The 115,343-nt window shown below is 70.5% G+C and carries 91 protein-coding genes and 2 pseudogenes (2 of these 93 only partly in view); 51 read left to right on the top strand and 42 right to left on the bottom strand.

The window, feature by feature from the left end; all coding sequences use genetic code 11:
• The 7 genes in view from ACN27B_RS29160 to ACN27B_RS29190 are tightly spaced (at most 43 nt apart) and all read left to right on the top strand, a layout consistent with a single transcriptional unit that may run on beyond the window.
• Positions 1–215 carry the 3' portion of an L-ribulose-5-phosphate 4-epimerase gene (locus ACN27B_RS29160; protein WP_422742429.1) on the top strand. Its footprint begins 484 nt before the window's first position, so the window shows 215 of its 699 coding nt (coding positions 485–699); the start codon falls outside the window, past its left edge; its stop codon occupies positions 213–215.
• Complete coding sequence (araA, locus tag ACN27B_RS29165; protein ID WP_422742431.1) at positions 212–1,708, top strand: L-arabinose isomerase; 1,497 nt, start codon at positions 212–214, stop codon at positions 1,706–1,708. The genes ACN27B_RS29160 and araA overlap by 4 nt, the downstream gene beginning before the upstream one ends.
• 35 nt (positions 1,709–1,743) lie before the next feature.
• The gene (locus ACN27B_RS29170) at positions 1,744–3,027 is read left to right on the top strand and encodes an ABC transporter substrate-binding protein (protein ID WP_422742433.1); all 1,284 of its coding nucleotides are present in this window, start codon (positions 1,744–1,746) and stop codon (positions 3,025–3,027) included.
• Positions 3,028–3,037: 10 nt separating this feature from the next.
• The gene (locus tag ACN27B_RS29175) at positions 3,038–4,003 is read left to right on the top strand and encodes a carbohydrate ABC transporter permease (RefSeq protein WP_422742435.1); all 966 of its coding nucleotides are present in this window, start codon (positions 3,038–3,040) and stop codon (positions 4,001–4,003) included.
• Positions 4,004–4,046: 43 nt separating this feature from the next.
• Positions 4,047–4,847, top strand: a complete 801-nt coding sequence (locus ACN27B_RS29180) for a carbohydrate ABC transporter permease (RefSeq protein WP_422742437.1) — start codon at positions 4,047–4,049, stop codon at positions 4,845–4,847.
• 29 nt (positions 4,848–4,876) lie between these two features.
• On the top strand, positions 4,877–6,457 hold the full coding sequence (locus ACN27B_RS29185; RefSeq protein ID WP_422742439.1) for a sulfatase-like hydrolase/transferase: 1,581 nt from the start codon (positions 4,877–4,879) through the stop codon (positions 6,455–6,457).
• Entirely contained in the window at positions 6,454–7,755 is a 1,302-nt protein-coding gene (locus ACN27B_RS29190; RefSeq protein WP_422742441.1) for a glycoside hydrolase family 27 protein, read from the top strand. Before ACN27B_RS29185 ends, ACN27B_RS29190 begins: the two co-directional genes overlap by 4 nt.
• Before the next feature lie 96 nt (positions 7,756–7,851).
• Here the strand turns inward: ACN27B_RS29190 and ACN27B_RS29195 are convergent, their stop codons facing one another.
• The gene (locus ACN27B_RS29195; RefSeq protein WP_422742443.1) at positions 7,852–8,673 is read right to left on the bottom strand and encodes a formylglycine-generating enzyme family protein; all 822 of its coding nucleotides are present in this window, start codon (positions 8,671–8,673) and stop codon (positions 7,852–7,854) included.
• A 532-nt stretch (positions 8,674–9,205) separates the two neighbouring features.
• On the opposite strand from ACN27B_RS29195, the gene ACN27B_RS29200 reads away from it, so the two are divergent.
• From ACN27B_RS29200 to ACN27B_RS29240, 9 genes are all read left to right on the top strand, one after another.
• Positions 9,206–10,468: an ABC transporter substrate-binding protein gene (locus ACN27B_RS29200; RefSeq protein ID WP_422742445.1), complete on the top strand. Its 1,263-nt coding sequence runs from the start codon at positions 9,206–9,208 to the stop codon at positions 10,466–10,468.
• Between the two features lie 5 nt (positions 10,469–10,473).
• Positions 10,474–11,418, top strand: coding sequence for a carbohydrate ABC transporter permease (locus tag ACN27B_RS29205; RefSeq protein ID WP_253866790.1), 945 nt, complete (start codon positions 10,474–10,476; stop codon positions 11,416–11,418).
• A 3-nt stretch (positions 11,419–11,421) separates the two neighbouring features.
• Positions 11,422–12,249: a carbohydrate ABC transporter permease gene (locus tag ACN27B_RS29210; protein ID WP_099160234.1), complete on the top strand. Its 828-nt coding sequence runs from the start codon at positions 11,422–11,424 to the stop codon at positions 12,247–12,249.
• Positions 12,250–12,378: 129 nt separating this feature from the next.
• A complete protein-coding gene (locus tag ACN27B_RS29215) occupies positions 12,379–14,076 on the top strand; it encodes a hypothetical protein (protein WP_422742448.1) in 1,698 nt (565 codons plus the stop codon).
• Positions 14,077–14,283: 207 nt separating this feature from the next.
• The gene (locus ACN27B_RS29220) at positions 14,284–15,396 is read left to right on the top strand and encodes a hypothetical protein (RefSeq protein ID WP_253866299.1); all 1,113 of its coding nucleotides are present in this window, start codon (positions 14,284–14,286) and stop codon (positions 15,394–15,396) included.
• A 154-nt stretch (positions 15,397–15,550) separates the two neighbouring features.
• Positions 15,551–16,987 carry an FAD-dependent oxidoreductase gene (locus ACN27B_RS29225; RefSeq protein WP_422742450.1) on the top strand — a complete coding sequence of 479 codons (1,437 nt, stop codon included), beginning with the start codon at positions 15,551–15,553 and terminating at the stop codon, positions 16,985–16,987.
• Between the two features lie 158 nt (positions 16,988–17,145).
• The gene (locus ACN27B_RS29230) at positions 17,146–18,105 is read left to right on the top strand and encodes a helix-turn-helix domain-containing protein (protein ID WP_422742452.1); all 960 of its coding nucleotides are present in this window, start codon (positions 17,146–17,148) and stop codon (positions 18,103–18,105) included.
• A complete protein-coding gene (locus ACN27B_RS29235; protein ID WP_157779022.1) occupies positions 18,102–18,941 on the top strand; it encodes an alpha/beta hydrolase in 840 nt (279 codons plus the stop codon). Before ACN27B_RS29230 ends, ACN27B_RS29235 begins: the two co-directional genes overlap by 4 nt.
• A 39-nt stretch (positions 18,942–18,980) precedes the next feature.
• Positions 18,981–19,562 (top strand): DUF6434 domain-containing protein, encoded by a 582-nt coding sequence (locus tag ACN27B_RS29240; RefSeq protein ID WP_422742454.1) that lies wholly within the window; start codon positions 18,981–18,983, stop codon positions 19,560–19,562.
• Between the two features lie 30 nt (positions 19,563–19,592).
• Here ACN27B_RS29240 and ACN27B_RS29245 read toward each other — a convergent pair whose 3' ends face one another.
• The 13 genes from ACN27B_RS29245 to ACN27B_RS29305 all read right to left on the bottom strand — a co-directional run bounded on the left by ACN27B_RS29245 (position 19,593) and on the right by ACN27B_RS29305 (position 32,309).
• On the bottom strand, positions 19,593–19,988 hold the full coding sequence (locus ACN27B_RS29245; RefSeq protein WP_099164506.1) for a DivIVA domain-containing protein: 396 nt from the start codon (positions 19,986–19,988) through the stop codon (positions 19,593–19,595).
• 195 nt (positions 19,989–20,183) lie between these two features.
• Positions 20,184–20,849: a GntR family transcriptional regulator gene (locus ACN27B_RS29250; protein ID WP_099160224.1), complete on the bottom strand. Its 666-nt coding sequence runs from the start codon at positions 20,847–20,849 to the stop codon at positions 20,184–20,186.
• Positions 20,846–21,916 carry a Gfo/Idh/MocA family protein gene (locus ACN27B_RS29255; protein WP_099160222.1) on the bottom strand — a complete coding sequence of 357 codons (1,071 nt, stop codon included), beginning with the start codon at positions 21,914–21,916 and terminating at the stop codon, positions 20,846–20,848. Before ACN27B_RS29255 ends, ACN27B_RS29250 begins: the two co-directional genes overlap by 4 nt.
• A gap of 21 nt (positions 21,917–21,937) precedes the next feature.
• Positions 21,938–23,035, bottom strand: a complete 1,098-nt coding sequence (locus ACN27B_RS29260) for an isocitrate/isopropylmalate dehydrogenase family protein (RefSeq protein WP_422742457.1) — start codon at positions 23,033–23,035, stop codon at positions 21,938–21,940.
• Positions 23,032–23,871 carry an amidohydrolase family protein gene (locus tag ACN27B_RS29265; protein WP_422742459.1) on the bottom strand — a complete coding sequence of 280 codons (840 nt, stop codon included), beginning with the start codon at positions 23,869–23,871 and terminating at the stop codon, positions 23,032–23,034. Before ACN27B_RS29265 ends, ACN27B_RS29260 begins: the two co-directional genes overlap by 4 nt.
• Positions 23,864–25,306: a four-carbon acid sugar kinase family protein gene (locus ACN27B_RS29270; RefSeq protein WP_422742461.1), complete on the bottom strand. Its 1,443-nt coding sequence runs from the start codon at positions 25,304–25,306 to the stop codon at positions 23,864–23,866. The genes ACN27B_RS29265 and ACN27B_RS29270 overlap by 8 nt, the downstream gene beginning before the upstream one ends.
• Entirely contained in the window at positions 25,303–25,707 is a 405-nt protein-coding gene (locus ACN27B_RS29275) for a VOC family protein (RefSeq protein WP_422742463.1), read from the bottom strand. The genes ACN27B_RS29270 and ACN27B_RS29275 overlap by 4 nt, the downstream gene beginning before the upstream one ends.
• Before the next feature lie 2 nt (positions 25,708–25,709).
• On the bottom strand, positions 25,710–26,618 hold the full coding sequence (locus tag ACN27B_RS29280) for a carbohydrate ABC transporter permease (protein WP_422742465.1): 909 nt from the start codon (positions 26,616–26,618) through the stop codon (positions 25,710–25,712).
• A 2-nt stretch (positions 26,619–26,620) separates the two neighbouring features.
• The gene (locus tag ACN27B_RS29285; RefSeq protein WP_099160211.1) at positions 26,621–27,577 is read right to left on the bottom strand and encodes a carbohydrate ABC transporter permease; all 957 of its coding nucleotides are present in this window, start codon (positions 27,575–27,577) and stop codon (positions 26,621–26,623) included.
• A 5-nt stretch (positions 27,578–27,582) separates the two neighbouring features.
• Positions 27,583–28,905: an ABC transporter substrate-binding protein gene (locus ACN27B_RS29290; protein ID WP_099160209.1), complete on the bottom strand. Its 1,323-nt coding sequence runs from the start codon at positions 28,903–28,905 to the stop codon at positions 27,583–27,585.
• 233 nt (positions 28,906–29,138) lie between these two features.
• The gene (locus ACN27B_RS29295) at positions 29,139–29,963 is read right to left on the bottom strand and encodes a hypothetical protein (protein WP_422742468.1); all 825 of its coding nucleotides are present in this window, start codon (positions 29,961–29,963) and stop codon (positions 29,139–29,141) included.
• A gap of 293 nt (positions 29,964–30,256) precedes the next feature.
• Entirely contained in the window at positions 30,257–31,024 is a 768-nt protein-coding gene (locus tag ACN27B_RS29300) for a CPBP family intramembrane glutamic endopeptidase (RefSeq protein ID WP_422742470.1), read from the bottom strand.
• Positions 31,025–31,304: 280 nt separating this feature from the next.
• The gene (locus ACN27B_RS29305) at positions 31,305–32,309 is read right to left on the bottom strand and encodes a DUF1996 domain-containing protein (protein WP_422742472.1); all 1,005 of its coding nucleotides are present in this window, start codon (positions 32,307–32,309) and stop codon (positions 31,305–31,307) included.
• 356 nt (positions 32,310–32,665) lie between these two features.
• Here ACN27B_RS29305 and ACN27B_RS29310 point away from each other — a divergent pair, with 356 nt between their 5' ends.
• The gene (locus ACN27B_RS29310) at positions 32,666–33,901 is read left to right on the top strand and encodes a S8 family peptidase (protein WP_422742474.1); all 1,236 of its coding nucleotides are present in this window, start codon (positions 32,666–32,668) and stop codon (positions 33,899–33,901) included.
• Between the two features lie 220 nt (positions 33,902–34,121).
• On the opposite strand, the gene ACN27B_RS29315 is transcribed toward ACN27B_RS29310, so the two are convergent.
• From ACN27B_RS29315 to ACN27B_RS29355, 9 genes are all read right to left on the bottom strand, one after another.
• A complete protein-coding gene (locus ACN27B_RS29315; protein WP_422742476.1) occupies positions 34,122–35,048 on the bottom strand; it encodes a formylglycine-generating enzyme family protein in 927 nt (308 codons plus the stop codon).
• Between the two features lie 74 nt (positions 35,049–35,122).
• The gene (locus tag ACN27B_RS29320) at positions 35,123–36,682 is read right to left on the bottom strand and encodes a sulfatase-like hydrolase/transferase (protein ID WP_422742478.1); all 1,560 of its coding nucleotides are present in this window, start codon (positions 36,680–36,682) and stop codon (positions 35,123–35,125) included.
• On the bottom strand, positions 36,679–37,671 hold the full coding sequence (locus ACN27B_RS29325) for an aliphatic sulfonate ABC transporter substrate-binding protein (RefSeq protein ID WP_422742480.1): 993 nt from the start codon (positions 37,669–37,671) through the stop codon (positions 36,679–36,681). Before ACN27B_RS29325 ends, ACN27B_RS29320 begins: the two co-directional genes overlap by 4 nt.
• Before the next feature lie 20 nt (positions 37,672–37,691).
• On the bottom strand, positions 37,692–38,504 hold the full coding sequence (locus tag ACN27B_RS29330; RefSeq protein WP_422742482.1) for an ABC transporter ATP-binding protein: 813 nt from the start codon (positions 38,502–38,504) through the stop codon (positions 37,692–37,694).
• Positions 38,501–39,232, bottom strand: a complete 732-nt coding sequence (locus ACN27B_RS29335; protein ID WP_422742484.1) for an ABC transporter permease — start codon at positions 39,230–39,232, stop codon at positions 38,501–38,503. The genes ACN27B_RS29330 and ACN27B_RS29335 overlap by 4 nt, the downstream gene beginning before the upstream one ends.
• Before the next feature lie 110 nt (positions 39,233–39,342).
• Positions 39,343–40,617, bottom strand: coding sequence for an ROK family transcriptional regulator (locus tag ACN27B_RS29340; RefSeq protein ID WP_422742486.1), 1,275 nt, complete (start codon positions 40,615–40,617; stop codon positions 39,343–39,345).
• A gap of 126 nt (positions 40,618–40,743) precedes the next feature.
• Positions 40,744–41,070, bottom strand: coding sequence for a DUF202 domain-containing protein (locus tag ACN27B_RS29345; protein ID WP_422742488.1), 327 nt, complete (start codon positions 41,068–41,070; stop codon positions 40,744–40,746).
• Positions 41,067–41,450, bottom strand: coding sequence for a YidH family protein (locus ACN27B_RS29350; protein WP_422742490.1), 384 nt, complete (start codon positions 41,448–41,450; stop codon positions 41,067–41,069). Before ACN27B_RS29350 ends, ACN27B_RS29345 begins: the two co-directional genes overlap by 4 nt.
• A gap of 180 nt (positions 41,451–41,630) precedes the next feature.
• The gene (locus tag ACN27B_RS29355) at positions 41,631–42,989 is read right to left on the bottom strand and encodes a family 43 glycosylhydrolase (protein ID WP_422742492.1); all 1,359 of its coding nucleotides are present in this window, start codon (positions 42,987–42,989) and stop codon (positions 41,631–41,633) included.
• A 591-nt stretch (positions 42,990–43,580) separates the two neighbouring features.
• Here ACN27B_RS29355 and ACN27B_RS29360 point away from each other — a divergent pair.
• Positions 43,581–45,476: a hypothetical protein gene (locus ACN27B_RS29360; protein ID WP_422742494.1), complete on the top strand. Its 1,896-nt coding sequence runs from the start codon at positions 43,581–43,583 to the stop codon at positions 45,474–45,476.
• 99 nt (positions 45,477–45,575) lie between these two features.
• Here ACN27B_RS29360 and ACN27B_RS29365 read toward each other — a convergent pair whose 3' ends face one another.
• Both ACN27B_RS29365 and ACN27B_RS29370 read right to left on the bottom strand, forming a co-directional pair.
• Positions 45,576–46,433 (bottom strand): endo alpha-1,4 polygalactosaminidase, encoded by an 858-nt coding sequence (locus ACN27B_RS29365; protein ID WP_422742496.1) that lies wholly within the window; start codon positions 46,431–46,433, stop codon positions 45,576–45,578.
• A gap of 217 nt (positions 46,434–46,650) precedes the next feature.
• On the bottom strand, positions 46,651–48,456 hold the full coding sequence (locus ACN27B_RS29370; RefSeq protein WP_422742498.1) for a glycoside hydrolase family 6 protein: 1,806 nt from the start codon (positions 48,454–48,456) through the stop codon (positions 46,651–46,653).
• Positions 48,457–49,309: 853 nt separating this feature from the next.
• On the opposite strand from ACN27B_RS29370, the gene ACN27B_RS29375 reads away from it, so the two are divergent.
• Positions 49,310–50,584, top strand: coding sequence for a hypothetical protein (locus ACN27B_RS29375; protein WP_422742500.1), 1,275 nt, complete (start codon positions 49,310–49,312; stop codon positions 50,582–50,584).
• 394 nt (positions 50,585–50,978) lie between these two features.
• Here the strand turns inward: ACN27B_RS29375 and ACN27B_RS29380 are convergent, their stop codons facing one another.
• Positions 50,979–52,436 carry a family 43 glycosylhydrolase gene (locus ACN27B_RS29380; RefSeq protein ID WP_422742502.1) on the bottom strand — a complete coding sequence of 486 codons (1,458 nt, stop codon included), beginning with the start codon at positions 52,434–52,436 and terminating at the stop codon, positions 50,979–50,981.
• Positions 52,437–52,657: 221 nt separating this feature from the next.
• Here ACN27B_RS29380 and ACN27B_RS29385 point away from each other — a divergent pair, with 221 nt between their 5' ends.
• Positions 52,658–53,956, top strand: a complete 1,299-nt coding sequence (locus ACN27B_RS29385; RefSeq protein WP_422742504.1) for a hypothetical protein — start codon at positions 52,658–52,660, stop codon at positions 53,954–53,956.
• 313 nt (positions 53,957–54,269) lie between these two features.
• Here ACN27B_RS29385 and ACN27B_RS29390 read toward each other — a convergent pair whose 3' ends face one another.
• Both ACN27B_RS29390 and ACN27B_RS29395 read right to left on the bottom strand, forming a co-directional pair.
• Entirely contained in the window at positions 54,270–55,181 is a 912-nt protein-coding gene (locus ACN27B_RS29390) for a hypothetical protein (protein WP_422742506.1), read from the bottom strand.
• A gap of 76 nt (positions 55,182–55,257) precedes the next feature.
• Positions 55,258–56,040: a GerMN domain-containing protein gene (locus ACN27B_RS29395; protein WP_157779196.1), complete on the bottom strand. Its 783-nt coding sequence runs from the start codon at positions 56,038–56,040 to the stop codon at positions 55,258–55,260.
• A gap of 179 nt (positions 56,041–56,219) precedes the next feature.
• On the opposite strand from ACN27B_RS29395, the gene ACN27B_RS29400 reads away from it, so the two are divergent.
• Positions 56,220–56,738 carry a sigma-70 family RNA polymerase sigma factor gene (locus ACN27B_RS29400; RefSeq protein WP_422742508.1) on the top strand — a complete coding sequence of 173 codons (519 nt, stop codon included), beginning with the start codon at positions 56,220–56,222 and terminating at the stop codon, positions 56,736–56,738.
• Between the two features lie 137 nt (positions 56,739–56,875).
• Here ACN27B_RS29400 and ACN27B_RS29405 read toward each other — a convergent pair whose 3' ends face one another.
• Entirely contained in the window at positions 56,876–57,700 is an 825-nt protein-coding gene (locus ACN27B_RS29405) for a hypothetical protein (protein ID WP_422742510.1), read from the bottom strand.
• A gap of 151 nt (positions 57,701–57,851) precedes the next feature.
• Positions 57,852–58,220: a hypothetical protein gene (locus ACN27B_RS29410; protein ID WP_422746100.1), complete on the bottom strand. Its 369-nt coding sequence runs from the start codon at positions 58,218–58,220 to the stop codon at positions 57,852–57,854.
• A gap of 164 nt (positions 58,221–58,384) precedes the next feature.
• Between ACN27B_RS29410 and ACN27B_RS29415 the strand changes: the two genes are divergently transcribed.
• The 10 genes from ACN27B_RS29415 to ACN27B_RS29460 all read left to right on the top strand — a co-directional run bounded on the left by ACN27B_RS29415 (position 58,385) and on the right by ACN27B_RS29460 (position 68,992).
• On the top strand, positions 58,385–59,791 hold the full coding sequence (locus ACN27B_RS29415) for an HlyD family efflux transporter periplasmic adaptor subunit (protein WP_422742512.1): 1,407 nt from the start codon (positions 58,385–58,387) through the stop codon (positions 59,789–59,791).
• Between the two features lie 67 nt (positions 59,792–59,858).
• Positions 59,859–60,569: a response regulator transcription factor gene (locus tag ACN27B_RS29420; RefSeq protein ID WP_422742514.1), complete on the top strand. Its 711-nt coding sequence runs from the start codon at positions 59,859–59,861 to the stop codon at positions 60,567–60,569.
• A gap of 2 nt (positions 60,570–60,571) precedes the next feature.
• The gene (locus ACN27B_RS29425) at positions 60,572–62,143 is read left to right on the top strand and encodes a sensor histidine kinase (protein ID WP_422742516.1); all 1,572 of its coding nucleotides are present in this window, start codon (positions 60,572–60,574) and stop codon (positions 62,141–62,143) included.
• 95 nt (positions 62,144–62,238) lie between these two features.
• Positions 62,239–63,339, top strand: coding sequence for a hypothetical protein (locus ACN27B_RS29430; RefSeq protein ID WP_422742518.1), 1,101 nt, complete (start codon positions 62,239–62,241; stop codon positions 63,337–63,339).
• Positions 63,340–63,413: 74 nt separating this feature from the next.
• Positions 63,414–64,580: an efflux RND transporter periplasmic adaptor subunit gene (locus tag ACN27B_RS29435; protein WP_281593017.1), complete on the top strand. Its 1,167-nt coding sequence runs from the start codon at positions 63,414–63,416 to the stop codon at positions 64,578–64,580.
• Complete coding sequence (locus ACN27B_RS29440) at positions 64,577–65,320, top strand: ABC transporter ATP-binding protein (RefSeq protein WP_281593018.1); 744 nt, start codon at positions 64,577–64,579, stop codon at positions 65,318–65,320. The genes ACN27B_RS29435 and ACN27B_RS29440 overlap by 4 nt, the downstream gene beginning before the upstream one ends.
• A complete protein-coding gene (locus ACN27B_RS29445) occupies positions 65,317–66,555 on the top strand; it encodes an ABC transporter permease (RefSeq protein WP_422742521.1) in 1,239 nt (412 codons plus the stop codon). Before ACN27B_RS29440 ends, ACN27B_RS29445 begins: the two co-directional genes overlap by 4 nt.
• Positions 66,556–66,566: 11 nt before the next feature.
• Positions 66,567–67,031: a hypothetical protein gene (locus ACN27B_RS29450; RefSeq protein WP_281593019.1), complete on the top strand. Its 465-nt coding sequence runs from the start codon at positions 66,567–66,569 to the stop codon at positions 67,029–67,031.
• A 399-nt stretch (positions 67,032–67,430) separates the two neighbouring features.
• Complete coding sequence (locus ACN27B_RS29455) at positions 67,431–67,736, top strand: hypothetical protein (RefSeq protein WP_281593020.1); 306 nt, start codon at positions 67,431–67,433, stop codon at positions 67,734–67,736.
• Positions 67,733–68,992, top strand: a complete 1,260-nt coding sequence (locus tag ACN27B_RS29460) for an MFS transporter (RefSeq protein WP_281593021.1) — start codon at positions 67,733–67,735, stop codon at positions 68,990–68,992. Before ACN27B_RS29455 ends, ACN27B_RS29460 begins: the two co-directional genes overlap by 4 nt.
• A gap of 51 nt (positions 68,993–69,043) precedes the next feature.
• On the opposite strand, the gene ACN27B_RS29465 is transcribed toward ACN27B_RS29460, so the two are convergent.
• Positions 69,044–69,571, bottom strand: coding sequence for an isochorismatase family protein (locus tag ACN27B_RS29465; RefSeq protein WP_281593022.1), 528 nt, complete (start codon positions 69,569–69,571; stop codon positions 69,044–69,046).
• 316 nt (positions 69,572–69,887) lie between these two features.
• Between ACN27B_RS29465 and ACN27B_RS29470 the strand changes: the two genes are divergently transcribed.
• From ACN27B_RS29470 to ACN27B_RS29490, 5 genes are all read left to right on the top strand, one after another.
• Entirely contained in the window at positions 69,888–70,493 is a 606-nt protein-coding gene (locus tag ACN27B_RS29470; RefSeq protein WP_422746102.1) for a hypothetical protein, read from the top strand.
• Between the two features lie 291 nt (positions 70,494–70,784).
• Positions 70,785–71,096: a hypothetical protein gene (locus ACN27B_RS29475; protein WP_281593023.1), complete on the top strand. Its 312-nt coding sequence runs from the start codon at positions 70,785–70,787 to the stop codon at positions 71,094–71,096.
• A 322-nt stretch (positions 71,097–71,418) separates the two neighbouring features.
• Positions 71,419–71,832 carry a hypothetical protein gene (locus ACN27B_RS29480; protein ID WP_281593024.1) on the top strand — a complete coding sequence of 138 codons (414 nt, stop codon included), beginning with the start codon at positions 71,419–71,421 and terminating at the stop codon, positions 71,830–71,832.
• Positions 71,825–72,463, top strand: coding sequence for a hypothetical protein (locus tag ACN27B_RS29485; protein ID WP_281593025.1), 639 nt, complete (start codon positions 71,825–71,827; stop codon positions 72,461–72,463). The genes ACN27B_RS29480 and ACN27B_RS29485 overlap by 8 nt, the downstream gene beginning before the upstream one ends.
• Before the next feature lie 328 nt (positions 72,464–72,791).
• On the top strand, positions 72,792–73,172 hold the full coding sequence (locus ACN27B_RS29490) for a hypothetical protein (RefSeq protein WP_422742525.1): 381 nt from the start codon (positions 72,792–72,794) through the stop codon (positions 73,170–73,172).
• 164 nt (positions 73,173–73,336) lie between these two features.
• On the opposite strand, the gene ACN27B_RS29495 is transcribed toward ACN27B_RS29490, so the two are convergent.
• The 4 genes from ACN27B_RS29495 to ACN27B_RS29510 form a co-directional block, all read right to left on the bottom strand.
• On the bottom strand, positions 73,337–74,071 hold the full coding sequence (locus ACN27B_RS29495) for a tyrosine-type recombinase/integrase (RefSeq protein WP_281593027.1): 735 nt from the start codon (positions 74,069–74,071) through the stop codon (positions 73,337–73,339).
• 27 nt (positions 74,072–74,098) lie between these two features.
• Positions 74,099–74,356 (bottom strand): hypothetical protein, encoded by a 258-nt coding sequence (locus tag ACN27B_RS29500; RefSeq protein WP_281593028.1) that lies wholly within the window; start codon positions 74,354–74,356, stop codon positions 74,099–74,101.
• On the bottom strand, positions 74,353–74,730 hold the full coding sequence (locus ACN27B_RS29505) for an AbrB/MazE/SpoVT family DNA-binding domain-containing protein (protein WP_281593029.1): 378 nt from the start codon (positions 74,728–74,730) through the stop codon (positions 74,353–74,355). Before ACN27B_RS29505 ends, ACN27B_RS29500 begins: the two co-directional genes overlap by 4 nt.
• Before the next feature lie 437 nt (positions 74,731–75,167).
• A complete protein-coding gene (locus tag ACN27B_RS29510; protein WP_281593030.1) occupies positions 75,168–75,365 on the bottom strand; it encodes a hypothetical protein in 198 nt (65 codons plus the stop codon).
• Between the two features lie 262 nt (positions 75,366–75,627).
• Here ACN27B_RS29510 and ACN27B_RS29515 point away from each other — a divergent pair, with 262 nt between their 5' ends.
• On the top strand, positions 75,628–76,173 hold the full coding sequence (locus ACN27B_RS29515; RefSeq protein WP_281593031.1) for a flavin reductase family protein: 546 nt from the start codon (positions 75,628–75,630) through the stop codon (positions 76,171–76,173).
• A 9-nt stretch (positions 76,174–76,182) separates the two neighbouring features.
• On the opposite strand, the pseudogene ACN27B_RS29520 reads toward ACN27B_RS29515, so the two are convergent.
• A pseudogene (locus tag ACN27B_RS29520) lies at positions 76,183–76,597 on the bottom strand (response regulator transcription factor); the annotation flags it as partial.
• Positions 76,598–76,680: 83 nt separating this feature from the next.
• Between ACN27B_RS29520 and ACN27B_RS29525 the strand changes: the two are divergent.
• From ACN27B_RS29525 to ACN27B_RS29535, 3 genes and pseudogenes are all read left to right on the top strand, one after another.
• A pseudogene (locus tag ACN27B_RS29525) lies at positions 76,681–77,007 on the top strand (transposase); the annotation flags it as partial.
• A 66-nt stretch (positions 77,008–77,073) separates the two neighbouring features.
• Complete coding sequence (locus tag ACN27B_RS29530) at positions 77,074–77,667, top strand: ArsR/SmtB family transcription factor (RefSeq protein WP_281593033.1); 594 nt, start codon at positions 77,074–77,076, stop codon at positions 77,665–77,667.
• Between the two features lie 83 nt (positions 77,668–77,750).
• Positions 77,751–79,019, top strand: coding sequence for an MFS transporter (locus ACN27B_RS29535; RefSeq protein ID WP_422742529.1), 1,269 nt, complete (start codon positions 77,751–77,753; stop codon positions 79,017–79,019).
• Positions 79,020–79,058: 39 nt separating this feature from the next.
• On the opposite strand, the gene ACN27B_RS29540 is transcribed toward ACN27B_RS29535, so the two are convergent.
• Positions 79,059–79,829 carry a thioesterase II family protein gene (locus tag ACN27B_RS29540; protein WP_091606449.1) on the bottom strand — a complete coding sequence of 257 codons (771 nt, stop codon included), beginning with the start codon at positions 79,827–79,829 and terminating at the stop codon, positions 79,059–79,061.
• A gap of 3 nt (positions 79,830–79,832) precedes the next feature.
• On the bottom strand, positions 79,833–87,479 hold the full coding sequence (locus tag ACN27B_RS29545) for an amino acid adenylation domain-containing protein (protein ID WP_422742531.1): 7,647 nt from the start codon (positions 87,477–87,479) through the stop codon (positions 79,833–79,835).
• Positions 87,480–87,607: 128 nt separating this feature from the next.
• On the opposite strand from ACN27B_RS29545, the gene ACN27B_RS29550 reads away from it, so the two are divergent.
• Genes ACN27B_RS29550 through ACN27B_RS29580 form a run of 7 tightly spaced genes read left to right on the top strand, consistent with a single transcriptional unit; the run spans position 87,608 to position 94,502 of the window.
• On the top strand, positions 87,608–89,437 hold the full coding sequence (locus tag ACN27B_RS29550) for a non-ribosomal peptide synthetase (protein ID WP_281593037.1): 1,830 nt from the start codon (positions 87,608–87,610) through the stop codon (positions 89,435–89,437).
• A gap of 16 nt (positions 89,438–89,453) precedes the next feature.
• A complete protein-coding gene (locus ACN27B_RS29555) occupies positions 89,454–89,648 on the top strand; it encodes an MbtH family protein (protein WP_091606459.1) in 195 nt (64 codons plus the stop codon).
• Positions 89,649–89,677: 29 nt separating this feature from the next.
• Positions 89,678–90,961 (top strand): acyltransferase domain-containing protein, encoded by a 1,284-nt coding sequence (locus tag ACN27B_RS29560; protein ID WP_281593038.1) that lies wholly within the window; start codon positions 89,678–89,680, stop codon positions 90,959–90,961.
• Positions 90,946–92,100, top strand: coding sequence for an acyl-CoA dehydrogenase family protein (locus tag ACN27B_RS29565; protein WP_281593039.1), 1,155 nt, complete (start codon positions 90,946–90,948; stop codon positions 92,098–92,100). Before ACN27B_RS29560 ends, ACN27B_RS29565 begins: the two co-directional genes overlap by 16 nt.
• 40 nt (positions 92,101–92,140) lie before the next feature.
• Positions 92,141–93,340 (top strand): hypothetical protein, encoded by a 1,200-nt coding sequence (locus ACN27B_RS29570; RefSeq protein ID WP_091606468.1) that lies wholly within the window; start codon positions 92,141–92,143, stop codon positions 93,338–93,340.
• A 3-nt stretch (positions 93,341–93,343) separates the two neighbouring features.
• Complete coding sequence (locus tag ACN27B_RS29575) at positions 93,344–94,249, top strand: 3-hydroxyacyl-CoA dehydrogenase family protein (protein ID WP_422742535.1); 906 nt, start codon at positions 93,344–93,346, stop codon at positions 94,247–94,249.
• Between the two features lies 1 nt (position 94,250).
• Complete coding sequence (locus ACN27B_RS29580) at positions 94,251–94,502, top strand: phosphopantetheine-binding protein (RefSeq protein WP_091606476.1); 252 nt, start codon at positions 94,251–94,253, stop codon at positions 94,500–94,502.
• 69 nt (positions 94,503–94,571) lie between these two features.
• On the opposite strand, the gene ACN27B_RS29585 is transcribed toward ACN27B_RS29580, so the two are convergent.
• A complete protein-coding gene (locus ACN27B_RS29585; protein WP_281593041.1) occupies positions 94,572–95,048 on the bottom strand; it encodes a hypothetical protein in 477 nt (158 codons plus the stop codon).
• 550 nt (positions 95,049–95,598) lie between these two features.
• Here ACN27B_RS29585 and ACN27B_RS29590 point away from each other — a divergent pair.
• Genes ACN27B_RS29590 through ACN27B_RS29605 form a run of 4 tightly spaced genes read left to right on the top strand, consistent with a single transcriptional unit; the run spans position 95,599 to position 101,575 of the window.
• Positions 95,599–96,828, top strand: a complete 1,230-nt coding sequence (locus ACN27B_RS29590) for a Zn-dependent hydrolase (protein WP_281594089.1) — start codon at positions 95,599–95,601, stop codon at positions 96,826–96,828.
• Positions 96,825–98,306 (top strand): argininosuccinate lyase, encoded by a 1,482-nt coding sequence (locus ACN27B_RS29595; RefSeq protein WP_281593042.1) that lies wholly within the window; start codon positions 96,825–96,827, stop codon positions 98,304–98,306. Before ACN27B_RS29590 ends, ACN27B_RS29595 begins: the two co-directional genes overlap by 4 nt.
• Positions 98,296–100,530 carry a pyridoxal-phosphate dependent enzyme gene (locus tag ACN27B_RS29600; protein WP_281593043.1) on the top strand — a complete coding sequence of 745 codons (2,235 nt, stop codon included), beginning with the start codon at positions 98,296–98,298 and terminating at the stop codon, positions 100,528–100,530. The genes ACN27B_RS29595 and ACN27B_RS29600 overlap by 11 nt, the downstream gene beginning before the upstream one ends.
• A complete protein-coding gene (locus tag ACN27B_RS29605; protein ID WP_281593044.1) occupies positions 100,514–101,575 on the top strand; it encodes a GntG family PLP-dependent aldolase in 1,062 nt (353 codons plus the stop codon). The genes ACN27B_RS29600 and ACN27B_RS29605 overlap by 17 nt, the downstream gene beginning before the upstream one ends.
• 153 nt (positions 101,576–101,728) lie before the next feature.
• Here the strand turns inward: ACN27B_RS29605 and ACN27B_RS29610 are convergent, their stop codons facing one another.
• The 3 genes from ACN27B_RS29610 to ACN27B_RS29620 form a co-directional block, all read right to left on the bottom strand.
• A complete protein-coding gene (locus ACN27B_RS29610) occupies positions 101,729–104,803 on the bottom strand; it encodes an AfsR/SARP family transcriptional regulator (RefSeq protein ID WP_141714746.1) in 3,075 nt (1,024 codons plus the stop codon).
• Between the two features lie 352 nt (positions 104,804–105,155).
• Positions 105,156–106,121: a kinase gene (locus tag ACN27B_RS29615; protein ID WP_281593045.1), complete on the bottom strand. Its 966-nt coding sequence runs from the start codon at positions 106,119–106,121 to the stop codon at positions 105,156–105,158.
• Positions 106,122–106,157: 36 nt separating this feature from the next.
• Positions 106,158–115,343, bottom strand: partial view of an amino acid adenylation domain-containing protein gene (locus tag ACN27B_RS29620; protein ID WP_422742540.1) — the 3' portion only. It continues 1,308 nt past the right edge of the window; the window shows 9,186 of its 10,494 coding nt (coding positions 1,309–10,494); its start codon lies off the right edge, out of view; the stop codon is at positions 106,158–106,160.

A 115,343-nucleotide genomic window follows, 5' to 3' on the forward strand; every position in this document is an offset into this window, starting at 1 on the left:
GCCGGGCGGTGCTCATGGGCGGCCACGGTCCGTTCACCATCGGCCGCGACGCCCGGGACGCGGTCAAGGCCGCGGTGATGCTCGAGGACGTCGCTCGCACGGTGCACGTCGCCCACCAGCTCGGCCGGCCACCGCGCCTGGAGCAGGAGCACATCGACAGCCTCTTCCACCGTTACCAGAACGTCTACGGACAGCAGGGAGAACCGACTTCATGAGGCAGCCGCAGATCTGGTTCCTCACCGGCAGCCAGGGGCTGTACGGGCCGGAGGTGCTCGACCAGGTCGCCCGCCAGTCCGGCGAGATCTGCGTCGCGCTGGCCCGGCATCCGGGAATCGTGGCAGAGGTCGTGGCCAAGCCGGTGCTCACCGATACCACCGCCATCCGTCAGGTGATGCTCGCGGCGAACGCCGACGACCGGGTGGTCGGAGTCGTCGCCTGGATGCACACCTTCTCCCCCGCCAAGATGTGGATCACCGGCCTCGACGCGCTGCGCAAGCCCCTGCTGCACCTGCACACACAGGTCAACCGGGACCTGCCGTGGAGCTCCATCGACATGGACTTCATGAACCTGAACCAGGCCGCGCACGGCGACCGCGAGTTCGGCTACGTGCAGACCCGGCTCGGAAGGACCCGCAAGACGGTCTCCGGCCACCTGTCCAACCCGGCCGTACTGGCCCGGATCAGCGACTGGTCCCGGGTGGCCGTAGGGGTGCAGGCGCTGCGCACCATGCGACTGGCCCGCTTCGGCGACAACATGCGCGACGTCGCGGTGACCGAGGGGGACAAGGTCGAGGCCGAGCTGCGCTTCGGCGTCTCGGTCAACACGTACGGGGTCAACGACCTCGTCGCCGTGGTCGACGCCGTCGACGACGCCCCGGTCAAGGAACTGGTCGGCGAGTACGAGCAGCGCTACGCCGTCGCGCCGGAGCTGCGCGCCGGCGGTGAGCGCCACGAGTCGCTGCGCTACGCCGCCCGGATCGAGCTGGCGCTGCGGCACTTCCTCGACGACGGCGGCTTCACCGCCTTCACCACCAACTTCGAGGACCTCGGCGGACTGCGCCAACTGCCCGGCCTGGCCGTGCAACGGCTGATGGCCGACGGCTACGGATTCGGGGGCGAGGGCGACTGGAAGACCTCGGTGCTGCTGCGGGCCCTGAAGGTCACGGCGACGGGACTGCCGGGCGGCACCTCGTTCATGGAGGACTACACCTACCACCTGGAGCCCGACCGGGAGCTGGTACTCGGCGCGCACATGCTGGAGGTCTGCCCGACGATCACCGCCCGCACCCCGCGCGTCGAGATCCACCCGCTGTCGATCGGCGGCCGGGAGGACCCGGTCCGGATGGTGTTCGACGCCGACCCGGGCGAGGGCCTGGTGGTCGGCATGTGCGACCTGGGCGACCGGTTCCGCCTCGTGGCCAACGAGGTGACGGTGGTGGAGCCGCTGGCCGACATGCCCCGGCTGCCCGTCGCCAGGGCCGTCTGGCGCCCGCACCCCGACTTCGCCACCTCCGCCGACTCCTGGCTGACCGCCGGCGGCCCGCACCACACCGTGCTCTCCACCGCGCTGACCCGGGAGCACCTGTACGACTTCGCCGAGATCCTCGGTGTCGAACTCGCACTCATCGAGGCGGAGACCACGTCCCGGCGCTTCGCCCACGAGCTGCGCTGGACCAGCGCCTACCACCGGCTCGCCCGCGGGCTGTGACAACCCACCGTCACCACCACCCGAAGGGAACCACAGTGAGATCGCTCAAACTCACCGCGCTCGCGGTGATCGCCACGCTCGGCCTTGCCACCACCGGCTGTTCCTCCTCTTCCGACACCGGCTCCGACGGACCGGTCACCCTCACCTACGCCATGTGGCAGCAGGACCAGGTGCCGGCGTTCGAGAAGATGTTCGCCGAGTTCACCCGGCAGAACCCGAACATCAAGGTCAAGATCCAGCTCACCGGCTTCGCGCAGTACTTCGCCAAGCGGCAGAACGAGGCGAGCACCGGGTCGTTGCCGGACGTGTTCTGGCTGAACCCGTACCACTTCCCGCTCTATGCGTCCGAGGGCGTCATCGCGCCGATCGACGAGCGGGTGAAGGAGTCCGGCTTCGACGTGAACGCGGTTCCCGAGGGCATGCGCAGCATGTACAGCTGGGACGGCAAGCTCTACTCGCTGCCGAACAACCGCACCGTGGTCGTCGTCTACTACAACAAGGAACTGTTCGCCAAGGCCAAGCTGCCCGAGCCGCAGCCCTCCTGGACCTGGCAGGACTTCCAGACCACGGCCAGGAAGCTGACCGACCCGAAGGCCGGCGTCTGGGGCACCGCGGTCTCCCTGGACCAGGGGCACGTCGGGGTGCAGACGACGATCCCGCAGGCGGGTGGCTACGTGCTCTCCCCCGACCGGAAGCAGACCGGCTTCGCCGACCCGAAGACGCAGGCCGGCGTCCGGTACCTCACCGACATGATCGCCAACGGCTCCGCCCCGAAGCTCTCGGTGACCGCGCAGACCGACATGAACAGCCTGTTCTTCTCCGGCAAGGTCGGCATGCTCTACCAGGGGTCCTGGTTCGCCAACTCCTACGCCCAGTCGGCGCTGGCCAAGCGCGGCAAGATCGGTGTGGTGACGGTGCCGAACGGCCCCGCGGGCAACGCCACTCCCGGCTCCTCGCTCGGCAACGTGATGCCGGCGAAGGCCAAGCACCCCGCGCAGTCCTACCAGCTGATCGAGTTCCTCGGTTCCAAGGCCGCCGCGGAGATCTACGCCAAGGAGGGGGTCGGTCTCACCGCCTACCGCGACACCGACCACTACTACGTCGGCAAGTTCACCGACGTGTTCGACCTCAAGCCGGTCACCGATGCGGTCTCGATCGCCACCCCGCTGCCCGCCTCGCTCAACAGCTCGGTCTGGCTCAAGCAGCTCGTCGACGACCTCACTCCCGCGTTCGAGCAGAAGCAGCCGGTACCGGACGCCTGCGCCAAGCTCGCCACGGACATGCAGGGGGCGTTGGACAAGGAAAAGCAGAAGAAGTAAGGGGCGGGTCATGACGCAGCAGTTGACGCAGTCGCGTCCGCTGCCGGCGCGGGGGGTCCGCTCGGGCCCTCCGCACCGCCGGCGACGCGCCAGCCCTGCCCGCCGTCGGGAGGCGGCGGCCGGATACCTGTTCATCCTTCCCCTCTTCCTCGGCGTCTCGCTGTTCGCCTTCTATCCGCTGGTCCGCAACTTCTACCTCTCGTTGACCGAGACCGGAGTGTTCGGCGGCGAGCGCTTCGTCGGCGCCGACCAGTACCACCGGCTCGTCTCCGACGGCGAGTTCTGGCGCGCCCTGCTCAACACCTTCGCCTACGCGGGCATCGCCATTCTCGGTATCCCGATCTCCCTCGTGATCGCCGGCCTGCTCAACCGGTGCGGGCTGCGGTTCCGGTCGGCGTACCGGGTCGTGTTCTTCCTGCCGGTGGTCACCATGCCGGTCGCGATCGGGATGATCTGGCAACTGCTCTACAACGGTGAGCACGGCGTCGTGAACCAACTGCTCGGGCTCGTCGGGCTCGACCCGGTCCAGTGGCTGAGCGACTCGCGCACCACCATCCTGGCGATCGGCCTCGTCGGCGTCTGGGCCGGGATCGGACACCACGTGGTGCTGCTGCTGGCCGCCCTGCAGAACGTGCCCGGTGACCTGTTGGAGGCCGCCAAGCTCGACGGGGCCGGCCCGGCCCGGCGGTTCCTGCGGGTGAGCGTGCCGATGATCAGCCCGGCGGTCTTCCTCGTGTCGGTGCTGACCGTCATCGGCGCCATGCAGACCTTCGACCTGGTGCTGATCATGATGGGCCCGTCGAATCCGGCGATCCAGTCCGCCCAGACCATCGTCTACTACTTCTACGACCAGGCGCTGATCTACCACGACCGGGGCTACGCGGCGGCGATCGTCACCGTGCTGCTGGTCGTCAACCTGATCCTGACCGGAGCGCAGTTCGCGCTGCAGAGGCGGTGGGTGCATGACGACGCGTGAACCAACCTTGCCCCGGCGCTCGGGTGTCCGGCGGGACTCGGCCATGGGCTGGACGCACGGCATGCTGATCGTCGGCGCGGTGGTGATGCTCTTCCCGTTCCTCTGGCAGCTCCTCACCTCGTTCAAGACGATCGACGAGTCGCTGCTGGTGCCACCGGCGCTGCTGCCAGGAAACTGGAACCTGGACAACTACCGCAAGGCGACCGACGCGCTGCCGTTCGGCGCGTTGTTCCTCAACTCGGTGGTCTCGGTGCTGGTCCGCACGGTCGTGCAGGTGGCGCTCTGCTCGCTGGCCGGGTACGCCTTCGCCCGCCTGCGCTTCCCGTTCCGCAACACCCTGTTCCTCCTGCTGCTGTCGATCATGATGGTGCCGCGGGAGCTGTACCTGCTGCCGCAGAGCGAGATCATGCAGTCGCTCGGCTGGCTCAACAGCCTGCCCGGTCTCATCGCCCCCGGCCTGTTCAGCGCGTTCGGCACGTTCCTGATGCGGCAGTTCTTCCTCAGCCTGCCCCGGTCGCTGGAGGAGGCCGCGGCCCTCGACGGGGCCGGGTACTTCCGCACCTTCCGATCGGTGATGCTGCCGCTGGCCCGGCCCGGCATGATCGCGCTGGCGATCTTCGTGGCGTTGTTCTCCTGGAACGAGGTGCTCTGGCCGCTCTTCGTCAACTCCGACACCGACAAGCTCAACCTCGCGGCCGGCCTCTCCACGCTGGTCGGCCAGGGCCTGGCGGACTATCCCATGCTGATGGCCGGCTCGCTGCTGGCCGAGATCCCCATGATCATTCTGTTCCTGCTGCTGCAGCGCAGGTTCATCGAGGGCATCGCGTTCACCGGCGCCAAGTGACGCCGACAGCGACGAGAAAGGCCGGCCCCATGGCGCACAACGTACTGATCTTCATGACCGACCAGCAGCGCGGCGCCACCGTGCTGCCCGGACACCGACTCAAGGCCCACACCCCGCGCCTCGACGAGTTCCGGGCCCGAGCGGTGACGTTCGAACGTTCCTACACCCCGTCGCCGCACTGCTGCCCCTCGCGGGCCAGCCTGTTCACCGGGCTCTACCCCTCCCAGCACGGCGTGTGGAACAACGTCAACCTGACCAACGCGCTCAGCCGCGGCCCCCGCCCGGGCACCCGATTCTGGTTCTCCGACTTCCAGCAGGCCGGCTACGACCTGGTCTTCAGCGGCAAGTGGCACGTGAGCAACGCGCAGATGCCGGCCGACCTCGGCTGGCGGGAGCTGTTCATGCCGCAGCGCTCGCAGCCGCAGCCCGACTCCTGGGACGCGCAACGCGAGCTGGCCCGGCAGATGGAGATCCGCAAGGCGTGGCGACCGGGATCGAGCCCCGACGGGGGACGCAGCGAGGGCGAGATCGTCCGGCCGGGGTTCCCCCGCTACGTGCACTACGGCGTCGACGAGAACCCGTTCCAGGACGGCACCGTGGTGCAGCACGCCGTGGACTGGCTGCGGGCCGAGGCACCCGGCGCGGTCGCACCGTGGCTGCTCTACGTGGGCACCCTCGGCCCGCACGACTGGTACACCCCGCCGCAGCGGTTCTTGGACCTGTACGACCTCGACGACATCGAACTGCCGCCGAACTTCGCCGACCCGATGACCGACAAGCCGGCCCTGTACCGCCGCACCCGGGACCGCTTCGACCAGCTCACCGAACGGGAGCACCGCGAGGCGATCCGCCACTACCTGGCGTTCTGCAGCTACGAGGACCACCTGTTCGGCCTGCTGCTCGACGCCGTCGCCGACGCCGGCGCCGACGAGGACACGGTCATCCTCTACCTCTCCGACCACGGTGACTACGCCGGTGACCACGGGCTGTGGACCAAAGGACTGCCGGCGTTCGAGTCGGCGTACCACATCCCGACCGTCATCGGCTGGCCCGGCCTGCCGGCGCCGATGCGGGGCCGGACGAACGACGCCAAGGTGTCGCTGGTCGACATCGGCCCCACGCTGGTCGACATCTGCGACGCCGGTCCGCCCGCCCCGATGTCCGGGCACTCACTGCGACCGTGGCTGGACGGCAGCCGCGCCGACGACGTCCGCGAGGCGCTGTTCTTCCAGTCCAACGGCAACGAGGCGTACGGAATCCAGCGCATCGTGATGACCGACGACTGGAAGCTGGTCTGCAACCTGTTCGACGACGACGAGCTCTACGACCTGCGGGCCGACCCGGACGAGATGACCAACCTGCTCGCCGGCGCCCGCGCCGAGCGCCGACTGGGGGTCGGACCGCTGGACCTGGTGCCGGCGCACCTGCGACCCGTCGTCGAGGACATGTACCGGCGGCTGTGGGACAACGCGCTGGCGTACGGCGACGAGATCTTCAACAACTACATCATGACCGCCCTGCCCACCTACGGGCCGACCATCCTCGACGCCGGCCCACCGGACCGGATCCGACCGGTGCCCGCCGGCGTCGCCTCGAACGACCGCTCGTGACCGACGACCAGGAAGCGCAGGACAAGAACATGACCGTGGCCGCCATTCCCCCGATGGGCTGGAACAGCTGGGACACCTACGGCGCCAGCGTGACCGAGGCGGAGATCCTCGCCAACGCCGAGGTGCTGGCCGGGGAGCTGCTCCCCTTCGGCTGGGACACCCTGGTCGTCGACATCCAGTGGTACGAGCCGGACGCGCACAGCTCCGCCTACCGGCCGTTCGTACCGCTGACCGTGGACGGGCACTCGCGGCTGGTGCCGGCGGCGAACCGGTTCCCGTCGGCGGCCGACGGCCGGGGCTTCGCGCCGCTGGCCGAACGGATCCACGCGATGGGCCTGAAGTTCGGCATCCACATCATGCGCGGCGTGCCCCGCCAGGCCGTGCACGCGGCCACCCCGATCCTGGGCAGCGACGTGACGGCCCGGGACATCGCGCAGACCAACTCCATCTGCCCGTGGAACACCGACATGTACGGCGTGGACGCCACCCGCCCCGGGGCCCAGGAGTACTACGACTCCCTGTTCGCGCTCTACGCCTCGTGGGGGGTGGACTTCGTCAAGGCCGACGACATGCTGCTGCCGTACCACCGGGGCGAGATCAACCTGATGCGCAACGCGCTGGACGCCTGCGGCCGGGAGATGGTGCTGAGCCTCTCCTGCGGCCCGACCCCGGTGGCGGAGGCCGGTCACCTGAGTTCCCGGGCGCACATGTGGCGTACCACGGCCGACTTCTGGGACCGGTGGAGCGACCTGCGTGCGGCGTTCGACATCTGCGCCGCCTGGGCCCCGTACGCCGGCCCGGGACACTGGCCGGACGCCGACATGCTGCCGCTGGGCCGGATCGCCCTGCGCTCCGGCGAAACCGGGGTGCGCGACCGGTACACCCGGTTCACCAGGCCGGAGCAGACGACCCTGATGACCCTGTGGTGCGTGGCCCGCTCGCCGTTGATGCTCGGCACCGACCTGACCCGGCTCGACGACGAGACCCGGGCCCTGCTGACCAACCCCGAGGTGCTGGCCGTCCTGCGCGACGGCGACGGGGCCCGGGAGGTGTACCGCGAGCACGACGTCATCGTCTGGACCTCCCGGCTCGACGAGTCGAGCACCGCGCTGGCGGTGTTCAACGTCGGCAAGGACGACCGGGACGTACAGCTGGACCTGCGGGCGGTGGGCATCGACGGTGAGGTGACGCTGCGCGACCTGTGGAGTCGGTCGGATCAGGGCAAGGCCTCCGGCACCACCGGCATGCACGTCGAGGCGCACGGCGCCCGGCTCTTTCGCGTCCAGCACCTCGGCTGACCGGTACACCGGCCGGGTCCCCGACCCCGCGTCGCCTCGCGACCCGGCCGGCCGCTCGGCGGTGTGGTCCCCCGCCGAGCGGCCGGCGGGCCCGGCTCAGCAGGCCACGCGGAAGCCGGTGTGGCCGGCCGAGGTGTCGGGCGTGTTACGGGTCCGCGCCGAGGTGCGGTAGCGGTTGCAGTACGACGCGTGGCAGAGGTAGGACCCGCCTCGGACCACGCGGGCCGCGTCGCGCCCTGACCCGCCACCGGCCGGGTCGCCCGACCACCAGTCCGCCGTCCACTCCCAGACGTTGCCGCAGGCGTTGAAGAGCCCGTACCCGTTGGGCTGGTAGGACCGGGCCGGCGCGGTGGCACGGTGGCCGTCCTCGGCGGTGTTACGGAACGGGAACTCCCCCTGCCAGACGTTCATCCGGTGCTCGCCGCCGGGCAGCAGCTGGTCGCCCCACGGGTAGGTGGCCTGGTCCAGGCCGCCCCGCGCGGCTTTCTCCCACTCCGCCTCGGTCGGTAGCCGGGTGCCGGTCCAGCGCGCGTAGGCGGAGGCGTCGTACCAGGACACGTGCACCACCGGGTGGTCGGCGAGTTCGTCGACGGACGACCCGGGACCGAAGGGGTGCCGCCAGTTCGCGCCGCGCACGGCGAACCACCAGGGCGCCGCCGCGACGGTGCCCGGCAGCACGCCGGCCCAGGCCTCGGGGCCGACGAGGCCGGCGAAGACGAAGGACCACCCGTAGCGCTCTGCGTCCGTGACGTATCCGGTGGCGTCGACGAACTCGGCGTACGCGGCGTTCGTGACCGTCGTGACGCCGATCCGGTACTCGTCGACGTGGACCTGGCGGACCGGGCCCTCGGCGTCACCGGGGACGGTGCCGGGGCCGTCCGCGCCCATCCAGAACGAACCGGCCGGAACAGTGACCATCTCGGCCAGGGCGGCGGCTGGTTCGGGACGGGCAGGATCGGACGTGAATCCGGGAACGGGGTGCGGCGGGCCGACCGCCGCAGGGGATCCTCCCGCTGTGCCGGGCTGGCAGCAGGCGGAGGACGCAACCTCTGGCGACTTCATGTTTGAGAACGGTAACAATGAGCGGCCTTGATCAATAGTCGGACGAGCATGTGCGCGTGAACATACTGGTAGAAGGCCGCTCGTGACCCAACCGTAACTAGAAGGACGCTTGACTTGCCGGTTTTCAGTCGACCAGACTCACGCTCAATGTGAGCGGTCACAATGGCCCGCTGACAGCACACCGCACCGCGGTGGGCACACCACCGCACGGCACGGCGACGATCCCGCCCACCCGGGTGTCGCCTGCCTCGGCACCGCCCAGCGCCCGGCCCCCCGGCCGGCGATCCACTCCGAACCCCACCCGGCGCGCACCGAACCCGACCCGACCCGACCCGGTGCCGCGCCTGCCGGTGGGCCCGCCGGCCCACCCCCTGGAAAGGACACACCCATGAGACGACGCCTCGTCCTCACCGCGGCGATCTCCGCACTCACAATCGCCCTGACCGGCTGCACCGGCGGTGGCACCGACTCCGGCGGCGGGAAGGGCGGGCAGTTGGAGTTCCTCACCGGCACCGCGGTGGACTCGCCGCTCTACGGGCAGTACCAGGACCTGGTCAAGAAGTTCGAGGCCGACCACTCCGGCGTCAAGGTCAACCTGGTGCCGTCGAGCACCGACCACGAGGGCGACCTCAAGGTGCGGCTGGCCTCGGGCAACATCCCCGACATCTGGATGACCCACGGGTGGTCGCTGCTGCGCTACGGCAAGTTCCTGATGCCGCTGCAGAACGAGCCCTGGGCCAAGGACCTCGCGCCCGCGCTCAAGCCGGCGATGCTCGGCCAGGGCGGCGAGCTGTACGCCATGCCGGTCGACACCGACATCGCGGGCCTGCTCTACAACGCCGACGTGCTGGCCGAGGCCGGCGTCAAGCCCGACGACATCAAGACCTGGGACGACTTCAACCGGGCCGCCGCCGCGATCAAGGCCAAGGGCGAGACCCCGATCTACGCGGCCGGCAAGGACCAGTGGCCGACCGGCCTGTTCGTCGACTGGATCGCGCCGGGCGTCTTCAGCGAGGCCGAGCTGAAGAGCATGAAGGAAGGCACGTTCGCCGAGGGCAGCTACACCAAGGTGCTCGACACCGTCGGCGCGTTCCGCGAGGCCGGCCTGTTCAACAAGGACTACAGCTCGGCGACCACGGACAACGTCGCCCGCGCCCTCGCCGAGGGTAAGACCGGGTTCAGCTTCCTGATGAACTTCGTCGCCACCTCGGCGTTCGAGTACAAGAAGGACGCCAGGATCGGCTTCATGCCGGTGCCCACCGCCAACGGCGGCAAGCCCTACCTGATCAGCGGCGAGAAGAACGCGCTGGGCATCAACAAGGACACCAAGCACCCGAAGGAGGCCAAGGAGCTGCTCGCGTTCCTGGCCCAGCCGGAGAACCTGACCAAGCTGGCCAAGGCCTCCGGGTCCGCGCCGGGCCTGACCAGCGCCCAGTCCGACCTGGGCGGCCTGCAGAGCAGCTACGACACGTACGTCAAGTCGGGCGCGGTGCCGACCGTCCCCTACTTCGACCGGGTCTACATGCCCAACGGCGCCTGGGACACCATGGTCAAGACCACCGACGGCGTGGTGACCAAGCAGTCGACCGTCGCCGACAGCGTGGCCAAGGTCAAGACCGACTTCACCAAGCTGTACGCGCAGGCGAAGTGACCGACATGGTCGACAGCGGCATCGACACGGCGGTGCGTCGCAGCGCGGACGCGACGTACCGCCCGACGGCCGGCCCCCGACATCGGCCTCGGCAGGGGCTGGTGAACGTCCTCTACCTGCCGGCGCTGGCGCTGCTGGCCATGTTCACGGCGTACCCGCTGGTCAACGGGGTCGGGCTGTCGTTCACCGACTGGGACGGCTACAGTCCCGGCCACCACCTGGTGGGCCTGGAGAACTACCAGCGGCTGCTCAACGACGGCACCTTCCGCACCGTCTTCGTCAACACCCTGGTGTACGCCCTCGGCAGCACCGTCCTGCAGCAGGTGCTCGGCCTGGGCCTGGCGCTCGCGCTGGACCGGCCGATGCGGGGACGGGCCCTGCTGCGCGCGATCATCTACCTGCCGGTGCTGGTTTCCCCGGTCATCATGGGCACCATTTACTACCTGCTGCTGCAGTACGACAACGGCGCCCTCAACGACGTCGTGGTCGCGCTCGGGGGTGAGCAGCAGGCGTGGCTGAGCACCACCACCGGCTCGGTGGCCATCATCGTGGCCGTCAACACGATCCAGTTCGTCGGCCTGTCGATGATCATCTACCTGGCCGGGCTGCAGTCGATCCCGACGATGTACTACGAGGCGGCCCGGCTCGACGGCGCGTCGGGCTGGTCGCTGTTCCGCCGGATCACCGTGCCCCTGCTGCAGCCGGCCTTCGCCACCAGCATCGTGCTCAACCTGATCGGCGGCATGAAGCTCTTCGACGTGATCAAGGTGCTCACCGGCGGCGGCCCCGGTTACTCGACCAACTCGGTGTCCACCTTCATCGGCCTGACCTACTTCAACGCGCAGAGCGCCGGGTACGCGGCCGCGATGGGCGTCGCTCTCTTCGCCGTCATCATGATCATGACCTTGGTGCTCAACGCGGCACTCAACAAGCGCCGGCTGGAGGCGTGAGCAATGCTGATCGGACACCGTCTGTTCCGGCTGGCCTCGGTGGGTTTCCTGCTCACCTTCGCGGTCATCCAGCTCGTCCCGTTCTACGTCGCGCTCACCACGGCGCTCAAGCCCAAGAGTGACCTGAGCTCCCAGTGGATGCCGCCGACCGGGCGTCTCTACCTGGACAACTTCCGCATCGCCATCGAACAGGGCGGCATCCTGCGGGCGATCGTCAACAGCCTCGTCGTCACCTCGGTCGCCACCGTCCTGGTCTGCCTGCTCGGAGCGCTCGCCGCTTATCCGCTGGCCCGGCGCGGCACCTGGGTGAACCGGGTGGTGATGCTGCTGATGCTGGGCTCGATCATGGTGCCGCCGCTGAGCGTGCTCGTGCCGCTGTACTCGCTGATGAACCAACTCGGTGGGGTCAACACCTACTGGGGCATCATCCTGATCCTGGTGACGGGCCAGTTGCCGCTGAGCGTGTTCCTCTACGCCGCGTTCATCCGGACGGTGCCGACCGCCCTTGAGGAGGCCGCCCGGGTCGACGGCGCGGGCACCTTCCGGGTGTTCTTCCGGATCGTGTTGCCGCTGCTCAAGCCGGTCACCGCGACCGTGGCGATCCTGACCGGCGTGTTCATCTGGAACGACTACCAGATGTCGGTCTACATGCTGACCACCCAGGACGTCCGCACCATCGCCCCCGCGATCGGGTCCTTCTTCTCCCAGCAGAGCAGCAACCTCGGCGCCGCCGCCGCGGCGTCGCTGACCGCGATGGCGCCGATCCTGCTGGCGTACCTGTTCCTGCAGCGGCACTTCATCAAGGGCATGCTCGCCGGCGCCGAGAAGTAGCCGGCGAGTCCTGAAACCTCCCACCGTCCCGCGGAGTGTCCCCACCCGCACCACCCTCGCCACGCCTGCCCGGGGCGCGACCGCGGCACCACACACCCCCCACCCCCACCACACCGAAGGAGCAAGGCTATGGCAGGAAAGACCCGACGCCTCGGGGCACTCGCCCTGGGCGTAACCGTCGCCGCAGGCCTGGCCGTCGCCGGCGTCACCAGCGCGTATGCCGGGCAGCAACCAGCCCTTCCCCCGACCGCCGCAGCCGTCGCCGCGGTGACCGTCGCGAAGACCCCTGGGCTGCCCGCGGGCGACAAGTCGTCGATCTACGCGGTGTCGGTGGAGGGGAAGAACCCGTCGGTCTACCGCACCGCACCGAAGGCACGGACCTGCTCGAGCACCAACTGCGACGGCGGCGACTACGCCCGCGCGGACAACCGGTCGTTCAACTGGTCCTCGTTCTGGTTCCCGGTCGGCACCACCCCGACCGTCACGGTGACCCGGACGGCCGCCGCCGGAGCCGTGACCGACATCAAGGTCCGCGGCACCGGCGACTACACCATCGTCAGCAAGGACCTCGCCGCCCGGCAGATCAAGATCCGGGTCAACCGGCCGAAGGCCAAGCTGTCGGTGGAGTTCATCGACAACCGCTACGACAGCCTCCGACAGTTGCCGCTGGACGGGATGCTGCTGTTCGCCGACGACTCGCGCGCCGCCGTGGCGGACCCGTCACGCACGGCCCCCGACACCTACGTGGTCAACCCCGGCGCCACCTTCGACCGCTCCCGGGCCGCCCGCTCCACCACGGTGATCTTCACCCGCGGCGTGCACGACCTCGGCTACTGGCCGGTGCCGGACTCCGTGCAGCGCGTGCACCTGGCCGGCGGCGCGTACGTCAAGGGCGCGATCGACTCCGCCACGGTGAGCAAGTCGACCCAGCAGGGCTTCACCGTCACCGGCCGGGGCGTGCTCTCCGGTGAGGACTTCAACTGGCGGGCCGACAAGCGCACCAACGGCACCACCTCGTGCAGCTACGACTGCTGGGAGTACACCGTCAAGATGGTGCAGCTCGGCACCGACAAGTTCCGCTTCCACGACGTCACCGTGGTCAACGCCCCGCACTGGGTGGTCACCGGCCACCGCGACAACGAGATCACCGCCAAGCAGGGCGACGACGAGTCCCGGTTCACCGGCACCATCTCCGACGTCAAGGTGCTCGGCAACTGGGGCTGGAACGGCGACGGCATCCCCGCCCTGACCGGCACCACCATCAGCGACTCGTTCGTCTCCGCCTTCGACGACGCCTTCAAGCTCTACAGCTCCAACGCCACCATCAAGAACAACACCCTGTGGCAGATGGACAACGGTGCCGTGTTCCAGCTCGGCTGGTTCGCCAAGACCATCTCCAACATCACCGCCACCAACAACACCCTGCTGCACACCGAGTGGACCGGCACCAACTCGAACTGGGGCCTGCTGAACTATCAGGAGGCCGGCGGCTCCGGCGCCATCTCGAACGTCAGCGTCACCGGCACCCGGATCATGGGACCCACCACCCGGGTCGTGGCCCTCTCCAACACCTCCGCCAGCCAGGCGTTCCGCGACATCACGCTGGCCGATACCAGGGTGGACAGGCTCTACAGCCTTGCGGAGATCAACTCGCTGCGTGGCAACGGCAGCAAGGACCTGCCCCGCAACCTGGTCAAGCAGGCGAAGGCACCGCTGGAGCTGACGATCACGAACCTCACCATCGGTGGCACCAGGATCACCTCCGCCAACGCCAGGACCGACGGTGGCTTCGACATCACGGGCAGCCCTACGTTGGCCTTCAACTGACCCGTCTTCGTGTTTCCTGAAATTCTATGACAAAAACTGAACGATCCTGCTGAACACCCCGTACTCCTCATCGACAGAGGACATCGTCCGGAACCGCGATGCCGGAGCGGGCACGAGCACGATTCCTGAGTCCTCACTTCGCACCGCACCGGGTCGCCGCGACATCCCGTCACGTCGGCCCGGTGCGGTCGACCAAAGGAGAGGTGCATGACCAGGGGTACGCGCAACAACGCCGTCCTGAAGCTCGGCGGTGTGGGAGCCGTCGCCGCGTTGCTGATCGGCGCGGGACTGCAACTGGCGTCCGCCGACGAGAACGCCAACGCGACGCCGGTGTCGGTGGTCTGCCCGTCGGTCGCCGACAAGCTCGGCGCGGTGCCGGCCGCGGCGCAGGACGGGGTGAACCGCGAGCTGCAGAATCTGCAGAAGCAGATCGCGAACGTCAACGAGCGGCTGGCCCGCGAGCCCAAGGCGGCACAGAACCAGCTCAACGACATCGCCGGCAAGCGCCGCGCGGTGCTGGACCGGATCAGCCAGGACATCACCCGCGTCGGCGGCGCCGCGCCGGCCGGGCTGCAGGGCCTGGCGAACTGCACGCTCGAAGGTGCGGCCGGCGGCGCCGGGGACGGCGGGGTGGCCGCCCCGCCGGCCAACGCGCAGACGGTCGACTGCCCGACCGTACGCGACAAGCTCCCCGAGGTGCCGGCCGAGGCGGTCGCCGGGGTGGAGAAGGAGTTGGCGAACCTGGACGAGGAGATCGCCCGGCAGAACGAGCGCCTGGCGAAGCTCGCCGTCAAACCCGAGGGCGGCCCGAACTTCATCCAGAACGCCATCCTGGGCCCGCTGCGCAACAAGCGGGTGGCCGTCCTGAACCGCATCGCCACGAACATCGGCCGGGTCAACGGCAACCGTCCGGACGACCTGGTCGACCTCGCCACCTGCACGCTCAACTCCCCCGGCACGCCGAGCGCCGTCAACGGCAACGCCGGCCAGGGCGAGGCGGCCGGGTCGGAGAACGGCGGGGCCGCGCAGGCCCGTACGGTGAACTGCCCCCGCGTCGAGTTGCCGGCGGTGCCGGCCGCGGCCGCCGGGCAGGTCCAGTCCGAGCTGGCCACCCTCGACAAGCAGATCGACGAGGCCAACTCTCGGCTTGCCCGGATCGCCGTCAAGCCGGAAGGCGGGCCGAACTTCATCGCCAACGCCATCCTCAACCCGCTGAAGAGCAAGCGCGGGGCGGCGCTCGACCGGATCGAGATCGCCTTCAACCGCGTCGGCGCGCAGCGCCCCGAACTCGACAGCCTCGCGGTCTGCACCCTCAACTGACCGCACACCGGGGAAGGTCGCGGCCCGGCGGAGTGTCCTCTGCCGGGCCGCGGCGCGTCCGCGCCGCCCGACGACCACCCGGTCGGGCGCAGCTCACGGCGGTGCGACGACAGACACAGGATCGGGCTGCGGACGTCACGGAGCGGGGCGAGGGATGCGAACCGGCACGTGGGACATGGTGGTTCTCGGCGGCGGTGTCGCCGGGCTCGCCGCCGCGCGGACGGCCCGTCGACTCGACGCGCAGGTGTTGCTCGTCGACGACGGCACGAGCGGGTACGCCGCGTCCGCGGCGGCCACCGCCCTCATCGCGGCCGCGCACGCCGCGCACACGCTGGCGACCGCCGGCCGTTTCGGGCTGCGCTGCGGCGCGCCTCGGGTGGACGACGTCGCGGTGCTCGCCGCCGTGCGGGCCGCGGCTCGCACGGAGTCGGGTCAACTGCGCGACGGCACGATCGCCGGCGGTCCGTACGTGCTGGACGGCCGGGCCGAGTTCACCGGCCCGGACTCACTGCGGGTCACCGGCACCGACGCGGTCCGCGAGGTGCGCTTCCGTCGCGCGGTGATCGCCACCGGATGTGCTCCCGCCGTGCCCCTGATCCCGGGCCTCGCCGACGCGCAACCGCTGACCGCCGACGACCTGTCGCGGCTCAACCGGCTACCGGAACGGATCGCGGTGCTCGGCGGCGGCTCGACGGGCTGCGAACTAGGTCAGGCCCTGGCCCGGCTGGGCGTGCGAGTGACCCTGATCGAGGTGGCCGACCGCCTGTTGCCGAACGAGGAACCGGCCGCGGGCGCCGTGATCAGCGAGCGGCTCCGCGCCGAAGGCGTCGCGGTGCGTACGGGCCAGCTGGTCGACCGCGTCGGCGTGGGGACGGTGCATCTGGCCGACGGGGCGATCGTGCCGGCCGACCGGATCCTGCTCGCCGTCGGGCGCCGGCCGCGCACCGATCGGCTCGGGCTGACCGCCACCGGCGTGCGGCGCGACGTGCGGGGGCACGTCGTGGTGGACCAGCGGCTGCGCAGCGCGAACCATCGGGTCTTCGCCGCCGGCCCGGTCACCGGTTCCGCGCCGCTGGCCCGGGCCGCCGAACTGCAGGGCGTCCAGGCGGCCGAGAACGCGCTACTCGGACCGGTCGGGCGGGTCGACCGGATCCCGGTGCCCCGGGTGACGCGTACCGATCCCGAGGTGGCGCAGGTCGGCGTCACGCTGGAGCAGGCACAGCGGCTCCACGGCGACCGGGCGCGGGCCCGCTGGTGGGTCGACGACGACCTCGACCGGGACGAGCTCGGCGAGCGGGTCGGCGGCTTCTGCCACCTGGTCGTCGGGCCGGGTGGTCAGCTGCTCGGGGCCACGGTGGTGTCGCCCCGGGTCGGGCAGTGGATCGGCGAGCTGGCCGCCGCGGTGCGTCAGGGCATCAGCGTGTCGGAGCTCGCCCGGGCGTTACCCGGGCACCCCACGTACGCGGATGGCTGGCGCCGGGTGAACGGCGACGTCGGCGACGACCTCGGTGCCCCGTTACCCGCCCGCCTCGTGGGCGCCTGGCGCGGACTGCGCCGGATCACCCGACCGTCCGCCCGCCACAGTGGATGACCGCCCCCCCCCCCCCCCCCGACCGGGAATCCCGAACAGGGGCCGCCTCGGATCCGTCCGGACAGCCGAGGCCCGGCGCGTTCGGGCACGAGGATCATCGAGGGAACCGAGCGCGCCCGCAGCTACCCGAGCCGCGGCGGACAGATCAAGGAGCGACTGTGCCCGTGCTCATGCACCGCTTCTCGGGTCCACGCGGCCTGCACGAGTTCCGCCGTGCGGTCCGGCAGAGCCTGGTCAGCCAAGCGGTCGAGGCCCGTGATCCGGCCGGCTTCCGTGCCCGGCTGAGCATCGCCGACGTCGGTCCGACTCGTCTGGTGTCCGTCAGCGCCGGTGCGCTGCACGCGCGGCGGCAGACCGGACAACGGTCGTCCGGGGGCGTATTCCTGCTGCTGAGCACGAAGGCCGACGGTCGGATTCGGCACCGCTTCGGCGTCGAGCCGGTGGTGCCGGGCCGGCTCGTGGTCGTACCGGGCGGAGAGCCCTTCGAGGTCGACTATCCCGCCGTCGCCAAGCTGTTGTTCGTCGTGCTTCCGCCGGTTCTGGTCGAGGCCCGGTACGCGGCACTGGACGCAGCGATCCGCTCGGCACCCCTCGACCCGGCCGGGCGCGCCCTGGGCAGACAGCTGCCCCACCTGATGACGGCGGCGGGCGCCACCGAGGACCCCGCCCGCCGGCGAGACCTTGCCTCGGTGTTCGCCGTGGTGCTGGATCTGCTGCTCGACGGCACGCTCGGTGACACACGGGGCGGCCCTCACCTCGCTCTGCGTCTCGCCGCGGAGCGACTCGTCGAGGACCACCTCACCGAACCTGACCTCTCCGTCGCCTGGCTGGCCAGCCAGCTCGCCGTGTCGGTGCGCCAGCTGCACCGCGCCTTCGCCGACAACGGCCACGGCCACGGCCCGGCCGGCTACATCCGGCTACGGCGGCTGCAGGCGTGCGCTCGGGACCTGATCGGGTCGCCGATGAGCGCATCCGAGTTGGCATACCGCTACCAGTTCGCCTCCGCCTCCCACTTCGGCGCCGCCTTCCGGGCCCACTTCGGCTCGAGCCCGGGCCGCTGGCGAGCGGAGGCGGCGGCAGATGGGCACGGCTTCGACAGTGTTGCGGCGCGTCTGTGATATCGGTGCCGCGCCGGCGCCTCGTAGCGTGGTCCGGGCCGGATGCGAGTCGCGGCGGACTGCGTCAATCATCACCGGACGGACAACAGGTGGAAGTCAGCGAACACGGCCCACTGGACGCACCACCGCTGCTCCTGTTGCACGGCCTGCTCATCGACCGCACGATGTGGCAACCCGTCGTGGAGACACTCGGCCACTCGTTCCGCCTGCTGATCCCCGATCTGCCCGGGCACGGCACGGCCCGGAACCGGCGATGGACTTCGATGAGCCGAGTGGTGCACGACCTGACCGACCTGATCGACAGCAGGGTCCCCGACGCCCGGGTCGGTGTGGTGGGGCTGTCGCTCGGCGGGTATCTGGCCTTGGAACTGGCCCGCGCGGCGCCGGATCGGATCGCGGGTGCGGTCGCCAGCGGAGTCAACGCCGTCCCGTTGCCGTTCTGGTCTCCACCGCGGCTGCTCGGTCCGGTGCTGGCGCCGTTCATCGTCACCCGGCCGATGCTGAGCGCCAACGCCCGGGTGCTACGGATACCGGCCGACCTTCACCCGTGGTACCGGTCGGCGGCCCGGCGGACCCATCCCCGGGCGTTCGCCCGCATCAACCGGGAACTGACCGGATATCGACCTCCGGTGGACAACGCATTCGTCCGACCGGTCCTGGTGCTGTGCGGCAGCGACGAACCGCCCAGCATCCGGCGCTCCGCGCCACTGCTCGCCGCGGCCTTCGCACGCGGAGAGCACCGGACGGTACCCGGCGTCGGACACGGCTGGATCATCGAGCGACCGGCGTTGTTCACCGAGACGGTGTCGAACTTCATCACCCCCCTGTTCCCCTGAATGCCCGGCTGGAGAGTCACGGTGACGGATCGCCCGCCATTGACCCACGTCCGTTCCGGTTCGGAGTTGCGCCGCTGGTACTGGACGCTCGCCGAGCTGACGGAACTGGCCCGGACAATGGGCGTGCCGCGCGGGGGCGGCAAGCTGGCACTGATCGAGCGGTTGGCCGCCGCGTTGGACGGCACGGCAACGCCGGAGCATGCTCGGCGGGCAGGGTCGGCGCGACAACTGGGTCCGCCGGTGACGGTCGACACCGTCATTCCCGCCGGGCAGCGGTGCAGCCAGGTGCTGCGGGCATTCTTCCGCGATCAGGTCGGCAAGGGGTTCGTCTTCGACGAGTTCATGCGGGCGTTCATCCGTGACGGTGCGGGACGGACCCTGGGTGATGCCGTCTCGCACTGGTACGACACCCGGGCCGAAGCCGCCCGCGAACGGCCGGTGGCAGCACAGTTCGAGTTCAACGCGTTCCTGCGGCAGTGGCGGAGGGCGCACCCTCAGGCGGACCGGGCGGCTGCGCTGGCCGCGTGGCAGGAGCACCGGTCGCGGCCGGTGGAGGACCGTCCCGGACCGTCCCGGACCGACACGCCGCCGACCGACGAGGGGCGAACGACGGTGCGGTGAGCGCCCCCGGCGGCCGGTGCGGGCGATCCGCTACCTCGCGGAGTCCTCGGTGTCCGTCCGGTGGGTCGCCGCGTGCGCTCCAGGGGTGCCTGCGGAACCCGCCGCAGGCTCCGAGGGCAGCCGCTTCGGCATGGTGGTCCGCCGCACCCGCCGGCCGGTGGTCGTCCGCCTCGCATGCGCCCCGGAGCCGGCTCGTTCCGACTGCCAGACGCGCAGCGCCCGCTTGATCCGCTGACCCTCCGCCCAGGCGATCTCCAGTTCCCGCCCTCGCTCACCGAGCTCGTACGCGAGCCGGTGCAGCAGCGCGTCGACCTCGTCGCGACGGTAGCCGCGCTGGTACCAGGGCGCCAGCGGCAGCCGTACCCGGGTGACGTCCTCGGGGGTGAGTCTCCCGGCGAGCGGGCTTCCGCTGCGGTACGTCCCCATGTCAGCCTCCGCCCCCGCCACGACCCATACGGTCAGGAGTACGGCGGATGCCCGGTGACCGGTTCACTACTCGTGCGGGGCCCGGGCAGTCGTGGCGCACCCGCGTCGCCTGGCCGGGCCGCCGCACCGGGTGCCCGCGGAGACGGCCACCCGGGTGCGACGCGGACCGGGACGCGGACCGGAGCCGGGCGACCATCAGGTGGCCTCCGCTCCCGGCACGTACACCGCACCGGTGCGAATGTTCGGCACGGCCGCGCGGATGTGCCCGCGGGCCAGTTCCTCGGCCCGGTCGGCGTCGCCCGCCGCCAGCGCCTCGATGATCGCCAGGTGCTCGGGATGTGTCTCGTGCGGGTCGCGGTAGAGCCCGGGGGCGAGGCTCGTCGTGAGTATGTGGTGCACCTCGGCGGTACGGCTGAGCAGCGGCTCGCCGGCCAGCTCCAGCAGCGCCCGGTGGAACACCACATCCGCCTGGTAGTACGCCTCGGCCGAACCGGTGGTGGTGAGCTGCTCGTAGGCGTCCTGGAACAGCACCCGCAGCCGGGCCAGCTCGGCCCGGCCGGCCCGACCCGCGGCGAGCCGGCACGCGAGCCCTTCGAGCACCGCGCGGATCTCGAACACGGCGGTCATCCGATCGGCGTCGAAGCCCACCGCGTGCCAGCCCCGCGGGCCGGCGGTGACCAGGCCCTCGCCCTCCAGCCGGGAGAGAGCGCGGCGGACCGGTGTGCGACTGACCCCGAGGGCTACGGCGACCTCGCTCTGGTTGACCGGCTGGCCCGTCGGGATCTCACCGCTGAGCAGCATCGCGCGCACCCGCTGGTAGGTGCTCTCCTCCAGCGGAAGATAGGTCGTCTCAGTGCTCACGGCAGCCTCTCACCCGCGGGTTCCGGCACGCCTGTCACCCGCTCGGACCGGATCCGGACCGCCTGCCCCGATGCGGCCGACTGGTAACAGGCCTCCACCACCCGCATCGTACGGACATAGTCCGCGGCGGGCGTCTCCGCCTCGGCGCGACCTCGCAGGGCATCGACGAAGTTCTGCTGGGCGGCGGTCGCGCAGCCGCCCTTCCAGCCGTCCGGGATCCGGTAGTCGTGCCGGACCGTCCGCCCGTCGCGGCGCAGCACGGTCATCGTGCCGTCGTCGGCCACCTCCAGGGTGGCGTCCGTGCCCTCCACCGACATCGTCCCGTACGCCAGGCTGCGGACCGTCCGAGCCACCGCCGAGCGGTCGGCGTCGTACACCACGATGCCGCCGCCGGAGGTGTGCAGCACCGCGATGACGAGGTCCTCACCGGTGACGGCCGGGTTGACGGTCGCGGTCGTGCACCGGACCTCGTCGATCTCACCGAAGAGGTATCGGGTCGTGTCGACGTAGTGCACGCCCGTCTCGAACAGCACCAGGCGGGGCATGGTGGCGAAGTAGGGCTGGTCCGGATAGGGCCGCTCCCCCCAGCCGTCGCCGGGCCGCATCCGCATGGTGGTGTGGAACGGTCGGCCGAGCACGCCGTCGTCGATCAGCCGCTTCGCCTCCCGGTACCACGGCTGCCAGCGCCAGTTCTCGTTGACCACGAGCGGCACGCCGCGCCGGTGCGCCAGGTCTGCCAGCTCGGCGGCGTCCGCCACGGTCGGCGCGAGCGGCTTCTGGCAGAGCACCGGTAGTCCGCGGTCGACCGCGAGCCGGATCAGTTCGGCGTGGGTGGCCGGAGGCGTGCAGATGTCCAGGAAGTCGGGCCGGACCTCCGCGATCGCCGCCTTGAGATCGACCCCCGACCAGCTCACGCCGGCCTCCCGGGCCACCGCGGCCACCCGCCTCGGATCACGGTGCCCGACCAGGCCGTGGATCTCGGCACCGGACACCGCTCGCCAGGCGGCGAGCTGGATCGGCGCGAAGTAGCCGGCACCGACCATCAGGCCCCGCAACGGCCGTTCCATCCCCGTTCCTCCCCTACCCACTTACCGCCTCCGCCCCGCCGCCGCGACGATCGCCGCACCGACCTCGACGGTGCTCGCGGTCCCACCCAGGTCCGGCGTGCGGACCCGTCCTTCGGCGAGCACGTCGCCGACGGCGTCCTCGATCAACCTGGCCACCTCGGCCGCGGCCGGATCCGCGTGCCGGTCCGCCAGCCAGTCGAGCATCATGGCCGCCGACAGCACGGTGGCGATCGGATTGGCCACGCCGTTGCCGGCGATGGTGGGCGCGGAGCCGTGCGCGGGCTGGAACAGCGCGTGCCGGTCACCGACGTCGCCGGAGGCGGCCAGGCCCAGCCCACCGACCGTGGCTGCCGCCAGGTCGGAGATGATGTCGCCGAACATGTTCTCGGCGACCACCACGTCGAACATGTCGGGCTGCTGCACCTGGTACGCGGTCATCGCGTCGACGTAGACGTGCTCGGCGCCGATGTCGGGGTGGCCCTCGGCCACCCGGTCGAAGACCCGCCGGAAGAACGCGTACGAGGCGAGCACGTTCGCCTTGTCCACACAGGTGACCGTCCGGCGGCCGTCGCGGGGTCGGCCGGCGCGCTTGCCTGCCAGGCGGAACGCCTGTTCGGTCACCTTCCGGGTACCGGTCGCGGTGATCACGATGGTGTCCGTGGCGACCTCCTCCCGTACGTTGCATCCGCCGGTCCGGGAGGCGTACAGGCCTTCCACGTTCTCCCGCACCACCACGTAGTCGACGGGCGGCGCGGCCGACAGCGGGCTGGTCAGTCCCGGCCAGGACCGGACCGGCCTGATTCCGGCGTACAGGTCCAGGTCGAAGCGGAGCCGGAAGATGACGTCGCCGTTGACCTCCCGACCGTCCGGGTGACGCGCCTCGGGCAGACCGATCGCGCCCATCAGGATGGCGTCGGCCCGCACGCAGGCGTCGTACGTCTCGTCGGTCAGCACGGTGCCCTCGCGCAGCCAGCGGGTGGCGCCCGCGTCGTGTGTGTCGAGATGGAGCGAGATCCCGCCGTGCGCGGCGGTGAGCCGTTGCAGCACCTCGGTGGCGACGGCGGTGATCTCGGGACCGATGCCGTCTCCGGGCAGCACGGCGATGCGGTAGTCGGTCATGCGGAAACCTCCGGTCGGGGGGTGGCGGGGGCGGACGGGTCGAGGGAGAAGACGCTGGCGGCGGTGCCGGCGTAGACGAGGCGTCGTTCCCCGGGGGTCAGACCGACGGCGTCGAACTTCGCCAGTTCCACCGGGATGTTGTCGATGTGGTCGCTGCCGAACATGACCCGGTGGGCGCCGAGCCGGCGCACCATCTGCCGGACGCTGAAGGCCGGGCACCAGGACGGCTCGAGGTGGACGTTCGACTGCGTCACCGCCACCTCGATCGCCTCGGCACAGAACGCGCCGAATCCGGCGTGGCAGAGCACCACCGGCCGCTCGGCGTACCGGCGGGCCGGGTCGACCACCCGGTGCGGCAGGGTGTGCGGCCCGCCCAGGCCGGTGTGCACCATCACCGGTACGTCGTAGTCGGCGGCGATTCGGAACGCCTTGTCGCAGACCGGGTCGTCGGGCGCCACCGCGAACCCCGCGGTGTGGATCTTCACCGCGACGAACCCCGGCCGGTCGAGCAGGGTTGCGGCCCGTCGCCGGTACTCCGCGTCGGGCAGGCGCGGGTCGAGGTTGACGATGCCGTACAGCCGTCCGGGATGGCGAGCGACCGCCTCCCCGATCTCGGCGTGCACCTCGTCGGCGGTCTCCCGGTCGGTCGACGGCTGCGGCATGACGAGCGTGGTGTCGATGCCGTGGTGGTCCATCGCCGCGATCAGCTCGGGCGCGCCCGCCGAGTATCCGGTGGCGGCTGAACGACCGAAGTGGCCGTGCACGTCGACCAACGGCGACCGGCGGCTGGCCGGCCGGGTCGTGTGTACGTCGTATCCATTCAACGGCTCACGCATGTGTCGCCTCCTGCCAATCGGCTCCACCGAGCCTCGCCACCACCGCCAGCAGATCGTCGGGACCGCCGACGTTGCCGGGAAAGACCACGTAGGTGAGGCCGGGAAACCGGCTGTTCATGCCGGCCCGCCACACCGGCACACCCGGCACCACCTGCCCGAGCACCTCGGCCCGGCTGATGCCCAGCCCGTCCGCGGCGACGTCGCTGGACGTGATGCCGCCCTTGGCCACCACGAAGGCGGGCCGCGCCGGGATCCGGCCGACGATCCGTACCAACCCGGTCGAGATCCGTACGCTGCGGGCGAGGGCCCGCGCCGCGGTCGCCGCGGTCAACACCCGCCGGCTGGTGTGCACCACCGCGGTCCGGCCCTCCGCCATCGCCTCCTCGGCCAGCGCGGCCGCCCGCTCGACCTCGGCGGCCGCCTGCCGGTCGGACCCGGCGAGCAGCGCCGCGTCGACCTGCACGCCCGCCACCGCGGGGTCGGCGAGCAGTCGGCCGAGCTGGGCGGTGGTGGTGGGCACGTGGGAGCCCACCACCACCAGACCTCCCCCACCGGTGCGCCGCCGCAGACCCAGCTCACCGACGGTGAGCAGGTGCCGTGGCGGCAGCCCGGCCCGGACCCGGACGAAGGACGCCGCCGTGCGGTAGAGCAGTCGCGCCCCGGCCGCCTCGGCTGCCAGGACCCCGGCGACCAGCACGTCGAGGTCGGCCTGCTCGGCCGCGTCACAGGCGCACACAGCGCCGTCGCGCAGCCGGGACAACCGGCGGAAGACGGCCGCCGGCCCACCCGTGCGCAACTCCCGCAGCGTCAGCAGCTGCACGGCCTCCCGCGGGATCCGGCCGCCGCTGCGCTCAGCCACCCAGTCGGACAGGTCGGACGAGTCGAACCCGAACGTGGCGTCCCGGGCGTACGGCGTCCGGCCCACCGGCGTCCAGCCGTCGGCATCGGCCACCCAGTGCCGGCCGTCGACGGTCACCCGCCCGCCCTCGATGAAGGCGGGCACCAGCAGGACGCCGTCGAACCCGCCTCCGAGACCGTCCGCCAAGGCCATGGTCTCGTCCGGGAAGTGTCCGCGCAGGGTCGAGTCACCCCGGCTGACCACGACGACCCGACTCCGCACCGTTTCGGCCGCGGCACGGATCTGCCGGCCGGTCCTGGTGTTGATCTCCGCGGCGCGGGCCGGATCGAGCGACCGCGAGTTGGTCAGCAGGAACAACGCCGGCGGTCTGGAGGAGAGTTCCCCGGCGATGGCGGCGGCGTCCCATCGGGTGAGCACCGGCACCCCGTGCACCGTCTGCGTGCCGGTCGGGTCGTCGTCGAGGACGACGACCGTGCGCCGTTCGGCGGCGATGCGCTGTGCCAGTGGCGGTACGAGGGGCTCCGCCCACGGGGCGGGCAGCCCGGCCAGGTCCGGCGCGGTCGACAGGTGACTCATGAGCCGGTCAGCTCCACCTGGACGCCGCCGGAGCAGCGCGGATCGAGGAAGACCGAGCGCCGGCCGCGGATCCCCTGGTGCGGCGCCGGCTGGTCGGGCGGGACGCCGACGCCGTCGCCGTGCCAGGCCACGTCGACCGAGTCCACCGCGAAGCAGAGGTGGTGCAGGCCGGCACCGTGCCGGTCCAGCCACTCGTGCAGCGGGTGCGGCCGGACCAGCGGCTGCACCAGTTGCAGGTGGACGTTGCCGAGGTCGAGATGGGTGAGCAGGACCGTGTCGTCGTTGACCACCTCGGCGTGCGTGACGGCGAAGCCCAACCGGTCCCGCCACAGCGCCAGCGCCTGCTCCGTGTCGGGCACCACCAGCCCGACGTGGTCGAGCCCGCGAACCTGCTCGCGCATGCTCATCCCTTCACCGCTCCCGCGGTCAGGCCGGACAGGTAGTAGTCCATGAGGAAGGAAAAGATGATCACCACGGGCAGCGCGCCGAGCAGCGCACCGCCCATCAGTTGGCCCCAGGCGAACACGTCGCCGACCTGCAGTGCGTTGACCAGGCCCACCGCGACGGGCTGCTTGTCGGTCGAGCGCACGAAGGTCAACGCGTACAGGTATTCCTGCCAGCAGAGGGTGAAGGCGAAGAAGAACACCGAGACCACGCCCGGCAGCACCAACGGCAGGTCGATCACCATCATCGCCCGCAGCCGGCTGGCGCCGTCGATCCGGGCGGCCTCCGCCAGTTCGACCGGCAGACTCTGGAAGTAGCTGGAGAGCATCCAGGCGATGAAGGGCACCAGGAAGGTCAGGTACACCAGGATCAGCGCGCCGAGGGTGTTGCCCAGGTGCAGCCGGTTGACCACGACGTTCATCGGGATGAACAGCAACGCCGGCGGGAGGAGGTAGGTGGAGAAGACGATCACGCCCACCACGGCGCCGCCGCGGTACCGCAACCGACCCAGGCTGTACGCCGCCGGCACCCCGATGACCAGGGCGATCGCCGAGGCCGACAGCGCCACGATCAGGCTGTTCAGCGTCCAGGTGAGGAACTTCGTCTCGGTGAGCAGCTCCCGGAAGTGTTCCAGGGTGAGCCCACTGACCGAGAACGGCCGGTCGGCGACCCGGTAGAGGTCCGATCCGGTGCGCAGCGAGGTCAGCGCCATCCAGACGAACGGGAACAGCGTGAAGACGGTGAACAACGTCATCGTGACGGTGATCAGCAGTCGGCGGCCCAGTTTCAGGCGGCGCAGAACCCGTCCGGTACGCGGCGGAGGCGCGGGCAGGGGTGGCCGGGCGGCCCGGCCGGACACGGTGGTCATGGTCATTTCGCCTTTCGTCGCATCACGGTCAGTTGCAGCGCGATGATCGCGGCGAGCGCGGGGAACACGAAGAACGAGATCGCCGAACCGGAGGCGATGTCCGCGCCCCGGATGCCGGTGCGGAACGCCAGCGTGCTGATCAGGTGGGTGCTGTTGACCGGGCCGCCGTTCGTGAGGATCCAGACGATCTGGAAGTCGCCGAGCGTCTGCACGAACGAGAAGAGGGTGACCACCACCAGGATCGGGGTCAGGTGCGGAAGGATGACGTAGCGTAACCGCTGCCACGCGCTCGCGCCGTCGACGACGGCCGCCTCGACGAGTTCCTTGGGTACGGTGGCCAGCCCGGCGAGGATGATGATCCCGAAGAACGGGGCGCCACGCCAGATGTTGACCGTCTGCACGGCGGCCATCGCCCAGCCCGCCTCGCCCAACCACGGGATGTTGCCGTCCACCAGCCCGGCCTGCCGGCCGAGGTAGGTCAGCACGCTGAAGTCCGCCTGGAACATCCACATCCAGGCCAGCACGCTCAACGACGAGGGCACGACCCAGGGCAGCAGGAACGCGGCCCGGAAGAACCGGCGGAACCGACGGACCTCGTTGAGCGCCAGCGCCATCACCAGGCCCAACACCAGCTTCGCGAGCACGGCGGTGACGGTGTAGTTGAACGTGTTCCACATGGTCCGGGCGAAGACCGGGTCGTCGAGCAGCTCCAGGTAGTTGGTCAGCCCGACGAAGGAGACCGAATCGCTGCCGAGTGACTTGTCCGTCAGGCTGAACCACACGGTGAGCACCAGCGGATAGCCCACCAGCCCGAGGACCACCACCGCCATCGGCAGGACGAGCAGGTAGCCCAGCGGGGTCTCGCGGTCCAGGAAGGACCACCGCTCACGGGCGGCCGGAGGGCCCGGCCGGGCCGGGTGTCGCGGCCCCGCGGCCCGGTCCACTGTGCGTACGGTCATCGACGTCAGCCCCCGTACACCTTCTTGAGCTCACCCTCGGCGACCCGGATGGATTCCTCCGCGCTGGCCTTGCCGCTGATCACCCGGGCGAACATGTTGACGATCGTCTGGTTGTTGTACGCCTGGGCCGACTGCCGGGAGGCCGGCCCCGGCCAGCCCGGCATGTGTCCCCCGGCGGCCAGACCCTTGAGTCCCTTGAGCTTGGCCTCGGAGTTCCACGGCATGGTGGGCAGGTCGTCGTAGCCCTTCAGCAACGGGGTGTAGTAGGTGAGCGCGATCTCGGCCAGCTTGCCGAGCTGCGCCTTGTCCATCAGGTGGCCGAAGAGGTCCTTGGCCGGTTCGATCCGCTTGCTGTGCGAGAAGATCGCCAGCGAGTTCATCTCGACGAGCTGTTGGTGACCGGCGGGGCCCTCGGGGTAGCGCGCGTGGCTCATGTTCTTCGCGACGTCCGGAGCCTGCTTCTGCGCGGTGTACCAGATGCTGGTGGCGTTCTGGGTCACCGCGATCTTGCCGGCGAGGAAGCTGGTGTTGTTGCCGCCCTCGTCGTAGGAGGAGATCTCCGGGGCGCTCGCGGCGGCCAGGTCCTGCATCACCTTGATGGCGGCGCGCGTCTCGGCGCTGTTGATGGCGACGGTCTTGCCGTCCTTCTCCACCTCGGCGGCCCCGTAGGACCACAGCAGGGAGTAGGCGACGCTGGCCGAGTCGTTCGGCCCCGCCTGACTCATGGTGAGTGCGACCCGGGGAAGCTTCGCGTCCCGCAGCCGGGTCGCGGCCTCGACGAGACCGGTCCAGGTCTTCGGAAACTCGGTGATCCCCACCTGCGCGAACAGGTCGGTGCGCCAGTTCATCACGTGCGCGGTGTAGGCGCGCGGAACGGCCCGCCACCGGCCGTCGACGACGCAGGCGTCCCGGGCGACGTCGTACCAGCCGCCGTTGCGTTCACCGATGGATTCGCACAGGTCGGTGAGGTCGACCAGGCGATCCGCGTAGATGTGCGCCTGGTTGGCGAAGAGCTCACCGAGGTCCTCGCCGGCGCGGGACTCGACGACCGCGGCGATCTGCTCCCGCCATTCCTTGGCGAAGGTCAGCTCGACGGCCCCGTCGTGGGAGTCCGCCCAGGCGGTGGCCTGCTTCTGCTGCAGTTCGTGGATGGCCGGGATGAAGCTGGCGCGCATCAGTCCGGTGAGGCTGGCCCCGCCGAGCGACGTCCCGCCGGCGGTCGAGGTGCCGTCCTCGCCACAGGCGGCGAGGGCGACGGTGAGGCCGGCGCCGAGGCCGAGGCTCAGCGCGTGGCGGCGGGTCAGGCCGGTGCGGCTCAGGTGTGCCATGGCTCCTCCAAAGAGGGGGCGAGAAGGTGTGGTGGGGGTGCGGAGGTCGATCGCGTCGGCCCGTTCCGATGTCTCGGGGAGAGCCGTCGTCGGGGCCGACTGTCGGGCGGTGACGGACGAGGGCGCCACTGTCAGTCAGCCCGGTGGCTCGGGAGCAGCCCGCGGCACTGCCCGGGCGGTGGGCGGGGCGGCGTGACCGCGGGTGTCGCCAGCGGGCGCCACCCCGTCCACCCTCACTGCAGGAAGTTGCGCAGCTTGGTCGCGTTGCCGGAGTCGTCACCGGTGATCAGGTAGTACATCATTCCGGCGTCGGAGACATCGCCGTTCTTGTTCATCACGTTGTTGACCACGTCGTGCACGTAGCGCAGACCCGGGTCTGCCGAGTTGGCCATCCAGGACCACCTGGCCTCGCCGCCGTTCGTACCCAGGCCGGCGTTCTGGTCCGGGATGCGGGTGTACCGCACCTGGGGGAAGTCGCGGCGGATGTCCGCGAGGTTCCAGATGTTGTCGTCGTCGTCGTGGTTGTTGTTCCAGTCGGAGTGGGAGATCAGCGTGACGTGCGGGTGGACCGCAGGGTTAGAGGCGTCCAGCGCCCGGTGTACGACACCCATCGGCCCGGCGCCGATCAGGCAGAGCCGGCTGCTGGCCGTCGAGGCATCGATCTTGTTCTTCAGGTGGGTGACCGCCCGGCCGAGGTCGGCCTGGCTGTTGCGGAAGATGACGCCCGTGTCGTAGCCGAACCGGCTCGCGGTGCCCTCGGTCGCGGTGACCATGTCCCGCTCCCAGCTCGCGGTCGAGCTGCCCAGGTGCGAGTTGTAGTCCCAGTGCACCAGGCGGGACTGCTGGCCCTTCTCCGCGAGCAGCGCGAGCGCCATCGCGGAGGCGCCGATGTCGTCGCGGTCGTGGTAGTTGCCGTCGGAGCTGACCGCGATCCGCTCACACGGGTAGTTGAGCGCGGGTGCGGCCGCGTGGGCGGCCACCGCGCCGGGACCGAGCAGCGTGAACGCCGCCAGTGCCGCCGTGCCGAGCTGCCACCTCTTGCTGAACGTCCTGTCCATCCGACCTCCGTTCATCGACGCGAACCTTGCGGATACGTTGTATACAGTGAACACGGAGTGCGTCAATGGCAACTTTCTGGCAACACTGCCGTAACTCTGGGCGACCGAAGTGGACGGCCTGGTCGACCGTCTCCTCACACTCCGCAAGCGCGGCTCGGGTTTCACCTCGACCAGACATCTTTGGGCGGCGACCACCCGCCGGAAGCGGCGCTACCTGTTCCGGCCAGCCCGCCCGGAACTCCGACCCGGCCACCCCGGTGCTGGCGGCCCGAACGCACTCGCCAGACGGCTCGTCACACGGCCGAGGCGGACGGGCGCGCCTGCGGCGGCGGGGTGACTCCGGGTCCGGTCCGGCTCACCGACGACCGCCGGCCGACCAGTAGGGCCACGGCCGTCGCCAGCATCAGCGCGGCGGCCGGCAGCACCACCGCGTCCCCCGGCGACCCGGGCGTCAGCTCGCCGGCCAGGTCACTGCCGGCATGTACCAGGATCAGCGGCCACAACCAGCGGAACCGCGCCTGGTACGCGGCCAGGGCAAGCCCGTAGGCCGTGGTCAGGCCCACGTTCGTCAGCACGTCCAGCAGCGACGCGTTCGAGGTGACCAGCGCCGACAGATGCTGGGCTCCGAACAGCACACCGCACCAGACGACGGCCGCCACCGGGCCGAGATCCCGCAGGAGCCGCAGGAGGACGGCGCCTCGACCGGTCAGCTCCTCGTTCACCCCGACCAGCAACAGCGTCAGCGTCCACCAGCCGACACCCGGGGCCTGGTCGTGCGGGCCGTCGGGCCACAGCCAGGACATCGCCTCGACGAGGAACGGCAACAGCCACAGCAGCGCCGGCCACGACCGCCATCGGACGAGCAGGCCCACCTCGCCCCAGAGCCGCAGCCAGGTCACCACCGCCACGGCGTAGCCGACGCAGAGCACGTTGACGAACAGGCCCACCCGGAAGCCGTGAATGCCCAAGGGCTCCGCGACCGCCAGCCCGGCGACGATGACCGCGAACCGTCCGAGCTGAATCGCCAGCGCGTCCATCACGGCGCGCACCTTCGGTGACACAGACCGCTCCTTCACTGACCACATCCGGCAACGGGTTCGCGCGGGTGCGCCCGCGCGACTCGCTCAGAGACCGGGCCGGAAAGTGGGCGGCGCCCCTCCGGTGAGGGTGCCCGCGCCCGCCGGCGCGGACACCCCGACCATGATCGCGCGATGGCGCCCTGGAGCGGACCCTCGTTCCACATCACAAGACCCGCCTGGCGGGTGCCCCAGGTCATCCGGGCGTCAGACACCCACCCGCGTGTGGCACCTCCGGGCGGTCAGCACCGCGACGCTTGATCGATCAGCCGCCGTGCCCGGCGTGCGCACCCGGCCCTGGTGCGGCGGACCCGACGTGCGCCGCGGAGCGGGTCGTGTGGATGGTGGTGTCGGAGGCGGTGGGGGTGTCGGCGGGTCGCACGTTCGGCTCCTCCCCCTTTTCGCAGGACTTCGCGGCGTTGAGACAGCCGGCGACCAGCCGGCCCAGGGTCGCCTCGTCCCAGGTGTTGATGAAGTCCGCGTGGCCGGAGAAGACGCCGCCACTGGATAGGCTGATCCGGTCCGACCGCCGGATGTCCCTGCCGTACTCGAAGTTCACCGAGAGTGTGATTCCGGGAACCGCCACCGGATGACTGCGCGGGCATTCACCGCGGTCCGCGTAGGCCATGTGACTCTTGTGATCCGGGCTGTCGAGCCGAACACCGTCCCAGCATCCCGGGAACTCGATCCGGAACTTGAGGAACTCGTCATTGCCGGCGCAGGTGGGACTGCTGACGCTACGGCGGTCACCACCGCGGACGCAGTCCCAGTTGGCCACGTCGCCCGGCTGCTCACGGGTGGCACGGGCGTCACCGGCGATCATCCGCAGGTTCTGCGGGAAAGGCGTGATCGTCCGCGGGTCGCTCCGCCGGGACCGGTAGTAGACGTTGATCCGCGACGCCTCGGTGGGCACCCCGTTCACCAGCACGCTCGGGAACCAGTAGGAGCCGGTGTGGCCCACGCCGTCGCAGGTCGTCCGCGGGTTCCGCGTGAGCTGCTCGTACGTCGAACTCGCGGTGACGCCCCGGTTGCCGATGAAGTCGTGCAGATGGGATGCGCCCGGCCGACCGAAGGCGACGATGGGATCGTCGGCGGCGCGGTGGCTCAACCCGCACCGGGTGACGAAGCTGCCCTCGGCCACCTCGGCCCGCTGCGTGGGGCGGTCGTTCTCGGCGGCGAAACCGGTGTTGGTGGCCACCACCCAGGAGCCGGTGAGCCCCAGGGCGGCGACCAGGGACAGGACGATACGACGACGTCTGAGCTGCGACACGGTTGCTCCATGGCTGGTCGGTCTGCCCGCTGCCGGCACATCTGCGGCGGGCCTGGACACGCATGGACACCCCGCTGTGCCTGCCGCGGTTTCACGTCGGTCCGCACAGGAACCGTCCGCACTCCCCTGCGACCGGGGATGCGCCTCGGTTGAAACGTTTCACCGGCCCGCGGCTCTTCGCATGCCCGATAAATGCGCTGCTCAATCGACCTTCATCAGCGGCTTCCGCAGTATCTCCACCGCCGAACATTCCACCAGTACATTGATGAATATAAATAGTAATGGAACCCTCCTCCCCACTGCCCTCCCCGGGCCATGACCGGTCGGAGGGCCACCACCACAGGGAGGACCAGCAGATGAGACCACCCCGTTCCCGGCGGCTGAGGGCAGCCGCCGTCGGCCTGCTCGCCGTCGCCGTCACCACCGTCACCGCCGCCGCGCCGGCGAGCGCCGGACCGGCCGGCGGCCAGATCCGGCACGCCGGCGGCGCGACCGCCGTACCGGACAGCTACCTCGTGGTGCTCAAGGGCGCCCCGGCCGGGGACCGCGCCGACGCCCGCCACACGGCGACCAGCCGCGCGGCCACCAGCCTGGCATCCCGGTACGGAGCCGTGGTCGGACACGTCTACGGCAGCGCGCTCCACGGCTTCGAGGCCCGGCTGCCGGAGCGGGTCGCCCGGCGCCTGGCGGCGGACCCGACGGTCGCGTACGTCGAGCAGAACCACTACGTCACGGCGTTCGACGTGCAGACCGACCCGCCGTGGAACCTCGACCGGATCGACCAGCGGCCCGCCACGCCGCTGGACACCCGCTACGAGTACACCAGCGCCGGCGAGGGCGTCACCGCGTACATCATCGACACCGGGATCCTGAAGACCCACGTGGAGTTCGAGGGCCGGGCGGTCGACGGCTTCGACGCCGTCGACGGGTCCCTGCCGGCGGACGACTGCGAGGGCCACGGCACGCACGTCGCCGGCACCGTCGGCGGGAAGACCTACGGCGTGGCCAAGAAGGTGCGGCTGGTGAGCGTACGCGTCCTCGACTGCCGTGGTCGGGCCACCGTCGACCAGGTCGTCGCGGGCATCGACTGGGTCACGGCCGACCACCGGGCCGGTGCGCCGGCCGTGGCGAACATGAGCCTCGGCGGAGCCCGCAGCGACGCCCAGAACGACGCCGTGACCAGGTCGATCGCCGACGGCGTGAGCTACGCGATCGCGGCCGGCAACTCCGGCACCGACGCCTGCCAGGTCTCGCCCGCCTCCACGCCGGAGGCGATCACCGTCGGCGCGACCTGGCAGAACGACAGCCGTACCTGGTTCTCCAACATCGGTCCGTGCCTGGACATCTTCGCCCCGGGTGTCGCCGTCAAGTCGGCGTACGCCGGCGGCGACACCTGGACCCGGATCCTGGTCGGCACCTCACAGGCCGCGCCGCACGTCGCCGGCACCGCCGCCCGCGTGCTCAGCGCGCATCCCACCTGGACCCCCGCCCAGGTGCACTCCTACCTGACGACCAACGCCACGGCCGGCACCATCACCGACCCGGGCCCCGGCTCGCCCAACCGGGTCCTCCACGCGCCGCCGACGCTGTGATCCGTCGCGGGCAGTGACGTGCGCCGGCCCCCAGGTCCCTCAGCCGAGGGCCGGCGCACCGCGTCGTCGACGATCTCGCCGGGCGGGACCGGCCCGCCGGACCGGGGCGGACCAGACCGGCGACGTTCCGACCACCACCACCGGCCCGGAGCGTTGGACCGGCTCGTCATCGGCGGTCTCGTCCACGCCGACACCCGGCCGAGCCGGCCGTCGTCACGCCCTACTCCCGACCCACGGTGCGGAACCCGGCGTTGCCCATCGACGAATCGGGCGTGTTGGACGAGCGCGCGGAGTTGCGGTACCGGTTGCAGTACGAGTCGTGACACAGGTACGAGCCGCCTCGCAGCACCCGGCTGAAGCCGCCCTCCGGTCCTTGCGGGTCGATCGACACCGAGCGCGCGTAGTAGTCGGGCGCGTACCAGTCGGCACACCATTCCCAGACGTTGCCGACGGTCTGCCAGAGGCCGAAGGCGTTGGGGGTGAAGGAGCGCACCGGTGCCGTCGTCAGGTAGCCGTCGTCGAGGTCGTTGTCGGTGGGGAACCGTCCCTGCCAGATGTTCGTCCGCCACTGGCCGCCGGGGTCGAGCAGTTCGTCTCCCCACGGATAGCGGGCTCCGCAGAGCCCGCCGCGGGAGGCGTACTCCCACTCGGCCTCGGTGGGCAGGCGGCGGCCGGCCCACTCGCAGTAGGCGACCGCGTCGTTCCAGCTCACGTGGACCACCGGATGATCGTCGAGTCCGTCGCAGGCGCCGGAGGGACCGGTGGGCCGACGCCAGTCGGCCCCACGTACGGCGAGCCACCAGGGGGTGCCCGCCGCCCGGCCGAGAATGTCCTCGGGCCGGGCCGCCACCGCGAGGTGGAAGACCGCGCTGAAACCGAAGATCTCCGACTCGGTCCGGTATCCGGTGGCGTCGACGAATCGGGCGAAGTCCGCGTTCGTCACCGCGGTGGCGTCGATGGTGAAGGGGCCGACGCGTACCCGGTGCACGGGTCCCTCGCCGTCGCCCGGGTTGCCGTCGCCCCGGGCATCGCCCATCAGGAACTCGCCACCGGGAAGGGCGACCTGGGTGACCGTGTGCCCGCCGGGACCGGTCGCGGCCGGCCCCGGCAGGGTGGGTCCCTGGAACGTCTGCTGCGGGGACGTCACCCTCGACTGCTGTCGCTGCGGGGAGCAGCAACGTCCGGCGGACGGCCCGACCTCCGGGCGTCGAGGGCCGTCGGTCATGCCAGTGCCCCCCGCTGACCCTCCGGTCGGCCCTCGGCGACCTCACCCGCCGTGACCGTCCCTGCGTAGGTGGCCTCGTCCAGCCCGCTCAGCGTGGGGTCGTAGACGACGTCGCCGACGTCGTACATCGAGGTCATCCAGTGGTAGAAGTTGTCGCCACGGTCGCGCAGCACCTCGTAGAGGCGACGCATCATCCGGCTGCGGACCGGGGCCATCTCGGGATGGCCGTAGATGTTGGTCAGCTCGTCGGGGTCGGCGGTGAGGTCGTACAGCTCGTTGGTCGAATCCGGGTTGACCACGAGCTTGTACCGGTCCTCCCGCAGCATCCGCTGGGGGTAGGGGAAGTGGTGCCCGTGGAACTCGCAGACGATGTCCTGCTCCCACTGCACCTGAGCGCCGCCGTTGGTGAGCGGGAGCAGGCTGCGCGAGTCGACGGCGGGCGACGGGTCGACGCCGGCGAGTTCGAGGATGGTCGCCGTGCAGTCCAGCAGGCTGACGAACTCGTCGCGCACGACGCCCGCGGGCTGCCCCGGGACCCGCAGCAGCCCCGGGGTCCGGTAGATGTCCTCGTACATCGCCGGGCCCTTGTCGTGCAGCCGGTGGGCGCCGGTGAACTCGCCGTGGTCGCAGGTGAAGAAGACGGCCGTGTCGTCGGTGAGGCCGAGCCGGTCCATGGCTGCCATCACCCGCCCGATCTGCTCGTCGATCAACGCCACGTACCCCCAGTAGACCGCGATCAGTTTCCGGGTCACCTCGATGGGCATGGTGTCGAACGTCCAGTGGGCGCTGTAGTTGCGCTGCACCGGCGGCTTGCCGTGGAACGTCTCCGCGATCGACTTCGGCAGCTCGACCAGCTCCGGGTCGACCATGTCGAAGTAGGCGTCGGGAATGATGTACGGCAGGTGCGGGCCGAAGAAGTTGAGCTGCAGGAAGAACGGCTTCCCGCTTTCCCGGACGTCTGGGGCGTAGCTCTCCAGCATCTCGATCGCCCGGGTGGCGAGGTAGTACTCGAACGTCGCCTCGACGGGTTGGTGCAGGCGCGCGGCGAGCAGGTTGCCCGGCCCGCCGTTGGGCAGCACGCCCCGGATCCGATCGCTGATCTCGTACGGCGGCAGGTCGTGCTTGTCGAGGTAGGCGACGTAGTCCTCGTGCTCGACCGGGTTGTGCCAGCCGGGCAGGTCCGGGCCGTCGAACCCGAAGTCGGCGGCGCGCCTGTGGTGCCCGACGTGCCACTTGCCGATGAGCCCGCAGTTGTACCCCTGCTCGCGCAGCGCCCGCGAGAAGGTGAACTGCCCTTCGGGCAGGTCCTCGATGTAGCCGACGTTGCGTTCGTGGTTCGCCAGCAGCCGGTGCCGGAAGGGTGCCTGACCGGTGAGCAGGCTGGCCCGGGCGGGAGTGCAGATGGCCGTCGGGGTGTACCAGCGGTCGAAGCGGGTACCGGAACGGGCCAACGCGTCGAGGGCCGGCGTGGCAGCGAGCCGGTTACCGTACGCGCCGAGCGTGTCGACCCGGTGCTGGTCGGTCATCAGGAAGAGGATGTTGCGCGGGTCGGTCACTTGCTGGCCGCCGTGAAGAGATCGCCGGTGTAGTACGTGCCGGGATCGACCGGTGCGGTCAGCTTACCGGCTTGGACGAAGTATTCGTTCATGCCGGTCAGCCACTTGGCGACGGTGCCGTCGGCGGTGTTGCGGTCCAACTCCTCCAGGGTCAGCACCTGGGAGTTGGCGGCGTCCGCCTTCACCTTCGCCACGTCGATCTTGAGCATCTTGGCGGTGTACTCGATCGTCTTGTCGGGGTTCTTGCTACGGAACTCGATCGCGTCGCGCAGCGCGGCGATCACCTTCTCGGTCTTGCCGCGCTCCTTGTCCACCACGTCGTTGCCGGCCACGAAGGCGGTGGGAAAGGCGACCGTCTCGGCGAAATCGGCGTTCTTGGCGAGTTCCACCAGGTCGGGGACCTGTTGCTTGATGGTGGCGGTGGCGGGGTACCAGAATCCGGCCGCGTCGATCTTCTTCGAGACGAACGCCGACACGATGGTCGACGGGTCCATCGGGACGACCTCGACGTCCTTCTTCGTCATGCCGGCCTTCTTCAGCGCGAGCGTGAGGATCATGTCGCCGGAGGTGCCTTCGGGCACGCCGACCTTCTTGCCGCGCAGCGCCTCGATGGAGGTGATCCCGGGCTGGGCGATGACCCGGTCGGCGTTGCCGAGGGTGTTGATCGCGACGACCTTGGCCTTGCCGGAGGCGGGCAGCCACATCGCGCCGGGGCCGATGTAGCCGAAGTCCAGGTCGCCGGCGCCGAGGGCCTGGATCTGCAGCGGCCCGTTGGTGAACACGGGCGTCTCGACCGTGAGGCCGTGCTTCTTCCAGATCCCTTCCTGCTCGGCGACCGCGAGCAGGCTGGCGCCGTTGTAGTCACCGATGTAGCCGAACCGGACGCTCGTCGTGCCGTCCGCGTCGTCGCGGGCGCCCGAGCACCCGGTCGCGGCGAGCGCGACGGCTGTCACGGCGGCGATACCGAGGGATCTCCTGGTGAGCTTCATGGGGGTGCTCCTCTTCGAGGTCAGCGAGTGGTCGAGGGGGCGGCCCCGGCCGACTGGCCGGGGTCCTGGTGGTAGACGGCCTGCCAGACCCGGTTGCGCAGGGCGGCGAACTCCGGGCTGAACCGGACCTCTTCGGTACGGGGGTACGGCAGGTCCACGTCGATCACGTCGAAGATCCGACCGGGTCGGGCTGCCATCACCACCACCCGGTTGGCCAGGAACACCGCCTCGTCGACGTCGTGGGTGATGAACACGACCGTGCGGCGGTCCTGGCTCCAGGTGTCCAGCAGTTGTTCCTGGAGCTTGACCCGGGTGAGCGCGTCGAGCGCCCCGAACGGCTCGTCCATCAGCAGGATCGAGGGGTTGACCGCGTAGGCCCGGGCGATGGCGCAGCGCTGCTTCATGCCGCCGGAGAGCGTCTTGGGCAGGGAGTCGGCGAAGTGGTCGAGCCCGACCATCCGGATGAAGTGCTCGGCCCGGGCCCGCCGTTCGGCCTTGGGCACTCGGGCGGTCCTGAGGCCGAACTCGACGTTCTGCCGCACGGTCAGCCACGGGAACAGCGCGTACTGCTGGAAGATGACGCCTCGTTCCGGGCCCGGCCCGCGCACCGCCACGCCGTCGACGAGCGCGGTGCCGGCGGAGGGTTCGTCGAGACCGGCGAGGATGTTCATCAGCGTGCTCTTGCCGCAGCCGGACGGTCCGACGAGGGTGACGAACTCGTTGTCGCCGATGTCGAGCGAGACCCCGCCGAGGGCCACGAACTCCTCCCGGCCGACCTGGTAGGTCCGGCGGACGTCGCGGACGGAGATCTTCATGGTTGCCGTGTCGCTCATCGCCGCTCCTGCCAGCCGGTGAGTTTGTTGCCGGCCATCAGCAGCAGCCGGTCCATGATCAGGCCGAGCACCCCGATGCAGACGATGCCGACGAAGATGGTCGGCAGGTCGTAGTACAACTGGGCGGTCTGCATCCGGTGGCCGAGCCCTTCCTGCGCGGCCAGCAGCTCGGCGGCGACGAGGGTCGCCCAGGCCGAGCCGAGCCCGACCCGCATGCCGACGAGGATGAACGGGGTGGAGGCGGGGACCACCACTCGCAGGAAGATGGAGCCGTCCCGGGCGCCGAGCACCTGCGCGGCGTTGATCAGCGTGCGGTCGACGCTCACCACGCCCTGGAAGGTGGAGATCACGCAGGCCAGGAAGGCCGCCAGCACGATCACGAAGATCTTCGGTGTCTCCCCGATGCCCATCAGCACCAGCACCAGCGGCAGGATGGCCAGCGGAGGAATGGTGCGGAAGAACTGGACCCACGGCTCGAACAGCGCCCGGGCCGTGGCGTACCAGCCCATAAGGAAACCCACCAGGATCGCCGCGGCCGAGCCGATCACGAATCCGGCCAGCACCCGGCCGAGGCTGGCCAGCACGTCGGTCTGCAGGGTGCCGTCGGCGAGCATCTTCCCGGCGGCGGAGACGACCTCGAGCGGAGTCGGGAACTGGAACCCCGCCAGGGCCAGCAGCCACCAGACACCGATGCCGAGCAGGATCGACACGATGTTGAGCGCCAGCATGCCCCGACCCCGGCCGGACCGGTTGACCCGCCGGGACGTCCTGCGAGGCGGATCGACCGTGGCCGCCGGCGTTCCGCTTCCGGTCGGCGGGGCGTCAGGCTGCACCACCGTCACCGCACACCTCCCACCTTGACGACGGAACCGGCCATGATGTGCTCCTTCGTGGTCGACGTCCGGCCACCGGACGGGTCGCGAGCGGCCTCGGGATAGCTCTTCAACAGGGGTGACTCGTGGAACAGCGCCGCCACGGCGCCGAGGGCCCCGCCCTCGTCGCGCAGGACGGCGGCACGGACGACCGGAGCCATCTCCGGCTGCCAGGACAGCTCGTAGGTGATGGTCGCCGCCACCTGCTGCACGAGCGTCGGCGAGACGTCGACGACCTCGCCGCTGATCACGACCTCGCTGGGGTTGAGGGTCATCGCCGCGGCGCCGAGGACGCGTCCGATGACGGCGCCGGTGTCACGGAGCACCCGCTCGACCCCGGGATGGGCGATCGCCACCGCGGCTCGCAGATCGTCGATCGTCTCGACCGGTGCGCCCACGGCACGACAGCGGGCGAGGATCGCCGGGGCCGAGGCGAAGGTCTCGACACAGCCCCGCTTGCCGCACCGGCACGCCGCCGCGCCGGCCTCGGCAACCGTGACGTGCCCGAGCTCCCCGGCAAAGCTGGTGGCGCCGCGTACCAGGCGTCCGTCGACGACGAGGCTGCCGCCCACGCCGTCGGACAGGCGCAGGTAGATCAGGTTGTTCACCGTGTCCGGGTGGGAGTGCAGCGCCTCGGCGAGGCCGGCGAACCGGACGTTGTTGTCGACGATGACCGAGGCATGGAACCGGTCGACGAACGCCTCGGCCACCCCGTCGGCCCACGAACGGTCTCCCCATCCGGGCACGCCGACCCCGACCGCCTGCAACGCCCCGTAATGCACCCCGTTGTTCACCCGCAGCCGTTCGACCAGGGCGAACGCGGCCGACATCCGTTCGGGCCACCGCGCCGACTCGGGATACCGGGCGGTGCCGGTGGCGATGATCTCGTGGGCCGCGTCGGCCACCGCGACGTTGACCCGCCGGTGGCCGAAGTCCACCCCCAGGTACTGCCCGGAGCCGGGGTCGAGGGCGAGGCGCTCAGCCGGACGGCCACTGCCCGCGCGCTCGCTCGCGTCCGTGTCGACGACCGTGATCGCGCCACGGGCGAGCAGCTCGGTGGTGATCTCGGAGACCGTGGTGCGGGACAGGCCGACCCGGCTGGCGATCTCCCCTCGGCTGAGCGCGCCAAAGCGTTGGAGAACCCGCAGGACGCGCTCTTCGTGCGAGCGGCGAACCAGGGTGTGAGCTCCGCTGATTGTTGACACGAGGCGAACGCTAGGTTTCCGATTTTTTTCCGTCAACGGCCCGACAGAAATACGTGTGTTTTCCGTCGCCTCCCGGCGGAAGTCTCCCGACCGCCTGGGCTGCGGCTCCGACCAGGGGATGACAGCCTACGGGCGACATCGGGAGAGGCCCGGCGTCGGGCCTCAGCCGAGCACGACGTCGAGCAGGGCGCTGGCCCCGGCGAGCACCGTCAGGATCGTGCCCGCGACGGGCAGCGCCGGCCCGGGCAGCGGTCCGCCGGCGTCGGCTCTGCGCCGCACCGTTCGGTAGCGACGACCGGCGGCGACGCCCACGGCCGCTGTCGACACCACGCCGGCCACGGCCACCGCCACGGCGAGGTGAGGACGGTGCCCCGCCAGTACGCGCACCAGCACCGCCAGCAACCCGCAGGTCGACAACGATGTCCGCGACCAGGCCAAGGCGGTGCGCTCATGCTGTGCGCCGGCATCCCACAGGCGGGGCGGGGTCACCACACCATCGCCACGGCGACCGTGACCCCGGCCGCCACCACACCGGCCACCAGCGGCAGCGCCGGCAGAGCGGGCAGCGGTCGCCCGCGTCGCAGCGCCCGCTCGCTGTACGCCCAGCGCCCGAGTGCCTGCACGGCCGCCGCCACCCCGAGCGCCACCAGGAGGGTCGCCACGGTCCGTCCGGACGCGCCCGCGTATATGGCACGTACCGCCACCCCGGCCACGATCAGGGCCAACGCGGTGCGGATCCAGGCGAGGAAGGTGCGCTCGTTGGCGAAGGTGAAACGCGGGTCGGGCTCCGTGCCGGTCCGGTACACCCATCCGGGCCGTCGTCGCTCCGGCACGATCGCAGGTTCCTCGTCACGCACCTCTGTCGCCATTCTGCTGCCTTCCTCCACCGTCCGGGCTGCGGGCTCGGGGTGCGAACCCGCAGCGGGTGGATCACGATGCCACGAGGTGCGCACACGACGGGAGCACCGGCCCGTCAGGTCGACGGGCCGGTATCTGGCGCTTGTCTGCCTCCGCGTCGGGGAACCCGGGCGTGGGCGGGATCCGTCGGATCAGCAGTCGCCCGCTCTACCCGGTTGCCGGCGCTTGACGTACAGACGGTGGCCCTGCGGGCCGGTCCACTCCAGCTCCACGACGCCGGCCACCGCGGCGTCACCGATGCGGGACGGATCGGCCCAGTAGCCGGTGGCGGGGTTGCGGAAGAACGTCGCCCACGGCCGGCCGGCGCGATCGGTGAAGAAGTTGTTGTGCCCGGCGCCGACCCCGGCGGTCCACCGCTCGGAGTACGGCCCCTCGAAGGTGTCGGAGACGGCGACGATCGCGTCGTACTGGTACTGCACCCGACCGGGGCCGGGCGGGTCGTAGGCGTAACGCGGGGTGCCGTCGGCACCGATCGACGTCCGGTCCCAGGCGGCGTGCAGCAGGTAGTACCTGCCCTGGAACTTGAACACCGACGCGCCTTCCAGGTATGGCTCGGGCGTGTAGGGCGTCTGCTGGAACGTCGGGAGGTTCGTCGTGGGGACGATGTCCTCCATGTCGTCCCGGAACTTCGCGTACAGGTCGTTGTGCAACACCAGCCACGCGTCGTCACCCTCGGCGTACAGGCCACCGTCGATGTGATGGTAGGCCCCGGGTTCGATGAACTTCGGCCCGCCGATGAACGGGTCGCCGAAGGGCTTCTGCACGTTGCCCTCGGCGAGCCGGTACGGCCCTTCGATCCCGCCCTCGCTGACGAGCAGGAACGAGCCGACCTTGCGTGAGTGGTCGCCCATGCAGGCGACGATGTACCAGCGACCATGGACGTAGTGCAGCTCAGGCGCCCACGCCTCGCCGCGTTTGCCGAACTGCTGGTCGTACCAGTACTCCTGCCAGGGGGCGACTACGGTACGTCCCGGCCGGTTCTCACCCACGAACTCCGGCGACCACACCTTGCCCTTCTCCACCCCCGGGCGGATACCCGTGGTGTCGACCAACTTCCACGGCCCCTTCAGATCCGGAGCCACCCACACGAAGATCCCGTCGTTCCACGGCGCCGCCTTGTCCAACCCCGGCACCCGCGTCGTACCCGTGCAGACGTACACCGGCCGACCACCGACCACGAAACAGTTGACGTACGTGTCACGGATCCACACCCGGCCGAGCTCCTCGTCCCGAGCACGCAACTCCAACGGAAGAACGAACGAGTTGTCCTCCCGCGGCCACAGATCCACCCGCGCATCCGCCACGCCATACGGCACCGGACCCGGCCAGTTCACCGGATACGGCCCCACCGCCACACCCTCCCCCGGCTTCGCGGGCACCGGCGCCGCCTGCACGGCCGCCGAGGGCAACGCCATCGCACCCAGCATGCCGGCGGCACCGGCCAACAAGGACCGCCGGCCGATGGGCATCGGGTCATGGGAACTGGTCATCAGTCAGGTCTCCCTTCCCGGGCAGGACACCGCTGCGCTGCCTGGGACGCCAGGTTAGTGAGACCAATTTCGACATTGAATAGGCGACAAAAAAGTTTCGACCACCGACCGCCGATCGGAGTGGAAACTGTGTGAGCACGCAGAAACTCTGAGCACAGGTTGACCCTTTCGCGCATCCGGCCATTCCGCTGGACCAACAGTTGATCTACACTCGGGCCACCGATCTCCACCCAAGCGCAACGGGCTGTACCTGCCGGGGCAACAAGATCGGCGTCGGCCGCCCCACCAGCATGCGAGACGTCGGCCAAGGGCTTCCGGCCGGTTCGGTGCAGCCCGCGCGGCACCTCGAGTCCTGCTGACCAACGTCGCTTGTAGCCGCGCTGCCCGGGCCGACATCGAGTCGACGCTGGGCAGTGGCACCACCGCCGCCGCCCGCATCAGCCACAACAAATTGCGCCGACGCCGGCAGCTCGTCGTTCGAATATGCAGCACCCGAAACGGTCGGCCAGTGCTTCTTCACAGAGAGGTCTCACGATGGCAGTAGCGCGTTGTCGCCCTCATTCTCTCCCCCAGTTCGCCCGCCGGGCACGGATGAGTACGCAACGACTGCGCGTCCTGCACGGCGAGGGACGGCTTCCCGATCCGGACGTCGTCGACGCCGACGGGCAGAACGTGTGGTTCACCGTCACCATCGACCGATGGCTGCGGGCCACCGGTCGCCCGGTGCCCGAGGACGCGGTGTGGCCATTCGGCTGGGCCGACGCGACCCAACCCGCGGAGGTGATCTGGGCCGGGAACGTCGTACTGCCGCGCGGCTGCGCCGCAGCGATCACGATCTTCGACTGTGTCGGCCACTCGATCGTCTACGCCGTCGGGTACGCCGGCCAGGACGTCGGCCGTGACGCGATCGCCGAGGCCGCCGTCGCGCGGTTGGCTCCCGACCGGCGGCCTGGCGCCGTCGTCGTGCAGCCGTACCTGCTCGACCCCGGCGCGGACGGGCCCCGTCTCCACCTGGAGTTGTGGCGGACACCCGAACACGCCGAACCGTCGCCGGAGCCGCTGCCCGGCTTCCTGCACCCGGCTCACCCGCCGGCCGCGGTGCCGGGGCTCGCCGCGCCCCGCCGACGCCCGACGGGCGCCCTGCAGCACGGTGGTTCCGTCCTCGCTGCCGAGGTCGCCCGGGTGCTGGGCCGGCCCCTGCCACTGTGGTGGGCAGGGACCACCACGCCGGAGACCGTCCGCACCGTCCGGCTCCTCGACCGACCGAGCCCGCTCCGGATCCGCGACACCATCACGGAGTGGCCGGGCACTGTGGCCCGCCTGAGCGCCGTGGTCGACAGATCCGTGCACGCCCTCTACCCCCAGGCGTTCGCTCTGCTCGCCCGTGAGTCGCGCGCCGTGCACCGTGACGTGACCGCCGCGCTGACCGGCCCGACGACCGGCGACGGCTGGTTTCTGGCTGCAGCGCCCGAGCCACCCGTATGGCCGGCGGCGTTGGAGCAGCAGGCCGCCGTCGCCGCCGCCCGCGGCTTCGACCCGGACATCGCCGCGACCGAACTCGATCGGCTCGCCGAGATCGAGGCGGTGCTGCCGTGGGGGCCCGACGACGCGTACGGTGCGGCCCTGCACGAGGCGATCCTGCTGCTGCGCGGCCAGCTCGCCGCCGGGCATCCGGAGCGGGTCTACACCTTCCCCGTCACCTACAGCTGGCCCGACGCCCACGGGCCGATCTGCGACGAGTACCGCCGACACCTCACCCGCCTGACCGCCGCCGACCCGCACGGCGACCCGGTGCATCCCACCCGTCGGCTCGTCCGGCTGCTCACCGAGGACGCCACCGACGCCGTCATCGCCCGGCACCATCTGCTCGACCGCGCCCGCGAGCGCCTGATCGACCTCTGCCAGGACCCGGACGGCCGCCTCGTCGCTCGCCTGGCGTCGGGCACCTCACACCTCGCCGACACGCTGCTGATCGAGTGGCCGACCGGCATGCCACCGGCAGGATGGACGGCGCAGACCGTCATCGCCGCCGACAGGACCCACTGCGCCACCGGACTGTTCGCCCTCACGCCCGGCCCGGACGGGGCGCTGCTCCCCCCGCAGCCGGTTCCCAACCCGGGTGGCGAACCGGGGTTCACCTTCGGCTACGACGGCGCCTCGCCGGCCGTCCTGTACCGGGCGCTCGTGCGGTGCGCGTTGGGCGAGTGGGACGCCGCGGCGGGCGACCAGGGTCTGCGGTCGGCTGCCGGCCCTGGCCAGGGTCGGCACTCCGGCAGCCAGCTCTGGCAGCAGATCGTCACCAGCCAGGGCGCGCTGCGGATGCCCTGGGCGGACGTGCAGCGATGGGCCCACGCCGACCAGCGCACTTCCACTGCCGGCGCCCCGACCGCATCGGAGCGCGGCGGCCTGCGGCAGTCCGACGCTCAGCGGAACGTGAAGGCGACGGAGATCGCCGGCATCCCGGTCCCGGCCGAGGCTCGCGGTTGACGGCATCGCCGGCACCAGCCGCGCGGGTGGCGCAGGCCGGCACGAGCCGCAGACGAGCGACCTCGTCCCCCTCGTGTCGCTCGCGATACCTGCTCCGGGTCAGCAGGGGTCGTAGCGGTAGGTGCGGCTGCCGGGCCTGGTGACGTTGAGGTCGCGGCGCACGACGGAGAGGGTGCCCCCCACGGTCCGGCAGGCCTTGGCGAACGCCTTGTCGGTGTATTCGATGACGATCACGTTGGTGCCGTAGACGCGGGTGTAGGCGTCGCACTCGTCGTAACGGGCGCACTCCTCGGCGACGGCGAAGTCGAGGCCGACGTCTCGACCCCGGACACCGAGTTCGGTGGAGTTCTTCTGGGCGATGGCCAGTCCGGCCTGGTGTGCGTGATCGGCGAGCAGCTCCAGGTACGCGACCGCGCCGGACTGGGTGAGCAGACCGCGGGACCGCCCGTAGGAGTCGATGTTGTCCGGCTCCACCGCGTGGAAGCCCCGCGCGGCGCAGCCGTCGACCCAGCCGTTGACGATCGCGGCGAGCCTGGTGCGCTTGGCGTCCGTGCGGGTGTCGAGGAGGATCTCGTTCCAGGCGCTGTCGATCACATAGCGTCCGCTCGCGTCGCGCAGCAGCAGGTCGTCGTGATTGCTCTTCCACCAGGCGGTTTCCTGAGGTTGCGTCTGGAAGGCGTTGATGTAGCAGATGTTGTAGAGGCCGGCGGCGGGCGGGTCCTCGCGGTCGCGGCTCACGACTCGCACACCGGACGGTGGAGGGTAGGCGCCGCCGATCTGGTAGTCGAACGTCGCGTTCGCCGGCGGCGGGCTGATCGCCGCGGGTGCCGCCTGGTCACGGGTTTCCCGATCGGCCGTGTCGGTCGCCGTCGATCCGGTCGGCTGCCGCTGGCCGGCGGAGGCCTGGGGCGTCACCTGCAGAGTCACGCCGACGGCCAGGGCCAGTAGGCCCAGCATCGCCGATCGCCGCCACTGTCGGGACACGAGCTGCACTTCTACCTCCAGGGCCGGGCTCTCCCTGGCGGAGAGCCATCGGGATGAGACACGACAGAGCCACCGCCGGGAGTTTCGCGGAACAGCGGGTCCCTGGCCCCGACCGGGTGGTCGGGACCAGGGACTCGGAACTACCGGTGCAGGTGCCATGCCGACTGCGGATGACCGGCGATCACCGGAATCAGGGCAGCGCCGGGTAGGCGTTCTGCATGAGCTGCGCGAACTGGGCCGGGAACCAGGCGCCGGAGATCGGTGCGTTGGGCAGGGCCCCGGTCATGCTGTACCCGTTGCGGGCGTTACCGGTGTAGGTCGGGTCGCACATCCGGTCGAAGCCCTTGCCCTCGTCGTTCGGGATGGCGGTGCTGGAGCCGTCCGACTCGCCCGGGGGCTTCACCCAGACGTAGGCGTCGATGCCGGGCTCGGGGTTCGCCCGAGGCCGCTCGCCGAGGCCCGCGCCGGCCTGGTTGCACCAGTTGCCGGCGTGGATCCGGCGGTCGATGCGGCCACCGTTGACGTAGGCGTCGACGTTGGTCATCGGGCCCGGGCCGGTGGGCCGGGCGGAGCCGCCCCAGCCGTTGCGGGAGGTGTCGATCAGCATGCCGATGTTGTTCCGGAAGCCCTTGGAGATCAGCTCCTGCCGGAACGCCTGGGCGAACGAGAGCTCGTCGACGTAGAAGTTCCAGTCGACCCACTTGGACTGCCGCACCATCTGCCCGTTCACCGTGTCCGTGACCTTGAAGTACGGCTCCTTGAGGGCGGAGTAGTTCGCCGTGTTGACGATGAAGCCGGTGACGTTGTCCACCGTGCTGCCCGAGGCGATCGCCGCCTGGTGCAGCAGGGTCGCGACGGGGCTGAAGTTGCTGTCCCAGCCGATCCAGCCGTGGTGCGCGGCGTCGATGTAGTTGTAGACGTTGCCGATCGTGCCGAGCTTCGCCAGCGCGTAGCCGACACCGTTGATGTACGCGCCGTTGGCCTTGACCGTGTCGCACATCGCGGTCGCGCCCGGGCTGCCGCCGGTGTTGGTGTGCAGGTTCGGGATCGAGTCGATCTCGATGATGTTGACGATCCGGAGGTCCTTGTACTTCGGGTCGGCCTGGATCGCGGCGATCGGGTCGATGTAGTCGGACTTGTACTTGGGCAGCTCGTTCGGACCCAGCTCACCGTTGGAGGCGAGCGCGGCGCAGTCGCGGCCGGGCAGGTTGTAGATGACGAACTGGATGTAGCCGGCACCCTGCCGCAGCGCCTCGTCCAGGTGGTCCCGCACGCCCATCGCGCCGTTGGAGCTGCTGTCCGGGGTGCCGTTGATGGCGGCGATGCGGTCGAGCCAGACCGCGGTCGGGTTGTTCGACACCCGGTTGCCGCCCGCGACCGACTCGGCCTTCGCCTTCCACTCCGGGTTCACATAGCCCCTCACCCCGGCGTACGGGTTGTCCACCTTCGGTCCGGGTGGGGTCGTCGGGCCGGTCGGCGACGGCGTCGGGCTGGCCGTCGGGGTCGGGCTGGCCGTCGGGGTCGTGGTCGGCGACGGGCTGCTGCTGGTCGGCGGGGTGGTCGGAGTGCCGCCGTTGCAGACCGTGCCGTTCAGCGTGAACGACGTCGGTTTCGGATTGCTGCCACTCCACGAGCCGTTGAAGCCGAGGCTCAGCGTCGCGCCGCTGGCGACGGCGCCGTTCCAGGACTCGTTCTGGGCGCTGACCTGCTGGCCGGACTGGGTCCAGCGAGCGGCCCACCCCTGCCCCAGGCGCTGGCCGCCGTCTGGGAAGGTGAATCCCAGGGTCCAGCCGTTGAGGGCGTCGCCGACGTTCTTGATGTTGACGGAGGCGGTGAAGCCACCCGGCCAGTCGTTGGTGGTGTAGGACACCTCGCACTGGGTGGCCGCCTGGGCCGCGGTGACGGGAAGCGTCACCAGCCCGCCCGCGGCCAGGACGCCTACTCCGGAGAGCGCGACCGCCCGGCGTGAGCGGGAGAGTCTTCTCCACACGTTCATTACTCGAATCTCCTTGGGGACGGGACCGGGCCGCAGGCGGCCCGGCTGATCGACCCGGTGGGCGCACACAGGACAGCCCAGCGGTGTGATCGATGTTTTTCTGAGGTGGCCCGACCCGGACGGGCGGTGGTGGTGCGACGGCGTCGACGGTGACGCGACAAGGCAGGTCGGCGGGATGGCCGTCCGGAGAACCGGTGCCCTCGACCCTCCCGCCGATGCGCCGTTGCGAGCGGCTTCTACGCCCCACAACTGTGGCATGGGAGCGCTTTCAAAACAATAGTTTCATCGATGGTTACCGGTAACAAGTTTTTATGGAGTTGAAGGTCCGAGCCAGACGCGCACGCAAAAGATGCGCTGGGCATAAATCTGGTACCCAGCGCCTCAGGTTGATAAAGGCGCAGCTCAAGTCCGGATGAACGGGCAGCGATACCGCGACATCACCATCAGCGACCGGCAACCACTTCTCGGAGCAGCCTTCTCAGGCGCAGCCGGAGGGGCTATTGTGACCGGTAACAATCTGATGGACGACAAGAATCGGGGGCCCGTTCGGGAGTGTCCTCAGTAGGGATCGCACGCCAGCACGCACGACCCGACACGTCGAGGCCACATCCAGACGCACGGGTCGGTACGGCCGGCGTCGTGACCCCCGCCGGAGTTGATCGACCATTGGCGCCGCGGAAGCTCGCCCCGGACCGCGACGGCGCTCGCCGTCACACCGGTCGATCCCGATCTGTTCGACGAACGGTGCGCGTCCCGCGCGCCGTCGCACCCCGCACCGAGGAGGACGAGTATGACCACACATGGACGGTGGCGCCTGCCGGCAGCCTTGGCCGCGACGGTGGCCTGTTCCGCGATGACCCTGTCGTCGGGACCCGCGCAGGCCGGCGCCCGGCTGACGGCCGGCGCGGCGCCGATCGCCGGGTCCGGTACCGACGAGCCGTACCGGGCCCGCTTCAGCAACGGTGACCTGGCCGGCCTGAACGACGACAACGACAGCGGCAACGCTGACGGGGTCCGCTGGACGGCCAGCAGCCACACCCTGCTGGTGGAGCAGCCCGGCACCTATCTCCTGGACGGGCTGGTGGCCGCCAACATCCGGATCGCCGCACCGACCGGCACCGTCACCATCGCCGGCCGGAACAAGCCCTACGACGATCGTGACGTGGACTCCGAGGCCGAACGGGCGCGCTTCTTCAACCTGCGGCGCGGCGGCGACCTCGGGGTGGTGACCGCCGGCCCGGGAGGGACGGTGGACGCACCCGGCTACCTCGACAGCGCTCTCGTTGCGGTGTACGCGCCGAACCCCGCCGACCCCACCAACCCGGACTCGGCGATTCAGGCGGCCCCCAACAACCGAGCGGCCATCAACCTGCACAACCTCACCATCTTCGGTGACGGCCAGAACGCGGTGCGGCCGCTTCAGGGCAACAACGGCGGTGTCATGTCGGACCTCGTCGTCGTCACCCCCCCGTTCGGCGTGTCGAGCAGCCGGCCACGAGGCAGCGGCGGCGGCGGAGTCGAGATCGGCCAGAACGGCCTGCTGCGTGACAGCTTCCTCAAGGTCGGTGACGACGCGATCAAGCCGAAGAAGACCGGCGCGACAGCCCGGAGCATCCGGGTGCAACTGCAGGAGAGCGGTGCGGCCGTGCAGTTCGGCTGGAGTCCCGCCCAGTCCGAGGGCGATGTCGTGGTCGACGGAGTAGTGGTGAACGGCTGGCTCAAGCGGGCGACCGACGGCGACCTCCGCGTCGGCGCGGGGGAATCGGTCGTCGGCGGCAGCATCGGCGGGGCCGAGGAGAACTACGTGGCCCGCAACATCCGGGTCCAGCCGGACGCCGGACGGTCCTTCCCGAACATCGCCCGCCTGCGCTTCCCCGAAGGGCCGGCGGTCGCGAGCGTCAAGCTGCACCTGCTGCTGTCCGCGGACACCGTCCTGACCGGGATCCCCGGAGACCAGGCCACCTACAGTTTCGTGTTCCTCCGGCCGAACGACGCCGAGCAGCAGGTGGTGACCCTGGACGTGCGCCGCGAGACCACCCACGGCAGCGCCCGGCCCATTCTGCCCACCACGCCGAGGTTCGCCCGGTTCTTCTCCATTCCGGACCGGGTCACGGTACGCAATCGCTGACCCGATCTCGGCGGTGCCGCAGCCGCGTCGGCGACGGACGTGCCGGCCTGGGCGACCGTCGCCCGGTGGGATCAGACGTCGTGGTGTCGGTGGCAGCGCACCGACGCCGATGACCTGATCGGGGAGTCTGACCGCGACTTCGAGCCACCTGACCGCGGCGTCAGCCGGGCCAGGTGGCTCGTGTCGCGGGCCACGTGGCACTCGCCGGAGTGCCCTCACCAGGGCAGCCGCAACGGCGATGAGGGTCTTCACGTCCCAAGCATCGTCAGAACCCGTGTCGGCAGGCCAGATCCTTCAGCTCGCCGTCCGGCCGCATCGCACTGACCTGCGACGGCGTCGATCGGGGCTCTGAAACGTCACGCAATTCAGCGAGTACCCTGACGCGGCGTCGCCGTCAGCGCCGGATGACGTCGAGACGGTCCAGGTTGAGCAGGTAGTCGCCGTCGCCCTCGAAGGTGAGGGTGAGACGCTGCCTCGTGCCGGCCTGAAGGTCGACGTCGGCGGTGACGCTACGCCAGGCCGTCCAGCCGCCGGTGCCGGCGACGGTCGTGGCACCGACCTGCGTCCGGCCCTGCCTGACGCTGATCCGGCCCCCTGCCGCCGCCGATGCGTAGCGGAAGGTCACCTGGTGGCGTCCGGTGGCGGCGACGTCCACCCCGTACGTGACCGAGGAGCCGTCGGTTACGTACCCGATACTGCGCCCGTCGGCGCCGGCGGTGGTCTCGATGCGAACGCCGCCCGTCTGCGCGGTGAAGTCCTCCGCCTGGATGCGGCCGGGGACACCTGGCGGGTTGGCGCCGCCCGGCGAGGCCACCTGCCTCACCCCCGTCGTGGTGTGCACGACCTTCTTCAGGCCACCGTCGGCGCGGAAGTGCAGGTAGTCCACCGAGGCGTTGCGGCGGTATCCGGCACCGGGCTCACCGGCGGCGTTGGTGTAGTTGCCCACGTGGTAGAAGTAGTACCACGTGCCGGCGTACCGGATGATCGAATGGTGGTCCTGTGCCCCGGCCGGGCTCGGCCCGACCGCTCCCTTGAGCTGGCCCGCGCCGCCGAACGGGCCGTACGGTGAGCTGCCGGTGGCCCAGAAACCCTGATCGCTCTCGCCCTGCCAGTCGGTGTAGGTGAAGTAGTAGGTGCCGGCCTTCTTGAAGACGAAGATGCCCTCCTTGTGGTTGGTCGCGCCGTAGCTGACCACCCTCGGGCTCTCGGCGAGTTCAGCCATGTTGCTCATGAGTTTGGCCACGTACGGGACGTGCCTAGTCTGCCCGCCCTCGTTCTTCCAGCCGCTCCAGTACAGGTAGTAGTCGCTGCCGTCCTGCAGGACCATCGGGTCGATCCCGGAGATGTTCGGGATGTGACGGCCGCTGTCGGCGAACGGCCCCGCCGGGCTGTTCGCGGTGGCCACACCGATCCGCCAGATCCCGCTCCTGTCCTTGTGCGGGTAGAACAGGTAGTTCGTCGTGCCCCTGCGGGCCGCGCCCGGCGCCCACATGTAGCCGCGGGATCCCCAGCTGACGTCGCGGGAGCGCAGGATCTCGCCGTGGTCGGTCCAGTTGACCATGTCGGTGGAGGAGAAGACGTGGTAGCCGTCCATCCCCGAGTAGTTCGTCGAGGTGTCGATCGGCGGCCGGTCCTGGGAGGTGTACATCCACACCCTGCCGTCCCACACGTGGACGTCCGGATCGGCCCCTCGGATGTTCGTCACGATCGGGTTGCCGGAGGCCACCTCGGCGGTCGCCATCGCGGCCTGCTGTTGTTCGGCGTCGGCGGAGGTGATGCCGGCGACCGCCATCCCGAACACGGTGACGGCGCTGACGGCTGCGGTGAGCAGCCTCCCTCTTCTGTGCACCACGGAACTCCTTCTCGGGCCACCGGCCTCGTCGACCCGACGGCCGGCACGGGGTTGCTGCTGACGGTGCAGAACACTCCGCGCTGCCGTGGACGGTTTCGTCGCAGCAGCACCGAATCCGGCGTTCCCCCGGTGAAACCTGGGCCGCTGGCGCGACGTGTCCTCCTGCGATCGGTGCTTCCGCCGATCGACGGAAGCCGAACGAGTACTGAGGAGACACGACGATGTCACGACGATCCTGGCGTCAGCTGGCGATTGCCGGCCTGCTGGTGGCCGCGGGTGGTGGGGCCTGGGCGGTGGCCCCGACCGCCTCCGCCGACGACGCCCCCCGCATCACCCAGCTCGCCGGTGTCACCGAGGGCGCCACGCTGAGCGGCACCGCCCGGATCGAGGCGCGCACCAGCGGCACGGTCGACCGGGTGGAGTTCTCGCTCTCGGGCGCGAGCACGGCGACCTGGACCGAACGGGATGCGCCCTACTACTTCCTGGGCAACAACGGCACGGTCGTGCCGGGCTGGAACGCGGCCGCCGCCCCGGACGGCGCGTACACGCTGGCGGTGCGGGCGATCGGCCCCGGTGGCACCGCCCAGCAGACGGTACGGTTCACGGTCGGTCAGCGGGTCGGCGCGCCGGGCGCGACGCCGGCGACCGGCGGCGACGTGAGTGCGGCGAACCCATCGATCAGCAACGGGGTGGCGACGTTCACCGCGAACAAGGCCATCGGCAAGCTGTCCGTACCGGACTCCTGGACGGAGATCGTGATCGGCGCAGGGGTGACGCTGAAGGGCAACTTCTTCATCCCGGCCAACCGCACGAAGGCGCTGACGATCACCGGCCGGGACAAGCAGACGTCCCAGTTGACCGGCGACGGCCCGCACGTCAAGGACTACGCCCGGGCCGGCGTGACCACCGAAGCGAAGATCAAGCTGACCCTGCGCACCTACACGTCGGTCAACCCGCGCTTCTACCACATGTGGGCCAAGAACGCGCATGTCGTCATGTCGGGCATGCGGTACCTCGACACCCGGGACCTGGGCAGCAACAACTCCGACGGCTTCAGCGGCGGCGACGACTCGCTGATCGAGAACACCCTGATCGACACGTGGGACGACTCCGCCAAGCTCTACACCGGCGACCTCACCATCCGGGACACCACGATCGTGCACAACCGCAACGGCGCGCCGATCCAGATGGCCTGGGGTGACTACGGGAAGGGCACCGCGATCCTGGACGGGCTGACCGTCATCTCCAACTCGTCCGACGGCTACAACCAGGGCGTCTTCTCCTGGGCCGGCGGCACGCAGGCCGACACCCGGACGATCCGGATCGTCGGTGCGGGTTTCGTCCGCAAGGTCAACCCGGGCATGGTCGAGGCGCCGCTCTACGCGTTCAAGGACGGCGTGAAGAACAAGACCATCCGGGTCGAGGGCGGCGACTGCGCGGTGGTGCGCAGCACCTCCGCCAACACCGTCCAGGGCGTCAACACCTCCGGCAACAAGGTCGTCGTCACCGGCTGCGAGTGACGGCACCACCGGGTGCGGAGCCGGGCCGTTACCCGACTCCGCACCCGGAGTACCACCACCCTCACCGCAGCGGCGACCGCGATGGTGGCGGGTATCTGGATCCTCCGCACTTCTTCGGTGGCGACGACGACGGGTCGCCCTTCGGATGGGACAGCCGGACGGTGCCCGAGGGGAGGTACTCCCTGACGGCTGTCGCCAGCAGAGGATCCATCACGGCCAGGCGCAGCGTCACATTCGCCGTCGACCAGGACGGCCGCCCGACCCCGCCTCCCGCCGAGCCGGCGCGGAACCGCCGGCCGGGCGGGGCCGGTCCTCACCTCAGTGTGTCGATGACCTCCTGGAGGCGGCCGGCACTGCGGGAGAAGGCCTTGTCGTTGCGCAGGCGGTGCGGCTGGTACTCGTCGCCCAGCCCGCCGAAGGTCTCGACGGCGCCGTTGTGTCCACTATGGATCCGCTGACCGTCGGCGACTCGGTCGAGCATCATCGTGACGATGTCCGCGGAGATCCCGCCGGCCGCGGCGACCAGCTTTCGGAGGTTCTCGCTCCAGTTGCGGCCGCACTCGTCGTCGATGTGCGCCTCGGCCGCGAAGAACGGGCGGTAGAGCGTCGATCCGAGTGCCATCGCGGTGTACATCTCGAAGTAGCTGATTCTGTCGTCACCCGGCAGCAGGCCTTTGCCACCGAGGTCGGTGGAGACCGTGGCCACGATGGAGCTGAGGTGGGTGCGGAGAGCGGCCTTCTGCGCGGCGCTGAGCCCGGGGTGGCCGTTGGCGCCCGGCTCGGTGCCGGTGACGATCGCGATGTACCGGTACGCGTGGTTGGCCTCGAACTGTGACAGCCCGGAGACCATGTACAGCCGTCCCTGCGAGGTGTTCTTGCTGGTGACCGGCAGCCGTGGGGTCGTGGATGCCCTGGTCGTCGCGGCGGAATCGGGTCTGCTCGGCGCACCGGAGGCCGGGGCGCCGCTGGTGCGCTGCGCTACCGAGGCGCTCGGGACCGGGGCCGGCGTCGTCGTGACCGCGACGGTGACCGGCGGCGTCGCCGATGGAGCCGATGACGCAACCCGGGCGTCGCCCGGCTCGCACCCGGCGCCCGCCCCGGCGAGGGCAACGATCAGCATCAGCGCGACGACCTGCGGCCGCCGTCGAATGGCCGGTACGAGGCCGTGGGTGCCAAGGGGAACGGGCGGCCTGCTCTGATTCTGGTGTTGGAGGTTCACACCCAATGGCACTCCGCGGGCCGGTGCCAGGTTTCACAGCTCGACCCGTTCGGTCAAGCGTGGGAGGTCGCCGAGCGGGTGGTCACTCGGGAACCCGGTCGTGCAGCAGATCGACGTAGAAGGCTCGCTGGTCACCGCGGATGGAGAAGCGCGTCTGCTCGATCCAGCCGAACTGTTCCAGGGTGCGGCGCATCGGCTCCAGCAGCTTGGTCTTCTCGCAACTGTCGTTCGGAGCGAGGATGCCGTCGAGGTCGGTGAAATCCGCCCGCGCGTTCGTCCCGTCCAACCTGAGGTAGCGGAAGCGGTGGGCGTCACCGTCGAAGGCACTGCTCAGGCCGGCGGCCCGATCGGCCGGCGAGGGGCCGTCGAGCAACGCACGCAGGGCCTCCCTGGCGACGCTGCGGGCCGGGACCTCCCGGGTCACCGCGACGACCTGCGGGCAGCGCCGACCGACCTGTTCACGCAACAGGAACAGCTTCACCCGACGGGTGCCGGCGGTCGGCTCGGTCGCCGGTTGGATCGGGCCGTCGGTCTCCCTGGGCCGGGCGCTCGCCGTCGCGGTGGACGGGACGTCGGAGGGGCGGGGCGGCGAGGGCACCGGCGCCGGTGAGGCAGGGGTCGTCGGCGCGGGCGCGGCGAGCTGCGGCTCGGGCGGGGGTGCGCCCATCCCGGCGACCACGCCGACGGGAACGGCCGCCATCGCCACGGCGGCCAAGCCGGCTGCGGCGACGGACCGGATGCGGCGACGGCGGACGCGGTGGCGCAGGTCGCCGAGATCCGGTGGACGCGCGGTGTGGGCGGCGGTCCCGGCCATCCGGCGCAGCGCGTCACGCGTCGCCTCCGAGTCCGGAATTCCGTCAGTCACCGCCACCTCCTCGGGGCGTAGCCGTCGCCCTTCCACTGTTTGACGCTGCCGCATTAATCACATACGGTGCGATCGTTATTTAAGCGGATGAGTACGACAGTGTCCAGGTCGGATGGTCGCCGCACGGCAAGCGCCCTGGATCCGGGGATGCGCACTGCGAACAGGTGTCGAAGGGTCCGATGTCGACAGATCGGGAGTTCACCGAGTTCTACCTGGCGACGTACCGTCGACTGGTGGGCCAGCTGTTCGTGCTGACCGGTAACCATCACGACGCCGAAGAGCTTGCCCAGGAGGCGTTCTCCCGTGCGCTGCCCCGGTGGGCGAAGATCAGCGGCTACGAGGTGCCGGAGGCGTGGGTCCGGCGGGTGGCGTTCAACCTCGCGTTCTCCCGGCGTCGCCGGGCGATGCGCGGCGCGGCCGCCCTGCTGCGCCTCGGCAGCGATCGGGCCCACGACCACGACAGCACCGACGGCGTCGCCGTCACCGAGGCGCTGCGGGCGGTTCCGGTGCGGCACCGGCAGGCACTGGTGCTGCACTATGTCGTCGACCTTTCGGTGCGGGACGTGGCTGTCGAGCTGGGCGTCCCGGAGAACACCGTCAAGACGTGGCTGCGGCGGGGCCGACAGCAACTGCACGCGGCGCTCCGGGTGGACGAGACGACCGCGACCGGCGACCTCCTCGCCCACCTTCGCCCCTGAGCAGAACCGGGTGGAGCACGGCGTCACCGCCGCACCCCACCCGCTCAGCTCACGGTGCTGCTGTCGACGTCGAGGGAAGGCCCGACCCGCCGGTACAGGCCAGGCGCAGCGGAACGGTCACCGCCCCCCGCCCGCCGTCACCGCAGGAAGTTGCGCAGCTTGTTGGCGTTTCCGGAGGCGTCACCCGTGATCAGGTAGTACATCATCCCGGCGTCGGAGACGTCGCCCTTCTTGTTCATGACGTCGTTGACCACGTCGTGCACGTACCGCAGCCGCTGGTCGGAGTCGTCGGCCATCCAGGCCCACTTCCCCTCGCCGCCACCGGTGCCCAGACCGGCGTTCTGGTCCGGGATCCGCTTGTACTTCACCTGGGGGAAGTCGCGGCGGATGTCGGCGAGGTTCCACCGGTTGTCGTCGTCGTCGTGGTTGTTGTTCCAGTCCGAGTGCGAGATCAGGGTGACGTGCTGACGCGCGGCGCTGTTCGAGCCCTGCAACGCCCGGTACACCACGCCCATCGGGCCGGCACCGACGAGGCAGAGGGTGTTGCCGGCGGTGGAGGCGTTGACCGCCGCGCGGAGGTGGGACACGGCGGCGTCGAGGTTCGTCTGGCTGTTGCGGAAGATGCCGGCCACGTCGTAGCCGAACCGCCCGGCGACGCCCTCGGTGGCGGTGACCATGTCCCGCTCCCAGCTCGCGGTCGAGCTGCCCAGGTGCGAGTTGTAGTCCCAGTGCACGAGCCGGGACTGCTGGCCCTTCTCCGCGAGCAGCGCCAGCGTCATGGCGGACGCGCCGATGTCGTCGCGGTCGTGGTAGTTGCCGTCCGAACTCCAGGCGATCCGCTCGCAACCGAAGTCGAGAGCCGGCGGCGCAGCCTGCGCGGGCTGCCCGGTGAGCGCGACGGCGGCGCCGAGCCCGAGGGCACAGGCGGCAGCCGCGAGGCCGGGGCGGTTGATCCTTGGCATCAGTGGTCCTTCCGGTACGAGGGTGCGGTCGCCGCCCGGCCGGGACCGGATGCTGTCGGCCCGGCCGGACGGCTCACAGACGGACACCCCGACCCATGGTGGAAGGTTTCACCGCCACCACGGGTCAACTGCCCGGCATACCGCCCTCGGGTCAGCCGTCGCCGCGCCGGCCGCCCTGCGGGCGTGAGCCCTCGCAGGCCTGCTGAGCGCTCGCCCAGGTGGCGTCGTCGACGTCGGCCGGCCGTAACGCCTCCAGCCCGCCCTGGCGGTTCCCCTCCGCCGGCTGCCCCGAGGGCCGGGCGGTGGGTCGGTTGCTCGCTCGGGCGGTCCGGTCCGCCTGGCCGCTGCGGCCGGGTCGGGCCGAGGGCAGGTCATCGGGTACGTCGATGCCCTGCTCGCGCAGGCACGCCGCGTACGCGGCCAGCCCACCGGACGCCGGCGGGGTCGGGTTCGACTGCTCGGCCGCCGGTTCGCCGCCGCAGCCGGCCGCGAGTGCGAGCAGGGCGGCGCCGACCGCCACGGTCAGGGCCGGTCGTCGATGGATGCGGGGCATGAGGCTCTCCTCGGGTCTCGGGTGCGGGCCCACGCCCGCGCGACGGGGTCAGCAGAGACGACCAACCTCCGGCGTCGCTCCGACGAGCCTGGGAGTCGCCTCGGAATGGTGGGCTGTGAGGTAACTCCGAGGTGCGGCCGAGTTCCCTGTCAGCAAGTGGGTCGACGATCGCCGCCATGGGCATCCACCTGCACGTGTGGCGGGCGGTCCGGCGCCGGCCGGTACCCGCCGTCGCCGCCGCCACGTTGGTCGCGGTCACTGTCGCGGCGGGGGCGGCCGCGTTTCCCGGCGACGCGGATCGGGCCGCGGCGCCGGCGGCGACCGTACGGGTGGACCGGGGTGAGGTGACCTCGGCGGTCGCCGCGACCGGCTCGGTACGGCCCGCGGCGAGCCGTGGACTGGCGTTCACCGCGGTCGGCACCGTGACCGAGGTCCGGGTCCGCCCGGGGGCCGACGTCACCGTCGGGCAGGTGCTCGCGGTACTCGACGACGAGGAGGCCCACGCCGAGGTGACGCGCGCGGAGCAGGCGCTGGCCGACGCACGCGCCGCGCTCGACGACCTCGAGGCCGAGGATGAGCCGGACACCCTCGCGTGCGCCACGTCACCCGTGTCGGACACGCGGGGAGACGGCGCGGGAGGTGCAGCCGGCGCCGCCACGGCGGGCGACACCGCCCGGACGACGCCATCGGGCGACCCGGGGTCACCCACACCGAGGCCCGAGCCTGACCAGCCCTCGCCGTCGGCCTCGCCGTCGGCCACCCGGTCGGCCACACCGACTCCCACGGGATCGTCGGCCGCCCCCGCCAAGCCCTCGCCGACCGGAACCGGAAAGGGGCCGGCGGCTACCCCGACGGCCCCGGCGTCGGCGGGCCCCCGAGGTTGCCCGGCGGAGCCGGGTGGTTCGGGGCCGGGCGGGAACGCCGCCGGCGCCGACCCGCTGCTGCGGGCGCACCAGCAGGTGACGGCCGCGCAGCTGGCCCTGGCCGAGGCGGAGGATCGGCTGGCCGGTACGACCGTCACCGCGCCGGTCGCCGGACGGGTGCTGTCGGTGGCCGGGCCGGTGGGAACCCGGGTGTCGGCGGGTGCGCGCTTCATCGAGCTGGCGGTCGTCGACGGGATGCAGATCACGGCGACCTTTCCGGAAGCCGACGCCGGGCAGATCACGGTGGGGCAGGTCGCCACGGTGACCCCGGCCGGACGGCCGGACACCGAACTGGACGCCGAGGTGGTCGAGGTGGACCCGGTGGGCACCAGCGACGGTCAGGTGGTCCGGTTCGGGGTCCGACTCGCGCTGGACGGTGCTCCGGACGATCTGCTGATCGGGCAGAGCGCCGCCGTGCGGATCCGGATCGCCACCGTCGCGGACGTCCTGCGGGTCCCGTCCGGCGCGGTCGAGATTCGGCCCGACGGATCGGGCAGCGTACTGCTCGCCGGGGCGGCCGAACCACGCGCCGTCGTGATCGGGGTGCGGGGGGACCAGTTCGTGGAGATCAGGTCCGGCCTCGCCGAGGGTGACCTGCTCCTCGCCGCCGGATGATCTCGCTCAGCTCCGGGACAGGTCGCTCCCAGCTCGCTCCGAGGTTTCCCCGATAGACCTGGCAATCGTGTCTGATCGCCGTACCCGTGTGCTCGTCGTCGACGACGAGGAGAACATCCGTGCCCTGCTGTCGGCGACGCTGCGGCTGGTCGAGTTCGACGTGCGGGTGGCCGGCGGCGGCCATGAGGCGTTGGCCCTGGCCGAGGAGTTCGATCCGGACCTGGTGGTGCTCGACGTGATGCTGCCCGACCTCGACGGCTTCCAGGTCGCCCGGCGGCTGCGCGGCACGGGGGCCGGGGTGCCGGTGCTGTTCCTCACCGCGCGGGGCACCGTGGAGGACCGTATTTCCGGGTTGACCGTCGGGGCGGACGACTACGTGACCAAGCCGTTCAGCCTGGAGGAGGTGGTGCTGCGGATCCGGGCGATCCTGCGCCGCAGCCGCGCCGACGACGCGCCGGCGCCGGACGGCATGCTGCGCTACGCCGACCTCGAACTGGACGAGGACGCCCACGAGGTCCGGCGCGGCGGCCGGGTCGTCGAGCTGTCGCCGACCGAGTTCAACCTGCTGCGGTACCTGATGGTCAACGCCGGCCGGGTGGTCAGCAAGGCGCAGATCCTCGACCGGGTGTGGAACTACGACTTCGGCGGCGACGGACGGATCGTCGAGTCGTACATCTACTACCTTCGCAAGAAGATCGACGTGCAGGCCCCACCGCTGGTGCACACCGTCCGAGGCGTCGGCTACACGCTGCGGGTGCCTCGCACGGGGGGTGGGTGACGGTGGGACGCCGTCGCGCCGTCCGCGTGCGGCGGCTGCGCCGCTGGGGACGCTGGACCCTGCGGTCCCGGCTGGTCGTGGTCGTGGCAGCGCTGACCGCACTCGCGCTGGTCGCGGCGAACGCGGCCGGGCTGGTGCTGCTGCGCCGAACCCTCACCGACCGCATCGACGACCAGCTCACCGCGGTGAGCCGGCCGTTCACCCGGGACACCGTCCCGACCTACGACCCGCGCGAACGCACGCGCGTGCTGCCGCGCGCCCGGCTCGGCCCGGAGCAGGTGGTGCTGCTGTACGGCCCGGACGGCAATCTGGAGGACGTCCGGCGCTCCGACGAGTCGACCACGGTGCCGGTGGTCGAGCCGTACGACGGGCTCGTCGCCCGTGCCACCGACGCCCGCCCGTACACCGTCGAGGCCGCCGACGGCACAGCCGCCTGGCGGGCCCTGGTGGTCGAGCGTGGCGACGACCGGGGCATCGCGGTGCTGGCGGTGTCGCTACGTGAGGTCGAGGAGACCACCGACCTGCTGCTGCTGATCGACGCGGTCGTGATCGTGGTCGTCCTGATGCTGCTGGCGTCGCTCGCCGCGGTGGTGGTCCGGCTCGGCCTTCGGCCGTTGACCCGGATGGAGCAGACCACGGCGCAGATCACCGGCGGCAACCTGGCGCGCCGGGTGCCCGACGCCGATCCACACACCGAGCCGGGCCGGCTCGGTGGGGCGCTCAACCTGATGCTGGACCGGATCTCCACCGAGGTCGCCGCCCGCCGCGAGTCGGAGCGGCGGCTGCGGCAGTTCATCGCCGACGCCTCACACGAACTGCGCACGCCACTGACCTCCATCCGGGGTTTCGCCGAGCTCTACCGTCGGGGCGGAACGCCACCGGGTCCGGAGTTGGACGGGACGATGGCGCGGATCGAGGCCGAAGCCGCCCGGATGGGCCTGCTCGTCGAGGACCTCCTGCTGCTCGCCCAACTCGACCACGAACGCCCTCTGCGACGCCGGCCGGTCGACCTGCTGGCCGTCGCCGCCGACAGCGTCCGCGACGCGCACGCCCGCGCACCCCAGCGGCGGATCCGTCTGGTGGCCCTCCACGACGACGACGGGTTCGAACCGGTGATGGTCAGCGGCGACGAGCACCGGCTGCGCCAGGTGGCCGCCAACCTGCTCAACAACGCCCTGCAGCACACGCCGCCGCAGGCCCGCGTGACGGTCCGCACCGGGCGACTGCGGGGTACGCCGGCCGGACCGCCGCCGGTCACGGCGGTGGGAGACCCGCTGCCCGCCGCCACGCCGGTCGCGGTGCTGGAGGTGACCGACGACGGGCCGGGCCTGGCCACCGACCAGGCCGTACGGGTCTTCGAGCGGCTCTACCGCGCCGACCCGAGTCGGGCCCGCGGCAGCGGCGGGTCCGGCCTCGGCCTGTCCATCGTGGCGGCCCTCGTGCGGGGACACCAGGGCCGGGTCGAGCTGCTCACCGCCCCCGGCCGGGGGGCCACCTTCCGGGTCCTGCTGCCCTCGGTGCCCGACGCCGACCGCGACGAACTGGTCGACCTGCTCCGCACCATCCACGGCTGATCCACCGGCGGCTGTGCGAGAACGTCCAGCGGGCACGGAGCCCGCTCCGAGCCTGCCCCCGTTCACTGCCGTGCAGGAACCGAACGGGAGGCAGCATGCGTACGAGAACACGGACCATCGCGGCGACGGCGGCAGCCCTGGCATTTCTGACCGGGGCGCTCCTGGTGCCCCGATGGGTAGACGACACCCGCGACGAAGGGCTGACGGTGACGGCGAGCGGCTACTTCTTCGTCGGTGGGCAGCAGGCCACCGACGACACCGGCGACCAGACGTCGACCGCCTGGACCGGGCAGGCGATGGTCCACCAACTCGTCCCCACCGGGGCCGACAAGCCACCGGTGATCATGATGCCGGGGCTCGGGCTCAGCTCGTCGATCTTCCTGACCACGCCGGACGGCCGGGAGGGTTGGGCACAGCAGGCGGCCCGCGCCGGCCACCCCGTGTACGTGCTGGACGAGCCGTCCCTGGCCATCTCCGGCTTCGACGTGCGGCCGTTCAACGCGGTGGCGGCCGGCGAGGCCCCGCCAGGGAGCCAACCGACGATGTCGGTGTGGAGCGAGGAGGAGATCTGGCCGCGCTGGGGCTTCGGGGCGTCGCCCGGCCAGCCCTACCCGGACACCCGGTTCCCGGTGCAAGACATGGACCAGTTCCTCGCCGCCCTGCCACCGTACTGGCGGTCCGACAGCGGCGCGGCTGGTGCACGCGCTGATGCGACCCCACAGCAGCCCACCCCCGGACCGTCGGCGACCGCCACCGGTGCGGCCGACAGCGGCAGCCGGGGACCGGGAGCGACGGCTCAGGAACAGGCACTGCTCGCCCTGCTGGAGCGAACCGGCCCGGCGATCCTGCTCGCCCACTCGGCCGCCGGTTCGGCCGCGTTCGCGGTGGCCGACCAACACCCCGAGCAGGTCGCGGCGGTGGTGGCGGTCGAACCCGTCGGCTGCCCCACCGACGCCGACCAGGCACCCACCGCGCCGACGCTCGCGGTCTACGGCGACCGGATCACCGAACGCCGGCAGACCGGGCGACTCGACGCCTGCCGGCGCACCGTCGGCCTGGTCGATGACGCCGGCCACCCGGCCCAACTGGTGTACCTGCCCGACGAAGGCGTACACGGCAACACGCACCTGATGATGCAGGACGACAACAGCGACGACATCTGGCACCGGATCGAGGACTTCATCGCCGACAGCTGACCGCCGCCCGACTCCCAGCCGGCTCCGAGGTTGCGTCGGGTGCGCTCCGAGCCGCCACCACCAGGCTGCCGGACATGCGTGTGCGACGACTCATCCCGGCCCGCGGCCCGTCCCTGCTCGTCAACACCGGCCTCGCCGTGGCGGTGCTGCTCGCCGGCGGCTGGGCGTACACCACGTTCACCGCGCCGGAGACGGCGGGCGCCGGCGAGGCCCGGACGGCGCCGGTGAGCCGGGCGACGGTGACGTCGGCGGTGTCCGTACCCGGATCGGTGCGCAGCGCGGCGACCGCGAGCGCGACCTTCGCCACCGCCGGACCGATCACGGAGATCGCCGTCGCCGTCGGCGACTCGGTGAAGAAGGGCCAGGTGCTGGCCCGGGTCGACGCCTCGGCCGCGAAGCGGGAACTCGCGGCGGCCGAGGCCGACCTGGACGCGGCGCGGGATGCGGCGGACCGGGCGGCGGAGACCGACGGTCCCACCAGCCAGGCGGATGCGGCGGTGACCCAGGCGGAGCTGAAGGTCGCCGCCGCGCGGGAGAAGGTCGACGGGGCCACCCTGACCGCGCCGATCGCCGGCACCGTGGTGGCCGTCAACGGCAGCGTCGGGGACTCCGGCACCTCGGCGGGCGGCGCGAGCGCCGGCGGCGCGACCGGAGGCGGCGCGACCGGAGCCGGCAGCACCGCGTCCGGCTCGGGAGGCGACGGACTCGTGCAGATCGCCGACCTGACCCGGCTGGAGGTCACCGCCGCGGTACCCGAGGCCGACGCGACCCGGCTCAAGGCAGGCATGCCCGCCACGGTCAGCTGGAACGCGCTGCCCGGCACCACCGCCGACGCGACGCTCGCCGCGATCGACCCGAACGCCACCACCGCCAACGACGTGGTCACCTACGGCGTCACCCTGAGCCTCAAGGACCGCCCGGACGCCGCCCGGCCCGGCCAGAGCGTGCAGGTCACCGTCACCCTCGACACGGCCGAGAACGTCGTCGCGGTGTCCACTCTCGCGGTCACCAGCGCCGGCAACCGCAACACCGTGACCGTCCTGGACAACGGCAACCCGGTCGTCCGCCCGGTCGAGGTGGGCCTGCGGGGCGACCAGCTCGTCGAGATCACCTCCGGCCTGACCGAGGGCGACCGGGTCGTGCTGCCCAGCACCGGCGGCGCCGACCCGAGCACCGGCGGCGGGCGCGGCGGGCCCGCGGGCGGCGGCCTGACCGGTGGCGGCGGGCGGGGCAACCGGTGACCCTCTACCTGGTCGACGGAGCTCACCGCACCACCGAGGGCCCGAACCGTCCGGTGCTCGACGTCCGTGACCTGACCAAGGTCTACGGACAGGGCGAGGCGACCGTGCACGCGCTGCGCGGGGTGTCGCTGACCGTCGCGGCCGGCGACTACGTGGCCATCATGGGATCCTCGGGATCCGGAAAGTCGACGCTGATGAACATCCTCGGCTGCCTCGACGTGCCCAGCGCCGGCAGCTACCGCCTGGACGGGGTCGACGTCAGCCGACTCGACGACGCCCGGCTGGCCCTCGTCCGCAACCGGCGCATCGGGTTCGTCTTCCAGTCGTTCAACCTCATCCCCCGCACCTCGGCGGTGGCCAACGTCGAGCTGCCCCTGGCGTACGCCGGCGTCAAGCCGGCCGAGCGACGCCGGCGGGCCCTCGCGGCCCTGGACATGGTGGGTCTCGCCGGCCGGGCCGACCACGAGCCGAACCAGCTCTCCGGCGGGCAACAGCAACGCGTCGCCGTCGCCCGCGCCCTGGTCACCGAGCCAGCGCTGATCCTCGCCGACGAACCCACCGGAAACCTCGACAGCCGCTCCACCGAGGAGGTGCTGGCCATCCTCGACCAGCTGCACACCGCCGGCCGCACCATCGTCATGATCACCCACGAGACGGAGGTGGCCGCCCGCGCCCGCCGGCTGGTCACCCTCTTCGACGGACGGATCACCACCGACGTACGACAGGACGGTGCCCGGTGAGCCTGCTGGAGATCCTCCGCTTCGCCGGCCGCGGCGTCGCCGCCAACAAGCTGCGCTCGGCACTGACCATGCTGGGCATCCTCATCGGCGTCGCCGCCGTCATCCTGCTGGTCGCCGTCGGCAACGGCTCCGCCCAGGCCGTCAACCGCAGCATCGAGGCGCTGGGCACCAACACCATCACCGTGTCCAGCACCGCCCGCGGCGGGACGACGCCGTCGGCACTCACGGTCGACATCGCGCGGTCCCTGCACGACCCGGCACTCGCCCCCGACGTCCGCGCGGTCTCACCGGTGGTCAGCACCACCCCGACGATGACCCACGCCGGGACGGAGCACCCGGTGGCGCAGTTCCTCGGTACCCACCCGAGCTACTTCGGCTCGTCGAACAGCCCACTCGCCGCCGGCGCCGCCTTCACCGACCAGGACGTGGCCCAGGGTCGGCGGGTGGTCGTGCTCGGCCGGACCGTCGCCACCGAACTGTTCGCCGACACCGACCCGGTCGGCCAGCAGGTCACCGTCGGCGGCGCACTGTTCACCGTCGTCGGCGTCCTCGCCGAGAAGAGTTCGGCGTCCGGCTTCTCCGACCCGAACGACCTCGCCGTCGCCCCGCTCACCGCCGTGCAGCAGACCATCACCGGGTACGGCCCGGTCACCTCCATCCTCGTCGAGGCCACCGGCCCGGACCGCGTCAACGCCGCCCAACAGCAGGTCACCCAGATCCTCAACCAGCGCCTCAAGCTACCGGCCGGCACCGCCGCCACCGGCCGTGGTGGAGGTGGTGGTGGTGCGGCTGCCGCGCCGTACCGGATCCAGAACGCCGCCCAACTCCTCGCCACCCGCACCGAGACCGCACAGACCTTCACCGTCCTGCTCGGCACCGTCGCCGGCATCAGCCTGCTCGTCGGCGGCATCGGCATCACCAACATCATGCTGGTGACCGTCACCGAGCGAACCCGGGAAATCGGCATCCGCAAGGCCCTCGGCGCACCCCGACGCACGATCCTCACCCAGTTCCTCGCCGAAGCGACAATGCTCAGCGTCCTCGGCGGTGGCCTCGGCGTGGCCGCCGCGCTGATCGGCAGCCGGTTCACCATCGTCGGTGTGCAACCGGTGATCGTGCCCAGCTCCGTCGCGCTGGCCCTGGGCGTCTCAGTCGCGATCGGACTCTTCTTCGGCAGTGTCCCCGCCAGCCGCGCCGCCGGCCTGCGCCCCATCGACGCGCTCCGCTACGAATGACAGGTGAAGACATGACGACCGACCTCGACACCGCACTCGCCGCCGGACCCCGCCCCTGGCGGAACCGGGCCACCCCGTGGCTCGCGGCAGCGCTGCTGCTCGTCGGCGGCTTCGCCGGCGGCGCCCAGGCGCAACAGGCATACGGACCGGATCCCGCCCCCGCACCGGCGGGACGCGGGACAGCGGTCGACGGACCCGCCGGTGGGGCCCGCGGCGGCGGTGCCCGTGGCGGTGGCGCCGCTCCCCCGGCCGCCACCGCCACCCCCGCCACCACCGGCACCGTCACCGACATCGACGGAGACACGATGAAGGTCCGGCGCGAGTCCGGCGAGGTGGTCACCGTGCAGACAGGCGACCGTACGCAGGTCCGGCTCACCGGTGCGCTCAAGGACCTGCGGACCGGCGACACCGTCGTGGTGACCGGGAACATGCTGGGCAGCGACATCACGGCTGCCACGATCACCCGACAGAAGTAGCGGTCATCGCGAGCCGACGGTCATTGGGCGGAACTGGTGGCGTCGGCGGGCAGCCTCCTGGAGATCGACGGTCGGAGCGCCGGCCCCCACGCATCGACGACGTGCCCGGAAGGCGATGGTGTCCGCACCTACGTCTCGCTCGCGCTCAATCACGTGTGACCCGGCAACCTCGACAAGTCTCACCGGAGGCCATCCTTCGGTGCCGCGCCCACCTCGAGGGGGAGCAGCAAGCCGTTCGCGAGTACGCCGCAGGCTGCCCGGCCCGCTGGGCCTGCTGATGAACTTCGTTGGCCCCAACCTCCTGGGCAGCGCTGCGAAACCGGCCGGGGACAAGCTCCGTGCGGTCAATGCTGAGGCATTGTCCAAGAAGGAGTTTCTCTCGGCCACTTCATCGGCCGGATGTTCCGGCACGACGTGGTCGCCGGACACTCCTACTTCCTCAGCCAGCGGGAACAGCCAGGGACTGTGCGGCTGAGCGTGCCGATCACGTTCGTCGGAGCGAAGGACGACAAGGTCATCGCCGACTACCGCGAGGCGTACACCGAGTGGGGTCGTCTCGCGACTGCGGTGCGGCTGCGGGAGATCGAGCACGGCGGCCACTACTTCGCCCGGACCCGAGCCGACGAGGTGGCGTCGATCGTGAACGAGGTCTGGTCCGAGGTCGGTGGCGCGAAGGTCGGACACACTGCGAAGGAATTGGGTTGAGAGACTACATAAACGCCTTACGGATACGTGACTACCGACTGCTGTGGATCGGCTCGGTGGTCAACCTGCTCGGCGACGGCGCCTCGTGGACCGCGCTGACCTGGATGGCGATCACCCAGGGGGGAGCAAAGGCCGTCGGTGTGATGGCCGTCTGCTACACCCTGCCCGTCATCCTCGGCGGCGCACTGGTCGGCCCACTGCTCGACCGGTTCTCCCGGCGTACTCTTCTGGTGGCCGACGCGTTCGCGCGGGCGGCGATCATCGGCGCTGTCCCGCTGCTGGACGCTACGGGTGCGCTGCATCTGTGGTACCTGTACGTCGTTGCCGGGGCATACGGGCTGCTCAAGATCGTTCCGTTGGGTGTGGTGCCGGCAGTCACGCCGGAACTGGTCCCGAAGAAGGATCTGCACTCGGCGGTCGCGTTGGAGGGCATCGCCTACGGCGCGGCCGGCATGGCCGGTCCGGCTCTCGGCGGTCTGCTGATCGCGGCCTTCGGCGCGCCGGTGGTCCTCGGCCTCGACGCCCTCAGCTACGTCTTCTTCGCGTTCTCCGTGCTCGCCATGCGGGCACGCCTGCCCCGGCCCGAGGGCGAGACCAGCGTCAGCCTGCGGCAGAGCTTCGGCTGGGCGCCGGTGATCCGGATGCTGCGCAACGACACCGTGCTCGTCACCATCACCGCGGCTTTCGCCCTGTTCAACATGACCGTGGGCATGTTGCGGGTGACTATCCCTTGGATGGCGATCACTCCGCTGGCCGGTGATGCGCGGACGCTGGGTCTCCTGCTCGCGGTAGGCGAGGGCGCGGGTCTGGCCGGCTCTCTGATATCCGGCATGATCAAACCTGCGGATCGGCAGATGCGGCGGATCGGACTGCTTCAACTCGCCGCCGGCGGTGGATTGATCTTCCTCCTGCTGCCCGGGTTGCCCGCCGCGTTGCTCGGGCTCATCCTGGTCAACCTGTTCTCGACACCCATGACAGTGTCAGCGCAGGTGCTGCGGCTGAACCGGATTCCCGCCGAGGTCCGCGGGCGCACGATGACGTTCATGCGCACGCTCATGAACGCGACCTCACCGGGCGGGGCGGCGATTGCGGGCCCGTTGCTGGCAGCCTCGCTGTTCGCCCCCACGGTGATCCTGATGGTGGCGATCGCGGCGCTGCCCGGGCTCTACATGGCGGTCCGGTTCAGGTCCACGTCCTACGGGGAGGAACTGGGCGTGACGCCGAAGCGCAAGGAGCCGGCGGCGCAGCCGTCCTAGGCGGAGCGGGCCGGTGGCCGGCAACGCCGCCGGCCCGCTCCCCCCGTTCGATCAGCGCAATCCGTCGAGCAGTTCAGCGGCGGTGCACACCACGCCGAGACGCGGGAACACGTAGTCGACGGCGAAGTCATGGGCGTACCCGTGCAGGCCGGCCATCGCGTCGGAGAGGAAGACCACGTGGAAGCCGCGCTCGTTCGCCGCACGCCCCGTCGACTCGACCCCGAAGTTCGTCGCGATCCCGCCGAGCACCACAGTGCGGATGCCACGTCCGCGCAGGACCTCATCCAGGTCGGTGCCGTGGAACGCGCCCCAGGTGCGCTTCACGATCTCGACGTCGGCTCCCTGACGGGTGCAGGCGTCCACCAGTTCGCCGCCGGGTGGCTGTTCTGCGACGCCCGGACGTTCGGCCCGGACATGCACGACGAGCCACCCCGCCCGGCGCGCTGCTGCGGTCACCTCGGCGCACCGCTGGACCACCTCGGCGGCCGTGATCGGCGCGGTGTCCAGGGCGACCGTTCTGGTCATCAGGTCGATCAGGATCAGGGCGCTACGTTTCGGATCGAGTCGCACGGCGGTCATGAGCCACGAATCTACTGGACCTGGCTAACAGCCGAGACAGATTGACGGTGTTCGTGGAGGAACCGGCGGTCGCCGCCAGTCTGGGGCTGGCTGCGGAACTGGCGTCAGCCGCGCCATCCTGCCGCCTGCTGAAGTTCTCCTACCAGGACGAATCTGCTGCCGCGAATCCGCGCGGAGATCGCGGACTTGGCGCCGACCGCCGTGGTGTACGCCGTGCCTTTCGCCGCGGAGTTGGCTGAGTCCTTCGGACCGCCCGGCGCCGGCCCGGAACCCCCACCGATCGGGCATCGCCTGGTCGAAGAGCGCCATCCGGGTCATCCTGACCAGCCCCCGTTACACCGGTCGCCAGGTTCAGAATCGCCAAGCACCGACGAGATCCTGCTCGATGTCGACGACGTCGCCATGGGCCACACCAGCGTCATGCGCTGGAACCCGCAGAACCAGTGGAACACCTCCAACCACCCCGCACATCCGGCGATCGTCGACACAGAGACGTTCGATGCTGCGCAGGCGCTGCTTCGGCGTCGCGGCAACGGTCCCGGAGGGGAGCACAAGCGGCACCGCGCCCGCCACGTCTACGCCCTTAAGGGCGCGCTGTACTGCGCGCTGTGCGACCGGAAGATGCAGGGTCAACGGTCCAATGGCGAGGCGTACTACCGACGCCGCTACGCCCAGGAGTACACCCTCGCGAACAAGATCCACCACCCGCGCAGCATCTACCGACGCGAGCGAGACCTCGTCGGTCCGCTCGACACCGCACTGGCTCGCGCCTTCGCCCCGCATCGCCGACACCGTGGCCGCGATGGCCGACCACCAGGACACCCCGCAGGTCGACCAGCAACTGTGCTGCGTCTGGACAGCGGCAAATCCGGGTACACGGATGGTGTCGTGGTTGGATCGCCCTGGCGAGGCTCTGGCGTGACTGGATGGTTTACCCGGGCAGTCGGTCCCAACTCAGGTCAGCCTGCCCGCTACCGTCTGCGTATCGCGGCGGCCACGCTTCCAGACCCGCAGCGAAATAGCACAGTCCCGAACAGCACGAGGAGACACCGTCTGCGCTCGTGATCCCGCCCTGCCATGGCTGCGGTGAAACCGCCCGCGCCCGGTCGGCGGCAGATCAGTGCGGTTCCGTTTGGCGGCTGTCCCAGGCGGTTTCGTAAATCGTTCGGGCTGAGGTAGCCCGGTTCCTTCGACGTATGTCACGCTCCGGCGGGTGACGATCATCAGGCCGGTGGTTGCCGGAGCGGTCGTTGCCCTCGCTGAGCACGGTCTTGTTGTTGGGTTCACGATTGCCCTGGCCACCGCCGCTGGTGGCGGCCCGAATGCGGACGTGGATGCCGGTGGGAGGTTCGCGGCGCTCTTCTTCGGCGTATTCGCGTACGGCATTGCGCAGCTGGTGTTGCTGGGCAACTGCTTCGCGCTGTCCGGACGGCTCGGCCGTGGGTCATCGTCTGGCCTCGTGGCTGGCTGGATATTGGGACTGGCCGCGAGCCTGTACTACCTATGCGGCGGGTTCGGTACCTAACGAACGCGCGGCAGCCCCGCCTGTTCACTGCACGCGCCGCTCGTCACGCGCCGTGACGCCCGGTCGGCCGCAGATCAGTGCGTTGACTCGTGCTGAGGCGCGCCAGCGGTCGTGGCGGTCGACGAATCGAGCACATCGCGGACCGAGGGCGGATTGGCTGCGGGCTCGTAGAGCTGTGTGAACAGCGACATCTCTATTATGCGGGGGGCAACGATCCCCGCCCGTACGGCTCAAGTGGCGGTTTCGCCGGTGCTGCGGCGCCAAGGCCGGTTCGACGACACCAAAGGTCACTACTAGGCACGGAACTGACGAAACCATTCTGATGGACATGCTGATCGGTTGCCGCCTGGCCGCGGTCACGCGGCTGGCCTGGCACTGGCCCGGTGACCCGGTCGATCTCACCACCGGGCCGGTCCACCTCGTCGTGGACGACGGCCGTGGCCTGCTGTTCGACGGGCGCAGCGACTGGTCCCTGACGGTCGTGCCGACGGCTCCGGATGACGAGGGCTGGCGGTCGGCCTACGACTACGACTACGACGGTGGCCGCTGGGTCGGGCGGGACGCCTCCGGCGAGGAGCCCTTCGCCTCGGTGATCGCGGGAGTGCTGAGCGGTTGGAACCCGGAGCACGACGAGGTCGGCCAGCTGGTCGGCGGCACCCTGCACGTCGGCGACCGTGCAGTGCGGCTGGGACTGTGGGAGGGCGAGGTGATCTCGTACGCTGCCGGGCGTGGGTGACTTCCTCAAGACGATGCTGGCCCGGGTGCCGGACGGATTCGACCTGCCGGAGCCGCTGCGCCTGCTCTTCGCCTGGGTCGACGAGCAGGGTTTCGTGGTGAAAGGGCACGACGGGGATCTGTACGGCTCGTTGAGCGACAACGGCTGGGTGGGCACCTCGATCGAGTTGCGTGGCTACACCGCGGAGCAGACCCTGTCGTACGCACGGTCCTGGTTCGACGAGTCGGTCCCGGATGCGGCCGCACGGTTGTGGCCGTTCGCGCAGACCGGTGGCGAGGGTTCGATGGCCGCGCTGTGGCGCGACGGTCGGGGACAGGTGAGGATCGTCCATCTCGGTTCGGGTAGCGGTTCGATGATGACGTGTGTGCTCGCCGACGATGCGGTCGACTTTCTGCGGCTGCTGGCGATCGGTTACCGGGAGATCTGCTGGAACGAGGAGTTCAGCGCGCCGCCCGAGCCGTGGGACGCCGACCACGAGATCGTCAATGCACCCTACCGGGACTGGCTGCACCGCACCTTCGGTGCCACCGCCCCGGCGAGCGGGCTGGAGATCGTGGCGGAGCCCGCCGAGATGGGCGACGGCGACACCACAGACCCTTTTTGTCACTGGGTCGACAATAAGGAAGTCTGAGCCCATCACCGGGTTAGGACGCCATGGCGATCTCCGGCTACGAAAGTCTTGCTGGAGCCAACTTCATGCAGAGGCAGATACGCCAGATGTGCAGAGGTTCCGCCGGCCAGGCGCTGGGGACGGCACGACGGCGGCGGATCGGCCACCCATTTTCGCCAACAACGAGTGACTGGTGGACGTGAGATGGCAGCACCCGGATCGCGGCAGAAAAGGATGCGCGACGCGTATGGAACTGGCGTGATTGAATCGTGCGCTGTATCGGCGGGAGTAAGAGGAACTCGGTGACTCATGATGGACGAGTTGGATGAGACGTGGAGGTGGGCCCACGTTGGACGCTCTCGCCGTCATCTGGAACCGTGCCGCCGACTACGGGGCTGACGGTGAAGCCTCTGAAGGAACTCCGCTAGGGATTGCGCACCTTTCCTTCCTGTTACGTGTCTACAACTCGGCCATGGGCGGCGGCTTGGGCTTCGCCGTGGAGGTCAACGAGCCTTTCCGCTTGAGACGGGCGATCGACGCGATGCGATACTTCCGCCTGTCCGAGCTTGCTCACCTCCTGACTGACGTCTTGAACCATGAGTCGGACGTCGAATACGCCGGATCGCGGGAACGTCAGTTCTATGACCTTCTCGGCCCAGCGGAGGAAAATCTGGATAAGGCATTCAGAGCCAAAGCGGCCGAGACTCCAAGCGGCTTCGGTCTTCGATAGAGCCCGCCGGCTCAGGCCGAGTGTTATGTGATCTGTACACTCATCTCGGCAGATCCGGATGCCGACGCTACGTGGCCCCACTTTGGCTATGGCCTCGTTGCAAATAGGCCCCCCGCGAGTGGGCCTGGACGTAACGACCAGGCCCACCCCGCGATAGTTCCAGCTCAAGCGAGAGGATGGGACTCGTTGGCCAGGGCCGCCAGAGCAGCCGCGACCTCCTGGAGACTCGCTCGAACGTAAGTGCTGGTGGCACCGGCGTCGCTGCCGCTGTCGGTGTGCCCTGCGTACGCGCGTGCCACGGCGTAGCCGAAGTTCCGCTCGACCCACGTCAACGTCGTGTGCCGCAGCCAGTGCGTGCTGATCTGCTGCACGTGCACCCACGGCAGGTGCTCACCGAGGCGCACCCACAGGTGGTCGTAGCGCCGGTAGGTGATCGGCTGCCCGCTGCGGTACCGCAGCAGCTGCCCCGTCCCCACCGCCTGCCGCTCCTCGGCATGCTGCTGCAGATGCCGCATCAGCGTCGGTGACACCGGTTGCCACCGCACCGTGTCGCCCTTCTCCCGCAGCAGGATGAGGCACTGATCCGGGTCCAGGTCGACCGGCCGCAGAGCCAACGCACCGCCCCGGCGGCACGCCGTCTCGGTGTGCAGCCGCAGCAGCAGACTGTCCAGCGCAGGGTCATCGCCCGTACTGGCAGCGACGGCGTTTATCTCCGCCAGCCTGCTGTCCGCTACCGCCCGTCTGGTGCTGGGCAGGCGCCGCGGCTTGGCCACCTTGAGGGCCGGGTTGTCCGCAGCGGCGACGTACCCGTCCGCGACGGCCCGCTTGTACAGGCACCGCAGCGCGGCGATCAGGTGCTCCGCCGCACTGCGTCCGCCCCGCGCGTTACGCCGGGCCACGACGTGCGTCTTGGTGTACTCGGCGAGCTACTCGATCTCCGACGGAGTCGGCTCGTCGAGCCGCCGCTGTCCCCACTGCTCCAGAACCCGCTTCCAGTACGAGCCGTACGCGCGCCGGGTACCGTCGCTGACCGCCGCCGCTACCACCGGAACGTCCTCGGCGAACGTCGGTGCGGGTGGACGGTCCGATGCTGCCTCGACGAGGTCGGCCGGCGAGATGCCCATCCGCGCCAGCAGCAGCCGCGCGGCATCCAGTTCCGCCCGACCCGCGGTGGTGTCGCTCATGCCTCACCACCGCCCAACGCCTCGGCGTGCACCGCGACGACCATCGCGTCCAGGGCGGCGGGCGGGTGCACCACGAGCAACCCGTCGGCAGGGCTGGCGGCCAGGAGCACGCGGTCGCCGGCGGACAGGGCGCACCAGTGCCGGACGGCCGCCGGCAGGTGTAGATGGCCTTGGCCGCTGACGGTGAAGACGCCCTGCCGGTCCAGCCGGACGACGATGACTCCGCCACCTTCGCGGATGTGCAGGCGCGCACCCGGCGCCCAGCCGAGGGCCCGGATGACCGTGCGGTCGGCGATCCTGCCGCTGTTGTCGATGGCAGCCAGGCCGTACACCATCGTGCCGGCGCGTGGCGACGGCAGCATCGGCAGGGGCAACGGCGGACGGCGTAGCGCTCCACCACGCGGGCGACGAGAACCCTGCCCCCGGTCGGCCATCGTCACCGGCGGGATGACGGGTGCCAGAGAACGATCAGCCACGGCAATCGCCCCCGATCGAGACAGGGTCGATCGAGGGAGTGGCTGCGCTGGGATTTGCGTGGTCAAGCGTGCTTGACCACCAGTACGCGAAACACAGCATGGATGCTGCAATTTGGTGTCCGAGGATCGACACGAACCGATACCCAACACGGGTTGCGCCTTATCGGCGCTATTCCACTCGCCTGAAATCAGGCTACCTGTAGGGTCCCGGGCTGACCGCCCGGGATCCGGTCGGCACGAGAGGCTCCTCAGCGTGAAGCGGCGAGAGATTCATCGTTCACCTTGGCCTGGCGCGGAATGGCTCAGTGAGCTGCGGAGGTCGTCGACTGCGGGCTTCAACCGCGCGCGCTCTTCATCGTCAGCGGCGATGGTCTCGAGTGAAGCTCATTTCCGCGCAGGCGGCCAGCTTCATGGGTGTGATCAAAGGACTGGCGTCGGCGGATCTCGGCGACGGGCAACGCGATGATCTCCGTGTCAGCGGGGGATTGCTGGGCGGTGGCGGTGAGGATGGTCAGGACGGCGAGGGCGAGCATGGCCAGGGTGACGTGGCAGCAGGATCCGGTCGAAGCCAAGCGGATTGTCCGGATCTCACGGATCGCCGAGCCGGCGCTCGAGTTCATCGGCGCCGGGCCCGGCCTGGTGACCAGCAAGGATCGCTGACAATCGACTCACCCTTCGCAGACGGCGTCGCGGCTTACTCGGCGAAGGGTCCGTGGGCGGGATATCGCGTTCCTACAGGTTCCCGGCGGCTGACGCTCTAGGCGAGTTATAGAGAGGCCGCGCACCGTCGCGGCCATGGAGACCGCAGCCGGGGCTGTTCCACCGATCGCAGCGCGAGCGCCCGAGGTCGACGAGCGGGAATTCCGTCGGACGATGGGCCGGTTCTGCACCGGCGTAACCGTCGTCACCGCCCTTGACGAGGAGCCCGTTGGTTTCACCTGCCAGTCGTTCACGTCGCTGTCCCTCGACCCGCCACTGGTCATGGTGTCCAGCTCGAACCGCGGCCGCAGCCTGCCGCGCATCGTGCGGGCCGGCTCGTTCGGGAGCAACATCCTCAGCGCACGGCAGGAAGCGATGGGGCGTCGCTTCGCGACCTCCCGGCCGGACAAGTTCGCCGGGGTGAGTTGGCAGGCGTCGCCGGTCACCGGCACACCGCGTATTAACGACGCCCTCGCGTGGATCGACTCGGTCGTCCGGGACGTGATACCGGGCGGCGACCATACGATCCTGATCGGCCAGGTAGTCGCGGTCCACCACACTCCCGACGCGGGCGAGCCGCTGCTCTTCTTCGACGGCGAGTTCTGCGATCTCGCGGCTGGGCAGCCAGGCCGAGGTCGGTGACCCTGCGGCTCAGCTCCGCAGGTAGGCCAGCACCGCGAGCACCCGCCGGTGGCCGTCCATCGCGGCCGGCAGGTCAAGTTTGCTGAAGATGTTGCCGATGTGCTTGTTGACCGCCGCGTCCGTGACGTGCAGCCGCTTGCCGATGGTGTCGTTGGAGCGGCCCCTCCGCCATCAGCGCGAGGACCTCGAGCTCGCGGGCAGTCAGCCGCTGCCTCGGATCCGGCCGCCGACTGATCAGCTGGCGGACCACCTCGGGATCGACGACCGTCTCCCCGGCCGAGACCTGTTCCACCGCAGCGTTGAACTCCACGACCGCGCCGACCCGGTCCTTCAGGAGGTAGCCGACGCCCTCGCCGTTGTCGGAATCCAGCAACTGTGCCGCGTACGACTGGTCTACGTACTGGCTGAGAGGGTGGTTCGGTAGCTTCCGTCCATTGTGGGTTTGGGTCGGTGTGTGAATGTGAGCCGTGGTCGTAACCGGTGGGGTCCGGCCGCGTTGGGCTGATCATGGGTGAGCGTGCGGCGTATCCGAGTGACCTGACCGATGAGCAGTGGGCGGTGGTCGGACCGTTCCTGCAGGCGTGGAAGGACCGCCACCCGTCGGTGTCGGGGCATCAGGGTCGCTACGAGCTGAGGGAGATCGTGAACGCGATCTTCTACCAGAACCGGACCGGGTGTCAGTGGGCATACCTGCCGCACGACCTGCCGCCGAAGTCCGCCACCTACTACTACTACTTCGCCCTGTGGCGTGATGACGGCACCGACCAGGTGATCCATGATCTGCTGCGTTGCCAGGCGCGGGAGAAGGCCGGCCAGGTTCGCCGCCCGCCCGCAGCCCGCCGGGCGGGAGATTCCCAAGCATCTGCTTGACATTCGGCGGAAAGCGAGGAGACTCCAAGCATGTCCTTGGAAAGTGGGCGGCGGCGCGTCATCGGCGACCCGGTAGCCATGCGCGCTCTGGCCCACCCGCTTCGACTCAAGCTCCACGCACTCGTCGGCCGTGAGGGCACCATGACGGCTGCGACGGCCGCGCGCGCGCTGGGGATCAGCCAGGCGCTCGCCTCCCATCACCTGCGCCAGCTCGGGAAGTACGGCTTCGTCGAGCAGGCCGGCCGCAGCGACAACCGGGAGCGCCCGTGGCGGGTGACCGCCGTTTCCCATGACTGGGAGCCCGGCGAGACAGCCGAGGGCCACGAGGGACTGAGCATGTTGGAGCGGTTCGTGCTGGAGCGCAGCGCCGCTCAGTTGGCCGAGTGGCAGCAACGCCGCCCGGAGATGGATTCCCGCTGGAGTGAGCACACCGGGGTCTCACAGAACCTCGCCTATTTGACCGTCGACGAGCTGGCCGAGCTGCACCGCGCCTGGGAGGCCCTCATCTCGCCCTGGGTGCAGCGCCGTCCGCTCGGCGACACCGCGAGCCGGCCCGAGGGTGCCGTACCGATCGACATCACTCTGATCATCGCGCCGCTGCCGCCGACCGCGTCAGGCGGTTGACCGACGCTTCGGCTCCCCCTTCGTGTTCCGGCGAGGGCCAACCCGTGCGCTCGATGGGTGCACCGATCGAAGGAGGGAATGCTGTGCCACCGCCGACCAACGCCTCGAGGATCCGCCGCGACTATCTGATCCTGCTCGCCCTTCGGTGGTTCCCCAGCGGCCTGATCATTCCGGTGCTGGTGCTCCTGCCGCTTCAGCGTGGACTCAGCCTCGGCCAACTCGGCGTGGTCATGGCGATCCAGGGACTGACGATCCTCTGCCTCGAAGTGCCGACGGGTGGCGCGGCCGACACGTTCGGTCGGCGACCGGTACTGCTCTTCGCCTCCGCGGTCAACATCTGCTCCCTGCTGCTGTTCGCCTTCGCGTCGTCGGTTGCCGCCTTCGCCGTCTACTTCCTGATCCAGGGCGTCTATCGGGCCCTCGACAGCGGACCGCTCGATGCCTGGTTCGTGGACAGCACCCTGGCCCGGGACCCGGACACCTCCATCGAGCGCGGACTCGGTCTGGGTGGCACCGTGATGAGCATCGCCATCGGCGCGGGCTCGTTGCTGAGCGGCCTCCTCGTTGCGGTTCAGCCGATTCCCGGCGTTCCCGGCATCGTCACGCCGGTCGTCATCGCGATCGTGGTGCGGGTGATCGAGCTCGGGTTCGTGACGGTCCTGCTGCGCGAGGAGCCGCGGAACCGGCCGGAACGGTCCGGACGAGACCGCCCGTCGGTCCGATTCGGACGGACGGTCGCCAGTGCAACGCGGCTCATGACCCGCTCCCGTGTGCTGATCTGCCTGCTCGCCGTGGAGATCCTGTGGGGATTCGGGATGGTCAGCTTCGAGACGCTTACCGCGGTCCGGCTGACCGCGGTAACCGGAGACACGGAACAGATCGCCTCGCTGATGGGGCCGTTGACAGCGTTCGCCTGGATCGCCTCGGCAGCCGGCGCGGCTCTGATCATCCCGGTTGCGGAACGCGTCGGCACGCCGCTCGCCGCCGCCCTGATGCGGGTCCTGCAGGGGCTCGCCGTCGCCGCGATGGCACTGTTCGGCGGGCTCGCCGGCATCATCACCGCGTTCCTCGCCTGCTATCTCGTGCACGGCGCGTCGAACCCGCTGCACAACGCGCTGCTGCACCGCCAGGTCGGCACCGACGAGCGCGCCACCGTGTTGTCGCTGAACTCGATGGTCTCGCAGCCGGCCGCCGCACTCGGACTCGTCACGCTGACCGCGCTGGCCGACGCCATCAGCCTGAGCGCGGCGATGGTGATCGGTGCGATCATCCTGGCCGTCGCCGCCCCGCTGTACCTCGCGGCGCGCAACGACCGCCGCCCGGTGACGCCGCAAACCGCTACGACCCGCTGACCGGTCGAGGACCGATCAGCGGGGCAGCGAGGTGCCGGGTCACGAGGAGGAGTGGCGAGGCAGGCAGATGCCGGACAACACGGCCGTGAGTACGGTGAACATCGCGTCCGTCGAACTCTCCTGGTAGAAGTGGCCCCCGTCGAACACGTGCAGCGACGATGGCGCGGTGCTGTGCCTCCGCCAGCCGAGCAGGTCAGCCTCGTCGACCTCGGGGTCGTCACGCCCGCCCAGCACATCGATCGGCACGGTGAGCGGGGGCCGTTCGGCGTACCGGTAGCGCTCGCACGCCTCCAGGTCCGCCCGCAGGATCGGAATGGCGCGGGCGACCAGGTCGGGGTGATCGAAGAACTCGGGCGGCGTGCCGCCCTGCGCCCGTAACATCGTGGTCAAGGCGGCATCGCTGCCGAGGTGGGACGATGTCCGGAGCCGGTTCCAGCGGTCCGGGCTGCGCGCGCTACTGACCACCAGGCGCCGCGGCTCCGGACCGCCCCTGTCCCGCAACATCTGGGCGGTCTCGTACGCGAGCAGACCGCCCATGCTGTGCCCGAACAGGACGAACGGCAGCCGGTACCGTTCGTCCGCTATGCCGTGGGCGATCTCGGCGCTCAACTCCGCGATCCGGGTGCGCGGCGGCTCATCAGCCCGGGCGCCCCGTCCGGGCAGCTGCAACGGACACAGCTCGACGTCCGGTGGCAGCCGATCGGCCCAGCCGAGATATGCCGCCGCGCTGCCGCCCGCGAACGGCAGGCAGTAGAGACGGATCCGCGGCGTCGCAGTGGATCGGCGGTACGGCAGGAGACCGGTGTCCATGGGTCACCCCTGCCCGTTGGCGATGGACATCGGCATGGGCATCGACCCGACCATGATCTCGCCGAGGGTCTCGGCGTCGCCGGCGCACAGGGCGCGCAGCACCTCGAGGAAGGTGTGCGCAACGGTCGCAGCGGCTGGGGCGTCGTACCAGCGGCGGTCGTAGAGCAGCTCCAACCGCAGCCGATCAGCGTCAACTACGTTGACGACCAGCGGATACTCAGTGCTCTCCACTGCGCCGGCCACGGTGAGCGTGGCCCGGCCGGTGCAGACCGTCGGCGACAGCGTCTCGGTCACCACGATGCTGTGGAACAGCGGCACCCCGCGCGGGATCCCGGTGCACTCCTGGACCTCGCTGAGGGGCGAGTTCTCGTGCTCCTGCATACGCACCATCTGCGCCTGGACGTCGTCGAGCCAGGCGGGCACCGCCATTCCGGCGTCGAGGCGCACCCGGACGGGCAACGTGTTGAGCATCGGCCCGACGACCCGGTCGGCCCCCGGAAATGCGGCGGTGCGCCCGGAGACGGTGCAGCCGAAGAGCACGTCTTCGCGATCGGTCAGGTGACCGAGCGCTGTCGCCCAGGCGGCAGTGGCCACACTGGCCAGGGTGAGCCCGTGTCCGCGCGCGTATGCCCGGACGGTCCGCGTCTGCTCGTCGGTGAGGCTGAGCGTCACGTAGTCGCTCCCCCGGCGCTCCGCCTGCGGTGCCGGAACCGGCATCGGGGTGGGCTCAGTGACGTCGTGCAGCTGGGTGGCCCAGTACCGGCCCGATTCGACGGCATCCAACGTCCCGAGCCAGCCGACGTACTGCCGGAAGGCCGTCGCGGGCTCCAGGCGGGCCGGTCGTCCCTCCAGCAACGCCGTGTAGACCGCCATCACGTCGCGCAGGAGCAGATCGACACTCCATCCGTCGAGCAGCAGATGGTGATAGGTGAGGATGCCGGTGACGGCGTCCTCCGAACGGCTCAGCACCAGTTTCCAGAGCACCCGGTCGAGGGTCATGCCCGTACTCCGCTCGGCGACCGCGACTCCGGCCGCATCGTCCACCGTACGGATGAACAGTTCCGGTTCCCGCCAGACGACCTGAACCGGTTCCTGCCCGCTCTGCCAGTCCACGGTGGTCCGCAGGATTGCGTGCCGGCCCGCGGCCTCGCGCCAGGCCCGCTCGAACAGAGCCAGGTCCACCGCACCGGTCAGCCGGAGGTTCTGCTGGTCGATGTAGACGCCCTCGTCCGGGCGCAGAAGAGTCTGGAACAGCATGCCGGCCTGGGTGGTGGTGAGCGGATAGACGTCCTCGACGACTCCGGGCCCGGAGGTGATGAGGCGGACTTCGTCGTCGGTCAGGCGGGCGAGCGGGAAGTCGGAGGAAGTGTGCCCGCCGGGGTGTGCGACGCAGTACCGCACCAGTTCGTTGACGTGGTCGAGGAACCGCTCGGCCACCGTCACCACGCTCGACTCCGCCAGCCGCTCCGGAGGGTAGGTCCAATCGACCAGGAGCCGGTCCTCGCGGATCTCGGCCTCGATCTCGATCGGATGGGTACGGCGCTGCCCGGGTGCACGGTCGGCGCCGCACACCGGTGCCAGCATGCGCAGCGGACCGGTGGCGGACGGCGGTGTCACCCGGCCGTGATAGTTGAACACCACCTCGGCGTCCTGCTCGGCGCGCAACCGATCCGCCTGCGGGCTGGTACTGAGGTGACGCAGGAGGGCATGGTCGAAGCCGCCGTGGGGCATCGAGCGGAGATGTTCCTTGACGGTGTCGAGTGCGGCGCCGAGGTCATCGCCGTCGATCGACGGTGCGAACGGCACCACCGAGGTGAACCAGCCGACCGTACGGGAGATGTCGATGCCGGGCAGGGGATGGTCGCGGCCGTGCCGCTCGACGTCCACCCGCACCGAGCCACCGGCCCAGTCCCGCAGGGCCCGGGCGAGGGCGGTCAGCAGCACGTCCTCGACCTGCACGTGCCGGGCGGCGGGGGCGCCGCTCAGCAGCAGCCGGGTGTCCTTCACGCCGAGCTCGGCGCGCACGGTGCTGGCGGCGCCGACGAGGTCGGAGCCCGCGTCCGGGTCGCCGGGCAGCGCGGTCCCGGTCGGCACGGTGAGCCGGTCACACAGAGCCAGCACCGTCGGGTCGTCAGCGCGCCGCTTGAGCGCTGCGGCCCACACGCCGGGGTGCACCTCCGTGGCCGGCAGGGCGGCGTCCTGCCCGTCGGTGTCACACGCCGCCGCCAGGTCTTCGACCAGGAACCGCCAGGACACCGTGTCGACCGCGAGGTGATGGACGACGACGATCAGGTTGGCCGGCCGGTCCCGGCGCGTGACGAGCGCTGCGCGTAGCAAGGGTCCGCGGGTCAGATCGAGGCTTGCCTGCACCCGGTCCGCGACGGCCGAGAGTTCCTCGTCGTCGGCGATCGACTCGTGGATCAACAGGTCGGCATCCCCGGGTGGCTCGATGTGCTGCTGCCAGCCCGCATCGGTCCGGGTGAAGCGCGCCCGCAGCGCCGGGTGCCTGTTCACGACGGCGCGCAGCGCTTCGGCTATCACCGTCGGGTCCTCGATCTCGGTCTCCAGCAGGACGGACTGGTTGTAGTGGTGTGCGTCGGCCAGGTCGCAATTCAGGAACCAGGCTTGCATCGGCGTCGGTGGCAGGGTGCCGCCGATGTCGCCGGCCTCCGCCCCGGCCGCGTCCGAGGCGGTCGCCACCGGCTCGGTGTGCGCCGCGAGGGTGGCCACCGTCGGATACCGGAAGATGAGCCTCGGCGTGATCTCCAGGCCCTCCGCGCGGGCCGCGGCCATGATCTGGATCGTCAGGATGGAGTCGCCGCCGAGTTCGAAGTAGTTGTCGTGGACACCGACCCGATCGAGGCCCAGTGCTGCGGCCCAGATGGCCGCGACCCGCACCTCCACCTCGTCGCGAGGGGCGTCGTATCCCCGGTCGGCGGGTTCCGCGACGAGGTCCGGGGCGGGCAACGCCCGACGCTCGACCTTGCCGTTGGCGTCCAGCGGCACCGCGTCGATCGCCACGAACAGCGAAGGGATCAGGTAGCCGGGCAGGAGCCGGCCGAGAAACTCGCGCAGTTCACCCGCGCCGGGCACGCCGCCTGCGTCGTCGGTACCGGTACCGCTACCGACGACGTAGGCGACCAGCTGGCGGCGATTCTGCTGATCCGACCGGGCCAACACGATCGCCCGCTCGACGCCGGGATGGGTGGCCAGATGCTGTTCGATCTCGCCGGTCTCGACCCGGTACCCGCGGATCTTCACCTGGTCGTCGAGTCGGCGCTGGAACTGCACGTTGCCGTCGGGCAGCTGGTAGCCCCGGTCGCCGGTGCGGTACATCCGCATGCCGGGGCGACCGGTGTAGGGATCGGGCAGGAAACGCTCCGCGGTCAAGCCGGGTTGGTGCAGGTAACCCCGGGCCGGGCAGACGCCGCCGATGTAGATCTCCCCCGGCACGCCGACCGGCGCCGGGGCCAGATTTCGGTCGAGTACGTACATCGTCGTGTGCGGGATCGGACTACCGATCGGCAGCAGATCCCGATCGACTGGATCACCCACCGGCGTGTACACCGAGTTCGCCACGGACGCCTCGGTCGGACCGTACTCGTTGAGGATGTCACTGTCCGGAGCGAGGCTCCGCCAGCGGCGCAACGCGGAAGACGGAAACGCGTCCGCACCGACGGCGAGCACCCCCGCCAGTCCAGCCGCCTCCGCGGCGGTGAGTTGCTGGGTGAGCAGCTCCAGGTGACCCGGGGTCATCTTGAGGAAGCTGTACGGGCCACCGCGCACCAGTTCCGCGGCCAGTTGCGCCGGGTCGAGCCCTTCCGGCAGCAGGCGGACCGGTCGGCCGAGCAGCAGTGGGGTGTAGAGGTTCGGCACGATCATGTCGAATCCGACGGATGAGAAGAGAGCCGTGCCGCCGTCGCGCCCGCCCGTGTACCGATCGGCGCAGAACCGCAAGTAGTTGACGAGGCCGCGATGGTGGCAGGCCACCCCCTTGGGTCGTCCCGTCGAGCCCGAGGTGTAGATGACGTAGGCGAGCTGGTCGGCGTGCCGGGCCCCGGGCGGGTCGGTGTCGTCCTGCTCAGCTATCAGCTCGGCGTCGCGGTCGAGCAGGCATACCTGTCCAGGTGGGTCGGTCAGCAAGGTCTGGTACTGGTCCTGGGACACCACATGGGACAGCCCGGCGTCGGCCATGATGGTGCGGACCCGCGCGGCCGGGTTGTCCGGCGCCAGGGGCACGTACGCGGCTTGCGCCTTCAGCACCGCGAGCAGGGTGACCAGCAGCTCGGGGCTGCGCTCGACGATCACGCCGACCAGGCTCTCCGGACCGACACCGATGCCCTTCAGGTGACGGGCCAGCCGGTTCGCCCTGGCGTTCAGCTCCCGGTACGTCATCGTCTGCTCGCCCCAGAGCAGCGCAGCGGCGTTCGGCGTGCGGCGGACCTGTTCCTCGAACAGGCCATGGATGGTGGCATCGTCGGGGCCGGGCACCACGGTGTCGTTGATGCTCAGCAGACGGTCGTGTTCGGCCCGGCTCAGCACGGAGGTGTCGCGGAGCAGCCGGCCGGGTTCCTCGGCGAACGCTTCGGCCACCGTACGCAGGTGGTCGGCGATGCGTCGCGCGGTCTCGGGCTGCACGGCGCGCAACTGGTGGCGAAGGAGGAAGCGGATCCGGTCCGGCTGCTCCTCCACCATCAGGATCAGCGGATAGCCGGTGCGCTCGTACGTCTCGGCCAGGCGCAGACCCGCAGCGTGCGCGGCCGGACCGGTGCCCGGCTGGTTCTGGGCGATGACGATGGTGTCGAACAACGGCGTGCCCCTCGGCATGTCGCTCACCGCCTGGATGTCCGGCAGCGCCGCGTGCGCGTGATCGCGCATCCGCACCAGGTCGGTCTGCAGGTCGTTCAGCCAGCCGGCCAGGGTGTCGCTCCCGTGGTAGCAGGCACGTACCGGAATGGTGTTGATGAACAGGCCGACCATGTCCTCCACCGCGGGCAGGTCGGCCGGTCGCCCCGCCACCGTCGACCCGAACACCACCTCGTCCTGTCCGCTGTAGACCGCCAGCAGCAGCGCCCAGAACCCGTGCGCCAGCGTGCTGGCGGTCAACCCCGCGTTCCGGGAGGCCGCACGCAGTCGGGCCAGCAGCGGGCCGTCGACGTCCATGGTGACCTCGCCGATCGTCCCGTCCGTGGCGGTGTCGTGGCCCGAACCGTGCACCTCCCAGGCCGTCGGCTCGGTCAGGCCGGCCAGGTACGCGCGCCAGAAGTCCTCGGTGGGTCCGCGATCCTGAGCGCGGAGCCAGTCGGTGAGACGCCGGTACGGCACGCCGTGGATCTCCGCGCGGCGCCCGGCACGCCGAGCAGCGTATGCGACGCCGAGTTGCTCGGTCAGCGTGGCGAGGCTCCAGGCGTCCAGGATCAGGTGATGGTGGCTGAGGACCAGCCGGGTGTGGGCTCCGAAGTCGATGAGAGTGGCGCGCACAGGTGGCGCCGAGACGAGATCGAACGACGCTAACCGGTCCTCCCGGAGGAACGCGGCGAAGAGAGCCGGGCGTTCGGCGTCCGGGCGGTCTCGCCAGTCGATCTTCCGGACCGGAAGCGCGAACCGCCGCAGCACCACCTGGGTCGGGTCGGCGACCCCCTCGAGCTGGACCCGGCTCCGCAGCACCGGGTGCGTGTCGACCAGGTCCTGGAGGGCCGCGGTCAGCGCCTCGTCGTCGACGGGCGCAACGGCGTCGATCACCGTCTGCTGGTGATAGTCCCCGCTGTCCTCGGACAGCTCGCTGTGGAAGAGCATGCCGGCCTGCATCGAGGTGAGCGGGTACGCGTCGGCGATGTCGGCGCGGTTGCGTAGCTCGGCCAGCGCCGGGTCCTCGACGTGACCGGCGACCGCCGGGGCACCCGTGGTCGGAACGACCTCGTCGGCAAGCCGGCGGACGGTCCGCAGACCGAGGATCTGCGCGGCAGTCGTCTGCAGCCCGGCATCCCGGGTGCGGACGATGATCTGCAGCGCGGAGATCGAGTCGCCACCCAGTGCGAAGAAGTCGTCGTCGATGCCGAGCTCGGCCAGGCCGAGCACCTCGCTCCAGACCGCGGTCAGGGTCCGCTGCGTCGGGTTCTCCGGGGGTGAGTACGGCGATCGCAGGTCGGCGCGGGTCAGCATGGGTACGGGCAGGGCCGCCCGATCGACCTTGCCGCTGGTGGTCAACGGAATGTGCGCCAGCGGCAGGTACATCGCCGGCAGCATGTAGGCCGGGAGGTCGCGGGACAACCACGACTCCAGCTCGTCGCGACCGGGCAGGGGACGGTCACCCGTACCGACGACGTAGGCCACCAGGCGGGTGTGCTGGTTCTCGCTGTGCGTCACCACGACGGCATCGGCCACCGCAGGGTGACCGCGCAGTACGGCGGAGATCTCCCCCAGCTCGATCCGGTTTCCATTGATCTTCACCTGGTGATCGACGCGACCCAGATAGTCCAACTGCCCGCCCGGCAGCGCGCGGACCACGTCACCGGTGCAGTACATCCGGTGCCCGCCGCCCGCGAACGGGTCGGGCAGGAACCGGTCGGCGGTCAGGTCGGCCCGGCGGTGATACCCGCGGGTGACGGCGACGCCGCCGATGTACAGCTCACCCTCTGTACCGGCCGGCACCGGTTCGAAGTTGTCGTCCAGCACGTACCAGGTCACGTTGTCGATCGGGTCACCGATCGGAACGCTCGTCCCGTCACTGCCCGGCTGCCAGGTGTGCGCCGACACCTCGATCGAGGTCTCGGTCGGCCCGTACATGTTGTGCACCTGCGCCGACATCAGCTTGGCGGCCCGGTCGGCCAGATCGGGCGGCAGTGCCTCGCCGGTGCAGAAGACATCGCTGACGCAGTCGAGATTCGCCACGGCGGGCTCGGTGACGAACTGGGCGAGCATGGACGGTACGAAATGGACGATGTCCACTCTCTCGGCTGCGATGATCTGCGCCAGATAGGCCGGATCGCGGTGTCCGCCGGGCCGGGCAAGGACCAACCGGGCACCGCTCACCAGCGGCCAAAACAACTCCCAGGCGGACACGTCGAAGCTGATCGGTGTCTTCTGCAGGATCGTGGTGCCGGGGCCGATGGGTCGCACGCGCTGGTGCCACAACAGCCGGTTGACGACCCCGCGGTGGGGGACCAGCACCCCTTTCGGGCGGCCGGTCGATCCCGAGGTGTAGATGACGTAGACCAAGTTGTCCGGATCGGCGGGCGACGGGGGTGCCTCGCCCGGCGGAAGCGAGTCGATGTCGAGCACCGGTACGCCGGCGCCGTTACCGTTCATCAGACCGTCGTGGGTGAGGACCACCGGCGCCGCGGTGTCGGTCAGCATGAACGCCAGCCGGTCGACCGGATAGTCCGGGTCCAGCGGCACGTACGCGCAGCCGGCCCGGATGATGCCCAGCAGGCCGGCCATCATCGCCACACTCCGCTCGGCGCACAGACCGATCCGGGTCTCCGGCCCGAACCCCCGCCGGCGCAGGGCCGCGGCGACCGCCGAAGCCCGTGCGTCGAGGTCCGTGTACGACAACGTCACACCGTCCGCGGTGATGGCCGGTTCCTGCGGCGTGGCCGCGACCTGGGCTCGAAACAGACTGTCGACCGTGTCATGGGGGTTCGCTCGCATGGCCGCACCATCCCGAGGCCGGCTATCCACGGTCTATCGGCGCCCTATCCCCCCGGGACCGGAGCGGCATCCGGCGCCGACAGGGATCGAACAGGGCCTCGATAGGTCGACCGGGCAACGTCGCCGGCATGACCAAGCCAAGGGCCATCCTGCACTCGGCCGTCGTGGCGCAGAGTGACCGGACGCCGGATGCGATCGCCGTGATCGACGGGAACACCGCCCTCACCTACCGCGACCTCGTCTCGGGAGCGGATCGGATCGCCGGCGCCCTCGTCGCCGGGGGAACCCGTACGGACGACGTGGTGGCGATCGTGCCGGACCGGTCGGCGGCCATGGTGACGGCGCTGCTCGGGATCCTCCGCGCCGGCGCGGCCTACCTGCCGATCGAGCCCGGCACCCCACCGGCCAGGACCCGGCAACTGGTCGCCGACGCGCGGGCCCGGATCTGTCTGGCCGGGCCCGGCGAGATCGCCAGCACGGCCGAGGCGCTCCGGTCGGTCGCCGTCGTCCTGCCGTTCAGCGTCGCCGGGCCCACCCCGGGACCCGCACTGCCGGACGTCCACCCGGACGGCCTCTGCGCCGTCTACTACACGTCCGGCTCGACGGGGCACCCGAAGGGGGTGGCCTGCACGCACCGGGGCTGGACGAACCGGATGGACTGGATGCAGCGGCACCACCCGCTGAGTCCCGCCGAGACGGTTCTGCACAAGACGACGTTGACCTTCGACGACGCCGCGGTGGAGCTGTTCTGGCCACTGGCCGCCGGTGGCCGGACCGCGATGCTGGCGCCGGGCGCGCACCGTGACCCTCGCGCGATCATCGACGCGGCGATCAGGTACGAGGCGGTACACCTGAACTTTGTACCGTCGATGCTGGAGCTGGTCCTCGACGAGCTGACCGACGCCGATGTCCACCGGTTGCACCGACTCCGCAGCGTGCTGTCCAGCGGCGAGGCGCTGCCCGCCCGGCTGGCCGAGCGGTTCCTGGCCCGCTTCGGGGACACGGTGACCCTCGACAACACCTGGGGCGCCACCGAGGTCTCGATCGACTCGACCTGTCATACCTGCACGCCTGAGGACCGCTCCGGGCCGGTCGCCTCGGTCAGCATCGGCGGTCCGATCGACCGCAACGAGGTCCTGGTCCTCGACGACCGCATGCAGGCTGTCCCGGACGACGAAGCGGGCGACCTCTACATCGGCGGAATCGGCCTGGCCCGCGGTTACCTCCACGCGCCCGGGCGCACGGCGGCAGCCTTCCTGCCTCATCCGTGGCGGCCCGGCGAACGGGTGTACCGCACCGGCGACCGCGGCCGCCGTGACCGTGCCGGCCGGCTCCACTATCTCGACCGTCAGGACCGGCAAGTCAAGATCCGCGGGGTACGGATCGAGCTGGGCGAGATCGAGGCCGTGATGCGGGGATACGACGGAGTGTCCGATGCCGCCGCGACCACCTGGCGCGGGCCGTCCGGCGACGCCCGTATCGCGTTGTTCCTGGTGGTCGACCAGCCTGGCCTGACGGCCGCCCGGCTGCGCGAGCATGCCGCCGCGACCCTTCCGGGATATGCCGTGCCGTCGGCCATCGAACTGCTCGACCACCTGCCCCGACTGCCCAGCGGCAAGCTCGACCGGCAGGCACTGCCGACGCCTGCGGCGGTCGAGCAGGACGAGCACGTGGCCCCCCGGACACCACCGGAAAAGGTGGTGGCCCGGATCTGGGAGGACATGCTGGGTGCCCCGCGGGTAGGCGCCACCGACAACTTCTTCGCTCTCGGCGGGCACTCCCTGCTGGCCATCCGGACCACCAGCCAGATGATCCGCACCTTCGGCACCGACATCCCGATGAACCTGCTCTTCGAGCATCCGACGGTGGAGGCGGTGGCCGCCCGTATCGAGGAGCTGGTCGAGCGCCAGGTCGCCGCCCTGAGTGACGAGGACGTGCTGCGCATGGCGCGCAGCTGACCGGAAGGACAACGAGATGAGCACCACGGAGCAGTTCCAGGTCGTGATCAACGACGAGGAGCAGTACTCCATCTGGCCGCTGCACCGGACCCCTCCGGACGGCTGGCAGCCCGACGGCACGACCGGCACCAAGGATGACTGCCTCAGCCACATCGACGAGGTGTGGTCAGACATGCGCCCGCTGTCGCTGCGCCGAAGCATGGACGGATAACCGACCCGGCGCGCGAAGGGGAATCCCGAATGACCGACACGACGAACATCCCATCGCCAGAAGCCACGGGCCCCAGCACCGTGGCCGCCGAGGGCTGGCTCCTGCGGCGACGACCCGGTGCGCCGGACGAGGATCGTGTCGTGGCGCTCGGACGCGATGCGGCACATTGCACCGAACTGCTCGACGGCGGGGATTCGTGGCTCGTCGCCCGTGGCCGGCCCGTCCCGCCTGCTTCGGTGGTGCTGATGTTCCCCGGCGTGGGCGACCAGCGTCCCGGTCTCAGCCGCGACCTTTATCACGCCGTACCCGCTTATCGGGCCGAGCTCGACCGGGTCAGCGAGATGCTCCGCCCCCTTCTCGATCAGGATCTGCGCGAGCTGCTGCTCACCGACGAGTCGGGCCCGACCGGGTGGTCCCTGCGGGAGCTCCTCCAGCGGGATGCCGGCGGTCCTCTCAGCCGGACCAGCCTCGCGCAACCGCTGGTCTTCGCCCTGGAGTACTGCCTCGCGCGGCTCCTGCTGCATTGGGGCGTCCGACCCGCCGTGCTGGTCGGATACAGCATCGGGGAGTACGTTGCGGCCTGCGTGGCCGGAGTGCTGGACATCCGGGACGCACTGACCCTGGTCACGCGCCGAGCGGCGTTGATCGAGGAGGTACCGGCCGGCGCCATGCTGGTCGTGATGCTGGATCCGGGCGACCTGGCCGAGCATCTCGGAGACGACCTGTGGCTCGCCGCAGTGAACGGCGCCGGGCTGTGTCAGGTGTCAGGGACGCCCTCGGCCGTCGCCCGGCTGGCGGAACGGCTGACCTCTGCGGGTGTCGCCACTCTTCCGGCGCCGGCCCGGCACGCCTTCCACTCCCCGCTGATGGATCCGGTCGCCCGGCCGCTGGAGCGTCTGCTGGAGAACATTCCCCTCACGCCGCCGAGCATCCCGGTGCTCTCCAACGTCACCGGTGACTGGCTGACCGACGAGGAATCCTGCTCGCCCGGCTACTGGGCCCGGCACCTCTGCCAGCCGGTCCAGTTCGCCGGCAACCTGGCGCGCATGTGGGGGATGCCGCGCGTGCTGGCGGTCGAGGTCGGTGCCGGGCAGATGCTCACCTCGCTCGCCAACCAGCACCCCGCGCGTCCCCGCGGCCCGGGGACACCACCGGTCGTCGCCACCCTGACCAGCCGCGGCAACGACCATGGCGAGGTGGCCGCGATGGCCCGGGTGCTGGCACACGCCTGGGCGAACGGCGCCTGGGAACCCACCGCGGCCGGATCCGGGCCGGCGGACGCCGAGAGGGGAAAATCATGGACTTCGCGCTGAACGAGGACCAACGCCGGCTGCGCACCGAGATCATCGAATTCGCGCAGGCACGCCTGGGCGAGCAGGCCGGTGCGAACGACCGCGAGGCACGGTTCGACCGTGCGGGGTGGGACGAGTGTGCCCGGTTCGGGGTGTTGGGCTGGCCCTTCCCGGCCGAGTACGGAGGCGCCGGACTGGATCCACTCAGCTGCGTCGTCGCCTTCGAGGCGCTCGCCTACGGATGCGCCGACAATGGTCTGGTCTTCGCGATCAACAACCACGTCTGGGCCTGCGCCGTGTACATCGCTGAGCACGGCACCCCGCAGCAGCGCAAGCAGTTCCTGCCGGGCCTGATCGACGGCTCGACGATCGGCGCACACGCGCTCACCGAGCCGGACGTGGGCTCTGACGCCCTGTCGGTGACCACCAGGGCCGTCGAGGAGAACGGTCAGTACCTCCTCACCGGAACCAAGTGTTTCATCAGCAACGCACCGGTGGCCGATCTGTTCGTGGTCTTCGCCGTTACCGAACCCGATGCGGCGCCGCAGGGGCGGCTGTCGGCCTTCATCGTCCCGGCGTCGACGTCGGGCGTCCGGGTCGTCCGCGAGATCGGTAAGGCCGGTCTGCGCGGGACCCCGATGGGCGAGGTCAGGTTCGAGGATTGCGTGATCCCGGAGGACTACCTGCTCGGCGCTGCCGGTGGCGGATACCGGCTCTTCACGTCGGCGATGGAGTACGAGCGCGGCTTCATGTTCGCCGCCCAGGTCGGCGCCCTCCAGCGGGTCATGGAGCGGTCCGTGGCGCATGCCAGTGCGCGCCGGCAGTTCGGCCGACCGATCGCCGCTTTCCAGGGCGTCTCACATCCCATCGCTGACATGCGAGTCCGTCTGGAGCTGGCCCGCCTGCTGCTGTACAAGGTCGGCTGGCTCAAGCGGGAGGGCCGGATGGCGATGCTGGAGGCGGCGATGCTCAAGCTGTACGCCAGCGAAGGTCTCGTCGATTCCGCTCTGGCAGCCCTGCAGATCCATGGCGCCCGAGGCTATGTCGAGGACCAGCCGATCGAACGTGAAGTACGCGACGCGCTGGCCGGCACGGTCTACGGCGGCACCTCGGAGATCCAGCGCAACATCATCGCTTCGCTGATCGGCCTGCCCGCATGAACAGCCGGCTCGCGACCTGTCATGCCCGAGGAGGCATCTCTTGACCACCCTCACCATCGCCATGGAACAGCCGCTGTCGTCTGTTTCCGCCGAGGAGTTCGGCCGCCGGATCTTCTTCGCCACCGCTGACATCCTCAACTTCCGCTTCGTCCGGAACGGCGATGAGGTCACCGCCGTCGACCTGACGGTGGCCGACCAGGGAGACGTCGACCAGGTCCGGCGCAAGGTCAACGCTGTACTGAACGACGATGTCCTGAGCCAGCTGACCCGTCCACCGAAGGTCATCTGGTCCTCCCCGGCCGAGCGTCCCGTCCCGGACGGGACCTTCGACCGGCTCATGGCCGACGGGGAGGCGTCGCCTTCCGGCCAGGGCCAGGTGGCGCTGGGCCCACAGATGCTGCACCTGATGGACGCCCTCGACGACACGATTCGCGACATCGTCGTGGACGAGTTCCGCGCGCGCGAACAGCGTTACCCGACGCTGATCCCGGCATCCGTGATGCACCGCTGCGGCTACCTGACGTCCTTCCCGCAGTACCTGATGTTCGTCAGCCGCCTGCACAGCGATCGAGACGTCTACCGCGACTTCGTGACGGACACCAGCACCGGCGGAGCGATGGTGCCCGATGTGCTCGACCGGTGCGCCGGCGTGGACTACTGCCTCCCTCCGACCATGTGCTATCACACCTTCCACCAGCACGCCGACGGAACGCTGCCGGAGGACGCCGGCGTGGTGACCGCCCGCGGCAAGTCGTTCCGCCACGAGGAGAAGTACCACAGCGGTCTGGAGCGGCTCTGGGACTTCACCATCCGGGAGATCGTCTTCCTGGGCGACCGCGACCATGTGACAGCCGGCCGGCAGCGCCTCCTCGACCGCATTCTGGGTCTCACCGAGGATCTCGGCCTCAGCGGCCGGTGCGAGGTGGCGAGCGATCCGTTCTTCGGCGATCTCGACGTGGCCGCCCGCGCCACCTCGCAGCGTCTGCTCGAGCTCAAGTACGAGCTGCGGCTCGACGTCGGCGGCAGCCGGGACATCGCGGTCGGGTCGTTCAACCTCCACGAGCGCACCTTCGGATCGGCCTTCGGCATCCACATGTCCGACGGGGAGGTCGCGCACTCCGCGTGTGCCGGATTCGGCCTGGAGCGGCTGGCCTATGCCGTCGTGTGCCAGCACGGACTCGACCCGGCCGGCTGGCCCGCCCGGGTCGCCGAGTTGCTCGCCGCGCCTGACGGCCGATAAGTCATGACAACTGACAGGGGATTACCCGTGCGAGAGAACATCGCCGTCATCGGGGCGGGAACCATGGGGATCGGCGTCTCGCACGCCTTCGCCGCCGGCGGCCACCACGTGACCCTGGTGGACATCGGCAAACCCGCTCTCGACCGAGCGGCCGAAGAGATAGCGCGTAACGTGCGGCTCTTCGGCATGGTCGGTGGTACGCCGGAGAGCACACCGGGCGCAACGCTGGCGGCGATCACGTTCAGCACCGAGCTCGCTGACGTGGCCGACGCCGACTTCGTGGTCGAGAACATCACCGAGAACTTTTCGCTCAAGCAGCGGGTGTACCGAGAGCTGGACGAGATGTGCAAGCCCGCCGCGGTCTTCGGGGTCAACACGTCCGCGATCCCGATCACCCGCATCGCCGGGCTGACCGAGCGGGCCGACCGGGTCGTCGGCACCCACTTCATGAATCCGGTGCCGCTCAAGCCGCTGGTCGAGGTCATCCGCGGTTTCCACACCTCGCCCGAGACCATCGCCTTCACCCGTGACCTGATCTCCCGGCTCGGCAAGGACACTGCGGTGGTCGAGGACTCGCCCGGCTTCGTCACGAATCGCGCCATGATGCTGATGGTCAACGAGGCCATCTGCCTGTTGCAGGAGGGCGTGGCACCGGCGGCCGAGATCGACCGGCTCTTCGTCCAGTGCTTCGGGCACCGCATGGGACCACTGGCCACCGCCGACCTCATCGGCCTGGACACCGTGCTCTATTCGCTCGACGTCCTCCTAGAGAACTTCAACGAACCCAAGTACCGCCCGAGCCTGCTGCTGCGGAAGCTCGTCGACGCCGGTCACCTGGGCCGCAAGACCGGGCAGGGCCTCTTCGACTACCGCACCACGGACCCCACAACCGTTCCGGAAAGGAACTGACATGCAGAACCACCTGGACACGATCCGTGCGTTCGTCCGGCGGCAGGCCGACGGCATCGCCGACGACGAGGACATCTTCGCCAACGGTTACGTGAACTCCCTCTTCGCCGTGCAGGTCATCATGTTCGTGGAGCAGACGTTCGGCATCACGGTGGCCGGGGACGACCTCGACATCCGCAACTTCCGGTCCATCGCCGCGATCGACCAGTTCGTGGTCGACCACGCCGGTGATCGGCTGGTCGCCCCGCTGTAGCCCTCGTCCCGCACGACGAACTGGCCGGCTGCCCGTGGGCAGCCGGCCAGTTGGTCTGTGGCGGTGAGGTCACCCAGCCGGCGGGGAAACCGGGGTGGCGACTGCCAGTAACGACCGCATCACCGCCCTGGACGAGCGCATCCGGGCGGCCAGTTCGTGCAGCGCCAGCAGCAGGTGCGCGTCACCGGAGTGGTAACGCAGCACACTGATCCGGATGAGCGGGCCCATCACCGGATCCAGCGGGCGGTCACGCTCGAGGTTCAGCCGCGTGCGGGCGGCCTCGTCCTCGATGTCGATCTGATGGGTCTCCACATAGACCTCCGGCGCTACGGGGCACGGCTCGTAGCGCCAGCCACCCTGGTCACGACGGACCCGATCGGCCAGTTCGGGTACGTCGTCGATCAATCGCTGTTGGGCCGCCGCCAGACTGTCGACACTTATCCCGTCGGACGCATAGCGGACGACGACCCGGCGGAACCGCCGCGACGGCCCGTCCCGCAGATCCTGCAGGAATAGATCGACCTCCGGCGGCTCCAGATAGCGCATACGGTGGTCACTCCCCCTCGGCGATGCGGTCCGACGCGGTGGCCGGCGGTCGCTGCTGAAGCCGTCCCACCGACACCACGACCGTCACGATTGTTGTACGAACCATGGCTTTCGCCGGGCTTCCGCCTCGGTCGACCGTCGGCCTGCGATCGCGTCCTCATGACGGCACGAGCCGACAGCACGCCGATAGGCCCGGCAGTGAGTATCGGTGCTGCACCACCCACCGGCTGGTGTGAACCGGCTTGTCGAGAGGGCGGCGGATAGACATGTTCACTATGGCGGCAGCAGCACCAACGCCGTTGTCGGTCTGCGTACTCGGCGGCGCGAACAGCAGCCAGGACCGCAGCGCGCCCGCCGCCGCCGACCGATTCGGGCGCCGGTCGGGTGGACGCGGTCACCGCATCACCTGTGGCGGCAGGTCCGGGCTGACGGATCTCGTGGCGTGGTCCGCGCACCTGGCCGGCCCCGACACCACCTCCGCGCTGACCGCGGTCGAGGGAGTCCAGGCGGCTGGAGGTGCACGGTGCTGAAACTCAACCAGACGGCTTCCATGATCGACCGTCGGCGGTTCCTGTCCCACCTGGCGGAGCTGGCCCGATTCGGCGCGGACGAGCTGGGCGGAGTGTCTCGGACCGGCTTCAGCGAGGCGGATCACGCCGCCCGGCGATACCTCTGCGAGCGCTCGCGGATGCTCCGGTTGCGCGCCACCGTCGACGCGGCCGGGAACCTCTTCATCGGACGCCGGGAGGCGGACCGGGACCGGCCGGTCCTGCTGTTCGGATCGCATCTCGACAGCGTGGTGCACGGCGGCCGGCTCGACGGGGCATACGGCGTCGTGGCCGCCCTGGAGACCTTGGCACGGCTGGACGAACGAGACGGCTCCTTTGCGTACGAGCCGGTGGCGGTCGCCTTCGCCAACGAGGAGGGCGCCGAGTTCGGGTACCCCTTCTTCGGATCGAAGGCGATGGTCGGTCCCATCGAACATGCCGAGCGTCTGGTGGACAGCGCCGGGCTTCCCCTGCGCGACGCCTTGCGGGCTGCCGGGGGCGATATCGACGCCCTGTCCTCGGCCGTGTGGCCGGCCGGCCGGCTCGGCGGCTTCCTCGAGCTGCACATCGAACAGGGCCCGGTGCTGCAACGGGCCGGTGTCCCGCTCGGATTGGTCGAGGCGATCACCGGGCGCCACATCTTCGAGATCACGGTCACCGGCGAGCAGAATCATGCCGGAACCACCCCGATGGACGATCGGCACGACGCGCTCGTAGCCGGTGCCCGCCTGACGCTCGCCATCGAGGACATCGCCCGGGTGCGCCGGCTCTGCGCCGTCTCGACGGTGGGCCGTTTCGATGTCCGGCCGAACGTGACCAACGTGATCCCGGGCGCCGTCACCTTGACCGTGGAGATCCGGGACGGCTCACTCGATCGGCTGGCGAACGCCGAACGCGCCGTCCTGGCGGCGGTGGCCGCGCTGGGACCCGGCATCGACGCGCGGGTGGACGTCCGCATGCGCGCCGCTCCCGTCCGCACCGACCACCGGCTCAGCGCCGCGATCACCGACGCCGCGGCCGAGCACGGACTTCCCGTGCTGACGATGCACAGCGGCGCCGGTCACGACGCGCAGATCGTCGCTGCGGCGGGCCCGGTCGGAATGATCTTCGTACCCAGTCGGGACGGGATCAGCCACTCCCCCCGTGAGCACACCGAGCCGGAACATCTGCTGGCCGGGGCGGACGTACTCCTGACCACGGTGCGTCGCCTGTTGGAGGGGGCGGACCGGTGAGGTTCACCGGGCGTGTCGACGCTCCCCCGGCCGACGTCCTGCACGAAGAGATCCTGCGCCCGCAGTTCGAGAAGGAAGCCCGCACGCTCCTGCCCTGGTACGTGCTGATCGAAAAGGTCCTGTTGCTGGAGTACCGGCGAATGGGGTTGATCGACGACACCCAGTCGGCCGCGCTGGTCTCTCGGCTGAACGAGCTGACCCCGGAACAGATCACCGCCGATCCGGAGGGCAACATGTCCGACCTCGCGTTCGCCATCGAACGGTACGTCCAGGGCGGACCGGAACCTGTGCCGGCCGCATGGCACGTCGACCGCAGCCGCAACGATCTCCAGGCCTGCGCCCAACTGCTGTACGGCCGATCGCAGCTCGCCGCGCTCATTGAGAGTCTGGTCGGTCTGGCTCGGGCCGCCGCCGACCGCGCGGCGGCCGGCGTCGACCTGCCGATGCCCGGATACACACACCTGCAGGCCGCTCAGGTCGTCACGCCCGGCTTCTACCTTGCCGCCCTGGTCGAGGAGTCGCTGCGGACCATCCGGCAGATGCGTGCGACCTACGACGCGGTCGACGAGTGCCCGCTCGGCGCCGGTGCGATGGCCGGTCAACAGCTGGACTGGGACCTGCCCCGCATGGCGACGCTCCTGAGTTTCGATCGGCCGACCCGGCACGCCCTGATGGCGGTGGCCTCCCGTGGGTGGGCGCTGCGTGTAAGCGGGGATCTGTCCGCCTACGGGGTGGTCCTCAGCCGCTTCGCCACCGACCTGATGGCGTGGGCCAGCGGCGCCTACCGCCTGGTGGACCTTCCGGACTCGATGGTGGGCATCTCCTCGTCCATGCCGCAGAAGCGCAACTTCCCGGTGCTCGAACGGATCCGTGGCCGGAGCGCACACCTGACGGCGCTGCACCTCGATGTGGCCATGGTCCAGCGCGCGACTCCGTACGCCAACATGGTCGAGGTTTCCAAGGAGGCTGGTAGTCACCTGAATGCGCTGTTCGCCCAGGCTGGATCGGTGTTCCGGCTGACCAGCACCGTGCTCGCCGAGCTCCGCTTCCGGCCCGAGCAGATGCGGGATGCGTGCGCCGGTGACCACCTCGGCGGCTTCCGGCTGGCCAATCTGCTCACCCTGAGAGCGGGACTGCCATGGCGGCACGCGCAGGTGGTGGCCGGTCGGTACATCGCGGCGGCCGTCGACGCGGGCCGCTCCCCCGGCGAGCCCGACGGGCCGCTGTTGCGCAGGCTGGCCGCCGGCTACCCGGTGACGGAGCCGACGGACCTGCTGACCGAGGCGTTCGACGTGGACGCCGACCTGGCGTCACGGACGTCCGACGGATCAACCGGTCCGGACGCGGTACGTCGCCTCCTGGCCGTCCAGTGCGCCGAACTCGACGAGCACGCGGCATGGGGACGGCACCGCCGCTCCGCGACGACCTCTGCGGTGAACGCCGTGGAAGACCAACTGCGAGGACACCATGTTGTTTGACTCGGTGACGGCGGCGATCGGACATACCCCGCTGGTCCGGCTGCGGATTCCGGCAGCCCCCGGGGTGCGGGCGTACGCCAAGCTCGAGATGCAGAACCTGATGGCGATGAAGGACCGGGTGGCCAAGGAGGTCGTCCTGCGCGCACGCGAGGCCGGCACGCTGGTCGACGGCGCGCCGATCGTGGAGAGCTCGTCCGGCACCATGGCGCTGGGGCTGGCGCTGGTGGGCAACCATCTCGGTCATCCGGTCCACATCGTCACCGATCCCCGGATCGATCCGATCACCCTGACCAAGCTCGAGGCGCTGGGCTGCGCGGTGCACGTCGTCGAGGCGATGACCGGAGCGGGCTGGCAGAGTGCCCGGCTGGAACGCCTCGCTCACCTGATGGACGACCTGCCCGGTGCCTTCTGGCCGCAGCAGTACCACAACCCGCACAACCCGCTGGCGTACCGCGCCCTGGCGGACGAGCTCCTGGAGGACATCGATGGCCTCGATGTGCTCGTCGGCGCGGTGGGCAGCGGCGGTTCGCTGTGCGGGACCACGGCGGCGCTGCGCGCCGACCGGCCGGAGCTGACCTCCGTCGGCGTCGACGCCGTCGGCAGCATGCTGTTCGCCCAACCGGACCGTCCCGAGCGCCTGCAGAGCGGACTGGGCAACAGCCTGCAACCGGACAACATCGACTACGCCGTGCTCGACGAGGTGCACTGGCTGTCCGATGACGAGGCGTTCGCCGCGACCCGGGCGCTGGCCCGGGAGCAGCAGATCTTCGCCGGCAACACTTCTGGTTCGGTGTACCGGGTCCTCACCCACCTGGCCCGGCAGGCCGCCGAAGGGACGACGCTGGTGGGCATCTTCCCCGACCGCGGCGACCGGTACGTGGAGTCGGTCTATCGGCACCGGCCGGAGACGCAGCCTCGTAGCCACCCGGTGCGGGTTCCGTACGGCACCGTGGTGACCGCCTGGTCGTTCGCCGAACTCGGGCGGAACCACCGCCGTCAGCTCGGCTTCATCGAGGCGAACACCACGGGCACCGGCATGACGGCCATTCGGACGGCCGCCCGCCTCGACGTGGAGCCGGTGTTGTTCACCAGCTCGCCCCAGCGTTACCGCGGGCTGCCCGACGTCCGCGTCCGCACCGTGGTCTGCGACACCGACGACACTGCGGAGCTGGCCCGGACGATCAAGGCGAACCTCTCGTCGCCCGCCGGCATCGCGACCACCAGCGACTTCTACCTGCCGCAGGTCAGCGAGCTGACCGCCTCGTTCGACCTGCCGGGCAACCCGCCGGAGGCGATCGCCGTGTGCCGCGACAAGGCGGCGACACGGCGGATGCTGAGCGCGGCCGAGGTGCGCCAGCCCGGGTACGCCGTGGTCGCCGCCACCGACGAGATCCCGGCCGCGATCGCCGTGACCGGCCTGCCGTGCGTGGTGAAGCCGATCGACGACTCCGGCTCGAACAACGTCCGGCTCTGCCACGACCTCGCCGAGACGGCGGACCAGGTCGAGTGCATCCTGGCGGTCACCACGAACGTGCGCGGCCAGGCGACCGCCAGGCTGGCACTGATCGAGGAGTACGTGGCGGGGCCGGAGGTGTCGGTGGAGATGTTCAGCCACGACGCCACGGTCACCTGTCTCGGCGTCACGGCGAAGTCCACGCTCGCACCGCCGCACTTCGTCGAGGCACGGCACGTCTTCCCCGCGGCTCTTCCGCCGGCCCTGCACGCCGAGGTGCTGACCTTGGTCACCCGTGCCCTGTCCGCGGCGGGTATCCGGGAAGGCGCGACGCACACCGAGGTACGGCTCGGCTCGGCAGGCCCGTCCATCGTCGAGATCAACGCGCGCCCCGCCGGCGGCATGATCCCCGAGCTCGTGCGGCTGGCCACCGGGGTGGACATCGTCGAGCAACACCTGCGCGCGGCGTGCCGGCTCCCGGTCCAGCTCAGTCCGGCACGGGACCGCACCGCCGGGATCGCGTTCCTCACCGCCGGTCGCACCGGCCGGCTCACCGCCGTCGAGGGCACTACTGCGGCCCGCCGGACGCCGGGCGTGGTCGACGTGGCGGTGACGGCCGCACCCGGGACCGCCGTTCGTCCGCCACGTAACGCCTATGACCGGCTCGGGCACGTCATTGCGGTGGGCAGCTCCGGCCACGAGGTCAGCGAGGCGCTGGACGCCGCACTCGGATATCTGCGAATCGAGGTCAACCATGATCGAACTGCGTAGTGACACCTTCACGCTGCCCTCTGCCGCGATGCGCTCGGCGATGGCCACCGCCCCGCTCGGTGACGACGTCTACGGCGAGGACCCCACCGTGCTGCGACTGGAGCGACTGGCCGCCGACCGCCTCGGCAAGGCAGCCGCCTGTTTGATGCCGAGCGGGACGATGGCCAATCTGGCTGCGCTGATGGCTCACGCCCCGCGCGGGGCCAAGGCGATCGTCGGGTCGGAATCCGATATCTATCTGTACGAGGCGGCCGGCGCGACGGTATGCGGTGGCATCTCCTACGAGCCGATCCGCAACCTTCCCGACGGCACTCTGCCACTGGCCTCGATCGCCGCGGCGTTCCCGGAGGACGACGAGGATCCACAGTTCGCCCCGGCGGCGGTCATCTGTCTGGAGAACACGCAGAATCGCTGCGGCGGGGTGGTGCTACCGGACGGGTACGCGGCCGAGGTCGCCGCGCTGGCCCGGACCCGCGGCGTCGCGGTGCACCTGGACGGTGCCCGGATCTTCAATGCCGCGGTGGCGCGCGGCGTACCGCCGGCCGAGCTGGCCCAGCACGCCGACACGGTGCAGTTCTGCCTGTCCAAGGGGCTCGCCGCACCCATCGGTTCAATGGTGGCCGGCGACGAGGCCACGCTGCTGCGGGTCCGCCGGATCCGCAAGATGCTCGGCGGCGGAATGCGACAGGCGGGCGTGATCGCCGCTGCCGGCATCCTGGCGATCGACGAGGCGGCCGAGCGTCTGAGCACGGACCACGCCCACGCGCGGCTGATGGCCGAAGGGCTGGCCGCGATCCCGGGTGTCACGCTGGACCCACCACAGACCAACAGCATTCTTTTCCGGGTCGCGGGACGGGACCCGGAAGAGGTCGTGCGGATGGCCGCCAGTGCCGGCGTCGCCGTCAACACCTTCGGGCACGGCCGGATCCGCGCGGTCATCCACTGCGGCGTCACCACCGGTGACGTGCACGAGGCGGTGAGCCGCCTCGCCAAGGTGATCACCCATTCCGAGCCGAGGCTGAACGGCGCCGGGAGCCCACGGTAGACAGTCGTGCCATCACACCGCCCCACCCGTCGAGGAGTGACGACCATGTACTCGATCCCGAACACCCCGGCCCGCTCGCACCACGCCACCGCCCCGGGCCGCACGGACACCAACTGGGGGTGACCGCAGATCTGCCCGGCCCCGCCGGACCGCTCAGGAGGCCTCGCCGACCTGGAACGCCAAGGAGGCCGAGGTGAGCCTGCGTACCAGTTCCTCGGCGAGGTCACGGGCATCTTGTGAATCGACCTTACCGAGTATGGTCAGCGCCTCCCGCCAGGCCGCCATCGCCGTCGCGGTGTCCGCGATGGTGTCGCCGAGCAGGCGCAAACCTCGGGCCTGCCACACCTGGTCGCCCAACTGACGGAAGCTCTGCAGCGCGGCGCCGGCCAGGCGCGCGGCCATGTCCCGCGAACCGATCGCGTACTCGGCCTCTGCCCAGGCGAGCTGGATGCGGGCACTCACCATCCGGTCGCCGCTCTCCGCGGCGACCTTGCCCGCCTGGCGCAGCGTGCCGACGGCACGATCCGCATCGCCGGCCGCGGTCTGCGCCAGGCCCTGGCCGTAGCGCGCGTAGGCCTCGCCGATCCGGTCGCCGTACTCGACGACGATCTCCAGGACATCGTGAAAGCAGTCGAGCGCGGTGCCGATGTCGTCACCCTTCAGGGCCACCTCGCCGAGGCGGTACCGCAACTGTGCCTCCATCCGGCGGCTCCGTCCCTCGGTGAGCCGGATCGCCTCGGTGAGATGCCCGAGCGCAGCACGCCGGTCGTGGGCGATGACGGCCAGCTGGGCCAACCCGGACAAGACGTGGGCCTCCCCGATCACGTCACCGGCGAACCTGAACCACTCACGCGCCTGCTCGTACTTGCGCCGGGCCTCCTCGTGGCGGCCTTGCGCCCGATCGATGAAGGCCAGGTTGCGCAGGACGAGCGCCCGGCCGTACAGCACCCGCTGGTCGACAAAGAGCTCGTCGGCGGCACGGGACAACCGGGCCGCGTCGTCCAGGCGGTACTCCGCGGCAGCCAGGGCGCCCATGGAGTAGAGGACCGCGGCCTCGCCGTACTTGTTGCCCGATCGCCGCACCGCGGCGAGCGCGCTGTCGTGCGTGGCCCGCCACTCGACGAATTCCGACCGCACCTCGAAAATGGTCACCAGCGTCACCGCGAGGTCCCAGCAGAGGTCGTCGGCGCCGAGGTCAGCGGCCTGACCGACCATCGCCACCAGGGCATCCTTCTCGACCGCGAACCATTCGAGCGGGTCGGCCAGTAGTTCTTCGCAGAGAGTCTCATCGACCTTCCAGCGAACCGCGTCACTGTGCAGGACGGTGTGGTCGCCTCCGTACTCGCTGCGGTGGGCCTTTTCCGCGACATACAGCCACGCGCCCAGAGCCCGGCGCAGTGCCTCGGCCCCATCCTCGGCTCGGTCCTCCGCGTCGTGGCGTTCTGCGGCGAAGATCCGGATCAGGCCGTGCATCCGGAACCGGGCTCGGCCGCCGACCGGGGTCTCGACCTCCAGCAGCTGCGCCGTCACCAGCTCGCTGAGCGCCTCCGCACCTGCGTCGTCGTCCGAGCCGAGCAGGGGTGCGCAGATCCATTCCGGGAAATCGCGTGCCTCCAGCACGCCGAGCAGCCGAAACAGTCGGCGTGCCGGGTCGCTGAGCCACTCGTAGCTGGGAGCGATGTTGGCCCGGAGGCTCTGTTCGCCATGCGACAGTTCGTCGAGGCGCCGGCTCGTGTCGGCGAATCGCTCGGCCATCCGAGCCACTGTCCAGTGGGGCCGGATGAGGAGTCGCCCGCCTGCCGCGCGCAGCGCCAGCGGCAGGTGGCCGCACATACTGCTCAGTCGCAGCGCCTGGGTCGGCTCGGCATAGATTCGACCGGGCCCCGCGATCTGTGCCAGCAACTCGACCGAGTCGCTGGGTTCGAGCAAGGGACATTCCACGTGGTGAGCCGCCGGCAAGGCGGTGAGCCGGCGGCGGCTGGTCAGGATGACCACGCTGGGGGCGGAGTTGGGCACCAGCATGCGGACCTGCTCCTCGTCCGCGACCTCGTCGAGAACCATGAGCACGCGCCGCCCGGCGAGCAGGGCTCGCAATGTCTCGGCACGCTCCTCGATGCCGCCGGGGATCATCACGTGCGGTACGCCGAGGGCACGCAGGAACCGCTCCAGGACCTGGGCGGCGCCCAGCGGGGTGTTGTTGCCGTTGAGCCGGGCGTAGAGCTGCCCGTCGGGAAAGAAGTCCTTCGTCGCGTGTGCCACCCGGATCGCCAGGGCGGACTTGCCGACACCGCCGGTGCCGGAGACCGAGATGATCCGGGGCGCCGCGTTCCCGTCATCCGGTTCCGCGGTGACTATCTCCTGGAGCCGGTCGAGCAACGGCCGGTTGCCCGTGTAGTCACCGATGTCGGGCGGGAGCAGCCGGGCCGGGCGGTAGTCGGCCGGCGTGACGTCGGCAGGCTGGGTCGCGGCCCTCGGATCCAGCTCATAGTCGGTTTCACCGCCCAGGACCGCACGTTCGACCTCGCGCAGCTCGGCGCTCGGCTCGATGCCCAGCTCGTCGACGAGTGTCTGGCGACCGTCGCGGTAGCAGGCCAGGGCCTCCCCCTGGCGACCGCTGCGAAACAGCGCGAGCATCAATTGCGCCCGCAGGTGTTCGCGCAGCGGGTTGGACGCCACCAGGTCGGCGAGTTCGGCGATCATCTCCTGGTGGCCGCTCTGGCGCAGTCTCAGGTCCATGAACTCCTCGACCGCCCGCAACCGCATCTCTTCCAGGCGAGCGCCGGCAGCTGCCACCAGCCGGCTCTCCACCCCGGCCAGCGCGTCGCCCCGCCAGAGCTTCAACGCGCGTTCGTAGCGGCCGATCGCCTCATCGAGCCGCTGCTCCTCGGCGCTCTGTCGGCCCTCTGCCACGAGCCGCTCGAAGACGAGCAGGTCGACCTCGTCGGGCCCGGCGTGGATCAGGTAGCCCGGAGCGCAGGTCTCCAGCCGGTCCGGCAGGCCGACGTCGGCGAGCGCCCGCCGCAGCGCGGAGACGCAGATCTGGATCTGTCCTCGCGCGGTCTGCGGTGGGGCGTCGTCCCAGATGGCTGTGGACAGCCGGTCGACCGGGACGACCCGGCCCGCCTCGAGCAGCAGCATCACCAGGACGATGCGCTGCCGCGCCGCTCGGATGGTGGCTGTGCCTGTCGGGCCTTTCACCCCCAGCGTGCCGAGGATCTCGAAGTTCATCACAGCCGCAGTCCCCCGTGGTCTCGGCTCCGTCTGTTACACCTTGCGACGCGCGGCGAAATCGCCCTCGCACCCCTGGCGATGGGCAAGGGCATTGCCGTTGATCACTGTCCGAATCGGGAGCGTAACAGCTCGGAGCGGGGCCGTCGAGCGTTCAACAATCCGCTGTGTAGGACCAGCGATCACTCTCGGTCCGAATATGAGCCCTGACTACGCGGCGGCGTTATGTATTTTGAGCGGCCGGTATGCCGACCCGAAGATTCGCTTTCCAGAAACCGGGGAGGCTGAGTAGACCCATAGCGATCACCGACCTGACCGGACGACATCGGGCGGCGGACCGACCGGCGAACCGTCAACGGGCTCCCGGCCCAGAGCGGGACCCGGTGGGAAGATCGGTCGACTGCGGCATCGTCGGCATGGATCGGTCGACCCAGGCCCGGCCGGCCAGGGCGCGGCAGCCGTACCGTACCCGGGCGAGCTTGTCCGGGTAGTCGGGGTCGTCGTCGGCGAGCAACAGGCCGAGGATCGTTCCGCTGTGCGCGGCGACCACCCCGAGGGCGCCCGTCGCGGCCGAGAGGGCCACCAGGTCGCCGAGCATCGACTTGGGACGCAGCCGCTGGTTGAGCAGCGCGCTCCGGGTCGCCACGGCGCCGACCGTCGCGAGATCCCCCTTGCCGATCGCCACCGTGATCTCATCGAGCAGGCTGCGGTACTCCCGCCGCTCGGCGCGGCCGAACGGTTTGGGAATGCGGTTGAAGTCGACCGTGTCGACCTGGCCACCCTCGTCCACGCCCACGATCGTCGTTGCCGGCAAATGACCCAGCATCGCTTGCAGCCGGACCTGCCGGTGCAGGAAGGCCACCACACCGGGATACATCACCCCGTCGGTGGGCTCGATCGGGCGCAGCAGTGACTCGATGTCGGCCGGGGTGAGCGTCACCCCGATCGCCTCGCTCACCGCCCGCACGGTGGCCACCAGATCGGCCGAGGAACTCGCCTGGCCCTTGCCCTCGGTGAGATCGCCGTCGAGGGTGAGCCGACCACCGCCCCACACGCCGTACCGGCGCAGCATGGCCTCGGCCACTGCCCGTGATTTCGTCTTGCTCCGTGGTGCGACTTCGACCCTCGATGCGCCTGGGTGTAACTCGAAGTACGCCGAACATCCCCGCCTGATCGGCAGCGTTACCAGGAAATCCGTACCCGGTTCCGGCAACACGCCCTGAAGCAGCTCACCGAAGGTGCCATAGGCCCAGCCACGGCCGACCTGCACCGGCCGGCCATCGAACGCGGCGCGGGCCGATCCCGATGCGATAATCATTTTTCTCCCTTGGTCGGCGCGTTACCGGATCGTTGGTCACAGCGTCGGCGGCATGGGGAATTCCAGTTCCGCGAACAGATCGGCCAGGAATGGCCTCCCCCCGATGTTCGAGAGGACGACCAGACCCGCTCCGTCGTCGAGATCCGTCGCGGTCATGCACTGGAAGCTGTGCCGATCGCCGGGATGACCGAACCACCGGTGACCGTCGACGACCTTGCTGACGCAGCCCAGGCCGTACCGACCGCCCGGCACCTCCGGCGTGATCATGGCTTGCGCGGACGCCCGGTCGAGCACCCGCGACGGTTCGCCGGTGGCAGCTGCCCGGATCTCCACCGCTACCTTGGCCAGATCGGCGGCGGTCGTCCACAGGCCACTCGCGGCCTGCTGGGGGAAGACTCGCCAGCCGCCGGGCAGGTGCGTGCCGTCGTCCCGGTGGCCGTGCGCCACACGGCCCGGCCGCAGGTGCGGGAACGCCTGGTCGAAGCTGCTGTCACGCATGCCGAGCGGATCGAGCACCAACCGTCGCATCGTCTCGGCGAACGGCTCGCCGGTGACCGCCTGGAGGACGCTCTGCACCACGGTGAAGTTCGCTCCAGAATAGCCGAACGTCCCTGCCGCGCCCGTCATCTCGATCGGCGGTGTCGCGGCCGGCGGCCGACCCAGGATCATGTCGGCGAGGGTGGGCAGCGGGTCCGCCTGCTCATGGCCCGGGTGGCCGTACTGCACCAGCCCTGCCACGTGGCCCAGCAGGCCCCGCAGGGTGACCGGTCCCGACGCGCCGCGCAACCCGCCTGTCAGGTGGGTACGCACGTCCGCGTCCAGGTCCAGCACGCCGTCCATGGCCAGCCGCAGCACGCCCACCGTGGTGACGTGTTTGCTCACCGAACAGGCCTGGAAGATCGTTTCGGCATCGACCGCCGCACCCCCACGGGCGTCGGTCGTTCCCTCACCCCAGGCCCGGGCGACCTGCCCGTCGGCGATCACCGCGACACTCACCGCCGGCGCCTGACACCGCCGACGCGCGGCGGCCATCAGTGCCGAGCCCGGCTCGAGGCGCTGCCAGGACGCCGGAACCGGCCGGTCGGCCGGTGCCGCCAGCTTGCGAAGTCGCTGCAGGTGCTCCTGAAGACGCCGGCGGCCCACCCGCTCCTCGACGTTTCCGGCCAAGGTCCAGTCGACGTGCAGCCGGCCGTCTCGCACCCACGACCTGACGTCCAGGAGGTAGCGGCGCTCACCGGCGGGGGCCCGGGCCGTCGAGTCGTCGTCCACGCCGTGGAACAGGCCCGCACCGTCGCCCTGGTCGAGCAGATGACCGAAGTGGGTCAGGCTGACCCACGACCTGGATGCCAGATCGGCCTGGCCCGCCAGGTGACGCAACAGTCCATGTCCGATCCCATGGTGCGGAATCGCCGCCAGGGTGTCGGCCAGGGCGTCCACCGCCGTGTCGACGCCACCCCGGCCGACCGGCCGGACGACCACCGGGTACCTGGCGGTGAACCAGCCGACGGTGCGGGAGAGATCCACATCATCGAACAGCGGCTCGCGGCCGTGGCCCTCGATGTCGACCGAGACCGGGAGGCCGCCGCCGGCCCATTCCACCAGCACGTCCCCGAGAGCGGCCAGCACCAGCGTCTGCATCGGCACCCCGTGCGCCGCCCTGCGGGTCAGCCGGCTCGTGTCCGCTTCATCGAGCACCGCCTCGACCGTGCGGGTCGCCGACTCACGATTGATGCCGCCTACATCAACTGCGGGCGGTGGCGCCACCGGCTCGCGAGCCACCGCCTGCCACAACTCGCGTTCCTCGTCCAGCTTCCCGCTGCTCGCGTACGCGGCGAGCCGCGTGGCCCACTGCCCGAACGAGGTCGGGACCGGCGTGAGCGCGGCGGGATCGTCGGTTCGGTACACGGTGGCGAGGTCGTCGAGCAGGATGCGCCAGGAATACGTGTCCACGGCCCAGTGGTGGACCACCACCACGACGCGGTCGTCGAATCCGTCGGCCCGGATCAGTGCCGCCCTGAGCAGGGGGCCGTCGGCCAGGTCGAGACCGGTGTGCAGCCGATCGGCGATGGCCCGGATCTCGTCCCGTCGCTCATCGGCTGTCCGGGTGCCGAGATCGACCACCCGTAGCGGATTGGTGTCCGACACCGGCGCGACCCGCTGGCGCCGGTCGGGCGCGGCGCGGTCGAGACGCAACCGCAGCGCGTCGTGCTGGGCGGTCAGCGCCCGCAGAGCCCGTCCCAGGCGGCCCGGATCGGCGGCGCCGTGCCAGTCCACCTGCACCGACTGGTTGTAGTGGTCGTGCGGCACACGTTGGTCGAGCAGACGATGCTGCGCCGGAGTGAGCGGTACCGCCGACCAGGGGTCCGGGTGCTCGGCACGCGGGGCCGCCACCTCCACCGCCGCGCCCGGCGCCACGGTGGCGGCCAGGTCTCGCAGCCTGGTGTCGCGCAGCACGTCCTGCACAGTGATCGACAGGCCGGCACGCCGCCCCAGGGTGACAACCTGGAAGGCGAGGACCGAATCGCCACCGAGGGCGAAATAGTCGTCCTCTGGCCCCACCCGGTCGAGGCGCAGCACGCCCTTCCAGATCTCCGCGAGCACCCGCTCGGCCTCCGTGACGGCGGCGGCGAGCCCCATCCCGGCCGGCCCGGCGGCGCCCGACGACGCGGCCGGAGCCGGTTCCGGAACGACCGGCGCGGGTACGACTTCGCGCCACGCGGCGACCGGGTCGTCGGCGGGCGCAACGGTGACGGCCTCGAGCAGCATTCGGTAGTGCCCGAGGAGTTCCGCGACCGCGTCCCGGTCATAGACTGCGTGCTCGAACTTCAGTCCGAGCTCGAGGTGACCGGCGACGCTCACGGTGAGCACCAACGGGTACGCGGTCTCGCCCGGAGCGCCGTCGCTCTGGTCGACCCGCAGGCCGGCCCACTCGCCCTCCTCCTCGTCGGCGGCGCGCTCCAGGACGAACAGGTTGGTGAACAGCCGTTCTCCGCGGGGCACATCGACGCATCGGGCAATCTCCACCAGGGATGCGCCGGCATGCTCCTGTTGGGTCAGGCGGCCTCGGTGCACCTCGGTGAGCCAGTCGCCGATCGACATGTCCGGGGACACGCCGATCCGGGTGGGCAGGGTGTTCATCAGCATCCCGACCATGCGGTCGATGCCGGGCACGTCGGCGGACCGGCCGGCCAGCGTGGTGCCGAAGACGACGTCATCGGTGCCGCAGTGCCGGCTCAGGAGCAACGCCCACGCCCCCTGCAACAGATTCGGCAGGCTGATCCGGTAACGAGCTGCGGTGTCGCGCAGAGCCTGGAACAGCGAATCGGCGAGAGTGCTCTCCTCGACGCCGATGCCGGTTCCCGGGCGTCGACCCGCTGCGACGGCGGGTAGCGGCGTGGGACCGCGCAGGCCGGCCAACGTTCGCCGCCAGTAACCCATGTCCCGGTTCGCCGGGTGGCGGTCGAGCCAGGACAGGTAGTCACGGAACGGTGCCGGCGGATCGGCCGGCAGGGCACCGCCGGTACGCATAGCGGCGTATGTCTCCAGCACCTCACGGCTCACGATCGACCGGCTCCAGCCGTCCAGCACCAGGTGGTGGACGTTCCACAGCAGGCGGTGGCGCGTCGAACCGGTTCGGATCAGAACCAGCCGCATCGGCGGTCCGGCGGTGAGGTCGATCCCGCGCTCCCGTTCGTCCGCGGCCAGCCGCTCCAGCCAGCCCACGCGCTCGCCGTCAGGAGTGGAACGGCAGTCCCAGCGTTCGACCACGATCGGCTGGGCGCGGACGACGACCTGCACCGGGTGCGGCAGGTCCTGCCAGATGAACCGGGTCCGCAGGGCCGCATGCCGGTCGATGACCCGCTGCCACGCCGTCACGAACGTTCCCACGTCGAGATCGCCGTCGAGGTCCCAGATGAACTGGCGGAAGTACTCGTCCCGCTGCGGGTCGGCGAGCCGGTGCAGCAGCATGCCGGTCTGCAGGTGGGTGAGCCGGTACACCTCGGCCGTGTCCAACTCCCTCAGCTGGGTACGCAGGACGGCGGCAGCCTCGTCGTCCAGCCCGGTGAGCGGGTCGGGCCCGGCCACCGGTGGCTCCGCAGCCGATCGCTCCGGAGCGGGCTCCGCCGCTGCCGGCTCCGCGAGGGTCACCACGGCCGCGAGACCGGCGACGGTCGGATGGCGGAACACGTCACGCGGGTTGACGGCGAGACCGTACTCCTGTGCCAGAGCGACCAACCGCACCGAGACGATGGAGTCGCCACCGAGCCCGAAGAAGTCGTCGTGCACGCCGACCCCGGTCACACCGAGCGCCTGTTCCCAGACACTGACCAGGCGTCGCTCGGTCTCAGTGCGGGCAGCGACGTACCCGGCTTCCTCATCCCGGGTGACCGGGCCCGGTGCCGGCAGCCGGCTGCGGTCGACCTTGCCGGCCGCCGTGAGCGGCAGCTCCGGCAGACAGACGAACTGTGCGGGACGCATGTAGGTGGGCAGGTCGCGGGCCAGCCATTCCTGCAGGTCAACGGCGCTCGGCAGCTGCCCATCGGGGCGGGGCACCAGGTACGCGACCAGCCGACGGTCGCCTGACTCGTGGGCGAAGGCGGCGACCGCACCCTCGACGATGTCGGGATGAGCCAGCAGCCGGGCCTCGATCTCCCCCAGTTCGACCCGGTATCCGCGGATCTTCACCTGATCGTCGCAACGGCCCAGGAAGTCGAGGTTCCCGTCGGCGCGCCACCGGGCCAGATCCCCGGTCCGGTAGAACCGGGCGCCCGGCTCCGACGCGTACGGATCCGGCAGGAACCGCTCCGCCGTGACCGACGGCCTGCGATGGTAACCACGGGCGACACCGTCACCGCCGATGAACAACTCCCCCGTCACACCGATCGGTACCGGGGAGAGGTGACGGTCGAGCACGTACATCCGGATGTTGGCGATGGGCCGGCCGATCGGGAGCGGCAGCTCCGGATCGACTTCGTCCGGCAGGACATAGGTCGAGCAGCCGACCACCGTCTCGGTCGGGCCGTACTCGTTGATGATCCGTGCCCGTGGAGCCGCCTTACGCCAGCCCAGGGCGGTTTCCGTACGCACCTCGTCGGCGCCCACCACGAAGGTGCGCACCGAATGGACGCTGTCGGGCTGCACCATCCGACGCAGCACGTCGAGATGCCCCGGCGTGATCTTGAGCAGACTGAAGTCGGCCGGCTCGGTGAGCAGGTCGGCGAGATTTCCGAGGCCCTCGTCGGGCGGCAACAGTGTCACGCTCAGCCCGGCCGTCAGCGGCAGGAAGAAATTGGGAACGGAGAGGTCGAACGCGATGGAGCCGACCATCGGAGCGCCGTCCGCGCCGTCGATCCCATAGCCGGAACGCGCCCACCACAGATAGTTGATCAGACCTCGATGGTCGATCAGCACGCCCTTCGGCCGTCCGGTCGAGCCGGAGGTGTACATGATGTAGACCAGGTTGCGCGCCGTGACACCCGTCTGGGGCGACGTGGCCGGTCGCTCTGCGATCTGCGCGGCCTCGGCGTCGAGCAGCACCGCGGGCAGGTTCTCGCCGTCGGTGGCCAGCGCCGCGAGGTCGGCCCGGGTCACCACGAGCCGGGCACCGCTGTCCCGCAGGTAGTACTTCAGCCGGTCACTTGGATGGCCGGGGTCTAGGGGGAGATAGGCGCCGCCGGCCTTGAGCACGCCGAGCAGGGCCACGAACATCTCGACGGAATGGTCCAGGAGCACGCCGACGATCTGCTCGGGGCCGACGCCTCGGGCACGCAGGTGGTGCGCCAGCCTGTTCGCGGACTCGTCCAGGTCGGCGTAGGAGACCGAGGATCCGTCGACATCGACGATCGCCGTAGCGGCGGGATTCTCGCGAGCCGCCTGCTCGAACAACTCGTGCAGGCACGTCTCCGACGGGTACCACGCGTCGGTGTCGTTCCATGTCCGGAGCACACGTTCGCGCTCGACGTCGGGCAACGCGTCGAGCGTGTCGATCGAGCCGGACCGGTCATCGGCGATCGCGGTGAGGATGATCGCCAGGTGCGCGAGCAGCCGCCGGATGGTCTCCGCCTCGCCGCAGGTGCGTTGGTACGCCAGTTGCAGGCACAGCCCGTCCCCCGCCGTCACGTCCAGCACCAGCGGGTAGCCACTGTCCAGCGCGGTGCTACCGGGCACCGGGGACACTTCCGGCGGCAGCGCCGGTTCGCGCTCCTCGTGCTGGAACACCACGATGCTGTCGAACAGGCGCTCGTCCGCCCGCACCGCGCTCTGCCGCTTGGCGTCGACCAGCGAGCAGTGGACGTGCTCGTGCAACTCGGCCATCTGATCCTGGACTGCGCGGGCCACCGCGCCGGCGGTGATCCCCTCTTCGATCCGCATCCGGACCGGGAGGGTGTTCATCAGCAGGCCGACGACCTGTTCGATCCGAGGGAAGTCCCCGGACCGCCCGTTGACGGTGACCCCGACGACCACGTCGTCCCCGCCACCGAACCGACGCAGCAGCAGTCCCCAGGCCGCGGTCACCAGCGAGCCCAGCGACACCCGCCAGCGGCGCGACACCTCGGTCAACCGATCCAGCTGGCCCCGGTCCAGGTTCAGCAGTTCGAGCGCCGTACCCGCCCGGCCGCCTTCCTCCGTCGGCAACCGGTTGACCGGTAGCGCGGTCGGCGTGGTGAATCCGCCGAGCACCTTCTGCCAGTGCACGGCGTCCGCGTCGCGGTCGCGTCCGGCGAGCCACGCCCGATGTGCTGCCGCCGGCACCGGGTCGGGGAGGTCGACGGACGTGCCGTTGCGGAGGCCGCCGACGATCTGGAACAGTTCCCGGACCACTATCTCGGTGCTCCATCCGTCGAGCAGGATGTGGTGGGTCCGCCACACCAGCCGGTAGGACGAGTCACCGGTGCGCAGCGCGGTGAATCGGTTGATCGGACCGGTCAGCTCGATCGGTTCGGCCCGGTCCTCGGCGAGGAAGTCCTCGTACCGCCGCGGAGACGCGTCGGCGCGCCAGTCGAGGACGACCAGTTCCGGCTCTGCGCGACAGTGCACCTCCTGGACCGGATGTGGCCGCCCGCGCCAGGCGAACCGGCTGCGCAGCGCGGGGTGCCGGGCGCAGACCTCGCGCAGCGCCGAGGCCAGCGCCTCCTCGTCGAGCGGCTGGTCCACATCGAAGGCGTGGTACTGCGCGTACCGGTTCTCCGCCGGGAAGGCGATCGTCTCGAACAGCATCCCTTCTTGGAGGGCGGAGAGCCGGTGCACGGACTCCACGCCGTCCGGTAGCGGTTCGGCAGCGCGGGCCGGGGCGGCGCCGTGGCCGTCAGCGGCCGGGCCGTCCGTGGCGCGGAGCGCCGCCACCACCTCGGCCACCGTCTGGTGCCGTAGCAGCAGACGCGGGGTCACCGGCAGGCCGGCGGCGCGAGCCCGGTTGGCGATCCGCACCGCCAGGATCGAGTCGCCACCGATGTCGAAGAAGTTGTCCCGCACGCCACAGAAGTCGAGATCGAGCAGCTCGGCCCAGATCGCGGCCAGCACCCGCTCGGTCTCGTCGCGTGGCCTGGTCGGCTCCGCTCGCGATGCGGCTGCCGGTGACACGTCCGGCAGCGCCTTCCGGTTCACCTTGCCGCTCGAGGTCAGCGGCAGCGCGTCCAGGGGCACGTACGTGGCCGGGACCATGTACTCCGGCAGCGTGCCGCGCAGATGGGCCGTCAGATCGCTCGCCGACAGCACGTGCCCGGGCGTCGGCACCACATAGGCGACCAGCCGCAGAGCGCCGGCCGAGGTCTGCTGTGGCACCACTGCGGCCTGCGCGATGTCGGGGCGGGCCAGCAGGGTCGAAACGATCTCATCGAGCTCGATGCGGTGGCCGTGTACCTTGACCTGATCGTCGATCCGTCCGAGGAATTCGAGGGATCCGTCGGTACGCCACCGCGCGACGTCGCCCGTCCGGTACATCCGGCCGCCGTGGAACGGGTCGGGCACGAAGGAGCCAGCGGTCAGTACGGGCCGGCCGACGTATCCGCGGGCGAGGCCGACACCACCGATGAACAGCTCGCCGGGCACCCCGACGGGCATCGGGCGCAGGGCGTCGTTCAGGACGTACAGCCGCGTGTTGTCGATCGGCCTGCCGATCGGGACGGTCGCCTCGCCCGGCGCAGACACACAGGTGTACGCGGACACGTCGATCGACGCCTCGGTCGGGCCGTACAGGTTGTGCAACTCGGCGGTGAGCCGGGAGCGAGCCTGATCCGCCAGCCCGGCCGGAAGGGCTTCGCCGCTGCAGATGACGTGGCGCAGGCTGGGAAGGTCGTCGACCGTGGGATCGGCGAGGAACTCCGCGAGCATCGAGGGCACGAAGTGCACGACGGTCGCGGCGCTGCGGCGGATGAGGTCCGCCAGGTACGCCGGGTCCTGATGTCCACCAGGCTCGGCGACCACCAGACGCGCGCCGACGGTCAGCGGCCAGAAGAACTCCCACACCGACACGTCAAAGCTGAACGGCGTCTTCTGGACGACAGTGTCGCCGGTGCCGATCGGGTAGGCCTTCTGCATCCACTGCAGCCGGTTGACCACACCCCGGTGCGGTACACAGACGCCCTTGGGCCGCCCGGTCGAGCCGGAGGTGAAGATGATGTATGCGAGGTCGTCCGGTGACACTGCCGTCAGGCCGGAAGTGCCGTCGTCGGTGATCGCCGCCTGCCGGTCCACGTCCAGCACGACGACCTCGTCGCCGGTCCAACGACCGGCGGTCTCCTGGTCGACCAGGACGACGGACATCCCGGTGTCGGCGACGATCATCGCGTGTCGGCCGTCGGGATGATCGGGATCGAGCGGCACGTACGCGCCACCTGCCCACTCGACAGCAAGCAGCGCGGTCACCAGCCTGAACGAGCGCTGCAGGCAGACCCCGACCGGCACATCGGGTCCTACCCCGGCTCGCCGCAGCCCCGCGGCTACCCGGCTCACTCGGTGCGCCAGTTCCGCGTACGTGAGCGTCTCCTGGTCGTCGACGACGGCGCAGGCATCCGGGGTCCGGGCCGCCTGCTCGGCGAACAGGGACGCCAGGGTCGTCTCGCGCAGCGGCACCTCGGTGTCGTTCCAGGACCGGAGCTGCCGGTGCAGGTCGTCGGCCCCCAGCAGATCAAGGTCGCCGGTCCGGCGTGCGGGATCGGCGGCCATCTGCTCCAGGACGGCAACCAGACTGCGCAGCAGCCGCCGTGCGGTATCGGCCTCGAA

Origin of the sequence: Micromonospora sp. WMMD754, from assembly GCF_049315235.1 — a bacterium.
Lineage (GTDB): Bacteria > Actinomycetota > Actinomycetes > Mycobacteriales > Micromonosporaceae > Micromonospora > Micromonospora sediminicola.

What these genes read in the sequence shown, in the direction of transcription:
- araA (WP_422742431.1), top strand. Translation starts at nt 212, where the DNA reads ATGAGGCAGCCGCAGATCTGGTTCCTCACCGGCAGCCAGGGGCTGTAC.
- ACN27B_RS29175 (WP_422742435.1), top strand. Translation starts at nt 3,038, where the DNA reads ATGACGCAGCAGTTGACGCAGTCGCGTCCGCTGCCGGCGCGGGGGGTC.
- ACN27B_RS29180 (WP_422742437.1), top strand. Translation starts at nt 4,047, where the DNA reads ATGGGCTGGACGCACGGCATGCTGATCGTCGGCGCGGTGGTGATGCTC.
- ACN27B_RS29185 (WP_422742439.1), top strand. Translation starts at nt 4,877, where the DNA reads ATGGCGCACAACGTACTGATCTTCATGACCGACCAGCAGCGCGGCGCC.
- ACN27B_RS29195 (WP_422742443.1), bottom strand. Translation starts at nt 8,673, where the DNA reads ATGGTCACTGTTCCGGCCGGTTCGTTCTGGATGGGCGCGGACGGCCCC.
- ACN27B_RS29200 (WP_422742445.1), top strand. Translation starts at nt 9,206, where the DNA reads ATGAGACGACGCCTCGTCCTCACCGCGGCGATCTCCGCACTCACAATC.
- ACN27B_RS29205 (WP_253866790.1), top strand. Translation starts at nt 10,474, where the DNA reads ATGGTCGACAGCGGCATCGACACGGCGGTGCGTCGCAGCGCGGACGCG.
- ACN27B_RS29210 (WP_099160234.1), top strand. Translation starts at nt 11,422, where the DNA reads ATGCTGATCGGACACCGTCTGTTCCGGCTGGCCTCGGTGGGTTTCCTG.
- ACN27B_RS29215 (WP_422742448.1), top strand. Translation starts at nt 12,379, where the DNA reads ATGGCAGGAAAGACCCGACGCCTCGGGGCACTCGCCCTGGGCGTAACC.
- ACN27B_RS29220 (WP_253866299.1), top strand. Translation starts at nt 14,284, where the DNA reads ATGACCAGGGGTACGCGCAACAACGCCGTCCTGAAGCTCGGCGGTGTG.
- ACN27B_RS29225 (WP_422742450.1), top strand. Translation starts at nt 15,551, where the DNA reads ATGCGAACCGGCACGTGGGACATGGTGGTTCTCGGCGGCGGTGTCGCC.
- ACN27B_RS29245 (WP_099164506.1), bottom strand. Translation starts at nt 19,988, where the DNA reads ATGGGGACGTACCGCAGCGGAAGCCCGCTCGCCGGGAGACTCACCCCC.
- ACN27B_RS29255 (WP_099160222.1), bottom strand. Translation starts at nt 21,916, where the DNA reads ATGGAACGGCCGTTGCGGGGCCTGATGGTCGGTGCCGGCTACTTCGCG.
- ACN27B_RS29260 (WP_422742457.1), bottom strand. Translation starts at nt 23,035, where the DNA reads ATGACCGACTACCGCATCGCCGTGCTGCCCGGAGACGGCATCGGTCCC.
- ACN27B_RS29265 (WP_422742459.1), bottom strand. Translation starts at nt 23,871, where the DNA reads ATGCGTGAGCCGTTGAATGGATACGACGTACACACGACCCGGCCGGCC.
- ACN27B_RS29270 (WP_422742461.1), bottom strand. Translation starts at nt 25,306, where the DNA reads ATGAGTCACCTGTCGACCGCGCCGGACCTGGCCGGGCTGCCCGCCCCG.
- ACN27B_RS29275 (WP_422742463.1), bottom strand. Translation starts at nt 25,707, where the DNA reads ATGCGCGAGCAGGTTCGCGGGCTCGACCACGTCGGGCTGGTGGTGCCC.
- ACN27B_RS29280 (WP_422742465.1), bottom strand. Translation starts at nt 26,618, where the DNA reads ATGACCACCGTGTCCGGCCGGGCCGCCCGGCCACCCCTGCCCGCGCCT.
- ACN27B_RS29285 (WP_099160211.1), bottom strand. Translation starts at nt 27,577, where the DNA reads ATGACCGTACGCACAGTGGACCGGGCCGCGGGGCCGCGACACCCGGCC.
- ACN27B_RS29290 (WP_099160209.1), bottom strand. Translation starts at nt 28,905, where the DNA reads ATGGCACACCTGAGCCGCACCGGCCTGACCCGCCGCCACGCGCTGAGC.
- ACN27B_RS29295 (WP_422742468.1), bottom strand. Translation starts at nt 29,963, where the DNA reads ATGGACAGGACGTTCAGCAAGAGGTGGCAGCTCGGCACGGCGGCACTG.
- ACN27B_RS29310 (WP_422742474.1), top strand. Translation starts at nt 32,666, where the DNA reads ATGAGACCACCCCGTTCCCGGCGGCTGAGGGCAGCCGCCGTCGGCCTG.
- ACN27B_RS29325 (WP_422742480.1), bottom strand. Translation starts at nt 37,671, where the DNA reads ATGAAGCTCACCAGGAGATCCCTCGGTATCGCCGCCGTGACAGCCGTC.
- ACN27B_RS29330 (WP_422742482.1), bottom strand. Translation starts at nt 38,504, where the DNA reads ATGAGCGACACGGCAACCATGAAGATCTCCGTCCGCGACGTCCGCCGG.
- ACN27B_RS29335 (WP_422742484.1), bottom strand. Translation starts at nt 39,232, where the DNA reads ATGCTGGCGCTCAACATCGTGTCGATCCTGCTCGGCATCGGTGTCTGG.
- ACN27B_RS29350 (WP_422742490.1), bottom strand. Translation starts at nt 41,450, where the DNA reads ATGGCGACAGAGGTGCGTGACGAGGAACCTGCGATCGTGCCGGAGCGA.
- ACN27B_RS29355 (WP_422742492.1), bottom strand. Translation starts at nt 42,989, where the DNA reads ATGACCAGTTCCCATGACCCGATGCCCATCGGCCGGCGGTCCTTGTTG.
- ACN27B_RS29360 (WP_422742494.1), top strand. Translation starts at nt 43,581, where the DNA reads ATGAGTACGCAACGACTGCGCGTCCTGCACGGCGAGGGACGGCTTCCC.
- ACN27B_RS29365 (WP_422742496.1), bottom strand. Translation starts at nt 46,433, where the DNA reads ATGCTGGGCCTACTGGCCCTGGCCGTCGGCGTGACTCTGCAGGTGACG.
- ACN27B_RS29370 (WP_422742498.1), bottom strand. Translation starts at nt 48,456, where the DNA reads ATGAACGTGTGGAGAAGACTCTCCCGCTCACGCCGGGCGGTCGCGCTC.
- ACN27B_RS29375 (WP_422742500.1), top strand. Translation starts at nt 49,310, where the DNA reads ATGACCCTGTCGTCGGGACCCGCGCAGGCCGGCGCCCGGCTGACGGCC.
- ACN27B_RS29385 (WP_422742504.1), top strand. Translation starts at nt 52,658, where the DNA reads ATGTCACGACGATCCTGGCGTCAGCTGGCGATTGCCGGCCTGCTGGTG.
- ACN27B_RS29400 (WP_422742508.1), top strand. Translation starts at nt 56,220, where the DNA reads ATGTCGACAGATCGGGAGTTCACCGAGTTCTACCTGGCGACGTACCGT.
- ACN27B_RS29405 (WP_422742510.1), bottom strand. Translation starts at nt 57,700, where the DNA reads ATGCCAAGGATCAACCGCCCCGGCCTCGCGGCTGCCGCCTGTGCCCTC.
- ACN27B_RS29430 (WP_422742518.1), top strand. Translation starts at nt 62,239, where the DNA reads ATGCGTACGAGAACACGGACCATCGCGGCGACGGCGGCAGCCCTGGCA.
- ACN27B_RS29435 (WP_281593017.1), top strand. Translation starts at nt 63,414, where the DNA reads ATGCGTGTGCGACGACTCATCCCGGCCCGCGGCCCGTCCCTGCTCGTC.
- ACN27B_RS29450 (WP_281593019.1), top strand. Translation starts at nt 66,567, where the DNA reads ATGACGACCGACCTCGACACCGCACTCGCCGCCGGACCCCGCCCCTGG.
- ACN27B_RS29455 (WP_281593020.1), top strand. Translation starts at nt 67,431, where the DNA reads ATGTTCCGGCACGACGTGGTCGCCGGACACTCCTACTTCCTCAGCCAG.
- ACN27B_RS29465 (WP_281593022.1), bottom strand. Translation starts at nt 69,571, where the DNA reads ATGACCGCCGTGCGACTCGATCCGAAACGTAGCGCCCTGATCCTGATC.
- ACN27B_RS29480 (WP_281593024.1), top strand. Translation starts at nt 71,419, where the DNA reads ATGGACATGCTGATCGGTTGCCGCCTGGCCGCGGTCACGCGGCTGGCC.
- ACN27B_RS29500 (WP_281593028.1), bottom strand. Translation starts at nt 74,356, where the DNA reads ATGAGCGACACCACCGCGGGTCGGGCGGAACTGGATGCCGCGCGGCTG.
- ACN27B_RS29510 (WP_281593030.1), bottom strand. Translation starts at nt 75,365, where the DNA reads ATGCTCGCCCTCGCCGTCCTGACCATCCTCACCGCCACCGCCCAGCAA.
- ACN27B_RS29515 (WP_281593031.1), top strand. Translation starts at nt 75,628, where the DNA reads ATGGAGACCGCAGCCGGGGCTGTTCCACCGATCGCAGCGCGAGCGCCC.
- ACN27B_RS29530 (WP_281593033.1), top strand. Translation starts at nt 77,074, where the DNA reads ATGTCCTTGGAAAGTGGGCGGCGGCGCGTCATCGGCGACCCGGTAGCC.
- ACN27B_RS29540 (WP_091606449.1), bottom strand. Translation starts at nt 79,829, where the DNA reads ATGGACACCGGTCTCCTGCCGTACCGCCGATCCACTGCGACGCCGCGG.
- ACN27B_RS29545 (WP_422742531.1), bottom strand. Translation starts at nt 87,479, where the DNA reads ATGCGAGCGAACCCCCATGACACGGTCGACAGTCTGTTTCGAGCCCAG.
- ACN27B_RS29550 (WP_281593037.1), top strand. Translation starts at nt 87,608, where the DNA reads ATGACCAAGCCAAGGGCCATCCTGCACTCGGCCGTCGTGGCGCAGAGT.
- ACN27B_RS29555 (WP_091606459.1), top strand. Translation starts at nt 89,454, where the DNA reads ATGAGCACCACGGAGCAGTTCCAGGTCGTGATCAACGACGAGGAGCAG.
- ACN27B_RS29560 (WP_281593038.1), top strand. Translation starts at nt 89,678, where the DNA reads ATGACCGACACGACGAACATCCCATCGCCAGAAGCCACGGGCCCCAGC.
- ACN27B_RS29565 (WP_281593039.1), top strand. Translation starts at nt 90,946, where the DNA reads ATGGACTTCGCGCTGAACGAGGACCAACGCCGGCTGCGCACCGAGATC.
- ACN27B_RS29575 (WP_422742535.1), top strand. Translation starts at nt 93,344, where the DNA reads ATGACAACTGACAGGGGATTACCCGTGCGAGAGAACATCGCCGTCATC.
- ACN27B_RS29580 (WP_091606476.1), top strand. Translation starts at nt 94,251, where the DNA reads ATGCAGAACCACCTGGACACGATCCGTGCGTTCGTCCGGCGGCAGGCC.
- ACN27B_RS29585 (WP_281593041.1), bottom strand. Translation starts at nt 95,048, where the DNA reads ATGCGCTATCTGGAGCCGCCGGAGGTCGATCTATTCCTGCAGGATCTG.
- ACN27B_RS29590 (WP_281594089.1), top strand. Translation starts at nt 95,599, where the DNA reads ATGATCGACCGTCGGCGGTTCCTGTCCCACCTGGCGGAGCTGGCCCGA.
- ACN27B_RS29600 (WP_281593043.1), top strand. Translation starts at nt 98,296, where the DNA reads ATGTTGTTTGACTCGGTGACGGCGGCGATCGGACATACCCCGCTGGTC.
- ACN27B_RS29605 (WP_281593044.1), top strand. Translation starts at nt 100,514, where the DNA reads ATGATCGAACTGCGTAGTGACACCTTCACGCTGCCCTCTGCCGCGATG.
- ACN27B_RS29610 (WP_141714746.1), bottom strand. Translation starts at nt 104,803, where the DNA reads ATGAACTTCGAGATCCTCGGCACGCTGGGGGTGAAAGGCCCGACAGGC.
- ACN27B_RS29615 (WP_281593045.1), bottom strand. Translation starts at nt 106,121, where the DNA reads ATGATTATCGCATCGGGATCGGCCCGCGCCGCGTTCGATGGCCGGCCG.